This is a genomic window from Bacteroides sp. 11BF (assembly GCF_019633765.1).
Classification (GTDB): Bacteria; Bacteroidota; Bacteroidia; order Bacteroidales; family Bacteroidaceae; genus Bacteroides; species Bacteroides hominis.
Window position 1 is genome coordinate 1 of record NZ_JAFKPJ010000016.1, and the last position, 115,343, is coordinate 115,343.

Genomic DNA, 115,343 nt, shown 5'->3' on the forward strand with positions numbered 1-115,343 from the left:
AAATCCGGTCCATAATTACGATGTAAGAGAACTCTATATCCATCTTATTTCAGGAGGAATAGATGGAGACTCTCTTTCAAATATGCGAACAGTGATAAAAATAGAGGAAGATATGGTTGATTTGGGGAGTTTTGATTGGAGACGAGAGCAGCATATAACTTTTGAGATACACAATATTGGTAATAATAATTTGGTCGTTTATGATAATAAGACATCTTGCGGATGTACTTCTGTTGAATATTCCAAAGAACCCGTTCAGCCCGGAAAGTCTTTAGCAGTTAAAGTAACTTATAAAGCAGACCATCCGGAACACTTTAATAAAACTATTATACTATATTGCAATGCTTCCGCTTCTCCTTTGGAATTAAAGATAACTGGAAATGCTAAATAATTGGAGCATAATGAAATAAATTTCTATAGGGCGAGTGCTGCCAGTTGTCTTATTTGTCTTTGATAGTCGCTGTAGTCGTAACTTTTGCAGGCTACAATATATATCAGTCACAGAGAGTAGAAAGTATCATGTCGGATTTGACGATGGCCAATGTAGAGGCGTTAGCTGGTTCTGAGATTAATGATGAGGATTGTGTCAGTGCATCTAATCGTTATTGCTCTGTTTTGATAGTGACCCCAAATGGGAATTATCTAGAAACTTATTTTGACCAAAAAACAAAGTACTGATTCTTATAAAAAGTGGGGATAGGAATATTAGCTTTGACTAGTATATTTTATCCCCTAATTTATTATTATGAATAAAATTGTATCGTTTTTTATTTTAATTCTTGTTTGTTCTTGTTCAGATAAGAAAGAGCATATAGCAAATATTCTGTCAATGAATTCTATAGATATTAAAACTAATAGGATTAATAAAGACGAAGTAATTGCTAGAGGTGCATTTCCTTTTGAAATGATTGATTCATTATTCTTTCTTTTCAATGGAGATCCTTCGTCTGGAGCATTGGTTTTATGTGAATCGAATGCTTCCGAACTGGGACACTTCTTGCAAAAAGGAAATGGTTTTGGAGAATGTATCACTCCTGGATATATAGGACATTGCAATGATACTATTTATGTTTCTGAACGTTCTAGGACAAGGCGAATGACTTATTTACTATCAAATCATAATGATAGTTTGCAATATAAGTGTCTTGAAGATGTTAGTCCTAAAATGAATTCAGAATTTTATTATCAGATTTGTCGTCTACAAAGTGGTTTATTTGTAGGTGCCCGTTTATTTGGAAAAGAACATTTGTTTACATTGTTAGACGAAAGTTTGGATACACTTACCACTTTTGCACGGGTGCCGATAGACATTGAGGAAAATGCAAATAATAAGCTCGCTCCTTTTATTGGTCATTTATGTATAGATGATAATACGGTTTATTATGCTTCTAATGACTTTTCTTATATGGCTGCTTATGATATTTTATCTGAAAAAGAGATAAAACCAGTATTTGAGAGGATGTATATATCTCCAATAATCCAAAAATCAGCAAATGGGATTTCATTAGATAAATACAAACATCTTTTGGGCTTTGGTGATATCAGGGTTTATCAGAATTATATTTTTGCGACGTATATAGGGAAACCTGATATAACAATGGATCAAGAGAATGATACTTCAGCCTTAGTCCCCACCCATTTGCTGGTTTTTAATAAAGATGGAGTTCCTATTGTAAAATTTAAGTTCCCGTTTAAAATAAGATCATTTGTGTTTACCAAATCCAAGATGTATCTATTAGATGTGGATTGTAATATAGAATCTGTCGATTTGGTAGAGCTGTGGAAGCATTTGCCTGATTGAAGTGGGATAGTGACTTTATAGAATAAATGTGAATCATATGAGATTTAATTTAGTCGTTTTATTTGTAATTTTACTTTCTTTCTCTTCTTGTGGCAGGGAAGAAAAAACTGTGTATGATTTTCCTTTAGAACAATCGCTTAAGAGTGATAAGGAAGTTAGTTTAAACAAGGAACTATTAGCTCCCTATCTGATGTGTTCTTATGATTCCACTCTGTGCCTAATAGATTGGACTGCCAATCCGATGGTGCATGTTTATAACATGAATACAGGGAAAGAGATGGTTGCTTTTGGAAATAAAGGCATGGGGCCGGATGATTTTCTATCTATATCCCAAATGTATGTAGATATGGGTAAGCGTTCTTTGGTACTGTATGATCAGTCTTTGCAAACTATAAGTTCTTTTCGAATTGATAGTTTAGCTCAAGGCAGTCTTTCAAAGATAGATTGTGTTTCAGCTCCTAAGTTAGGAATGAATAGGGTATATGCATATTCGGATTCCATATTTTACGGGAGTGGGACTTTTGAAAGTGGCCTGATAGCGAAATGTAATCAGAAAGAGATTTTAAATCAATATCTTCCTTTTCCACACACAGAGCAAGCGGTAAATCGGGATGTAAACTATTTGTTGTTCCAGGGGGATCTTATTATGAAGCCGGATAAAAAACGTTTTGCTTACTTGGCGTATGAGTGCGATTTATTATCTATTCAGAAAGTGGTAAATGATACGTGCCTGGAAAGTGTAGTACATTTGAATACGTATACGCCGGTATTTGAGAATCAATCTACTAACGAAGTGTCTTCTGTTAATGTCTCTACCGATTCTCCTAAAGGATTTCTTCGTGGGGTAGCCACTGAAAACTATGTTTATGCACTTTACAGTGGGCAAATTGGGAAAAATAAGGCAATAGCAAATGAAGTTTATGTATTTGATTGGGAAGGACGTGCTGTAAAGAAAGTGATACTGGATAGATGGGGTATATGCATCTCGGTGGATAGTAATGATGAACGACTCTGCCTGATGACAAAGGAAACGGATGGTGGAGAAGAGCGCTATCATTATTATTGTTATCAGTTAAACTGACTTTTTGGTTAGGGTGTTACGGCTTTGCTTGATATATATATTTTTTATCTTTCAAATTTTTCTTCATGCAGGGGCCTTTTCTCGAATTGTGTAAATACAAATAATGAAGAAGCATGGCCGTAATGAATAAGAGCTAATTAGAATTTGACAGGACGAAAATGCTGAATGCAATCTATATTGGAATAATCTGAATTGTACAAGAGTTATTGTTTGTGCTGAAAATGAACAGAATGCTTATGAACAGTCTTGTTTGTTTTTTTTTATTATTTTCTTCGATGTCTTTGTTTTTGTAGTAAATAATCTTATTTTTGTCAGTAAAATAAATCGAAATGGTAAGAACAGTTTTTCACTTAAATATATTGATATGAAGTATATTCGGTTATTGCTATGCATTGTGGGGATAGTGTTATTAGCATTTCTGGTTAGTTTGTATTTCTTTCAAAGAAACAGAAAGTTGATGCACATAAAGGCGGAAAATCTGTTTACACAAGTATTGAAAGATGAAATGAAAAAGAAAGGGGAGGAATTGGATTTATTTTATTCTTTTTCCGGGATATCAAGTGACACGATACCTTTAACTATTTCGGTAATGACCGAAACCGGATCCAGACAGTATAAAGTGGATGCTGGGAAGAGCCGGAAAAATCTTTCTCAGATATCGAGAGAACGTTCATTACACTCTGTTATTTGTTCCGAGAAGCAGTTATCTCCCATGACTTTGAGTCAGACTTGGGCGGATAGCCTGCAAACACGACATATTTTGGCAAGAGCTGCGATACAAATAGTAACTACAGACTTGGAAAATAATACCTTATATAAAAAGAGTCGGACTGTCAATCTGTCTCCAGAGTTGAAGTTTGTTGTTTATTTGGGGGAGAGATGTGAAATAGAGGTTTCCGGTTTTTTATATTATACTTGGTGGTCGGTTTGTAGATACCATTTCTNATTATACTTGGTGGTCGGTTTGTAGATACCATTTCTTTCCATTCGGAATGATTGTTGGTATAGCTTTGTGTTTGATTGTTTATTTGATCTATTTGTTTAGGGTGAAAAACCGTTTGTTTAAAATACAATCTGAGCGTTGGCTGTTAGCGGAGAAGCTAAAAAGAAGGGAAGAAAAATTAGTAGAGTTAGCGAGTATACGGGATCAATATGCCCACCAGATTGAAGTGCAGCGATCTGACGCTCGGGAGAAGGACATATTGTTGAAGGATCTGGAGCAAAAGTTGAAAGAGTGCGAAGATCAGATAGCCGATTTAAATAAGTCAAAAGAAAAATTAGTAGAGTTAGCGGGTATACGGGATCAATATGCGCACCAGATTGAAATGCAGCGATCTGATGCTCGGGAAAAGGACATGCTGTTGAAGGATCTGGAGCAAAAGTCAAAGGCGTACGAAGGGCAAATAGCGGAACTAAAAAAGGCAAAAGAACTGTTGGGAACAAAATCCTTGATCTATAAATTGAGTCCTATACTGACCTTTGATGCATATAAAAAGATATTGGTGTGTAATGGGGAAATAATTCCACTTAATCTTCAGTCCTCTACTCTCTTGCTGGCTTTCTTAAACGCTACTGATTGTCAATTGACACGTGAGGAAATCGAGAAGTGTTTATCTGGAAGGAGCCGGGAGTGCCTCCGGACAGCTAAGCATCGTTTATCTAAGGTACTTCAAATCGATCCTTCTATTTCTATTGTTCAGCACAACAGAGATCTTTTTCAGCTGCAACTGCCGGAAATTGAGGCCTTGTAACGCTTTGTAACGCGGCAAATGATGATGATAAGAAAAATATAGCTTATGTTTGTATGCATTTTAAACGCATATAGACATGAAAAAAACTTTAAAAGTAGCTATTCTTCTTATTGCTATTATTTCTATGGGGCACTGGATGCCTGTGAAACAAGTTCGTGATTTAAATTCTTTATCACTTCAAAATGTAGAAGCTTTGGCTAGCGGAGAAACTCCTATTTATACTTCTTGCATTGGTACAGGTTCTGTGGACTGCCCAATTCAACATGATAAAGTGAAGTATGTGAGCCAAGGATTTAGTTTGGATTATTAGAAATATTAACTTGGTTAGAAAGGGAGTGGAACGATCTACGTCCTGGGAAAAGTCTTAGAATCGTCCACTCCCGGATAACCTTCAAAAAAGAAGTTTGCCCGGCACGAAGATAGCGAAAAATTAATTGGAATGAGTAAATGTAGCATTTACTTTTTCTACGGAGGAGGTGGCTTCCCGAAAGAGAGACACGACAAATAACAGAATTACTAACCTCATAAAAAATATATAAGTTATGAGTAAGAAGATTTTTGCGGCCTTGATAGTCGCTGTAGTCGCAACTTTTGCAGGCTACAATATATATCAGTCACAGAGAGCAGAAAGTTTCATGTCTGATTTGGCGATGGCTAATGTGGAAGCATTGGCTAGAGATGAGGCTAATAGTAATGGTAATACGGGGCCAAGTGAGAGATTCGATTGCCCATGGTTATTCACTGGTGATGGATTTCATTGTAAATGTGAAAATATGGCTCCATGTACAGCGGTCCTTTGTGATTAACATAAATATAGGCTGTAGCTAAGATGCTACAGCCTTATTATTAATTTTAGTAAGTTGAAATGATTCGTATGTTTTATAGAATATTAGTGGTCTGTGTCTTTACTATGACTTTATTGGGTTGTAGACATAAAGAAAAAGTAAGTGTGTTTGTGGCAAATGATATGAAAGACTCCTGTTTAGTCAGTTCTCTTTCTAATACTCTTGATATGAATTCCTATGTAGATTCTCTTTCTTTTATTTCATTAGATGACTCAGATGCGAACTCATTTATAAAAGATATAAATAAGTGTATAATAAAAAATGATCGTATCTATATTTTGGATTTTTTTGGAACAGAGTCTGTTAAAGTATTTGATTTGTCTGGAAAGTTTCTTTTTATGGTAGGAGCCAAGGGCGGAGGTCCTGGAGAGTTTTTTCGTACTTTCGATTTTGATGTCAATGATAATGGGATTTACCTTTTAGATGTCCGAAATAGAAAAATCATAGAATATGCTTTGGACAATTCATTTAGAGAAGAATATCGTTATGATGGTAAACTGTCTGGAATCAATAGCTTTTTCGTAACTAATCAATCTAATTTCGTACTTGGAATGGATAAGGAAATATATGATGATGCCAAAGTTCTATTAGTAAATCAGGAATTTGAAATTATCCAACATATACTTCCTTTTAATGAGAAAGATACTCAAGGGCAATTGAAGATTGGGAGTTTTAGAAGATGTGGCGATAATATTGTTTTTTACTACCCTGTTTCTGATGATATTTATTTATTTGAAAAATCGGGTGAGTTGGGTAAAAAATATTCTATTTCTTTAAATGCTCAACCTATACCAGATGAGATTAGAAGTGACTATAATAAAGTAGTATCAGAAAGGAAATTAGGTGGGTTTAATTATTTTCATGAATCTGTTTATTATAATGGTAACTTATTTCTGGCTACTATGTTTTATGGTTCTTCCAAAGCGTTGTTTTGTTTGGATATTGTGAATCAAAAGTATATTATAAAGAGTTATGAAGGAATAATGGAATTATTTAAGAAGTTATCGATTCGTGATTTTAATTTTCCTGTGTATGCAGATAATAACCAGATAGTGTGTGCCATGAATCAAATGATTTATGAGAAGATAGAAGAGAAAGAGATGATAGACCCTGCATATATAGAAATGTTAAAAGAAGGTGGGACTTTATTACTTGTTTATCATTTAAGAAATGATAAAACTCATGAATGACAAAATTTACATTCTAATATTAAGTTGTGTTCTATTTATTTCTTGTGGCAATAGTTCTTTACCTTCAAAGAATCAACAAGAATTATCAGAAATAGTCAATGAATTGATGGGGAAACATATTGTATTTCCTAAGGTGATGTATAATGATAGGGCTATTGATTCATTGTTGAAGATGGATTATAAATTGGTCGTTTATACCGATTCTGTCGGATGTACAGAGTGTCATTTATCATTAGGAGAGTGGTCAGTGAAGATCCGAGAAATGAAAGTAATAAATAAAAATCTATCTTTTGTATTTATTGTAAATAACTCAAGTGAACTTGTTATTAGAAGTTTATTGAATAAGAATCGATTTGATTATCCGGTGTTTATTGATCACAATAATTCTTTTTATAAGTTGAATTCTTTAAAAAAAGATCATCGATTTCAAGTCTTTTTATTGGATAGAGAAAATAATATATTGCTTATAGGAGATCCGATACGAAATGATGCAATATGGGAGTTATATAAGAAAACGTTGAATGATGAGGAGAGTGTTCCATTTAAGCGATATAGTAATAGAGAGATTGCTGTTAGTGCTACCACTATTAATTTGGGGGAGTTCTCTTCCGAGCAATCTCAATCTTGTATTTTTACTTTATATAATACGGGTGAAAATATGCTTGTCATTAATGATGTGGTTACCTCTTGTGGGTGTACTTCAGTGGAGTATTCAAAAGAACCGGTTTCGCCAGGGAAGTCTTTGGATATCATTGTAACTTATAAAGCGGATCATCCGGAGCACTTTAATAAAACTATTACGGTATACTGTAACTCTTCCGCGTCTCCATTGCGGTTAAAGATAATGGGGAATGCTAAATAGTTTGAAATGAAGAGTTAATTGAATATATTTGTTGAACTTTAAATTTGATTATTATGAGGAAAAAACTTGTTTTAAGTGTAATGGGTATTCTATTGATTTTAGGTACTGTTACAAATGTAATGTTTACAAGAGCGGAGAAGTCTTCTGATAGAACCTGGTTGGCTTCTATTGAAGCTTTAGAAGCTTTGGCTGAAGATGAAATAGGGGGCAGTCCGGGTGGATGTGGAACTGCGGTTTATTTTTATGATTGTTATGGAGCACAAATTGCAGAAAATGATTTTACGAGATCAATACCTTGTCAATAAAAAGATTGCTTGGTACCGTATAGTATCGGTTTTATTGTTTCTTAGTGCTTTTTCTTCTTGTTCTTTGGGGGAGAAACAGAATGCTTCTTCAAAGAACGAAATATATATAGCTGATCTGGATAGTGCCATTCAGAAAGATTGGTATTTGTATTCTGATGTGTTTAAATCTGTAAGAGTGATTCCTTTGGCCATGGATAAATCTGTGTTGCTGGGAGACGTTAATAAAATGCAGGTTTATAAAGGTCATTATATTGTACTTGATGAAGAGATAGCACGCGGAGTATATCTTTTCGATTCTAAAGGGCGGTTTATCCGTAAGATAGGTGATGTGGGCAGTGGACCGGGAGAATATTCTAAGCCGACAGATTTTACGATTGATACAAAAAAAGGGGAAATATATATATTCGATTATAATCAAAAAAAGATATTTAAGTATGATATTGCTTCGGGAAAGTATTTAGGAGTTTGCAATGTTGAACATCGATTGAATCGGATGTTTTTTTCAAAGGGGTACTTGTACGCAAATATTGATTATCAATTGGAAGATGAACCTGGACAAGAGCATTACCTATTACAAAGAATCGACTTTGATAATGAAGGTAATGTAGAAATGTTTTTTAAAGTAGCTGATTACAAAAAGGGTTGGGACGGGATAGCTCTTCAAGGGAATATGTTTTTTAATTTAGGAACTGAGTCTGCTCTTTTTGTTCAGGACTTTATGGATACGATTATCTATGTGAATGGGGATCAGGTTATTCCTTATATGGTAGTGAAGAGTCAGGATTGGGTGTGTAAAACAGATTTAGAAATACTTGGGACTACTGATAATCCTTCGGCCAAAGGATTGGCTATGATGAAGCTGATTCAGCATTTAGGGGCACAAAGAAGGGCCTATAATCTATCTGATGTGTTTGTGAACGACTCTGTTATTGGGTTTTCGTATATGCAAGGAATGATGGGGACGGATGCGTTGTATGATAAGAGTACGGGTGAAACTATGGTGTTTGATCGCTCTAAAGATGATGTGTTGTTCGGAGAGCAACCATCACACAGGCAGATACCTACTTTTTTGTATGCGAGTGATAGAGGTGTTTTCTATTCTCTTAAACCCAGTCATTTGCCTGAGATGAAGTATTTTATCTCTCAAGGCCTTGTGAAGGATGAAGTGATTGGGAAAAATGATTTGGATTCTTTGGATGGTGATGCAAATCCGGTGTTATTGTATTATGAATATAAAGATTAAGATAGTATTAATAGGACTGGTTATCAGTAACTTCTTTCTTGTATGGATTGTTGTAATACAAAGGATAAAAGTATATGACGGTTTAGATAGGATAAATGATCTAAAAGAAAAAGTTGATAGTTGTGGAGATTCATTATTTAATTATATAGATGTGAATAGTGACCTTACTTTTGATATTAAACCTATTGATACTTTAAAAAATGTGCAATTAGTATATTGTTTTTCCGAGTATATGTGTGAGGAATGTGTGCGACAGGATTTACGTGCGTTATCGGATATTCAGAAACGAATTGGTGCAGATAGGATATTAATACTTACGGCATATGCTGATAATCGGAATAATCATATTAGATTGAGTAATTTATTGCGAAAATTTCGATATAGGAATATAGATTATTCTTGTCTTGTTTTTCCTAAGCATAATAGGACTGGAATGGAACAACGTTACTTTTATTTTATAGATAAGGAAGGAAATTGTAAGTATCCTTTTTATCCTCTTAAGGACCACCTTGAGTTGACACAATGCTATTTAGAGTTTATTGCTAAAAAGATAGAATGAAAAGGAGTGGAATATTTATAGCGATCGGTTTGTTTTGCCTTGTTTCCTCATGTGGGGATCGGGACAGGCAAGTGGAGGAAGCCTTATCCCTTTCGGGCAATAATCGTAATGAACTTGAAGCGGTGCTGAAGCATTATGAAGGAGATGGCCGGAAGCTGGAGGCGGCACACTTCTTGATTGGCAATATGCCCGGAAGTTATGGAGCTAATCCGATAGTAGAGCAGGATTGTTCTGCTTTTTACGAGGCTTATGATTCATTGGGACAAAAGTATGGCTATCGGGTAGGAACGGAATGGGGGAAACAGGTAGATAGTCTTTGGAAAGATTTTAGTAATCGACATCGGGTGAGGCAGGAACTTAACTATGATATTACCCGCATGAAGGCGGAAGATTTAATCCGGGAAATTGATCTGGCATTTCGGGCATGGGTGGAGAATGTGCATTCAAGAAACTGTTCGTTTGAAGACTTTTGTGAGTATATACTGCCTTATAGGCGACAGAATGGCTTATCGATTGACAATGCACGCCGGGAGTTCAACAAACGGCATCAGGGAAAGTATTTTGTGGAAGAGGGAAAGGATTGGCAACAAGAGATCGATTCGTTGTTATACGAATATAAGTATCTGACTCATTCCGGTTTTTGGGGGACGAAGATTCCGATATGGAATGCGGCGACTTTTGAGAAGATGCGTCATGGGTTATGTGCACAGCGCTGTTGGTATAACTCTTTGTTATTATCATCGTTGGGGATTCCGGTTGCCATTGACTTTGTCCCGGCATGGGGAAACCGAAATAATTCGCATACCTGGAATGTGGTGCTAATAGACGGGGAATCGCATGCTTTTGAGGCGTTTTGGGATAATGATCGCTGGAAATATAAGCGGATTTATAATAACCGGGATGATGATGAGCTTTGGGGAAGATTTCGCCTTCCGAAGGTATACAGATATACCTACTCAAATCATATTGAAGGACCGTTGGCAGATGTAGAGGTGGATAAAGCTGATATTCCGGAGCTATTTCGTAGTGTGAAAAAGGTGGATGTTTCTTCGGAGTATTTTGAAACGGCCGACGTAACGGTGGAGTTGACAGGTGAGGCGCCTCAAGGGGTGAAATATGCGTATTTGGCTGTGTTCGGATATCAGGACTGGCACCCTGTGCAGTGGGCAAAGATAGAAAACGGGAGGGCTGTCTTTCGGGAAATGGGTAAGGACATGGTTTATTTACCCGTTTATTACAAGCGGGGGGGATTATTGCCCGCAGCAGAACCTTTCAGATTGCGGAATGACGGAACGATGGAGAAGCTGAGCGGAAATGAAGAAACAGAGGAGGTTGCCGTGAGGATGGTGACGGGAGCGCCGGCTTATGATCAGAATAGGGAATATCTGGGGTGTATGAAAGGAAGCCGGATAGTAGGATTACTTGATGGAAAATCAGAAGAGGAACTGTGCAGATGGACGGACTCGCTGGCTCTGGAGCCGGTTGTACGGAAGGTGTCCGCACGATTACCTTACCGCTTTGTAAGGTTATTATTACCGTCGGATAGCATTGCTTTGGGGGAGCTTTCTTTTTATACGGAAGAAGGACGGATCGGGAATGTGAGGATAATTACTCCGATGAGGGCTACCGGAAGGAATGAAGTGCCCGGGATGATAACCGATGGTTTGGGGGCGACGGGCTATCGAGGCAGGGTGGCAGAAAGGCTGGTAGATATAGATCTGGGAAAAGAGTATATGGTCAGTCATATTGGAATGACTTCTTACCTGAAAACACAATTGTTCTGTCCGGATGAATTTGAGTTAAGATATTGGAACAATGGTTGGAAGACTGTGGAGCGTAAGCAAGCCGATCATAAAGGGTATCTTGTATTTGAGAAAGTACCCCGGGGAGCATTGTTGATGTTGAAGAACTGCCGCTGGAAAGGAAAGACGGCGGAGCGTATATTTACTTATGAAAAAGGAGATGTGAAGTGGGAATGATTGCTATGAACGAACAGTTGCCTTGCCATTATTGTTAAACCTCCTTAAGGAAATGCCTATCCGTCACTTTTTATTTGTTATTTTGCACCAAATTCGGGTGGAGTGTGTCCTGACGTTTCGGGGTACGCTTAAATATGCAGATAAAACCAATGAATAAACTCACTATAAATGCCTGTCCGCTATGTGGGAGCACACATTTGAAATGTGCTATGACCTGTACTGATTTTTATGCCTCCGGTGAACAGTTTGACTTGTACACCTGCGAAGATTGCGGATTTACTTTTACACAAGGAGTCCCGGTAGAGGCGGAGATAGGCAGATATTACGAAACACCTGATTATATTTCCCATTCGGACACGAAGAAAGGTGCCATGAATGCCATTTACCATCATGTACGTCAGTATATGCTTGGTCGTAAGGCACGTTTGGTCATGAAAGAGTCGCATCGTAAAACCGGTAGAATATTGGATATTGGTACGGGAACAGGTTATTTTGCCCATACGATGCAGAATAGGGGATGGGAAGTGGAGTCCGTGGAAAAGAGTGTGCAGGCCCGTGGGTTTGCCCGCGAACATTTCGGATTGGATGTAAAGCCGGAGTCTGCATTGAAAGAGTTAGTTCCCGGTTCTTTTGATGTGATTACGCTGTGGCATGTTATGGAACATTTGGAGCATCTGGATGAAACGTGGGAGTTGTTGCGCGAATTATTGACCGAGAAAGGTGTCTTGATAGTGGCTGTGCCCAATTGTTCGTCATACGATGCAATAAAATATGGGAAATATTGGGCTGCTTATGATGTACCCCGTCATTTATGGCATTTTACGCCTGCCACGATTCAGCAGTTTGGGTCGAAACATGGATTTATCCTGGCAGCCCGTCATCCGATGCCATTCGATGCTTTTTATGTGTCGATGCTGACTGAGAAACATAAAGGGAGTGCTTACTCTTTTGCAAAAGGTATGTGGACCGGATCGGCGGCTTGGTTGAGTGCCCAGGCCAAAAAGGAACGAAGCAGTTCAATGATTTATGTATTCAGAAAGAAACGCTGATGAAGAGTAAAAGCAGAAATAACGCTGTGTCATATTTTGATATGCAGTTCATAACTTCCAGCATCAGTACCACGTTGGTATTGCTGTTACTGGGGCTTGTGGTGTTCTTCGTGTTGGCAGCCAATAACTTGTCTGTTTATGTACGCGAAAATATAAATTTCTCTGTATTGATCAGCGATGATATGAAAGAAACGGATATTCTGAAGCTTCAGAAACGGCTGAATAATGAACCTTTCGTGAAAGAGACGGAATATATTTCAAAGAAACAAGCATTGAAAGAGCAGACCGAGGCTATGGGCACCGATCCGCAAGAGTTTTTAGGGTATAATCCGTTTACGGCCTCAATAGAGATTAAATTGCATTCTGATTATGCGAACTCTGACAGTATCGCGAAAATTGAGAAATTGATTAAAAGGAATACCAACATACAAGATGTGTTATATCAGAAAGATCTGATTGACGCGGTCAATGAAAACATACGTAACATCAGCTTGGTGCTGCTGGGATTGGCCATTATGCTGACATTTATCTCTTTCGCGCTGATTAATAATACGATCCGGCTGGCTATTTATTCAAAACGCTTCCTGATTCATACTATGAAACTGGTGGGAGCAAGCTGGGGATTTATCCGTCGGCCATTTTTGAAAAGAAATATATGGAGTGGGGTTTTAGCTGCTTTTATTGCAGATACAATCCTGATGGGAGCCGCTTATTGGCTTGTGTCGTACGAGCCGGAATTAATTCGGGTGATTACACCTGAAGTCATGTTGTTGGTATCGGGTGCAGTACTGGTATTCGGAGTGGTCATCACTTTCTTGTGTGCTTATCTTTCTATTAATAAATATCTGAGAATGAAAGCAAGCACGCTGTACTACGTGTAGTTCTGGATTTATAGATGTAAATAAATTAATTGTAAATAACAATGGGTGATAAACAGAAATTTGCCTTCGATAAAACGAACTTCATTTTGCTTGCCATCGGCATGGCAGTGGTTATCTTGGGTTTTATCCTGATGACAGGACCTTCATCGTCGGAAGCGGTGTTTCAGGCGGATATTTTCAGTGTGAGAAGAATTAAAGTGGCTCCGGTGGTTTGCTTCCTGGGTTTTATCTTTATGATATATGGCGTAATGCGCAAACCTAAAACAAAAGAATAAAACAGGATGGAATGGTTTGAAGCACTGATCCTTGGATTGATTCAGGGACTGACTGAATATTTACCGGTGAGCAGTAGCGGGCATTTGGCTATTGGCTCGGCTTTGTTTGGTATAGAGGGAGAAGAGAATCTGGCATTTACCATTGTAGTACATGTTGCAACCGTGTTCAGTACATTGGTCATTCTCTGGAAAGAAATAGATTGGATATTCCGTGGCCTGTTTAAGTTTAAGATGAACAGCGAAACACGTTATGTGATCAATATTTTAATTTCGATGATTCCTATTGGTATCGTCGGTGTGTTTTTCAAGGATGAAGTTGAGGCTGTTTTCGGTTCGGGATTGCTGATTGTTGGCTGCATGCTGTTGCTTACGGCTGCTTTGCTGTCGTTCTCTTATTATGCAAAACCACGTCAGAAAGAGAACATCTCGATGAAAGATGCGTTTATCATTGGGCTGGCGCAGGCTTGTGCCGTATTGCCGGGACTGTCTCGTTCGGGCAGTACAATTGCTACAGGTTTATTATTAGGTGATAATAAAGCAAAACTGGCGCAATTCTCCTTCCTGATGGTGATACCGCCTATATTGGGAGAAGCTTTGCTGGATGCTATGAAGATGATAAAGGGTGAGGCTATTGCGGGAGATATTCCGGCTTTGTCACTGATAGTGGGTTTTATTGCCGCTTTTGTCTCAGGGTGCCTGGCTTGCAAGTGGATGATTAATATCGTCAAAAAAGGAAAACTGATTTATTTCGCTATTTATTGTGCAATAGCAGGAGTGGTCACCATCGTTGTTTCACAATTGCAATAAGTAACGGATGAATTTTAAAGAAGGAGAAGTACTTTATTTTGATAAACCGTTGGGGTGGACGTCTTTTAAGGTCGTAGGGCATGCCCGGTACCATATTTGCCGACGGATGAAAGTGAAGAAATTGAAGGTGGGACATGCAGGTACACTCGATCCGCTGGCAACAGGGGTAATGATTGTTTGTACAGGTAAAGCTACCAAGAGAATAGAGGAATTTCAGTATCATACAAAGGAATATATTGCTACCATTCAGTTGGGTGCCACTACTCCATCGTACGATCTGGAACATGAGATTGATGCTACCTATCCTACGGAGCATATTACCCGGGAGTTGGTGGAAGAGACGTTGAAAACATTTGTTGGTGAAATACAGCAAGTGCCTCCGGCATTCTCGGCTTGCAAAGTAGATGGTGCGCGTGCTTATGATTTGGCCCGTAAAGGTCAGGAAGTGGAGTTGAAGCCCAAATTGCTGGTGATTGACGAGATAGAACTGCTGGAATGTAACTTACCGGAAATTAAGATCAGGGTGGTATGCAGCAAGGGAACTTATATCCGTGCATTGGCACGCGACATCGGGGAAGCCTTGCAAAGCGGTGCACATCTGACCGGATTGATACGTACCCGTGTGGGGGAGATAAAGTTGGAGCAATGCCTGGATCCTGCAAAATTTGCAGAATGGATAGATCAGCAGGAAGTTGAGATATCTGATTGAAATAGAAAAGTAAGAAATAAAATAATTAATAAACGCACATTATTATCATGAAACTGTCGCAATTTAAATTTAAGTTACCCGAAGAAAAGATTGCTTTGCACCCTACAAAGTATAGGGATGAATCGCGCTTGATGGTACTCCACAAGCGTACGGGAGAGATTGAGCACAAGATGTTTAAGGACATCCTGAACTATTTTGATGATAAAGACGTGTTTGTATTCAACGATACCAAGGTATTCCCTGCCCGTTTGTACGGAAATAAGGAAAAAACCGGTGCACGTATCGAAGTGTTCTTACTGCGTGAGCTGAATGAAGAGCTGCGTTTGTGGGACGTATTGGTGGATCCGGCACGTAAAATCCGTATAGGCAATAAGCTTTATTTCGGTGATGACGATTCAATGGTGGCTGAGGTAATTGATAATACTACTTCACGCGGACGTACGCTCCGTTTTCTATATGACGGTCCTCATGACGAATTTAAAAAAGCATTGTATGCGTTAGGTGAAACTCCGCTGCCGCATACGATTCTTAACCGTCCGGTGGAAGAAGAAGATGCAGAACGTTTCCAGTCTATTTTCGCTAAAAACGAAGGAGCCGTGACAGCACCTACTGCGAGTCTGCACTTCAGCCGCGAATTGATGAAGCGTATGGAAATAAAAGGCATAGACTTTGCGTATATCACATTGCATGCAGGGCTCGGTAACTTCCGTGACATCGACGTAGAGGATCTGACAAAGCATAAGATGGACTCTGAGCAGATGTTCGTAACCGGAGAAGCTGTTAAGATTGTGAACCGTGCCAAGGATCTTGGTAGGAATGTATGTGCTGTGGGAACAACTGTGATGCGCGCCATTGAAAGCACGGTGAGCACAGACGGGCATTTGAAAGAATATGAAGGATGGACGAATAAGTTTATTTTCCCGCCGTATGATTTTACAGTGGCTAATGCTATGGTGTCCAACTTCCACATGCCACTTTCTACTCTGTTGATGATTGTGGCTGCCTTTGGTGGTTACGAGCAGGTAATGGATGCATATCACATAGCATTGAAAGAAGGCTACCGTTTTGGTACTTATGGAGATGCGATGCTGATTTTGGATAAGTGATGAGAATATATCTGGGATTAGGTACTAATTTGGGTGATAAGGAGTTGAATCTTCGTGTCGCTGTACAGAAAATAGAAGAGCGGATAGGGAAAGTGATTTCCCTGTCCGCTTTTTATGCTACTGCCCCCTGGGGATTTCAATCTGATAATAACTTTCTGAATGCTGCGGCGGGAGTGGAGACATCTCTGTCTCCTTTCGATATACTTGAAAGGACCCAACGGATAGAGCAGGAAATAGGGCGTTTACATAAATCACATGATGGGGTATATAGCGACCGTCTGATTGATATTGACCTCTTGCTTTATGGTGATAAGATATTACAGGACGAAAGGCTTTCATTGCCTCATCCATTGATGGCCGAACGAAAATTTGTTTTAGAGCCGCTTGCCGAAATCGCACCGGACGTTGTCCATCCGGTACTTCATAAAACAATCAGAGAGCTATTTCTGGTTCTTTCGTAATTTACGGATCATCAAATGCCGTGGAAGGTAAGCCACACAGCCGATCAATACGGCATACAATATGCGCAAGTCGTCAAACGGTTGATGGTTCAGATAACAAATAAAGGCATAAATACCCACTGTGACAGCAATATACACCAATAGTATAATAGCGGTTTTTAGTTTATTTTTCATAAGATAGTCTGTTAATACGAAGCAAAAGTAGCAATAAATCCAAAATATTATCTACCTTTGCCAATGAAATGAAGTGTGGAAAGATTTGAGTAGCTTGCAACCACAGAAAAAAATGCTAAAACAACATTCCCTTCTGTATGCGTTTTCTACTCTTTTTAATTTCTGTCCGCATTCATAATTTATAATTCATAATTCATAATTTTATTATGGGATATTTATTCACATCCGAATCGGTGTCTGAAGGACACCCCGATAAAGTGGCCGATCAAATATCGGACGCTGTGCTTGACAAACTGTTGGCTTACGATCCCAGTTCGAAAGTAGCTTGCGAAACCTTAGTGACTACCGGACAGGTGGTACTTGCGGGAGAAGTGAAAACAGGTGCTTATGTTGATTTACAACTGATAGCACGTGAAGTGATCCAAAAGATTGGTTACACGAAAGGCGAATACATGTTCGAAAGTAATTCGTGCGGTGTATTTTCTGCCATTCATGAACAGAGTGCCGACATCAACCGTGGTGTAGAACGTGAGGACCCTATGAATCAGGGGGCAGGCGACCAGGGAATGATGTTTGGTTATGCAACCAACGAAACTGAGAACTATATGCCGTTGTCGCTTGACTTGGCACATAGAATACTTCTTGTATTGGCCGATATCCGCCGGGAAGGTAAAGAAATGACTTATCTCCGTCCGGATGCAAAGAGCCAGGTAACTATTGAATATGACGATAACGGTACTCCCGTGCGTATTGATACAATTGTTGTTTCAACACAGCATGATGAATTTATATTGCCGGCTGATGGTTCTGCTGCTGCCCAACTGAAGGCGGATGAAGAGATGCTGGCGGTAATCCGGAAAGATGTGATTGAGGTATTGATGCCTCGTGTCATTGCGTCTATCAATCACCCGAAGGTGCTTGCCTTGTTCAATGATAATATTGTTTATCACGTAAATCCGACCGGTAAATTCGTTATTGGCGGTCCGCACGGAGATACAGGGTTAACCGGACGTAAGATTATTGTTGATACCTATGGTGGTAAAGGGGCTCACGGTGGTGGTGCTTTTTCTGGTAAAGATCCCAGTAAAGTAGACCGCAGTGCTGCTTATGCAGCTCGTCATATTGCTAAAAACCTTGTAGCTGCCGGTGTTGCCGACGAAATGCTGGTACAGGTTTCTTACGCTATCGGGGTGGCGCGTCCGATTAATATTTATGTAAATACATACGGCCGCAGTAATGTGAAAATGAGTGATGGTGAAATCGCCGAAAAGATTGATGAGTTGTTTGACCTCCGGCCAAAGGCTATTGAAGATCGCTTGAAACTCCGTTATCCGATTTATAGTGAAACGGCCGCTTACGGACACATGGGGCGTGAACCTCAGGTAGTGACTAAGCATTTCCACTCTCGTTATGAAGGTGACCGGACTATGGAGGTAGAGTTGTTTACATGGGAAAAACTTGACTATGTGGACAAAGTAAAAGAAGCTTTCGGTTTGTAATCAGCGTAGCTTTACAGCTATTTATTATAGGGGGCCGTACTTGTTTTTATCCCATATGGGGAGAAAACAAGGCGGCCTTCTTCTTTTCTCCTTGAAATTTGGTACTTTTGCATCGTGTTTAACCAAACCCATGCAAGAAATGAACCAAATAACTTCCGTATGTGTATATTGTGCTTCAAGTACGAAAATAGATCAGATTTATTTTGATGCAGCTGTGCGATTAGGACAGTTGTTGGCAACCCGGCACATCCGTTTGATAAATGGAGCGGGAAATATAGGGTTGATGCGGTCGGTGGCTGATGCCGTATTACAGAACGGGGGCGAAGTGACCGGAGTGATCCCTCACTTTATGGTAGAGCAAGGATGGCATCATACCGGCTTGACGGAGCTTATCGAGGTGGACAGTATGCACGAACGTAAACGACTGATGGCTGAAAAGAGTGATGCTGTGATTGCATTGCCCGGAGGATGCGGGACTCTGGAAGAGTTACTTGAAATTATCACCTGGAAACAGTTGGGGCTTTATCTTCAACCGATCGTGATATTGAATACCAATGGCTTTTTCGATCCTTTGTTGACAATGCTCGACAAAGCCATAGACGGTAATTTCATGAGGAAACAGCATGGAGATATCTGGCATGTAGCCCATACTCCGGAAGAGGCTGTGGATCTGGTTTATTCAATACCCGTATGGGACAGTTCCATCCGTAAGTTTGCTGCTATATGATTTCTCCTCAGGACTCTGTCGGTGTGCAGGTGGCAGATACTTTGCCGCAGACCTTCCATGAAGCTTGTGTTCCAAAAGATACATTGGCGGCGGTTGATTTACAGACGGTGAGCGAGACAGTTACGGGAGTGGATGGCATATCGATCCCTTACTCTCCAAGGACGGATGACGGGTTGGCAATGATACTGCTGGGATGTTTCTTTATTTCTTCGTATGTATTGGCGCGCAGTAAGAAATTCCTGTTGCAACAAGTTAAAGATTTTATGTTGCATCGTGAAAGAACAAGTATTTTCGCTTCCTCTACAGCAGCTGATATGCGTTATCTGTTATTGTTGACTGTGCAGACTTGTGTCCTTGGAGGTGTATGTATCTTTAACTATTTTAATGATGTTCAACCCTCACTGATGGAGCGCGTTTCGCCTCATTTGCTCTTGGGAGTTTATGTTGCTGTGTGCATATTCTATTTTTTATTCAAGTGGATTATATATTCGTTTTTGGGATGGGTGTTTTTTGACAAAAGTAAAACAGATATATGGCTGGAGTCTTATTCTACGCTGATTTACTACCTTGGATTTGCTTTATTTCCGTTTGTTTTGTTTCTGGTTTATTTTGATCTGAATGTTACCTTTTTAGTTTCAATTGGTTGTATTTTGGTAATTTTTACTAAAATATTGATGTTTTACAAGTGGCTAAAGCTTTTTTCCTGTAATATTTATGGGGTTTTCCTTTTAATTTTATACTTTTGTGCCCTTGAAATCATACCTTGTTTAATAGTCTATCAGGGTCTGATTCAGCTAAATAATGTTTTGATAATAAATTTTTAGGACGTTGAAAATTAAGAAAGTATTAGTGTCGCAGCCTAAGCCTGCTTCAGAGAAATCTCCTTATTACGACATTGCTGAAAAGTATGGTGTAAAAATAGATTTCCGCCCCTTCATCAAGGTTGAGAGCGTCTCTGCGAAAGAATTCAGACAACAGAAAGTATCGATTCTTGATCATACGGCTGTTATATTTACCTCACGCCATGCGATTGATCATTTCTTCCATTTATGTACGGAGTTACGTGTGACGATCCCTGAGACGATGAAGTATTTTTGTGTAACAGAAGCTGTTGCTCTTTACATTCAGAAATATGTGCAGTATCGTAAGCGTAAGATTTTCTTCGGAGCTACGGGTAAGATTGAAGATTTGATTCCTTCGATTGTGAAGCATAAAACAGAGAAATATCTCGTTCCGATGTCGGATGTACATAACGATGACGTGAAGAATCTGTTGGATAAGAATAATATTCAGCATACCGAATGCGTAATGTATCGTACTGTTAGTAACGACTTTATGGAAGGAGAGGAGTTTGATTATGACATGCTGGTATTCTTTAGCCCTGCGGGAGTTTCTTCATTAAAAAAGAACTTCCCTGATTTCGATCAGAAGGATATCAAGATCGGAACATTTGGATCGACAACAGCACAGGCTGTTCGTGATGCAGGACTCCGTCTGGATTTGGAAGCACCTAATGTGAAGTCTCCTTCAATGACGGCTGCTCTCGATTTGTTTATTAAGGAAAACAATAAAGGAAAATAAATGAAACGGTGAACAGCAAACGGTAAACAATGAACAGGCATATTTATCTGTAGCATTGTTTACTGTTTGTTGTTTGCCGTTTATAATTATTATGGCAAATACCCTGTGCAAGGCCGAAAGGCTGAATAGTAAGATTCTGATTGAGAAGATGTTTGCAGGCGGCTCTAAGTCGTTTTCCATCTTTCCGTTGCGTGTGGTGTATATGCCTGTGGAAAATCAGGATGCTCAGGCATCTGTTTTATTGAGCGTTTCGAAGAAGCGATTTAAACGCGCGGTAAAGCGGAATAGGGTGAAACGCCAATTGCGTGAGGCGTACCGGTTGCATAAGCATCTACTATTGCAGACTTTAACTGATAAACAGCAACAGTTGGCTATTGCTTTCATCTATCTTTCGGACGAATTAACGTCCTCGGCCGAAATAGAGGAGAAAATGAAGACTCTGCTGGCCCGTATCAGCGAGAGATTGGTATGAAACGTCTGCTTTCATATATATTATTGCTTCCCATATACTTTTACAGGGCTTGTATTTCGCCCATGACCCCTCCTTCATGTCGTTTTACGCCTACTTGTTCGCAGTACGCTATTGAAGCGATTAAGAAACATGGTCCTTTTAAGGGGCTTTATCTTGCCGTCAGGCGGATACTTCGTTGTCATCCGTGGGGTGGATCTGGGTATGATCCCGTTCCTTAGTGATTTATGAATATTCTGGATATACATACACATCGGCTGCCTGCAGAACCGGGGCAGGCAATACAAAATTGTCAGCCGGCAGAATTTATTCCGCTGGGCGGTGCTTACTATTCTGTGGGGATTCATCCCTGGTACCTGACCCGTGAGAATTTCGTCCGCCAGTGGGAACTGTTGTTGTCAGCTATCCATTCTCCTCAGGTTCTTGCAATTGGCGAAGCAGGTCTCGACAAGTTGGCACAGACGGACTATGTGTTGCAGCAAGAAGCATTTGAAAAGCAGGCTATACTTGCACACGAAATGGGATATCCGTTAGTAATTCATGCAGTGCGGTCAGCAGATGAAATTATCCGCTTTAAAAGGAAAATGCAGCCTTCTAACCCCTGGATTATACATGGTTTCCGCGGGAAAAAAGAATTGGCTCTGCAATATATCCGGGAGGGAATTTATCTTTCACTGGGAGAGAAGTATCAGGAGGAAGCGCTTCGACAGATACCTTCGGAATACTTGTTTCTGGAGACAGATGAAAGTCTGATAGATATCCATAGCCTTTATGAGCGAGCTGCTTTACTTCTGGAGGTGCCTGTTTGCAAACTCATGCAACAAGTACAGCAAAACATTAATAACGTCTTTTTTAGGCAATAAGAGTTGCTTGTTCCGATAAAGAGTCGTACTTTTGCCCTAATTAAACTTTAAAACTTATTATCATTCGATGAATTTTGTAGAAGAACTAAGATGGCGTGGAATGGTGCATGACATGATGCCCGGCACAGAAGAGTTATTGGCGAAAGAACAGGTTACTGCTTATTTGGGTATTGATCCGACAGCCGATTCGTTGCATATCGGACACTTATGCGGTGTGATGATCTTGCGACACTTCCAGCGTTGCGGCCATAAACCATTGGCTTTGATTGGTGGTGCAACAGGTATGATTGGCGATCCTTCGGGTAAGTCGGCAGAACGTAATCTGCTCGATGAAGAGACTTTACGCCACAATCAGGCTTGTATCAAGAAGCAGCTGGCTAAGTTTTTGGACTTCGAATCTGATGTTCCTAATAGAGCCGAATTAGTGAACAACTATGATTGGATGAAGGAGTTCAGTTTCTTGGATTTTGTTCGTGAAGTGGGCAAACACATCACTGTAAACTACATGATGGCTAAGGAATCAGTAAAGAAGCGCCTGAACGGTGAAGCCCGTGACGGATTGTCGTTTACAGAGTTTACTTATCAGTTGTTGCAGGGTTATGACTTCCTTCACCTCTATGAAACCAAAGGATGTAAATTGCAGATGGGTGGTTCCGATCAGTGGGGAAATATCACTACCGGTACTGAGTTGATTCGCCGTACCAATGGTGGTGAGGCTTATGCACTGACATGTCCGTTGATTACCAAAGCTGACGGTGGAAAGTTTGGTAAGACAGAATCCGGTAATATCTGGTTGGATCCTCGTTATACGTCTCCTTATAAATTCTATCAGTTCTGGCTCAATGTGAGTGACTCTGACGCAGAACGTTATATCAAGATATTTACTTCGCTTGATAAGGCAGAAATCGACGGGTTGGTTGCTGAACATAATGAAGCTCCGCATTTGAGAGCACTTCAGAAACGTTTGGCAAAGGAAGTAACTGTGATGGTTCATTCTGAAGAGGATTACAATGCTGCGGTAGATGCATCTAATATCTTGTTTGGCAATGCTACATCCGATGCGTTGAGAAAGCTGGACGAAGACACACTTCTGGCTGTGTTCGAAGGTGTTCCTCAATTTGAGATTTCACGTGATGCATTGACAGAGGGAGTGAAAGCAGTTGACCTGTTCGTTGATAATGCTGCTGTATTTGCTTCAAAAGGTGAAATGCGTAAACTGGTTCAGGGTGGCGGTGTTTCTTTGAATAAAGAGAAGTTGGCTGCTTTTGATCAGGTGATTACTACTGCTGATCTGCTTGATGAAAAGTATCTGTTGGTTCAGCGTGGTAAGAAAAACTATTATTTGATTATCGCTAAATAAGGAGTTTTCTTTTCCGCCTTTCATTCAGGGGGCGGGTTGAGTGAAACTTTAATATAAAAAAGAGGATGTCTCAAAAGGGGGTGCCATGTAATAGGCAAATTGACCCTGTGAGACATCCTTTTTCTTTGTGGAGTGGCAGATTAATGCTTTCCTGCTTTATCTGCCGGGAGTTCTTTCAGTAATTCTTCTACTGCCGTCTTCAATTGCGTATCTTCACCTTTGACGATTGTTTCCGGTGAGTTGGCAACTTTAATGTCCGGTTCCAGCTGTGTGTTTTCCAAATAACTTCCATCCGGGAGTCGATAGCCTATGACAGGAATACCGAATACCAGAGATGGGTCTTGCAGGCGTTCCCATGAAACACTGGTCATAGTTCCCGGTACGGGCATACCTACCAATTTACCCAATTTCTGGTGGCTGTATACCCATGGTGTACCGTGCGCATTCGAGTAATTGGCTTCACATGTCAGCATGATAGATGGTTTGTTCCATCGGCGGCTGGGCATATCGCATGCTTCGCGTCCGCGAACAACCTGAGTGAAATACTTCTTGCCGCTGAACAATACTTCGATATCTTCATGAAGGCGGCCACCACCATTGAAACGGGTGTCTATAACGATACCTTCGCGGTTATTGTATTTTCCTAAAATATCCGAGTAGACGGAACGGAAACTGCCATCACCCATCGACTGTATGTGTACATATCCCAGACGTCCGTTGGACCATTTGTCTACATCGGCCGCCCGTTGTTTCACCCAGCGTTTGTAAAGCAGATTGTTGAGGGTTCCGTTGCCGACCGGGATTACTACTTCTTCCCACCGTTCACCGTTTTGCGGATTGTATAGCGAAACAAGCGTCTTCTTATTGGCTTTGTCATTCAGTAACGTCAGATAATCTGTTTCGGGAGTTATTGCCTGCCCGTTGATCTTTTCAATGACAGTTCCGGCTTTCACCTTCGAGCGGGCGTGATCGAACGGCCCTTTTTCAATCACTTCCATGATCAATGCACCTTTTCCTTTGTGATTCCAGTCTGTAAGCACTCCCAAACTGGCTGTGGCATCTCCCGGAATGGATGGAGAGAAGCGACCGCCGGTATGCGATACATTCAGTTCACCCAGCCATTCGCTCAGCAATTCGGCAAAGTCGTAGTTGTTATTGATGTGCGGCAGGAATTTGCGGTAAGCAGCAGACATGGCATCCCAGTCTACTCCGTGCATGTCGGTGTTGTAGAAACGTTTCTGCTGCTGCTTATATACATGGTCGAACATATATTCTCGTTCTGCAGCTAAATCCATTTTCATCTCTGCTTTATAGCTGATCGGCTTCAGAGTCTCTCCGCTGAGGTCCATTTTCTGCATGGTGTTGCCTCCCAGGACAAACAGGGTTTTTCCTTCTTTGTCCATATTCATAGAAGCCCATCCGGCATTCATTTTATGAAGCAGCTTGGTCTCTTTTTTGCGGAGATCCATTTTCCATAGGTCAAATCCACCTTCGAATGCTGACAGATAGTAGAGGGTTTCACCGTCTTTTGAGATGATGGTACTGCCCAGATTCGAAGAATTGGGAGTGAGGCGGATGATACGGTCTTCGAGCCCATTCAGCTCCACTACGATGTTTTTTACCTCGTCTTTCTTTTCAGTCTCTGCTTTGGGATCTTTTTTTTTGTCTTTTTTCAGGTTAGCAGAAGCTTTTTCTTTATCCTTCTGTTGCTCCTTTTCCAGTTCTTTCTGCAATTCATAATCCTCTTTACTCAGACGGAACTTATCGAAAGCATCCTGATTGAGGAATACCAGCATGGCATCGTTTTGTGAACCCCAGGAAGCATGTGCACGCATCCCATATCGTTCGGTCGTGAACAAGATGGCATTGCCGTCCAGTGCCCAACGGGGAGATCCGCTCATGTAACCACTGTTAGTCAGGTTGATGATCGGGCTGCCACCCTGTGCACTCACTAATCCTATGTCTGAATATGGATCATGCCGGTTACCGATAAACTCGAGTGTGAACCATTTTCCGTCAGGTGACCATTGGTAGTCGAAATTTCCGTCGGTGCTGAACCAAGTGGATCCATCGGTGATCTGGCGAACCTTTTTCGTGTCTAAATTAACTACCATCAAGCGGTTGCGGTCCTCTATAAACGCCAGTTCTTTACCATCCGGTGAGAATTGCGGATAAGCCCGTTCCACGGTTGTGGAGGGCAGTAACACTTCTTCTTCGATGATAGTGGCATTCGGGAAGTTGGCCTCCTCTTTACGGGCTATTTTAGCCAGGAAAAGTTGCCAGTTGCCGTTACGTTCGCTTGCGTAGGCCAAGGTACGGTTGTCCGGGGCGAAAGTGAGTCCGGCTTCGCGTGCAGGTGTTTGGGTGATTTGTTTTGTGGTGGCATAATCTGTCGAGGTTACAAATACTTCTCCCCGTACGATAAACGCAATCTGTTTTCCATCCGGCGATACGGTTCCCGATGTCGCTCCGTTTGTAAAAGTCAGGTCTGCTATTTTATCCTGATCATCGCGGACAATGTCTATGTCCGTTTTTTGTGGAGTGGCATTACCTTTTTGAGTATATATTTCCCCGTCATACGCATAGCATAACGTTCCGTCATGACTCATTGACAAGAAACGCACAGGATGTGTTTTGAAAGATGTCACCGTTTTAAGAGACTGTGTGTTGTCCAATGGGAAGTTGTAGACATTGAACGAGCCTTCGCGTTCACTTAATATATATACACTCTTTCCGTCCGGTGAAAGGATGGGGTTGCGGTCTTCTCCGGCGTGATTGGTCAGGTTGGTATGTTTTCCTGTTTTGGTGTTGTACATCCAGATGTCACGGGTGATGGACGAAGTGTGATGTTTCCGCCATTCATCTTCAAAACCTTTACGGTCCTGATAAAGGAAGAATTCCCCCGATGTTGCATAACAAACTGCTTCGGCCGGGGTGCCCAGCACTTGTTCCGTACGTCCTCCGTTTGCAGGGACCTTGTAGAGCTCTGTCATGGCTGTTGTCGGGAACATGGCGCTTTGTGCGGGATCCTGGATGGATGCTGAAAATAGAATATATTTTCCGTCCGGTGTAAAAGTTGAAGGGAGTTCGGATGCAGAATTGGTAGTCAGTCTTTGTGCCGTACCTCCTGTCGCCGGCATTATAAAAATGTCAAAATTGCCATTACGGTCACTGGCAAAAGCGATTTGCTTACTGTCCGGCGACCAAATCGGTGTGCATTCATACGATGGTTGTGTTGTAAGCTGGGTGGCTACCCCTCCTCCGGCAGGTACTTTGTAAATATCTCCTTTGTAACAGAATGCTATTTCTGTTCCGTCCGGCGAAATCTGTACGTCGCGCATCCATAGCGGTGATGCGGCATTGCCGGTAAGCGTGGTGAGACCCAATGCAATGCATACAAAAAGTTTTCTCATACTTACTGAATTTATTCGTTTACTTTATTGATTTCTGTAAGTACAAAGGTAGCAATTAGCCGCGGCTAACGAGACTTATTATACAAAAAAGTCTAAAAAGATTTGGAAAATAACTTGCATGGCATTATCTTTGCATCGCTTTTTAACAGAAAGCGCATGAGCTTGTCCTATGGTGTAATGGTAGCACAACAGTTTTTGGTTCTGTTTGTCTAAGTTCGAATCTTGGTAGGACAACCCCCAAATGCCTTGAAAGTAAATTACTTCCAAGGCATTTTTCTTTTTGTATGACCGAATTTCTTTTAGGTCAGCTTGTATTACCCATCATCTCCTATTCATGTTATGCTATTTACCTTAATAATTAATTGAGATGGTACGTTCTTTATCTCGTCCTGTGTACGCAGGCTTATTAGCCCGTGTACCTGTGCCCATTAGCCTTGGTATGCGGGACGAGATAGAGCCTTGACCATTTATATAAAAGATAGCAAGGAAAATGAAATACTTTTCAAGGTATAAATAGATAAGGGATTAACTTTATATGTCTATATAACAGTAGTTTACTATATACTTTCTGCCAAAAATGGAGGGTGGAAGATGGAAGATAAGGGTGGAAGATTGATAGCCTAAAAAGACGATCTTCCACCATGATAAATTGCGGAATATCAGATGGTAAACTACAAAAAGGTGGAAGATGGAAGATGGAAATACTTTTTCCGTATGAGTGGGTAAATTGGGGAAAAATTTTTCTTCTTTCTCTTTCTTTTTGCCTATTTTTGCCTATTCGTTAATACTAAAATCTAATAATCAATGAAACGTCGCGATTTTCTGAAGTGTTCACTTGCTGTAGGAGCAGGCTTGGCAACCTCTCCGTTGACTTATGCATTTAATGGTGAAAACCAAGAGTCAAACAATGATTCGTCCGGCTCCTCTAAGGCTCCTGCCACAAAAGGAGGGAAACCACATATCATTTTTATTATGAGTGACCAGCATCGTGGAGATGCTTTACATTGCATGGGGAATAAAGCCGTCATTTCTCCTAACATAGATAAGTTGGCTCAGGAAGGCAGCTTGTTTGTATGTGGTTATAGTTCTGCCCCCAGTAGTACGCCCGCGCGTGCCGGCTTGCTTACGGGGATGTCTCCATGGCACCATGGGATGTTGGGGTATGGAAAGGTCGCTTCCAAATATAAATATGAAATGCCCCGGATGTTGCGCGATTTGGGCTACTATACTTTTGGAATAGGGAAGATGCACTGGTTTCCACAGAAAGCCTTGCATGGCTTTCATGCTACATTGGTAGACGAGAGCGGGCGTAGTGAAACCCGTGATTTTATTAGTGACTATCGGGAATGGTTTCAGTTGCAGGCGCCCGGGAAGAATCCGGATTTAACGGGAATCGGGTGGAACAATCATAATGCCGGAACTTATAAACTTGAGGAAAGATTACATCCTACGGCCTGGACGGGGCAAACAGCCTGTGAATTAATACGGAATTATGAAAGTGATCAGCCTCTGTTCCTGAAAGTCTCTTTTGCCCGCCCTCATAGTCCGTATGATCCTCCGAAGCGATATTTGGATATGTATGAAAAGGCAGATATCCCTGTACCGTTTGTTGGGGATTGGTGTGGAAAGTATGCTGAACGCAAAGATCCGGAAAAGGTTGCGAAAGACGCCCCTTTCGCGAATTTAGGAGAAGAATACGCTGTCAATTCCCGACGCCATTATTATGCGAATGTGACGTTTATTGATGATCAGATTGGGCAGATTATTCAGGCTCTGAAAGAGAAAGGAATGTACGAAAACTCAATCATTTGTTATACGGCCGACCACGGTGATATGTTGGGTGACCATTATCATTGGCGGAAAACCTATGCCTATGAAGGTTCGGCGAAGATTCCTTATATTATAAAATGGCCTTCTGCCATGACTACACAGGCTATTAAAGGAAAACGAATAGAACAGCCGGTAGAGTTACGTGATTTTTTGCCTACCTTCATCGAACTTGCAGGGGGAACGGTACCGGATGATATGGACGGCAAGTCTTTGGTTGCACTGGTTTCAGGAAATAATGATGGCTGGCGGAAATATATTGATCTGGAACATGCCACCTGCTATAGTGCCGATAATTATTGGTGTGCGCTTACTGACGGTAAAATGAAGTATATCTGGTTTATTCATACGGGCGAAGAGCAATTGTTCGATTTAAGTGCAGATCTCGGAGAACGGAGAAATCTTTTTGGAGACAGTCGTTATGCAGACCGGTTGGCTGAGATGCGTAAAGCAATGGTTTGTCACTTGCAAGAGAGGGGAACAGATTTTGTAAAAGATGGAAAGCTGGTAGTAAGAGATCAGACCTTACTTTATAGCCCTAATTATCCAAAAGATTGATGTTATTTATCTGTGCAGGATAATTGGGCGCAATTTATTCTCAAATCCCGTTTTCTTTTCTTATTTTTGTGTCGTGTACGCAAACGATGTTTGTCTGAGCGGCACCTAATGTAAACTTATAAATAAGAAATATGAAAACAAACTATGAGATTCGCTATGCTGCCCATCCGGAAGACGCAAGAAGCTATGACACCAAGAGAATCCGGAGAGATTTCCTGATAGAGAAGGTTTTTTCGGCCGACGAAGTGAATATGGTATACTCCATGTATGATCGTATGGTAGTGGGTGGAGCCATGCCGGTAAATGAAGTGTTGAAGTTGGAAGCTATCGATCCTTTGAAAGCTCCTTATTTCCTGACCCGTCGTGAAATGGGTATTTTCAATGTCGGAGGTCCCGGCGTTGTGAGAGCGGGGAATGCGATATTTCAGTTAGCTTATAAAGAGGCGCTTTATTTGGGTTCGGGCGATCGGGAAGTAACTTTTGAGAGTGTAGATGCCACACATCCTGCTAAATTTTATTTTAATTCGCTGACCGCTCACCGCAATTATCCTGATAAGAAAGTAACGAAAGCCGATGCGGTGGTTGCTGAAATGGGCACGTTGGAAGGCTCGAATCATCGCAATATTAATAAGATGCTTGTAAACCAGGTGCTACCTACCTGCCAGTTGCAGATGGGAATGACCGAACTGGCTCCGGGAAGTGTGTGGAATACGATGCCCGCACATGTTCACAGCCGCCGTATGGAGGCTTATTTCTATTTTGAGGTACCGGAGGAGCATGCCGTATGCCATTTCATGGGTGAGGTTGACGAAACCCGTCATGTATGGATGAAGGGCGATCAGGCAGTATTGTCACCGGAATGGTCCATTCATTCGGCAGCGGCAACTCACAGTTACACTTTTATCTGGGGCATGGGGGGTGAGAACCTTGATTATGGTGACCAGGATTTTTCGTTAATCACGGACTTGAAATAAGGTGTTTGATTTTTTAGAGAATGGAAGTGAGATGAGTTTTTTTAAAACATTATAAGTATGGTAAACTTTTCATTAAAGGGCAAAGTGGCATGGGTCACGGGTGCATCTTACGGTATCGGTTTTGCGTTGGCTACTGCTTTGTCAGAGGCAGGCGCGAAGATCGTTTTTAATGACATCAGTCAGGAGCTGGTCGACAAGGGGTTGGCTGCATATAAGGAACTGGGGATTGAGGCCAGTGGATATGTGTGCGACGTCACGAGTGAGGAGCAGGTAAATGCTTTGGTTGCACGGATCGAGAAAGAGGTCGGAGTGGTTGATATTCTGGTAAATAATGCCGGTATCATTAAGCGCATCCCGATGTGTGAGATGACAGCGGAGCAGTTCCGGCAGGTGATTGACGTGGACCTGAATGCCCCGTTTATTGTGTCGAAAGCCGTGATTCCTTCAATGATTAAGAAGGGGCATGGAAAAATCATCAATATCTGTTCGATGATGAGTGAGCTGGGGCGTGAGACAGTATCTGCTTATGCCGCTGCCAAGGGCGGGCTGAAGATGCTCACCCGCAACATTGCGTCCGAGTATGGTGAGTTCAATATCCAGTGTAATGGCATTGGCCCGGGGTATATCGCCACACCTCAGACGGCGCCTTTGCGTGAAGCGCAGCCGGACGGTTCGCGCCATCCGTTCGACTCATTCATTATAGCCAAGACTCCTGCTGCCCGTTGGGGAACACCGGAAGACCTGATGGGACCGGCCGTATTCCTGGCTTCGGATGCTTCGAATTTCGTGAACGGTCATGTGCTTTATGTAGATGGCGGTATTTTGGCTTATATCGGTAAACAACCTAAATGAATCTGATCAATACAATTGAATCAATGAAGAAAGTTTTTCTTTTTGCCGCACTCGCTTTGTTGTGTCTGGCTTGCAATGAAGCGGGTAAGTCGGTTTCTGTTACGGTATCCAATGCCACTTCGCTGGAACGTGACGGTGAGATGGTAGAAGTATCCATGAGCGAGGTTTCCTCTAAATTGCAGTTACCCGATACCGCGCAGATAGTCGTGGTGGATGCCGAAGGGCAGCAAGTATCCTATCAGATAACTTCCGACGAGAAAGTGATATTTCCGGTCAGTGTACAGGCGAATGGTTCGACTGTTTACACGATAAAGGCGGGCATTCCCCAGGAGTGTCCGGTGAAGGCTTGCGGAAGATATTATCCCGAACGGGTGGATGACGTGGCCTGGGAGAACGATTTGGTGGCTTTCCGTACCTACGGACCTGCTTTACAGGAAACCGGAGAGCGTGCTTTCGGATATGATATCTGGACGAAGTACAACACCACTGATCCGGTGGTGGAAGCTCGCTATGAAGGCGAACTGAACCCGGATACAAAAGCTAAAATAGCAGAACTCGGGAAGACGGATTCTAAAGCTGCGCAGGAGCTTTACCGGTCGGTTTCTTATCATGTGGACCATGGCAACGGACTGGACTGTTATAAGGTCGGTCCTACTTTGGGAGGGGGCACGGCTGCGTTAATGGCAGGTGATACAATTATTTATCCGTATTGTTACGCTACCCAGGAGATACTGGATAATGGTCCGCTGCGTTTCACTGTGAGACTGGTGTATCATCCGTTGGTGGTAAGGGGAGACTCCGGCGTGATCGAAACACGTGTGATTACGTTGGATGCGGGTTCGCATCTGAACAAAACGATTGTTTCTTATACCAATCTGAAAGAGACAATGCCTCTGGCCGTCGGCATCGTATTGCATGAACCCGATGGAGCTGTGGTGGCGAATGCAGCAGAGGGATACATCACTTATGTGGACCCGACGGATAATGCCGGTAATGACAACGGTAAAATCTTTGTGGGTGCTGCGTTCCCTACTTTGGTGAAGGAGGCGAAACCTGTTCTGTTCCCGGAGAAAGAGAAGAAAGAGCTGCGCGGAGGTGCCGACGGGCATGTGCTGGCTATCAGCGAGTATGAACCGGGAGCTGACTTTACTTATTACTGGGGAGCTGCCTGGGATAAAGCCGATATAAAAGACGCTGCTGCCTGGAATGCCTATATGGCCGATTTTGCCCGGAAGATACGTAATCCGCTGACGGTAACGGTGAAATAAAAGAGTTACCTGACAAATAATCGATCATTTTGCTGGCGTCAGCAAAATGATCGCTATGTCGGGAAGGGGTTGCAGGTAGATGATATAGCGAGAACATGCGGATAATAATTGGGCTACGTGAAGAAGGTGGGAAGAAGACTGACCAGTGAAGAGCGAAAGGCTTTGAAGAACCGGTCATAGCCCGACTCTTAGTCTTTCATCTGCTTTATATTCCTTATTAGTCCGCTATACTTAGCCCTCTTCACGGCACTGCCTTTGAAGAGGGTTCTGTATTTCTCCTCGCTTAGTTGTTGCCAGTCTTCTTTCTTCATATTCATAAACTCCGGCGAGGGTTGCAGCTCCGGTGTCCGACAAGGAGTGGCAAACCGGTTCCAGGGACAAGCTTTCTGGCATTCGTCACATCCATAAACACGGTTTCCCATCAGAGGGGAAATAGAGGCCGGAATTTCGCCTTTATTCTCTATAGTGAGGTATGAAAGGCAACGGCGTGCATCCAGGCCGTACGGGGCTTCTAAAGCCTGCGTGGGGCAGGCTTGCAGGCAGCGGTTACACGTCCCGCAGCGATTCGGCCGGGGGCGGTCGTATGTGTCGGCTTCCGTGTTCAGGAAGAGTTCTCCCAAGAAGAAGGCAGATCCGGCATGGGGGATGATCAGCTGGGTATTCTTCCCGATCCATCCGAGGCCGGCACGCCAGGCCCAATAGCGTTCGGGTACGGGGGCGGTGTCACAGAACACACGTCCGTCCAGTTCCGGTACGTCTGATTCCTGTATGAAGCGGAACAGGGCGGTCAGCTTCTCACGCATGAGGTCGTGATAATCCATCCCATAGGCATACCATGCGAATTGGTACTCGTCCTCGGGTAACCGGGTAGCGGGGTAGTAGTTCAGGGCTACGGAGACTACGCAACGGGTGCCTTCGACCAGCAGAGCCGGATCACAGCGCTTGTCGAAATGGTTGGCCATATAAGCCATTCCGGCGTGCCTGCCCGAGCCCAGCCATTCCTTCAGAAAGTCCCGGTGTACGGGATCGACCGGCCCGGCCGGTGCTATGCCGCAAGCAGAAAAGCCGAGGCGCAAGGCTTCGGCTTTCAGGGCTTTACTGTTTATCTTCGTTTCCATTATAGGATCTTAAATTCGTATCCTTCCTCTTTCAGGAAGTCGATGGCACGGGGAAGTGCGTATTGCAGGTTTCCGTTGTTCCAGGACTTCAGCGAATCGTGGAAGGTAATGATAGACCCGTTGCGGGCATATCTCATCACATTGGCCAGCACTTGCGGCGGGCGGAGCTTCTTACTGTAGTCTCGGGTGACGAGGTCCCACATGACGATCTTATAGTGGCGCTTCAGCGTCATGTACTGCATCCAGCGCATGTGTCCGTGAGGCGGACGGAACAGGTCCGTTTTCATCAGCTCGTTGGCCTTGTCTGTATTGGCCAGATAATTTACCGACAGATATTCGAAGCCGCGGATGTGGTTGAACGTATGGTTGCCGATGCGGTGTCCGCGTTCCACTACCATACGGAACACATCCGGATGCTTGCGGATGTTGTCGCCTACCATGAAAAAAGTAGCCTTGATGTTGTGTTTGTCCAGCAACTCCAGTACCCAGGGCGTCACTTCCGGAATGGGGCCGTCGTCGAAGGTCAGGTAAACTGCCTTCTCGTCAGGGTCCATCCGGAAGATAGCGTCGGGATAGATTGCACGGAAAAACCAAGGCGGTTGCTCTATAAACATCTTCTTCGGTTACAGATTACTGATGGACTTTCATGCGTCCTACGTAAATGTTATATAGTTCGTTCACTTTCGGAGTATAGTTGCCGGCCAGTTTCGACTTGTATTTCTCCATCATCTTGGCTTCCATATCCAGTGCGCTGAGGTGCATGATGAATTCACGCTGCGACATCAACAGATGATTGTCGTCCAGGCTGAGATACCAGGTGAGGTATTCCACAGACTTGTTCGCCAGTTCGTCGATGATCTGATCGGCTTTCGCGGTATCTCCCAACTGGTAGTAGGCTTCTGCCATCTCGAGTGCCCCGTTCTGGAAGTCGTAGGGTACGTTGAAGGCGGGAATCATCTTTTCGGCATATTCCAATGCGGCCAGCGCCTTGTCTTTCTTGCCTTCTTTCATCAGCTGTGTGATGAGTTGGGCGAAGATGCGGCGATGGGTGTAGCACATGCGCATTGTGTTCTCGTCGATGTAGATGCCCGGCTTGTCGATGCCTCCGAACTTGAATTTGTTCATCAGGTTGTCGTACATCTTCTCGCTGTCGATGGTTGCTTCGAGTGCTTCCGTATCGAACGGGGTGAAGCGGTACGTGAGACCTTCCTGGATGAAATGCCCGCGCATATTCAGTTGGTTGTCCGTGCCTACGGTGATGGCCATGTAGATGGGGCGTTCCCAGTTGGCGTTGGCCAGCATCTCGAGCATCATCAGCTCGCTCTTGTAGAGGGCGCGTTTGGGGTTGCCCTTTTCGTCTTTGAGCGAGATGTGCATATAGTCGGGGATGGAGTCGCCCAACGCTGCCGGGATCATCATACCCGAGCGGCGTACGGCTTCTTTGTCGATCTTGACGACGATGCTGTCGGTCGGTATCACCGCTTGTCCGTCTTTGGTGCGTACCCAGTATTTCAGGATATTCTTCAGTTCGTAAGGATTGTCTCCGAATTGTGCCCGGATGTTGTTCAGGGCTTCCGGGTTCTTGCCGTTCAGGACTTCTTCTTCGGCGGCTTTGTAGGCTTTGTCTATCTGCTTCTTGAAGTCCGGACGGATGGGTACGTATTCGTTCTGTCCCTCCACGTATTCGGTTCTGTCCCAGGTGATGGGCAGTGCGGGGGAGTCATAAGCCGGGCGTTTCATCTGGTCGATGTACCAGTCGGTCTGCAGGTAGCTCAGGTTACAGGTGCGTGCGTCGGTGCGGAAACCTTCTGTCTCTTGGTTGTACCACAGCGGGAAGGTGTCGTTGTCGCCGTTGGTATAGATGATGGGGTTGCCGCTTTCCTGAAGTGACATCAGGTAGTTCTGTCCGAAGTCGCGTGCCACGTAGCGTCCGCTGCGGTCGTGGTCGTCCCATGTCTGGCTGGCCATCTGTATGGGTACGAGCAGGCAGACTGCCGACGTAAGGGCTGCTGCGGGAACTTCTTTCATGTATCTGCGCAGGAGGTGGACGATGCCCGCTACACCCATGCCGATCCAGATGGCGAAGGCGTAGAAGGAGCCTGCGTAAGCGTAGTCACGTTCGCGGGGTTGTCCCGGTGTCTGGTTGAGGTAGAGCACGATGGCTATACCGGTCATGAAGAACAGGAAGAATACCACCCAGAATTGCTGGATGCCTTTCTGTCCGCGCCATGCCTGCCAGAAGAGTCCGATGATTCCCAGCAGAAGCGGGAGGCAGTAGAAGACGTTGTGTCCCTTGTTGTCCTTCAGTTCCTGTGGCAGAAGGCTTTGGTCGCCGTACATGAGGTTGTCGATGAACGGGATGCCGGTGATCCAGTTGCCGTGCTCTATTTCGCCGCTGCTCTGGATGTCGTTTTGTCTTCCGGCAAAGTTCCACATGAAGTAGCGCCAGTACATGAAGTTGAGCTGGTAGGAGAAGAAGAACCTGATGTTGTCCCACTGTGTGGGCATGTTCACCATCAGCATCTCTCCGCATTGGTCGTAGGGGACGTCATATCCGGTGATGTTTTGCCAGGACTTGTAATAAGCGGCGTGTGCCGAACTGTACATGCGGGGGAAGAGCATGTTCTGCGCGTATTCATATTCCACGCGTCCCGGAAGTTCGACGTACGAGTCCTTTTCGTCCGGTGAGGTTTTCTCTTTGCGGACGTATTTGGTGTCCGCACTTTTCTGGCGGGGAACACAATAGCCGTCTTCCACGTCGAGTGCTACTTTCGAGGAGTAGGCCGGGCCGTAGAACAACGGGCGTGTGCCGTATTGCTCGCGTCCTAAGTATTCGCCCAGCGTGAAGATGTCTTCCGGTGAGTTTTGGTCCATCGGCGTGTTGGCTACCGAGCGGATCACGATGAGGGCATACGAGGAGTATCCCACCATGATCATCATGGTGCAGAGCAGCGCCGTGTTCATGGTGCGGGCGGACATGCGTATCTTGGCGTTGAGCTTCGATGCGTAGAAGAGGTAGAGGGCCAGTGCGCCCAGTACGAGGATGCCGATGATGACGGCGCCTGCTCCGTGTCCGTAGAACGGGATGCCGAGCATGGCGATGGTCAGCAGGAAGGAGAGGTTCATGCGGGTGCGGCTCTTCTCGTTGTAGCTTTCGTAGATGCCCCAGATGATGGCGGCTGCCAGCAGGGCGATGTAGACGATCACGCCGGTGTTGAACGGCATTCCGAGGGAGTTGACGAACAGCAGTTCGAACCAGCCGCCCACTTTTACGACGCCGGGTACGATGCCGTAGAGCACCGCTGCCACCAGTACCATCGATCCGGCGAGTGCCAGCAGGGAGCCTTTAGCGTTGGCGCCCGGCACTTTCTTGTAGTAGTATACCAGTACGATGGCCGGCAGGCAGAGCAGGTTGAGCAGGTGCACACCGATGCTGAGGCCTGTGAGATAAGCGATGAGGATGATCCAGCGGTCGCTGTGCGGTTGGTCGGCAACGTCTTCCCACTTCAGTATCAGCCAGAATACGATGGCGGTGAACATCGAGGAGTAGGCGTATACTTCTCCTTCTACGGCCGAGAACCAGAATGTGTCGCTGAATGTATAGGCCAGTGCGCCTACCAGTCCGGAACCCATGACGGTGATCAGTTGTCCGCGTGTGAGGACGTTCTCGTCCGTGATGACGAGTTTGCGGACCAGGTGCGTGATGCTCCAGAAGAGGAACAGGATGCAGGCGCCGCTCATCAGCGCACTCATGTAGTTGACCATTTTGGCTACCAGTGCCGGGTCGTTGACGAATTGCGTGAAAAGGTTGGCTGTGAGCATGAAGAAGGGTGCTCCGGGGGGGTGTCCTACTTCCAGTTTATAGGCGGTAGTGATAAATTCCGGGCAGTCCCAGAAACTGGCTGTGGGCTCTATCGTCATGCAATAGACGGTAGCGGCGATCAGGAAGGTGATCCAACCCACGAGGTTGTTTACGGTTTTGTACTGTTTCATTCAGACTATAGTTAGTTATTTGTTAACATGATAGACGGGCGCAAAGATAATGATTTACGTGAAGATAGCCGTAGAAAGTGTAGAGTTTTAGGAGTTTGGAGGGGAGAATTAAGAAACGGTAACGGTTGTTCCGCCGGCAGGCGTGAGGCGGGAGGGGAACGATGGACAGGGAGATGGGAGAGAATGAGGAACGATGGACAGGGGGAGGGAAGGAGAGGAGGGGCGGGCCGGGGGGCTGTGTCGAAACGTCTTTTTACCACGGATTGCGCAGGTGATCACAGATTTTCTATTAATAACCTTTCATTTAAAATCACTCTGTGTTGTTCTGCGCCACTTTGTGGTGAGTTTCGGCATACCCCTTACCGGCCGTGCTCCGCCTCTTTTTTCACGTTCTTCGTCCCCGGTTCCGCGGTTGGCGGGCAGGTTGAGTTTGAGGTTTGCGGACAGCGTGTCAGCCCGTTTCCCGCAGCGGGATCTATGAAGTTCGTGATGTCTTTTTTAAAAAGACTCTGTGCTACTCTGTGTTACTCCGTGTTGAAAAGAGTTTCGACACAGCCTCGGATGTCAGGCCGTCGGGTCGTCCACAATGTCGCCGCCGCCCGCCGGACGGTCGGCTACTTTGTACTTCTTGTAGTCCTGCACGCTCGGATAGGTGAATCCTTCCTCGATCACTCCGGCGTTCTCGAACGAGAGCCCTTCCTGTACGGCGGCTTTCAATTCTTTGGAGGGGGTGAAGACGATCTTGGCGTTCTTGATCATCGTGGCGGCGTTGAAGTCGTCGATGTTCTCCACTCCGGTGCTGCCGAAGGAGAGGCGCAGTGTGCCGAGCGATCCGATGCGGACGCTGTTGCCCTGTTGCAGTAGTGCGGGTATACCGTCGCATACGAGGTTCATCGAAGTCTCCAGTTCAGTGGGAGCCACGGTGGTGTTGCGGGTGACGGCGCGGGTGACGGCACGCGTGTCAAGGCTGTTCACGGTCAAGGGGATGGCGTACCATTTTCCAGGTTCGTTTCTCTTGTTAGGATTTTTTTTAAGCGCTAATTTGTATTTTGCCATGATTGTTGGTTTTTGTGGAAATGGCGGACTCGCGCTCAAAGGCGAAAGTGTTTGCGATGGGGTACGGGGGCGTCCTTTCCTGGTTTATAAATAGATTATAGGTTGATCGCTTTGGTTATCGCCCCTACGGTATGTTGTGGAGGGGGTGAAGAAACGGTGCACCGTTCTTAAAATAGCGGTGCACCGTTTTTCACAGAACGGTGCATCGTTTTTCCGGGAGCGGTGCACCGCTTTTTTGCCCCGGAAGGTGTGTTCATTAATAATTTTCTAATAATCGTTTCAAAGATAGGCAAGAAAATGTTTCGCGCCAAGCGTTTTGTGATTTTTATTTATCAATCCGCCATCTGTGCGGCGGCGTTCACCGCTCCTCGCCGCTCTCGTGGCAATGGCAATGCGGGCCCAGCACCCGGTGGGGGAGCGCGCCGTGTCCCAGCAGCTCGATGGGGCAGTTGAAATTCCGTTCCAGCCATTCGGTGTTGACGCTTGCGGCCGGATGATAGTCCAGTGTTTCGTTCACACAGGCGATGTTCTTCACCTGTTGCAGCACCGTCCCGATGTCGTGGCTGACAAGGATGATGGCGCAGTCGCGGTTGATCTCGGCCAGCAACTGGTAGAGGCGGGCTTCGAAGCGCTTGTCGATATAGGTGCTCGGTTCGTCGAGAATGAGCAGTTGCGGGTCGCTGATGATGGCGCGTCCCAGCAGGGCGCGTTGCAGTTGTCCGCCGCTCAGCTGCCCGATAGCACGGTGTTCCAGTCCCTCGAGTCCCATGCGGAGGATGACTTGGCGGGCTTTCTCACGTTGAGGGTCGTCGAAGCGGCTGATCAGCGATTTCTTTGAGCTCAGTCCCGACAGGATCACTTCCAGAACCGAGATGGGGAAGGAGCGGTCGATCGAGTTATACTGCGGCAGATAGCCCGTCGTGAGCGGTTCGTGATGCTTGACGATCTCTCCTCCCGTGGGGCGGAGCAGTCCCAGGATGCACTTGATGAGGGTGGTCTTACCCCCGCCGTTGGGACCGATGATGCCGAGAAAGTCACGCTCGTAGACTTCCAGGTTGACATCGTGGAGCACAGTGCGTCCGTCGTAGGCGGCCGAAAGGCCCCGGATGGAGAGGAGGGAGGCAGAGGCTGTTCCTTCCGTATGCTTGTGGCTGTTTCTTTCTTTATCCATAGGTTGGTTGGGGATTGGGAGTTCACCACGGATTACACAGATTAACACAGATTGATATTCTGTCTTGTTGGTTCTGGGATAAAAAGGTCTGTGTTAATCCGTGTAATCCGTGGTGAACTCTTATTCATGACTATTCTGTGGTGAATCCGCTGAGGCTCTTCGCTACGTTCAGCATCTCCTCCTCCCAGTCGTACGAAAGCGGATTGATGGGTACCACCCGTGTTCCGGTCTGCCGGGCAATGATTTCAGCGTTGCGGCGGTCGAATTCCGGCTGCACGAAGATGATCCGTACCCCTTCTTTGCGGCAGAGATCCATCAGCCCTTTCAAGTGGGCGGGTGAGGGTTCCTTACCCCCTTCCTCGATGCTGATCTGGTGTAACCCGTAGTCGCGTGCAAAGTAAGAGAGGGCCGGGTGGTAGATGATGAAGGCACGGTCGGCTCCGGGTGCCGACAACGTCCGGCGGATCAGGCTGTCCGTCTGCTCGATGCGTTGGCAGAGCGAGTCGTAGCGGGCTTTGTAGTATGCCTCGTTCTCCTTGTCGAGCACGGTGAGCGCCTTGAACGTGTTTCCGGCTATGATCAGTGCGTTGGCTGCCGAGTTCCAGATGTGCGGCTCCACGCCTCCCTCGTGGCGGTGGTCGCCGTGATCGAAGGCGGATTCAAAGATCAGGTCTACTCCTTTCGAAGTGTCGAACACCTGGATGTGGGGCGTATTGTTCATCAGCCGGTCCATCCACGAACGTTCGAAGCCGATGTATCCGATGCGCAGGTACGCCTCGCTCTCGCCCAGCGACACCAGTTGCTGCGGGGTGGGGTCGTATGTTTCGGGGCTGCTGCCTTTGGGCACCATGCTGCGTACGGTAAACTTGTCTCCGGCGATGGCTTCGGTGAAATACCGTTGCGGCTCCATGGTGACGGTGATGATCCGTTCGCCGGTACTGTCCTTTCCACGCCCGGAACAGGCGGAAAGGAGGAGCAGAAAAAGAAAAGCGAAGACGGCCGCACCTCCGGTTCCTCTCCCCGGGAAGGGGAAGGCGGGGGCGACTGTCGGCTGTTGTATTCGGTTGGTTTTCATAATGGTTATCCTTGTTATCGTTTTAGTTCACCACAGAGGACGCAGAGGGCACAGAGTTTTAATCTCTTGCTTTTAAGATATGAAAGAGAAAATGCTCTCTGTGTCCTCCGTGTCCTCCGTGGTGAGAGGTATCTTCTTCGCCCTCAATATTTCCCTTTTGCCACCCGGAGGGCCCGGAAGCCGTTCCACGGTGAATCCTGCTGCCTGCAGCATCCTCCGTACCACTCCTTTGGCGCAATACGTAGTCAGTATTCCGTCCTTTTCCATCATAACGTACAGGCGGTCGAATAGTTCTTGCGTCCACATCTCCGGCTGCTTCTCCGGCGCGAAAGCGTCGAAGTAGATAAGGGAGAATAGCGGTGAATGATCAGCGATGGACGGTGAATGATCAGCGATCGGCGACGGACACTCCATGCTTGTGAAGTCTCCCTGTATCTTCCTCAGGGTGAAATGTGGAGTGATCCGCACGTCTTCTCCCCAGGGCGATGTATGGAGAGCCTTCATCCATTGCGCAGCCTGTTCGTCGCCGGTCGCCCGCCTTTCCTCGTTAGTATACCCGAGCTTCTCCACCGTTTCCCACGGCAGGGGATAGAGCTCGATACCTGTATAGTGTACCTGCCTGCCCGACTTTTCCGCTTCGATCAGTGTGAGCAGTGCGTTCAGCCCCGTTCCGAACCCTATCTCGAGGATGCGGGGCGAGGGGGCGGCGGAAGTCTTCAGCCCCATGTCGATGAAGATATGCGAGGACTCCGTCAGGGCCCCTTTGACGGAATGATAGTGCTCGTCCAGTTCGGGAACGAAGAGAGTGGCACTTCCGTCGGCAGTATATTCAATGATTCTTTCCATCTTTCAGTTCTTTACATAACCAGGTTCAGGGCTTCCTGCATCGCTTTCAGCAGGATGATGTAACGTATCAGTTTCCCAGCAAACATCGAAGCGGTGGTCAGCCACACGTTGCTCCGCATGAATCCTAAGGCCATCGATATCACCTCACCGATGGCCGGCAGGAAGGCAAAGAAAGCCATCAGGGCGCCTTTCCCCCGGAGGAAACGCTGCATCTTGTCTATCTTCTCCTTCTTGACCTTGAAGTATTTCTCAATCCAGTCTACTCTGCCCAGGCGCCCCATGTAATAGCACGTCATCCCTCCGGCTGTGTTCCCTAACGAAGCGGAAATGAGGCAGAGAGCAGGGTCGAGCCCTAATTTCACCAGCCCTAACAGTACGATCTCCGAACTGAATGGGACGATGCTTCCGGCCAGCAGCGCCGAAATGAACAGGCCGGGATAACCCCAGTCAATGAGTATCTGTGAAACGGTTTCTATAAAAGCGTCCATATGTTAAAGCAGAATAAGGCGATGAGGGCAACCATCGAACCGATGAAAAAGAGGTTGGACGTCCGGCTGTTGGTCAGTACGAACAGGTGTCCCACCAGGATACTGACGCCAATCAGCAGCAGCGAAAGCAGATTCATGCTCAGGGTGGGTTGCAGCACGATGAACAGGAAGATGCAGAAGTTGAGGAAAATAAGGAAATGCAGATAAGCGCGCGTCCGTATCTTATCCTCGTATCCTGCCACGATGCAATGCACCGAGCTGACCACATACAGGATGAACAGATAGCCTAACGTGACGACTTCCCACAAACGGAAATCGTGCCCGAAGTCGATGGGCCGGAAACTGATCAGGTTGACGAACGGCTGATAGAAAAGCGCCATTTCGTTGTGGAAGAACGCATGTCCCAGTAAGAACCAGTAAGGGACGCTCCAGCCTGTCATTGCCCCACAGAAGCTGCGGAACGTGAGCGCCTGGAAGTTGGATGCCCCCAACAGCCAGATGGGGATGAAGTACGTCAGTTGCGGAAACACGATGCTGCCCGCGCTCAGAAAGGCGAACGAGTGGAACAGGTATCCGGCGGGCCGGGGGTCCTGATAGCTCTTGAACAGGAAATAAAGCGAGATGAGAAAGGCTACGGCGGCAATGTCGCCCGCATAGAGCAGGTGCATGCCGGGACAGGCCGTGATGAGCAGAAAGTAAAGCGATGTCTGCACGGATGCCCTCATGCGGATGATGGCAAACGTATTATTCAGCTCTATCAGGAAATAACCGATGGCGGCAAAGAGCAGGAAGCTGACAATGCGGTTGGCCCATGCGGGTATGTTTACGATATCCCACAGAGAGTAGGCCGACTCTTTCGTCTCCAGTCCGGGCAGTAGAAAGGAGGTCAGCACCCAACAGGCGATACACGTAAAGATAACGACAGGCAGTGTGAATCTGCCCGCCGTTATCCGGCCTTGTAGTCTTTGGTTTCTCATTATAAATCGAAGCCGATGTCGCGGCGATAGTTCTTGTCCTTAAAGTCAATCATGTCGGCCACCTTGTAGCATTGTGCCAGTGCCCCGGCCTTGTCGTTGCCGTAAGAGCAGATGGCGAGCACGCGTCCGCCACTGGTCACCACCTGGCCGTCCTTCATGGCTGTTCCGGCGTGGAACAGGATGCTGTCCGTTGCCCGGGCTGCTTCCAGTCCGCTGATGGCGTACCCTTTCCGGTAGGCTTCAGGGTATCCTCCGCTGACCATCATCACGCAAGTGGCCGTGCGCGGGTCGATGACGAGTGACCGGGTGTCGAGGTTACCTTCGGCCACGCCTTCCAGCAATTCTACCAGGTCGCTTTGTATACGCAGCATCACGCTTTCCGTTTCGGGATCACCCATGCGGACGTTGTATTCGATCACCATCGGTTCGCCTTTTACGTTGATCAGTCCCAGGAAGATGAAGCCTTTGTAGACGATGCCTTCGGCTTTCAGTCCGTTGACGGTCGGTTCGATGATGCGGGTGCGCACCTTCTCCATAAACACCTCGTCGGCAAACGGGACGGGAGTCACGCTGCCCATGCCGCCGGTATTAAGCCCTTTGTCTCCTTCACCGATGCGTTTGTAGTCTTTGGCCACAGGCAACACCTTATAATGGTCGCCGTCCGTCAGCACAAATACGGAGCACTCGATGCCGCTCAGGAACTCTTCGATGACCACCGTTGCCGAGGCATTGCCGAACATACCGCCGAGCATCTCTTTCAGCTCTTTTTGAGCCTCTTCCAAGGTAGGCAGGATCAGTACACCTTTACCGGCGCAAAGTCCGTCTGCTTTCAGCACGTAGGGGGCTTCGAGCGTTTCGAGGAATGCCAGTCCCTCGTCCAGTGTATCGGCCGTTACGCTCCGGTAGCGGGCTGTCGGTATGTGGTGGCGCTGCATGAATTCCTTGGCGAACTCTTTGCTGCCTTCCAGCTTGGCTCCTTCCTTCGACGGGCCGATGACGGCAATCTCTTTCAGGCAGGGATTGTTCTGGAAACGGTCGTAAATACCTTCTACCAATGGGTCTTCCGGCCCTACTACAATCATGTCGATGTTCTCTTCAAGCGCGAATGCTCCTAAAGAGTCGAAATCGGTTGCTTTGATGTTTACGTTCTCGCCTACTTCAGCGGTTCCGGCATTGCCGGGCGCGATGAACAGCTTTTCTACTTTCGGGCTTTGGGCGATCTTCCATGCCAGGGCGTGTTCACGGCCGCCCGAACCTAACAGTAATATCTTCATGTCTTTTTGAGGATTTATATCTTTATAAATAGTCTTCGAAATAACGGGTTATCTTTTCATGCAGATGCACACGGTCGCGTCCCGACACATTGTGCTTGTGGCACGGATAGATGAATAGGTCCGGATACGTGCGGGCGTCGATGCAGGCTTTCATGAACGAAAGGGTGTGTTGCGGCACGCAAGTATCGTCGTGGTCGTCATGGATAATCATCAGATGTCCCTTCAGGTTACCCGCCAGATTTTTCAGGTTGCACTCCTTGTACCCTTTCGGGTTGCTTTGCGGAGTGTCCATGTAGCGTTCGCCGTACATCACTTCGTAATATCCCCAGTCGATGACCGGACCGCCGGCTACACCTACTTTAAAGATCTCGGGATAGCGGAGGAGGAGGGCAGTGGTCATGTGTCCGCCAAAACTCCAGCCGTGTACTCCGATGCGGTTTCCGTCGACGTAAGGGAGACTTTTCAGGAATTCGGCTCCTTTCACCTGGTCTCTTCCCTCTTCAATGCCCAGCTGGCGGAAAGTGACGTTCTCAAAATCGAGTCCGCGGTTGTCGCTTCCGCGTCCGTCCACGGTAAACAGGATGTAGCCTTTGTTGGCCATGTAAATGTCCCAGCCGCGTGCTCCATTCTGCCAACCATTGGTGACCATTTGTGCATGGGGGCCGCCGTATACATAGACGATGGCGGGATATTTCTTGTTCGGATCGAAGTCTGCCGGCTTGACCAGGCGGTAATACAGGTCTGTTTTGCCGTCTGCTGCTTTGATGGTACCGGTTTCGATGCTTGGCATCTTATAGCCTGCAAAGGGATCGGCTGCCGTGAGCAGATTGACACTTTTACCGCTCTGTACGTCAAGGATATTGATGCTGCGCGGAACGCTTGGAGAACTGTACTGGTCAATCAGGTAGCGTCCCGAAGGGCTTAGTTTGCCGCTGTGCACGCCTTCGCCACTGCCCAGAGGAGTACGTGCCCCGGTTTTTATATCCACGCGGAACAAGTTGCTCTGCAAGGGCGAGAACTCCGTGCTTGCTATGATAATCTCCTTCTTCTTGGCATCGAAACCCAGCACCTCTTTAACCAGCCATTCGCCTTCGGTCAACTGGCGGAGTTGCTTGCCGCTTGTGTCGTACAGGTAGAGGTGGCTGAAGCCGTCTTTCTGGCTCTGGTAGATAAACTTGCTGCTGTCCCAGGGCAGGAAAATAATCGGTTCCTGAGGTTCTACATACTTGTCGTTTTCCTCTTCAAAAAGAGTAGCCATCAGGTCGCCTGTCTCGGCGTTATACTGGCAGAGCTTGGCATGATTCTGGTCGCGGTTCAGTTCTATCAGGTAGAGACTCTTTTCATCCGGCGCCCAGCTGATATTGGTAAAATAGCGGTCGGTCGGGTCTCCGGCATTGAGATAGATGCTTTTTCCGGTAGCAGGGTTATAGATGCCCACTTTCACCTGGTGGCTGGTCATTCCCGCCATCGGGTAACGGATGTTGTTGACTTCGGCAATGGGAGCGGTGATGTCAACCAAAGGATATTGGGCCACCATGCTTTCGTCCATGCGGTAGAAAGCGAGCAGGTTGCCCGAAGGACTCCAGAAGGTCCCTTTTTGGATTCCGAATTCTCTGCGGTGGACAGCCTGGCCGCATACGATGCCTTGCGGTTCGTTGGTTACGGCTTTGTCGTCTACATAAAGATTATTGCCGATGGTATAGGCCACATGCCCCGTTTCGGGCTGATAATCTCTGTTGACGCCTTCTTTGGGAACTGGGCGCGTACTGATAATCTCGCGGTAGTCGAAATCGTAAACGATGTATTTGTCCGGCAGACTGATCAGCATCAGGCTTTTCTTCGGCCATGGGAAGCTGACATTGTGGAAGTGTTGCAATTTACCGTGGTTGCCGGCTTCTAACGCCTTGTTTACTATATTACGGGTGGTCAGTGGTGTTTCCTTCCCGTTTTTGGGATTTATCATGAACACTACCTCTATTTCCGGTTTGATACACTCATCGCCCCACCATTGCAGGCCGAACAGATTCTCAGCAGAACGGTAGGTGGCTCCGCCCGGGATCAGGTCTTCCAAGGTCGGCGTTTTGGGTTCTTGTGCCATAACGTTTGGTATTAGTAAAGATAAGAGCATTACTAATAAAGCATTCTTTTGTTTACTGTTGGTTTTCATGATTTGCTTTATCATTATTTAGATCCTTTGATTTGTACTCTGCCCAAGTTCGTCGTTCTTGACTGGATGACAGCGCTTATCCGGGCAAGGACGATGTGCTCAGGCACGAAGAGCCGGATGGCAGCCGATTCATCCATTTACAAGCTTCTGTCGGGAAATAGCTTAGTCTTCCTGAGGTTTCTCGATTCTTGGCTCACGATTCCCTTTGAATTCTCTCGGTTTTCTGTCTCCGTATCCCGAACTACGTTCTTCACGCGGTCTTCTTTCCCCTCTGAATCCGCCTTCTTCCCGGCGTGGCTTGAATTCTCTTCTTTCTCTTGGAGCACGTTCGCTGTTTTCATCACTGCCTTCCTGACCCTTGAATTCCTTATATTTACCGTCGAAGATCTGGTATTTGCGGAACTCACACTCCAGGGGACCATTGAATAACGGGGTTTTTATACTCGGTTTCAGTCCGATCTGGTCGAAGCATTCTTCACGGTAAGACAGTATCCATGCATCGTTTCCGACAAAAGCATGTTTGAGGCGTTCGCCGATCATATTATACAGTCCCAGAAGGTCGTTGGTCGAGATACGTTCTCCGTAAGGGGGATTGGTTATGATAATCGACTTTTCAGCCGGTTGTTCAAATTGCTGGAATGGTTGCAATTTCAGGATAATGTCTTTCGATACTCCCGCTGCCTTTACATTATGGGTTGCTATCTCATTGGCTTTCGGGTTATTGTCGTAACCATATATCTTATGGGTGAACTCACGTTCCTGGCTGTCATCGTTGTATATCCGGTCGAACAGATCCTGATTGAAGTCTCCCCATTTTTCAAAAGCAAATTCTTTTCGGAATACTCCCGGGGCAATATTACGCGCAATTAAAGCCGCCTCGATGGGAATAGTACCCGAGCCACACATTGGGTCAATCAAGTCGCACTCGCCTTTCCATCCCGTCATTAAAACCATCCCGGCTGCCAGAACCTCGTTCAATGGAGCTTCTACAGCTTCCTGGCGATAACCTCTCCGGTGAAGTGATTCACCCGAAGAGTCGAGTGAGAGGGTACAGGTGGTCTGTGCAATGTGGATGTTCAGTAGTACATCCGGCTTGCTGATGCGTACAGAAGGACGCTTTCCGTTCAATTCGCGGAAATAGTCGACAATGGCATCTTTTACTTTGTAAGAGACGAACTTGGAATGACGGAATTCATCGCTGAATACTACTGCGTCAACGGCAAAAGTCTTGTCTACATCCAAGATCTCTTCCCAGCGAATGGCTTTGATCTGTTCGTAAACAGCGTCAGCATCTTTTGCGGTGAAGTGCTTGATGGGTTTTAGAATACGGATTGCAGTACGCAGGCAGAAATTTGCTTTGTACATCATCTCTTTGTCACCGGTAAAAGAAACCATACGGCGTCCTATTTGTACGTCGTTTGCTCCAAGTGTTGTCAATTCCCCTGCCAGTATCTCTTCCAGTCCCTGAAAGGTTTTGGCAATCATTTCAAATTGTTCGCTCATAAAATGGATAACATGCCAGTGTGTTAATGCTCCGGTTATGGACCGTGCGACCGGCGTTTTAATGTTGTTAATTATATTATTTTTTTGCTTTTGTCTGTACGATTCTGGCTCCTGCCGGTATGTTTTCGGTTACCCAAATATTACCGCCTACGGTGGCGTCACGTCCGATGGTAATCCGCCCCAGAATGGTAGCGTTGGAGTAGACAATCACATTGTCTTCCAGAATGGGGTGGCGTGGAATACCTTTAATCGGTTTGCCGTCAGCATCCAGGGGGAAGCTTCTTGCACCCAGTGTCACTCCCTGATAGAGTTTCACGTTATTGCCAATGATACTTGTGGCTCCGATCACCACACCGGTACCGTGGTCAATGGTGAAATGTGTGCCGATTCTTGCACCCGGATGTATATCGATTCCGGTTTCACTATGTGCCATTTCGGTAATGATACGCGGAATTAGCGGTACTCCTAATTCCAGGAGTTCGTGTGCGATGCGATAGTTGCTGATCGCTTTAATGGCGGGATAGCAGAAGATCACTTCACCGAAACTTTGTGCGGCAGGGTCACCATTGTAGGCTGCTTCCACATCTGTGGCCAAAACACGACGCAGATGGGGGAGTTTACTGATGAACTTAGCCGCCAGACGAGCCGCTTCTTCACGTTTCGACTCGGTGCATTCATTGCATTGGTCACCATTGCCAAAACACAATCCGGCAAGAATTTGCTCTGTGAGCAGATTGAACAGTTTTTCTACATTGACACCGATATGGTAGTTGATAGTGCGGCTGTTGACTGTTGAGTTTCCGTAATATCCCGGGAAGAGAATGGAGCGCGCTAATTCGATAACATCGCACAATACCCGTGGCGAGGGCAATGGCTCACCGTCTTTATGTTGGTGAAACAGTCCTTTGTATGATTCGCTTTCCGATAGCTCATCGACTGTTTGTGTCAGGATGTGAGTGAAGTTCAGTGGACTCATTATGAGGCTATTCTAATTATATTGGCTACAAAGATATGAATAATTGCGCATAAAAAGTAGTTCGTTTGTTATCGAATTTAAAAAAAGGATGTATTTTTGTTGGGTATTACACGTGAAATCAAAACAATGAGGCATAAAACAAACCGGGCAATTGTATTTTTTTGTTTGTTATTACTGTTAACGGGCTGTAAACAAAACACAAGCCATTCTGATTTAGCTATTCCGGGCATGAGTCCGGACTCTGTGGAACGGTGCGCCCAGGATTCATTGTTTACCAATACTCAATATTCACGTCATCTGTTGCGACAAGCCTTATCGGGCACCTCTGACAGCCTATCCTATTACCGTCTTTTATCATTCTATTCCAAATCTTATTTTGTTACAGCGGATTTTGATTCAATCCTGTATTATAATCAGTTTATTAAGCGTTTTTGCGACAAGGTTACACCTTCACCGGAGGTACATGATTTGCTTTCTACCGTTTATAATATAGAGGGTAACGTTCTGATGCAGCGTACTCTGCCCGACTCTGCAATCATCTCCTATGAAAAAGCATACAAAGAAAGGTTACATGGAAAGGAGCCGGGCTATCTGCCTGACTTATGCATAAATCTGGCTGATGCCAATGTTCATAAAGGAGATTATACGTATGCTGCGTATTACTATCGCCGGGCCTTGTTTCTTTGCGATTCCCTCGGATTACCGGATCGTAATAAGTTTCCGGTTTACTATGGTCTCGGACAGACATACATGGAATTGCGCGACTTTGAACTTTCCAATCATTATTATGAGTTGGCCGGGGCTTTTTTTGACCGGATGAGCGTTTCTGAGAAATGGACTTATCTGAATAACCGGGGAAATCATTTTTATTATAAGAAAGATTACCCCCAGGCTGTCTGTTACATCAGTCGTGCATTGGATGTGGTAGAGTCTTATCCGCAAATGGTTTTTGAGCAGAATCTTTGTAAGGCAAATCTCGGTGAGCTTTATGTGATAACCAATAAACTGGACTCTGCGCAACTATATCTGGACGAAAGTTATAGGTTCTTCTCCGAAATCGGGAATCAATCGGCACTCTATTACATAGAGACACAAATGATTGAGCTTGCACTTAAAAAGGGGAATGTGGCTCTTGCCGGACAAATTATCAAACGCTCGGCCAATTATGGACATATAGATGCCAATATGATAAACATACGTAATCACTATCTTCAGCATTATTACGAACGGGTAGGGGATTATAAAAAGGCTTATGAATATCAGAAATACGATCTTCAACTTAATGATTCTATTCGCAATGAACGGGTTCGTACTCGCGTTGCAGAATTGGATATGCGTTATCGGCAGGATACGATTGTGATGCGTAGAGAGTTGGTGATTGAGAAACAAAGAGGGGAGATGAAGGAACTGAAACTGACAGCATATATATGGGCTTTGGTTTGTATTGTATCTGTTGTCGTGGCAGGATGTATTTATTGGTATATGAAGAAGAAGCGTATGTTTCTTCAGGAACGGCATATCAATCAGATCGGGCGTCTTCGCATGGAGAATATTCGGAACCGGATTTCACCCCATTTTACATTTAATGTGCTGAATCGTGAGATTAGTCAGTTTAAGGGTGACGGGGCTTTGTGTGATGATCTTACGGAGCTGGTCAGGCTGCTTCGTAAGAGTTTGGAGTTTACGGAGAAACTTAGCGTTTCTCTTTATGATGAACTGGAATTTGTGAAAACCTATATTCGTCTGGAGCAGGGACGGCTCGGAGATGATTTTTCAATGGATATAAAGATCGAAGAGGGCTTGGATATTCAACAAGTGATCATCCCCTCAATGATTGTACAGATACCGGTAGAGAATGCGTTAAAACATGGGCTGGCCGGAATCGAAGGTTTAAAGTCGCTCCGCATATCAGTCTGCCGGAGAGGCAATGGTATATTGGTTGATATTTGTGATAATGGGCGTGGATATTCACCACAAACTATGTCATCTGCGCGTGGGACAGGAACAGGGTTGAAGGTACTTTATCAGACCATTCAGCTATTGAATGATAAAAATCGAGAGAAGATATGTTTCGAGATAAAAAATCTGGCGAATAATGGGCAGACCGGAACACAGGTTTTAGTCTATATACCATTTGGCTATTCTTACAATTTATAAAGATAGGAAATATGTATAAGGTGATTATTATAGATGATGAGAAGGCTGCTATTGAGGCTTTGCGTCGGGATCTGGAAATGCAGGCTGATCTGGAGATAAAAGGGACAGCCGGCAATGGGGCAAAAGGGAAGAAGCTTATCATGGATATACATCCTGACCTCTTGTTCCTGGATATAGAATTGCCTGATATTCAAGGAATCCGTTTGCTTAGTGAGATTCGTGAGCAGGTCTTGTGGGACATGAAAGTCGTTTTCTATACTGCTTATGATAAATATTTGCTGCAGGCTCTGCGTGAGTCAGCCTTCGATTATTTGCTGAAACCTTATGATACTGAAGAACTGAACTTGATTATTGAGCGTTACCGTAAAACAATGGCTGCTGCCCAACCCATTCCCTCTTTCTCTTCTGTTGTCGGCACTTTAATTCCCGGTAGGGATCTATTTATGATCAGTACAGTGACAGGTTTCAGATTTCTCCGTCTTGAAGAAATAGGATATTTTGAATATTTGAAAGATAAGCGCTTGTGGCAAGTGGAGCTTTTTAATCAAACAAAGCTTTGTTTGAAGAAAAATACAACGGCTGGGGATATAACCGGTTACTCCGATGCATTCGTACAGATCAGCCAGTCGGCCATAATCAACATCAATTATTTGGCAATGATTAAAAGTAAGCAGTGCCTGCTTTATCCTCCTTTTAGTGATAAAGAGGACTTAGTTATTTCACGGGGATTTTTGAAGGAGTTGCAAGAACGCTTCTGTATAATTTAAGGTTTTTCTGTCAGATAAGCTTTTATTTTGCCATTTATCCTTTGTCTGCAACCATATATCCTATTTTTAGATAAAGAGGAGTTGTTGTACTCTCTCTTTGCTTGTATCTTTGTGAGGTACGATTACTCTTAAAAAATACTGAGATGAACAGTATTAAACAATTAAACAATTCTCTTGATAGTTAACTGGTTGGGTAAAGCCGGAGCTTTTTGTGAAAAAACTCCGGCTATTTTGTAGGGGTACTTTTAAAGGTCATTTCTTTGATTTACTCTTTTATGTTTCACGTGACACAAAAAAAAGACCGAAGCTACTGCAACGGTCTTTTCAGAGTATGTATTGTGTTAGATCTTTAAGAGAGTAAAGTATTGGAGAACTATAGATTAGGGTTATCCATTGTAACAGTCATTTCCGGAGCCAGTATAAATTCTTGTTTCCGGTTATTCCATTTATAATAGTTTGTAGTAACAGTTTTGCCTTCGTATGTATAGCGAACGAGCAGATCATTTTCCCAGTTATTTTTATAGCTGTTCCATTTCATGGTCTGACTTTCAATCATACGTTTATTGGTATCGTATTTATAGTTGTATTTCATGTAATTGGCCAAAGAAGAACCTTCCATTTTATAAACGGTTTGTCCTACAAGCATGCCGTTTTCTTCTTCAGAGTTATAAATAAGATTGTTATCATAGTTCCGTGCACAAACTGTAATGCTGCTTACTAAAAGAACTGCTGATAATACTGCTGTTTTTAAAAATCCTGTTGTTTTCATGATATCTGTTTTTAAGTCTTTGAATTGTCAAATTTCCAATGTTAGTTGGTTTTAATGGCGACAAAGTTACATATAAAACGGATATAAATGCATAAAGCCCGAAGTTTTTTATCATATTGTCAATTGTTGGCTTCCGGTTGAGATTACTTTTTGATCCATTTAATAGAAAAAAGATATCCGGCAGGTAGTTTGCCGGATATTTATATAAACAGTAAGTATTTTTAGATGCTTTTTAAGCAGCTTTTTGAATGAATGGTTAATGATTGTTATCAATGTGCTTGCAGCCAGTTTGTACCCCATCCGCAATCTGCTTTTAAAGGGACATGCATACGATAGGCTTTCTCCATTTCTTCAATAACCACTTGCTCTACTATCTCTTTTTCTTTTACCGGTACACTGAAGTTTAGTTCATCGTGTACTTGCAAAATCATTTTAGCTTTCAAGCCTTCCGCTTTAAAACGTTCATAAATACGAGCCATAGCAACTTTGATTATGTCCGCTGCACTTCCCTGTATCGGAGCATTGATTGCATTGCGTTCTGCATATCCCCGCACTACCGCATTGCGTGAGTTGATATCCGGCAGGAAGCGTTTGCGATGGAAAATGGTTTCAACATAGCCGTGTTCACGCGCCACTTGAATACTTTTGTCCATGTAGGCTTTTACTTGCGGATAAGTTTCAAAATAACCGTCTATCAGTTCTTTGGCTTCTTTGCGGTCTACATTCATACGTTCGGCCAAACCGAAAACGGAAATACCATAAATGATGCCGAAGTTGGCAGTCTTGGCTTTACGCCGCATGTCTGCAGTTACCTCCTTTATATCTACTTTATAGATCTTAGCCGCTGTAGCAGCATGAATATCATAGCCGCTGAGAAAAGCATCAATCATGTTTTTATCTTCGCTCAAGTGCGCCATTATACGTAATTCAATCTGTGAATAGTCGGCGGAAAAGAAGCTGCAACCGTCATCGGGAATAAAGGCTTTACGGATTTCTTTGCCATCTTCGTCCCGGATCGGAATGTTTTGCAGATTAGGGTTACTGGAACTGAGTCTTCCTGTTGCAGTAACAGTTTGATTGAATGAGGTATGTATGCGGCCTGTTCTTGGATTGATCAGTTGCGGAAGAGCATCGATGTAAGTGCTTAATAGTTTCTTTAGCCCTCTGTATTCCAATATTTTACCGATAACATCATGCTTGTTGCGTAAGCTTTCTAAGACCTCTTCTGAGGTGACGTACTGTCCGGTCTTTGTTTTTTTAGCTTTTTCTACTATTTTCAATTTATCGAACAGTATTTCTCCTACCTGTTTGGGGGATGCAATGTTGAATTCTTCTCCGGCGAGGTTATAGATCTCTTTTTCGATACTCTGTAATCTTGTGGTGAAGTGCTCTGACGATTGTTTCAATGCTTCCGTATCTAAACGGACTCCGTTGCTTTCGATATTGACAAGAACGGGAACAAGAGGCATTTCTATTTCATAAAATAATTTCTCAGCATCATTCTTTTTTAATTCCTGTTCCAGGATATTTTTTAGCTTAAGCGTGACATCTGCATCTTCACAGGCATACAGATAAACATCTTTGGGAGAGAGGTCGCGCATGTTTTTTTGTCCTTTTCCTCTCGGCCCAATTAACTCTTCAATGTGGATCGTCTGATAATGCAGGTAGATTTCTGCCAGATAGTCCATGTTATGCCGAAGCTCCGGTTGGAGTACATAATGTGCCACCATGGTATCAAAGAGTCTGCCTCGGATTTCAATGCCATAGTTCTGAAGAACGAGCATGTCATACTTTATGTTTTGTCCAACCTTGAGTGACTTATCGTTTTTGAAAACAGATTCAAATTCCCGAACGATTTTAGTCGCTTCTTCTCGTCCCGCCGGTACCGGAATATAAAATGCCTGATTTTCGGCGATACTAAAGCTCATTCCGACCAACTCTGCATCCATCGGATCTGTTCCGGTTGTTTCCGTATCTAACGCAAGAATTTCTGATGTCAGCAATTTTTTAATTATTTCCTGTCTTTTTGATTCAGTATCAATGAGTTGATAGTCGTAGGTCAATGAATTTAAGCTTTCCTGATTTGATTTTTTCTCTTCAGTTGGAGTGTCGGGCGTAAATTCTTCGAAGAGATTACCTTGAATGGGACTATTTTCTTGACTAAACAGTGGTCCGGCAGGAGAGGGGGACGGTGATGATTCTTTTTTGAATATCCGTTCCATCAATGTACGAAATTCCAGCTCCTCAAAGATTTTGCGGAGTGCTTCTTCGTCTGCTTGTTCGCGGACAAGTGAATTCATGTCGAGTTGGATCGGTACATCTATTTTAATTGTTGCCAGGAACTTTGAGAAAATGATCATTTCCCGGTTCGTTTCAACTTTTGTCTTCAATGCTCCCTTCAACTGATCGGTATGTTCAAGGAGATTTTCAATGCTGCCAAACTCAGCAATTAATTTCTGAGCTGTTTTTTCTCCTACTCCCGGGCATCCCGGAATATTATCGGAGGAGTCACCCATCAGTCCGAGCATATCGATAACCTGTGCCGGAGATTGGATATCGAATTTAGCTTTTACTTGTTCTATCCCCATTACCTCAAATTCCTTATCTCCATATTTGGGGCGATACATGAATACATGATCCGTTACCAGTTGACCATAATCTTTGTCGGGAGTCATCATGTAAGTGGTGATACCCTGTTTCCCGGCTTCTGTTGCCAAAGTCCCGATTACGTCATCTGCTTCGTATCCCGACACTTCGAGGATGGGAATTCGGTAAGCTCTGATGATATCTTTTATAATAGGTACGGAAAGGCGGATTGCTTCCGGAGTTTCTTCGCGTTGGGCTTTGTATTGCTCAAAAGCTTCGTGGCGGAACGTGGGGCCTGACGGGTCGAATGCAACTCCGATGTGAGTGGGGTTCTCTTTTTTCAATACTTCTTCCAGAGTGTTAACGAATCCCAGTATAGCCGATGTATTAAATCCCTTGGAATTAATGCGGGGATTTTTTATGAACGCATAGTACGCCCGATATATAAGAGCATAAGCATCTAAGAGGAACAGTTTGCTGTTTTGATTCATATTTTTCAGTTTTTTCATGGTAAAAGTACAAAAAAATACCGTATTAACCGTTTTATTATTACTTTTGTGCTCAAATAGTGTGTGCATGGATAGCTTATCTTTAATAAAGTCCCCGATTACTACGGAGCTGGAAGATTTCAAAAATCTGTTTGATAGTTCTCTGTCCAGTTCAAATCTTTTGCTTAATAATGTGATTGCTCACATCCGGCAGAGGAATGGTAAGATGATGCGCCCTATTCTTGTGTTGCTTGTAGCAAAGCTTTATGGAGAAATAAAGCCTGCTACTTTACATGCAGCTGTATCCCTTGAACTTCTTCATACGGCAAGTCTGGTGCATGATGATGTAGTGGACGAAAGCACGGAACGTCGTGGTCAACTGTCAGTAAATGCTATTTTTAATAATAAAGTAGCGGTATTGGTGGGGGATTTTCTTTTGGCAACGAGTCTGGTACATGCCGAGCGCACTCGCAACCATGATATTATCGGTGTGGTAGCATGTTTAGGACAAGATCTGGCAGAAGGAGAAATACTGCAACTTTCCAATGTCAGTAACCGAGAATATTCCGAAACGATTTATTTTGATGTTATCCGCAAGAAGACAGCTGCTCTTTTTGCCGCATGTACCAAGGCTGCAGCGCTTTCGGTAGAAATAACCGATGAAAAGGCTGAATTTGCGCGTCTTTTTGGCGAAAATATTGGAATCTGCTTCCAGATAAAAGATGATATTTTCGATTATTTTGAGAGTAAAGAGATTGGTAAACCTACCGGAAACGATATGCTGGAGGGTAAGTTGACTTTACCCGCATTGTATGTACTTAATACTACTAATGATGCATGGGCGCAGGAAATGGCTCTCAAAGTGAAGGATGGTACGGCTACAGTAGACGAAATAGCCCGTTTGATTGAGTTTATCAAACAAAACGGAGGGATAGAGTATGCCATAAAAGTAATGTACGAATATAAAGAACGCGCTCTTGATTTACTGCGTATACTCCCGGATTCGGCAGTAAAGACTGCCCTGATTACATATGTGGATTATGTCGTTGATCGAGATAAATAACTTTTTTATTTCAGTGTTCTTTTTTTCCATGGGCTTTCTTCATCTTCTGTCGCTTTTCGGTAGAGGCTAATATTTCTTTCCTGTTTTTCTTTTTCAGAAGCCTCCATTGCTTGTCCCAAAAGGAAACTTTTTCCTACTTCAGTCCAATTGCTAAAAGCTTGCATACATTGTTGGCCCGCCGAACAAATATAATTCCACGCAAGGTCTTCATTAATATATCCGGTATCGTAGGCTATCCGTACCAGGCATACCATTCTTCCCATATCCCATGCTAATACTCCTTTTTTTAAGTCTTCTTCTTTGATTTCAACAGCCTGACCAGCTTTTGTACAAGTGATAAAATTGTGTAGGTTGTTGCATTTTCGTATGAAAAGTTCAATGCCGAAAAAACGCTCCCGTAGCTTTTCCTCCAGTTCTTTGGGAGCATATTCTGACAGTAGAAAGGGTAGGAGAATACTGAATGAAGTACGGTCGCCTTCATCATGCAGGAAGTGAATCATTTCAATAACAGCCGTTTCGTTTTTGATTCTTGGACTTCTCTGAAGAAGTTTAGAGAGGGTTTCTTGGTTTGCTCCTGTTGTCAGACTATCTACATAGAAATGCTCTTGCAGACTTGGAATCAGACTGATAAATAATCCGGTTTCCTTTGCCTTGTCTAAACTCTCCCTTTGTTGGTTCCGGTTGAATTGTTGAAATAATGCCTGTTCTGTCATACTCTTGTTTATTTTAATTCTTTGTTAACCGAAAAGCGTGAGAACTGTTGCTCTGTATCTTTCCTGGGGCTTCGGCAAGCCGTTATGATGATACAAGCAACAGTCTCACGCTCCGTTCGATATATAACAAGAGTATATACGTGAAGGTGCGTGAGACCCGTTTGCTTATTACCTTTCATAACATGAATTTTGCCGAATTCCAGGAAAAAGATAATAATTGAAACGTTCTCTAATACAATGATTTAGCCTATTCTCTGTGGGCTAATATCAACGCAAAGATAGAAAAATCTTCTGACTTCTCTATAGGTAACTTTAGTTTTTCTTAAATAAAAATACCGTGTCACCCCACATTAATAAAGGGGACGACACGGCATGACATATTTGATTGCTAATGTAGCCTTTAGAAGAATTTTAGTTCTTCGCCTTTGATTTCAGACAGGAGCAGATTTGCCAAACGACTGGTTCCCAAACGGAACAGTTTGTTACTAAGCCATTCTTCACCTAATATCTCTTTTACAATGGTATAATAAATCAAGGCATCATTTACGCTGTTAATGCCGCCGGCCGGCTTAAAACCTATTTTATTTCCGGTTTGTTCGTGGTATTCTTTGATGGCCTGGCACATTACATAAGCTGCTTCCGGAGTTGCTGCCGGTTGCTGTTTTCCGGTGGATGTTTTGATGAAATCGGCTCCGGAATACATCGATAGGATAGAAGCTTTTTTAATGTTAGAGGCAGTCTTTAGAGCACCTGTTTCAAGGATTACTTTCAGATGATGTTCTTTACAAGTTTCCTTTAGCTCCATAATTTCTTCACACATCGTTTCGTAGTCACCGTTTAGAAATGCCCCTACAGGAATCACGATATCTATTTCGTCGGCTCCGTCAGCCACTGCCATTGCGGTTTCTGCTATCTTTATTTCAGTAAATGTTTGCGAAGAGGGGAATCCTCCTGATACGCAAGCGATATTTACACCTTCCACCTCGAGTGTGTCTTTTACCACCTGTGCAAAATTAGGATATACACAGATTGCCGCAACGTTCTTCAGATCAGGAAATTCATTATCGAACTGATTCACTTTTTCAGTGAATCTCATGACACTTTCATCGCTGTCTGTCGTATTGAGTGTGGTCAGATCAATACAGTTGAAAAGGAATTTTTTTACCTCCTCCGTATTGTTCTCCGGTACTTTTTTATCGATTAATGCTGCAACTTGAGCCTGTACGTCAGCATCGTTCAGTTGCGTGTTGTACTTAGCCAGAGCGGTCAGGTACTTGTCTTGAGGAGTATCATTCATTTCCATGTTCTCTCAGTTTTGGATTGTTGATATGTCTTTTATTATCTCTTTGAGTTTTCTTTTCCAGATTTCGTGCAAATGCCTCTGTGAGGTTTACGCCGGTTTGGTTCGCGATACACAGGAGCACCCAGAGTACGTCTGTTATTTCGTCACTGATGTTGTCTTTTTCGCCTTCCTTAAAAGATTGATCGCCATATTTGCGAGCCATAATGCGGGCCAATTCGCCTACTTCTTCGGTGAGAACAGCCATATTGGTCAGTTCGCTGAAATAACGTACACCGTATTCGTGTATCCACGAATCGACGGCTTTCTGTGCTTCTTCTAATGTCATTATTCCTTGTTTTTGGTATCAATACAAATAGTTACAGGCCCATCGTTCAATAATTCTACTTTCATATCGGCTCCGAATTCTCCTGTTCCCACTTTCTTCCCTAATGCACAACTCAAATCTTTGCAGAATTGTTCATAAAGCGGGATTGATATTTCCGGTTTGGCGGCCTTAATATAGGATGGACGGTTTCCTTTTTTTGTAGATGCGTGTAGCGTAAACTGACTGATTACCAATATATCACCTCCCGCATCTAAGATTGATTTATTCATAACTCCGTTTTCGTCATCAAAGATGCGGAGATTTACGATTTTCTTGCACAGCCAGTCAATATCCTCCTGTCCGTCCGTATCTTCAATACCTGTCAGAATCATCATTCCTTCCCGAATTGCGGATTTACAGTGTCCGTCAATTGTGACTGAAGCGTGGCTGACGCGTTGTATAACTACTCTCATTCGAATTATATTGCTTAATCTTTACTATTGCAAAGATAGCTATTTTTAGCGATTATTGAGACCCTCTTTTACGATTTTTGCCTTCGATTCACCTATTACTGTGGCCACTTCTTCCATAGAAGCTTCTTTGATACGTTTTACGCTTTTGAACTCTTTCAGCAGGAGGGTTTTCGTTTTCTCCCCGATTCCCTTGATGCTGTCCAGAGCGGATGATACCTGTCGTTTGCTACGTTTGTCTCTATGGAAAGTAATGGCGAAGCGGTGTACTTCATCCTGGATCTGTTCCAATAGCCGGAATAAAGGGCTATGCTGTTTGATGCCGATTGTTTGAGGTGGGAAGCCGAAAAGCACTTCAGAAGTTCGGTGTTTGCGGTCTTTGGCAAGCCCGGCAATAGGGATGTCCAGTTGCAACTCTTCCATTACTTGTCTGACTACCTCCATTTGCCCCTTTCCACCGTCAGTGATAATCAGGTCGGGCAGGGGGGATTCTTCCTCTAAGACGCGTTGGTATCGTCTTCTGACAACCTCTTTCATTGAGGCATAATCATCGGCACCTACAACTGTTTTGATATTGTATTTTCTATAATCGTTCTTTGATGGCTTTGCTTTCTTAAAGACTACGCAGGCTGCCACTGCATCTGTTCCCTGGATATTTGAGTTATCAAAACATTCTATTTGCATCGGTAATCTGTCCAGATGTAGCTCCTGCTGAATCTCCTTCATCAGACGCATACTGCGTTGTTCGGGATTCAGTTTTTCAGCTTGCTTCATCCTGTCAGCCTTATATTGTTTTACGTTGAGTAGAGATAGTTCCAGCAGCTTCTTTTTATCGCCTCGCTGAGGTATGGTGAATGTGACGTTGTTCAACTCCATTTCTATATCGAAAGGAACGATAATCTCACGCGAGGCGCTTTTGTAACGTTCTCTCATTTCGATAATGCCCAATGTGAGCAGTTCTTCTTTTGTTTCATTCAGTTTCTTCTTGTACTCAAAAGTGAAAGCCTGATTGATAGCTCCGTTTGTGATATGGAGATAATTGATGAAAGCTGATTTCTCACCGTCTTCTTCAATCGAGAATACATCTATGTTATGCAGTACCGAACTGACAACCTCGGATTTTGAACGGTAATTTTCGATTAATGCGTATTTTTCTTTCACCTTTTGTGCTTCCTCGAATTTCATTTCAGCGGCTAATTCCTGCATCTGTTGGTACAGCATTTTGCTTATTTCCTGAGTATTCCCTTTAAGGATCTCTTTTATTTCAGAGATGTTTTTCAGGTATTCTTCTTGTGATTGCAGTCCGATGCATGGTCCGGCGCAGTTTTTGATGTGATATTCAAGGCATACATTGAACTTCCCTGCACGGATGTTCTCAGGTGAAAGGTTTAGGCTACATGTGCGTAAAGGGTATAAGTGCTTTATCAAATCGAGTACGGCATGCATGGACGGAGCGTGACTATATGGGCCGTAATAGGATGAACCGTTTCGGATGATACGCCTGGTTTTGAATACTCTTGGAAAGTATTCGTTCTGTACACAGATGGACGGATATGTTTTATCGTCTTTCAGCAGGACATTGTAACGCGGCTTATACTTCTTGATCAGGTTATTTTCAAGCAATAACGCGTCTTCCTCCGAATTTACCACGATGTAGCGTATGTCTGCGATCTTGCTTACTAATACACGGGTTTTTCCGGGTTGATGTTCTTTGCTGAAATAGGAATAAACTCTTCGTTTCAGGTTTTTTGCTTTTCCTACATAGATAATGGTGCCTTCGGCATTCAGATATTGATAAATGCCGGGCTTTTCAGGAAGGTTTGAAACAATTCCTTTTAAGTATTCGCTGGTTTTAAGTTCTTGATCTGTATTCATAAAAAAGGGCATAGTGATTATCACTATGCCCTGCAAATATATTCATTTTATTTATAACGACAATACGGATTGTACCTCTACGTCTTTGTCGTTTTCGAATACTTTTTCCCCATTCAACTCTTTTAATTCAATAATGAAGTTGATATATACTTTCTTCGGATGGAGTTTCTTTACGAGATTACAGGCAGCTTTCATTGTGCCTCCGGTTGCCAGCAGGTCATCGTGCAATAATACTACATCATTTTCGTTCAAGGCGTCTTTATGTATCTGCACTGTATCTTTGCCGTATTCTTTGTCATAGCTTTCTTCCATTGTCTCGGCAGGGAGTTTCCCGGGTTTGCGGATAGGTATGAATCCTGCTCCGAGGCGGGTTGCGAGAATCGGTCCCATAATAAAGCCCCGTGATTCGATACCTACTACCTTGGTGATCCCTTTGTCTTTGTACATTTCGTACATAATATCCGAGAGCTCCTGGAGGCGCTCCGGGTCTTTGAACAGTGTAGTGACATCATAGAATAAAATTCCGGGTATTGGGAAATCCGGTATTTCCCGGATACTTTTTTTAAGCTTCTCTTTGCTCATAATCATTGTTTTATATCGTTTCTTTAAATGTTTTGTTTCACGTGAAACGCAAGTGCCCTATCGTCCGGAAAGGACCAGTAATACGTTGATGTCGCTTGGCGAAACACCGGGGATCCGGCTTGCTTGCGCTATTGTTTCGGGATCGATTTTCTTAAGCTTCTGCCGGGCTTCAGTCGAAAGTGATTGAAGATTGTCATAATCGAACTTGCCTTTTATCTTAATACTTTCAAGTCTCGCCAACTTGTCAGCGATGATGCGTTCCCGTCCAATGTAGCCTTCATATTTGATTAGAATTTCTGCAGCTTCCAGAATTTCGTCTTTCCTTTCATCTGTGATTTTTTCTAATTCGCGTTTAAATGCCGGTATGTGTTCGGAGATGTTCTCTATTGTAATTTGCGGACGATTAATCAAATCAATCAACTTGCATCCGTGGCGTAGGGGAGTAGTCCCTAATTTTTCAAGTGCATCGTTTATTAGTGCAGCTTTAATTGAATAGTTACGGGCAAAGTTTACGATGCTTTCTATTGCTTCACGCTTGCTCTTTAATAAAGCATAGCGGTCCTCTTTTACTAACCCCAATTTGTATGCTCTTTCTGTGAGTCGCATATCTGCATCGTCCATGCGAAGAAGAATGCGATATTCGGCTCGTGAAGTAAACATGCGATAAGGTTCGTCAACTCCTTTAGTCACGAGGTCATCGATTAATACGCCAATATATGCTTCATCTCTTGCTAAGGTGAAAGGCTCCCCGCCATGGCAATTGATGTGTGCATTAATACCTGCAATGATACCTTGTCCGCCGGCTTCTTCATATCCGGTAGTACCATTTACTTGTCCGGCGAAGAAGAGATTTCTGATTTTCTTCGATTCCAACGTGTGTTTTAGTTGTGTCGGATCAAAGTAGTCGTATTCGATAGCGTATCCCGGTCGATAAATAACGAGGTCTTTGAAAGCGGGAATCTTCTTCAGTGCTTTTATCTGTATATCCATCGGCAAAGATGAAGAGAATCCATTCAGATATAATTCCTGCGTAGTTTCCCCTTCCGGTTCAAGGAATAACTGGTGCTGTTCTTTATCGGGAAAGGTTACGATCTTTGTTTCGATACTCGGGCAATAGCGTGGTCCGATACTTTGTATTTGCCCGTTGAAAAGGGGAGAATCGGATAGGCCGTTGCGCAGAATGTCATGTACTTCTTCATTTGTAAAGCACGTCCAGCATTGCAATTGCTTAAGATGTCGCACACTGGTATTCATGAATGAGAATTTGTGGAAATCGCATTCACCATCCTGAGTGTCCATCAGTTCGTAATGTACGCTTCTTCCGTCAATACGTACAGGAGTGCCGGTCTTCATTCGTCCGTATTCAACGCCATGTTTCGCGATGGATTCGGTTAATTCGTAAGAGGCCGGTTCTGCCATACGTCCACCCGGAAGTTTTGTTTTTCCTACATGCATCAGTCCGTTCAGGAAAGTTCCTGCGGTCAATACGATGCATTTGGCGTGAAACGTCACATCCCAGAAAGTCTTCAGTCCCACAACCTCTCCGTTTTCAACGATAATTTCCTTTACGGTATCCTGCCAGATATGTAAATTAGGTATATTTTCTAATATTTCACGCCAGGCCCAGATAAATTTATTCCGGTCGCACTGTGCACGCGGGCTCCACATAGCCGGTCCTTTCGAACGATTTAGTATACGGAACTGGATAGCTGTCTGATCTGTTACCAATCCCATGTAGCCACCCAAAGCATCTATCTCACGTACAATTTGTCCTTTAGCAATCCCCCCTACAGCAGGGTTACAGCTCATTTGCGCCACCTTGTTCATATCCATAGTGATAAGACAGGTTTTTGAGCCTAAATTTGCTGCCGCTGCAGCAGCCTCACAGCCTGCATGTCCAGCACCAATTACAATAACGTCGTACTTAAAATCCATTGAATCAATGTTTATTTCTTAACCGCGCAAAGTTACGAAAAAGTTGCCAGTTGCGGGTTTTATGCAATAAGTTTTAAGTGTTTATAGGTATCACAAACCAATGATTTGATTTATCGATAAGATCTTAATTTTGCCTTTTTACTGTCAAAACGTTTGTGATTTGAACGTTTTAAAAAACGCTATTTGGGACGAAATGTTCTCAATAGCCAAAAATATGAGCAATTGGGGCTCTTTTGGAGCGTAGGCGGTCAAATGAAGTTAACTTCATACCTTCGGGAAGTTAACTTTTTGTTGATAAGATACTAATTCTTTCCAAGTACGAAGTTAACATCGTATTAGCATGAAGTTGGGTTTTTGTTAAAAGAGGATGAACTTTACACTCAATAAGCTATTTAATAGTGTAAAAAACACCTTTTCTTTTTCTGAAATTCATCAGAAGTGTTTATGCTATTAAATGTCTTTTTGTTGAATGCATCTATTTTTTGCTTTCTAATATCCATGTTCTGGTTTTCTGTTTGGTCTTTTTGCTTGGGAAGGGTATAAATTCTTATCTTATTGAATTTATCTAATTCAAAATGCCAGCGTTTTTTTGAGTATTGTTTCCGGTTGGACGGAAATAGAGCGTTTTAGAAAGGTTTAAAAATACAGAATGACAGATTGGCAATTGAAGCAAGCAGAGTTACGCTGCACCACTGAAGAGAAAGTATATTTGAGTAATTGCCTGTTTAAGGAGACTTCTATTTTAATCGTATCCGGGTACTAAGCAAACTTGGATTTTTAGAACATTGGCGGGAGAATGTTATCACATTTGGCTGTTTTCTTCTATAAATCAGCCCTTTACAATGCTACAGATGTTATCCATTTTTCTCTTTTACGAAAGGGGAATGGGGTAACTTTGCCATCGAATTAATTTTATATCAATTATGAAGAAGAGTTTATTGAAAGTTAGTAGCTTTGCGCTGCTATTGGGTGGTTGGCTATGTGCATGCCAAGATGACCAAATTGTGGATCAAAAGGTTAATTTAGACCATTCTAATACTATCCAATTAGTGGAAATAACAGATAATAATGAAGTTATTCCGGTTACATCCACTCGTGGTAATGTTGGTTCTGCTTCAAACTTAGCTCTTAGATTTGCTTCAGAGACGGATTATCTGGCAGCATTACGAGATATTGAGGGGAGAGATATTTCAGGAAAATTGCGTTTTGCTGATTCGTTGGGATTGACTTCAATGCAAAAGTTACTTCAACTTGCAGATGATGAATTGGAAAGTATCGGTGCTAATGCTTTGAATGAAAGTGATTTTAGGAATAAATATAATGCGTATAAAGAAAAATATTCAAAGTATTTTGTCTTTAATCAAGTTGATAAATCAGATTTATCTGCTTATATGCCGGCTGGTGATGAAAAAGCGTCTTTCGTTGTAGGTATAGGTCATAAAGTGGTAGTAGGCAATAGAGTGGAGCGCATTGACTTTCATCAAAGAATGAGTGTCGAAGATTCTTTGTTATTTGCAAATAGTCCTTCAAAAGCAGCTCAACCGTTTACGAGAGCTTTAAAACCGGAAGCAGAATGGCCTGTTAATAGTTTCAATGAACGTCCATTTAATGGGAAAAAAACCGTTTTTAATTTTAGACCTACGTCTGGCAGAGAATTTGAAATACATTTAGGTGCGCAAAAGAAAATGTGGTATGGATGGAAAAAAGATCCTGCAAGAGACTTTTATTTAAAATTTAGTGTAAGTAATTTTCAGTACGTTGTGGCGGGAGCTGGTGGTCATCCTGTTTGGACAAGTTCGCCGGAATATATTTATTCGTTTTTGGGAGCGAAAGGTAAAGTAAACATGACTATTGGGCGTGGATTAGGCGGAAATATTGAGGGGAAAGCATATGTCTGGACTGATCAAACTATTGAAAAGGATGCAAAGGGTAATGTGATAATGGAGCTGGTGAATAAAAGACCTTACCCGAAAGGTAATATCAATAATTCTTTGCCATGTAAGTTATCTTGGGCAAATGGTACTTATTAATTTTTTATGTTATATGAAAAAGATTTATTTTGTTTCTTTGATTATGTTAGTAGCTTCTATGAGCAGTATGGCTCAAGTGAAGTTTGGTATCGAAACCGGTATGACTGCTTCGCGCATAGTTTCAGGTCAGAGGATAACAGAGAGTGCTGCAAGTTCGGCCGGGGTACAGATTGGCCTGGTTGCCGATTTCACTTTTAGTAAAAAATGGTTGCTGATGTCCGGTTTGTCTTTTTTACAAAAAGGAGGCGGACTCAACAGGGAGTTGACTGTTAATGCCGGTCATGTGGATTTATACCAGGCTGGTCCTGCTTTTAATCATATCTCGTTTAAGATGAACTATCTGGAGCTTCCTCTAAAGCTGGGATATAAGTTTCAGTTAGGAGATAAACTCGATTTGATACCTTCTATTGGTATTTATGGAAGTTATGGTTTTAATGCAGGAAACTGTTCGTTGGATGTCTATCACTCCTATGAAAATTATGGAGCTTATGTGCCAACTCAATGGAAACCTTTTGATGGCTATTATAAGGTGGATGATGCAAACAGTAGCAGTGTGTCTGTCATTCCACTTAAAGAGTTGAGACATTGGGACTTTGGTGGAACTATAGGATTGAAAGCGGTTATTTCTAACCATTTCACTGCGTCTTTCAACTATTCACATAGTATAAGGGCAATTCAACGGCAGATGGATTTGCGTAATTCAAACTTTCAACTTTCAGTAGGGTATCAGTTTTAAATATCATACGATTTCATTGAATTAATAAGAAGGCTTAGAGTGATCTTTGTACCAATGTACAAAGATAGTCTAAACTTAATTGAAATAACAGCTTAGACCGGCATTTATTGCTGTGTCTAAGTTGTTATTTTCTGATTTCGTCAATGTGCCACTCCAATCAATTCATCCTATTCGGTTTGTCGAACAGAGGCTGGATGCTGTGATGTTTGTTGGTAAGAAAGAGCGTTTTTTGTGTAAAAATCCGCTCTCAGGCATTCTTGCTCTGATTGCCGTAATGGTCTTGGCTGTATCCAACGCTTTGCCAACACTTGGATTGATATGCTTTAGCTTAATGATCCTCGTGTAGAAGTAACAGAGGAAAAGGCATTCTCTGTTGTTACGCTTATATTCGTGGCAACAAGTGTTGAGGAAGGGGAGGAGTTGAATTTGCAGTCCGAATTTTATTTTGATTTGTGTTGACGTTTTTTATACACGCTGGTGGTCTTAATTAAAAAATGCGTATTTTTATAAAAATATTCAGAATCTGTTTTGAATTTATATAATAAGTTTTTAAGCATGATTTGGCAGAATGTAATTTGTAGCATTGCTTCTGCCGATTCTGTTTTATATTCATAATCCGCCGTCATTTTTCTGTAGTTTTCAATCCATGCAAACGTTCGTTCTACAATCCATCTGAGCGGAAGTACTTGAAACTTCTTTGACGATTCTTCAGGGCGAAGTACTACAGATAATTCTCAACTCCAATTCTTTACTGTATCCGCTAATTTTCCTCTATACCTATCGTCGGCTATAATCTTCTTCAATCTTGGGAATGAATACCGAAGCTGTTTTATAGGTTCGACAGCCCCTATACGGTCGTGGATATTGGCAGTATGAACCGTGGCTGCCATTGGTAAGCCAAGCGTGTTGACAAAAATATGTTCTTTTCTGCCTTTGACTTTCTTTCCACCATCCATACCATATTTACGGCTGTCTATATGATGAGACGTTCTTACACTTCCGGAACCTATGAGTCCGATACCGGGGCTGATAGCTTTGCCAAAAGCTTTTCGAACTGATTCTCGAAGATGATGCATCAACTCCTCAAAGATTCCTTCCGGTTCCATTTACGAAAATAGAAGTAAGCGGTCTGCCAAGGACTAAATTCCTTGGGAAGCATTCGCCACTGACAGCCGATCTTAGTAAGGTATAACATAGCATTTATCATTTCACGTAAGGGATGTTTTCGTTTCCTTTCTTTGGTTTCTACTATATTTTTTATAACTTACCACTGTTTATCAGTGAGGTTGGTTGGATAATTATTCATAACTTATGTCTTGGTAACCATAAGGTTAAGAGATGGTGTTTGATAAATCGGTTGATAAACAATATATTATATTGATCTTTTATAATTCAAAACAGCTTCTGAATATATTGTTCGTATAAATGGCAAATTGTTGTTTTATTGATATCGCGAGAATCGAAATACAGGCGTTTTTTTTAATGAGTCTTCCGGTTGGACGGAAATAGAGCGTTTTAGAAAGGTTTAAAAATACAGAATGACAGATAGACAGTTGTCTTCCCTTGAAAAATTTGGAAGTGGCTGAAAAGAATCGTAAGTTTGTCATCATAAAGCATTATAATTATGAATAAGACATTTGTCGGTTTTATCTTTTTATTGTCTTTAGTGAGCGGAGTAGTTTCTTGTCAACGTTCTTCGTCACCGTATCCGTATTCTTTGAGATATGCCGAGTCTTTGATGGAGATATCTCCTGAACGTACGTTGGCTTATCTTCGTAAACTTGATGTTTCTACTTATTCAGCGGGTGACCGAGCATATTTCAGTTTACTTTTGACACAGGCTACTGATAAAAACTTTTTGCCACTTCTTCCCTGTGATTCACTGATTGATGCCGCACTAGATTATTATGCTAAAAAAGATGGTATTAATTGGGCTAAAGCTTGGCTTTATAAAGGGCGGATCCAAAAACAAATGAATATGACTGAACAGGCTTTGAAGAGTTACTTTACTGCTTTGCAGGGAGTTGAAGGAAATACCGGGGAGGAATTAAAGCTGAAAGGAATGCTATATGAAGATATGGGATCAATTTATTTACATCAATCTCTTTATCAGAAAGCGTTTGATGCGTTTTATCGCTCTTATCAATGTGATTCTTTACTGAATGACCATAAAGTATTAATATATTCTCTTTCGAATATGGGATGGGTGCGTGTTGTTGAAGGAAAAGAAAAGGAAGCTTTGTTTTATCTCGATCAAGCCTTAGAGTTAGCATTGGCTTTGAAAGATTCTGTTTTTATGAGTAATATATACCAACGTATGAGCCTAAATTGTGAGAATGTTGACTCTGCATTTATGTATGCTCGTTTGGCCGAAAATTATCTGACGGAGAAGAATGATTCTATTAGTTACTATAGTTTGTGGTTAACATTTGGGGAACTATATTTGGATAAACAAGAGTTAGACTCTGCAGAATATTATTTAAAGCGTACACTTGATATTGCTGATTTTAAAAGGAAGATATTAGCGTCGTATTCTTTGGCTGAGGTTGAGAAGATTAGGGGTAACTATCAACGAGCTTTTGAATATCAGTCCTATTATGGCGATAATATAGACTCTATTTTTTCGTTAAACAAAGCCTCCGATATTGAGCGCTTGGCGTATAAATATGATTCAGAAGCAAAGGTAGCAAAAGAAAAGGAAAGGCATAGGCTTTTAGTCCAGCAGCTCTGTTATGGAGGAGTTTTGTTTGTGCTGGTTATTGCTATCATTTTTCAACGTATTTATAGGCGACGTCGAATAGCCCAGTTGCTGTACGAACAGCGTATAGCTCATTTAAATGAGCAAACAGCTTTATCTCAATTACAAATAGAACGTTTAGAGGCTCAAATCTCTGCTTTAAAACAGTCTGACATGGAGCGTGAACAGGAAATAGCTTTGAAACAGGCAGAATTGTGCCGTGTCATTGATGAAAAAGCACGCTTGCGTAACTGTCTGTTTGCAGAGACTTCTATTTTTAAGCGTATTCAAGAATTGAGCAGTCAGGCTAAGCCGGGGCAAGATGGAGTGAAAAGGGATCCGAAAGTTCTTCTTATCAAAGAACAGGAGCAATTGAAAGGTGTGTTATTTGATATTTATGATGATTATATCCGATACCTTAAGGATATCTATCCTAAAATAACCGATGATGACTGTATTTATTGTTGTTTGAAACTTTGTGAATTTGACGATCAAACCATAGCTTATTGTTTTGGTAATGTGAGTAGACAAATTGTGGCCCAGCGGCGTTTACGATTGAAGAAGAAAATGGTTGAAACCAATTGAATAAAGTCCTTTTGGAGCTTTGTGGGAGCCTGACAAGGTTTAAATGTTATTGTGCCTGACTGCTTTCTAATTGTTAATCTGTTGTTTATAATGTTGTCTATGTTATCTCGTTTCTTCTTTTTAGAAGGAGAAATGGGGTAATTTTGCAGTCAAAATAAAAACGATATGAAACAATGAAAGTGAGAAAGGACGTTCTATTTACAGGGCTTATACTCCTACAACTGTTGGCATTGCCTGGAGAGGTATATGGCATGGAGCATGCAGTTATGGCTGTCATGAAGAAAAAGCATAATGTGCATACGAATACGCATTTTTCAGAAGAAAGCCGGAGAGATATTTTACCTGTTGCTTGCGGTTATATTGAAGATAATCAACTGTTCTTAAGTTTTAGTTCTCCATTGAATAATATGAAGATACAAATTGTGGATTCTGAAACAGGGCAGACGGTTTTTGATGATACTATAACGGGTACTTCTTTCTCTATCCTTTTAGAACGAGATTTTGATAGCTTTGACATTTATATTTCAAATATTGACAACCAAAAATTATTTTACAATGAAGAGAATTTTGTTTGCAGCAATTTCTTTTGTCGTATTATTTCCCGCATGTGGTAATGATGTAGAAAACATTCAGGGGATGCTAATGTAAATTTTAAATCTCTTTATGATGAATATGAAGCAGCATGGGAATTGAAGGAGAGTATCGGCTGACGGTAGATACAGATAAAATAGCTAAATAATAACCAGTTACAGATTATGAAAAAATTAATTTTATTATTGTTTTTGTCTTTACCGATAGCTGTTTTCGGACAACAGGTAGAGAAAGGTAGTGGTATCATTCTGGGTATAGGCGGAGGGCATATTTCTTCTCATACTCCAAGTGTTTATGGTGGTTTACCTGTAGATAAAGGAAGTTCTTTTTTAGACCGGAAAGTTGTTTTGGAAGCCGGGTACCGTTTTCGTTTGGTGCCTCAGAAAGGACGTTTTTTTTATGATGTAGACGCACTGTTTGGATATAGTAAGTGTGATTATAGAATTAGCTATTTGCCTACTGAGGAGAATACAGTATATAGTGGACCATCCGGTGATAAACAGAATTTGTCTTTGTCATTGGCAGGAACATGTAACTTTCAAATAGTGAAAGGACTTCATGTAGGTGTGGGAGTACAACCAACCTATTATATATGGGAAACAAGAACATTTGATATTCCTGTATTGGCTAAAATTGGCTATGATTTTGGGCCTGCTGAACTTGCCTTCTCTTATAAACAAGGACTTGTGAAAAATAATAAGATTTCGGCTTTTAAAGATAGCCGTTTCTCAAACTGGCAATTCTCTGTTTATATTCCTTTGTCAAAGTGTCTGCTAAAAAAATAACCTGAACTTGAGTTTACCTGTAAAGGTGGAGTGGAGTAAATATGTAGGAATTACTCCATTCCATCTTATTATTTTTCAAGTATCACTGTTTCCTTATCGCCAATGCCCTGTTTTCTGCCGCTTCCATGATTTCCCGCTCTCTGGGTCCCTTGTCATTAATGCCGCAAAGGTGGAGGATTCCATGAATGATGGTACGGTGTAATTCCTCGTCATAAGTCGTGTTGAATTGCTCTGAGTTAGTCTTTACCGTTTCCAGGCTAATAAATAAATCTCCAGAAAGACGGTCACCCTGACAATAGTCGAAGGTGATGATGTCTGTATAGTAATCATGTTGTAAGTACTGGCGGTTTACTTCCAGTATTTTTTCATCCGAACAGAATATATAGGCGATTTCACCGATTCTTTTCCCATAAGTGGCAGCTACGGCTTTGATCCATTCGGTAGTCTCGCGTTTCTTGATATCGGGCATTTTGACACCCTCTGTTTGATAAGTTACGGCCATAATTGTTTTTATTTTAAAAGAAGAATAAATAACTGATTAGAATTGCTGCAATGATTCCGGCAAAATCGGCAATCAGTCCGCACGTCACCGCATTACGTGTTTTCGTGATGCCTACGCTGCCGAAGTAAACAGCCAGAATATAGAAAGTAGTATCGGAAGCTCCGCGAACCACACAGCTCACACGTCCGACAAATGAATCGGGTCCGAATTGCTTCATGGTATCGATCATCAAGCCATTGGCACCGCTTCCACTGAGTGATTTCATTAAGGCAGTCGGCAGTGCACCTACAAAACCGGTGTCAAGCCCACAGAATGCCACAATGGAGCCGATACCTCCAACGAGTATATCCATAGCCCCCGAAGTACGGAAAACCGCGATTCCAACGAGGAATGCCACCAGGTAAGGAATGATGCGGACTGCTGTGGTGAAGCCTTCTTTGGCACCTTCTACAAAAGAATCGTATACGTTGATTTTTTTTCGAATGCCTGTGCCGATAAATAATATGATGACAGAAAACAGGATCACATTGGCTGTCAAGGTGGAATAAATTCCCATATCTTCGCGTGAAAGCGTAGCTGTCAGGTAAATGATTCCGCCAAAGAAAAGGCTCAGGCAACCCATAAGTGTCAATATCGCTTTGTTTATCAGATTGATGCGCTGGGAAATACTGACAGCGATGACTCCTACCAGTGTGGAGATAAAGGTACTTAGCAAGATGGGGATGAAAATATCCGTTGGCTGTGCAGCTCCCATCTGTGCCCGGTAGACCATAATGCTGATAGGGATGATGATCAATCCGGAAGTATTTATCACCAGGAACATAATCATGGGGTTACTGGCGGTGTCTTTCTTAGGGTTCAGTTCCTGTAACTCTTTCATGGCTTTCAGTCCCATGGGGGTAGCGGCATTGTCGAGTCCCAGCATATTGGCAGACATATTCATAAAAATAGAACCCATGACCGGATGTCCTTTCGGAATATCCGGAAACAAGCGGCAGAAGACCGGACTCAGCCAGCGTGAGAGGGCATTGATCAGTCCGCTGTTTTCACCGATTTTCATTATTCCGAGCCAAAGGGACAAGACACCGGTGAGTCCGAGGGAAATCTCGAATGCTGTTTTAGATGAATCGAAAGTAGAATTGATAATCTCCGTGAATATTTGGGTATCGCCGAAGAACAGGAGTTTGCAGACGGCAACTACGAAAGCAATCACAAAGAACGCAATCCAGATATAATTTAGAACCATAAATATACCCGTTAATTTTCCTACAAAATTAAGAATATGTTTCTATTCATTGTGGCTTTTTTGCCTATTTTTGTCAGGATGTAACTTTATAAACTCAATTGTCTCGATGAAATCGATAGAAATTCAAAAAGAGCTGGAGACTTATGTTGATCCGGTGAAGCGGGAATATCTTCCCGGATTCTTTAAAACCGGAAAAGGACAGTATGGCGAAGGTGACAAGTTTCTTGGGGTAGTAGTGCCCAATACTCGTATTGTGGCTAAAAGGCATAAGGACATCCCTTTTGAGGTAATGGCCGAATTGCTTCAGTCGGAGTGGCACGAATGCCGGTTGTGTGCATTGCTGATGATGGTGGAACGGTTTAAAAAGTCCGACGAGAAAGAGCGGGAGGCTATCTATCGTTTCTATCTGTCTCAAACGGAACGTATTAACAACTGGGATTTGGTAGACCTGTCGGCTCCTTATATTGTAGGCGAATATCTGAGAGATAAATCACGTGACGATCTTTATCGGCTGGCTGAGAGTAATCTGCTGTGGGAGCAGCGCATCGCGGTAGTGGCTACGGTTACTTTGATCAGAAATAACGATTTCACCGATATTCTTCGTCTGGCAGAGTTGTTGTTGCAGCATAAGCACGACCTGATGCAGAAGGCTATAGGCTGGATGCTCCGTGAGATGGGAAAGAAGGACCGGGACTTGCTGTTGCGATTCTTGGATAAATACAGGATGGTGATGCCACGAACTATGTTGCGTTATTCGATAGAAAAACTGACGGAAGCCGAACGAAAATATTACATGAAGCGTTAATTGGGGTATTGCAGGATTGGCTACAGGGATCCGGGGAACCGAGAGATTTAATCTTTTGCTTATAGGGATGTCATCCTCTGTGAACTCTGTGTCCTCTGTGGTGAACTTCTCGTTTCAAAGGAAAAACTCTGTGAAACGCTGTGCTACTCTGTGATGAAATCTATATCTTTGCTACCTATTTATAAAAAAGAAATGGAAGAAGATTTTAATATACGGGATCATCAACTGACCAGCAGAGAACGGGATTTCGAGAACGCCCTCCGTCCATTGAGCTTTGAAGACTTCAACGGGCAGGACAAGGTGGTCGATAATCTCCGCATTTTTGTCAAGGCGGCTCGCCTGAGGGGTGAAGCGCTGGATCATGTATTGCTGCATGGACCTCCCGGATTGGGAAAGACTACTTTATCGAATATTATCGCTAACGAGTTGGGTGTGGGATTTAAGATAACTTCCGGACCGGTACTCGACAAACCGGGTGATCTGGCCGGGGTGCTGACCAGTCTTGAACCGAATGACGTGTTGTTTATCGACGAGATTCACCGTCTTTCACCGGTAGTGGAAGAATATCTCTATTCGGCCATGGAAGACTATCGTATCGATATCATGATCGATAAGGGGCCCTCGGCCCGTAGTATCCAGATTGATCTGAGCCCGTTTACACTGGTGGGGGCAACAACCCGCAGCGGTTTGCTGACGGCTCCTTTGCGTGCCCGTTTCGGTATCAACCTGCATTTGGAGTATTATGACGACGATATATTAAGTGGCATTATCCGCCGTTCGGCAGGTATACTCGACGTGCCTTGTTCGTCTCAGGCAGCCGGTGAAATAGCTTCAAGGAGTCGTGGAACCCCTCGTATAGCCAATGCGCTGCTGCGCAGGGTGCGCGACTTTGCACAGGTGAAAGGTTCGGGATCTATCGACACGGAGATTGCCAACTATGCTCTTGAAGCACTGAACATCGATAAATACGGACTGGATGAAATTGATAATAAGATTCTCTGCACCATTATTGACAAGTTTAAGGGTGGTCCGGTGGGATTGACAACGATTGCCACTGCCCTGGGTGAGGATGCCGGAACGATTGAGGAAGTATACGAGCCATTCCTTATTAAGGAGGGGTTCCTGAAGCGTACTCCCCGGGGACGTGAGGTGACGGAGCTGGCTTACAAACATCTTGGGCGCAGCCTTTACGATAGTCAGAAGACACTGTTTAATGATTAGATACACAAAAACAACATGGCCGGATTAAAGTCATTGGTAAAAGATACAGCCCTGTATGGGCTGAGTAGTATGGTTGGTCGGTTTCTGAACTATCTGTTGGTGCCGTTATATACAGCGGTCTTACCTGCCGCATCCGGCGGATATGGGGTTGTCACCAACGTATATGCCTGGGCGGGGTTGATTATGGTACTGTTGACGTTCGGGATGGAGACCGGTTTCTTCCGTTTTGCCAATAAGTCGGAAGAAGATCCGGCAAAAGTATATGCCAATTCACTGATCTCGGTAGGAGGTATTTCACTTATCTTTGCCGTCCTTTGTCTGACATTCCTTCAGCCTGTTTCTAATTTTCTGGACTATGGCGATCATCCTGACTTCATCGGGATGATGATAGTGGTCATGGCCCTCGATTCTTTCCTGTGCATCCCGTTCGCTTATCTGCGTTATAAAAAGCGTCCCATTAAATTTGTTGCCATTAAGTTCGTTTCCATCATTGCCAATATCGTTCTGAACCTGTTCTTCCTGTTGCTTTGCCCGTGGTTGCATGTGCATTTTCCCGCATCGGTGGATTGGTTCTATAATCCGACCTATCTGGTAGGGTACATCTTTGTCACCAATCTGATAACGACCTGTTTGCAACTTTTTTGCCTGATTCCCGAGCTTCGTGGCTTTGCCTATCGGGTGGACAAGGCACTGTTGAAGCGGATGCTTGTCTATTCTTTTCCGATATTGATTTTTGGCCTGGTAGGCATTTTGAACCAGACGGTGGATAAGATTATCTATCCTTTCCTCTTTACCGATCGTCAGGAAGGGCTGGTGCAACTTGGTATTTACGGTGCTGCCACCAAGATTGCCATGGTGATGGCTATGTTCACTCAAGCTTTTCGTTATGCCTATGAGCCGTTTGTATTTGGCAGGGAACGTGAAGGAGACAATCGCCGGATGTATGCCCAGGCGATGAAGTATTTCCTTATTTTTGCCTTGCTTGCCTTTCTGACAGTTATGTTCTATCTCGATATTTTGCGTTATATGGTGGCACCCGACTATTGGGCTGGACTTAGTGTGGTAGCCATCGTGATTGGCGCGGAAATATTCAAAGGCATCTATTTTAACCTCTCGTTCTGGTATAAGCTGATCGATGAAACTCGTTGGGGAGCTTATTTCTCCATGGTCGGATGTGCTATTATCGTCGGAATGAATGTACTGCTGGTTCCCACTTACGGATTCGTGGCCTCGGCATGGGCTTCGGTAGCCGGATATGGGGTAATTACGGTTCTGTCTTATTGGATCGGACAGAAAAAATACCCTATCCATTATGACTTGAAGCACCTCGGTATGTATGTGTTGCTTACAGCAGTGCTCTATGCGGCAGGAGAGCTGGTACCTATTCAAAATGTGGTACTTCGTCTGGCTTTCCGTACCGTTTTGTTACTGATATTTGTGGCTTATGTTATCCGGACGGATTTGCCATTGAGCCAGATTCCTGTGATTAACCGATTTATTAAGAAGAAATAGTTATGAAGGCAGACAATCGAAACATTTTTGCCGTTAAGGCATTTCTCAGAGAATATCTGGACCTGAGAAAGGATAAAGACAACGAACTGGCAACGGTTGATTCCATCCGGAAAGGTGTGGAGTTCAAAGGGGCTAACCTCTGGATTCTGATTTTTGCTATCTTCATGGCCTCACTCGGACTGAATGTCAATTCGACGGCCGTCATTATTGGTGCCATGTTGATTTCACCGTTGATGGGACCAATCATGGGAGTGGGGCTATCGGTAGGGCTGAACGACTTTGAGTTGATGAAACGCTCTCTGAAAAGCTTCCTGATTACTACGGCGTTCAGCGTGACGACGGCTACTATTTTTTTCCTGTTTACTCCCATTGCCGAAGCGCAGTCGGAGTTGCTGGCACGCACGTCACCGACAATTTATGACGTTTTCATCGCACTTTTCGGTGGACTTGCCGGAGTGGTTGCCCTTTCTACCAAAGAGAAAGGAAATGTAATTCCGGGTGTTGCCATTGCTACTGCATTGATGCCACCTCTCTGTACGGCAGGTTATGGGTTGGCTTCCGGCAATCTGATTTATTTTCTGGGAGCATTCTACCTCTATTTCATCAATTCCGTATTTATCAGTCTTGCCACGTTTATCGGTGTACGGCTGATGCACTTCCAGCGGAAAGAGTTTGTAGACAAGAACCGTGAAAAGAAGGTACGTCAATATATCGTATTCATCGTGATTCTGACTATGTGTCCGGCTATTTATCTTACGATGGGAATTATCCGGAGTACCTTTTTCGAGACGGCGGCCAATCGTTTTGTCTCCGAACAACTCAACTTTGATAATACCCAGGTTCTGAATAAGAAGATCCATTACGAAGGAGATTCATGCGAGATCCGTGTCGTGCTGATCGGTCCGGAAGTGCCGGAAGCTTCCATCGCCATTGCCCGCAGCAAGATGAAAGACTATAAACTGGAAAATACGAAGCTGATTGTTTTGCAGGGAATGAACAATAACGATGCGATGGACCTCTCGTCAATTCGTGCCATGGTAATGGAAGATTTCTATAAGAATAGCGAGCAACGTTTGCAGGAACAACAAGTCAAGATAACCACACTCCAGAAGAGCCTTGAACGATATAAGTCTTACGATGAGATGAGCCGGAAAATCATTCCGGAACTGAAAGTACTTTATCCTTCGGTGACGGCTTTATCTATTTCGCATACGATTGAGACGACGGTCGATTCGATGAAAACAGATACAATTGCACTTGCCGTGCTGAAGTTTACCCGCCATCCGAAGAACGATGAAAAGGAGAAAATCAGTGCGTGGCTTCAGGCGCGGGTAGGAGCCAAGAAACTCCGGTTGATTGTTGAAGAATGACGGGAAGCATATGGCCGGAGAAAAGAAGATGAATAAACATGATTAATATAAATGAATAGAAACAAAGTAATTAACTCTTTCTGTAGCAGAAAGAGATGGGGGGAAGTTCTGTGTCTGGTTTTGCTTTTTCTCTACCCGGCTTCATTGCATGCCGATGAAGGTATGTGGATGCTGGGCAATCTGAATAAAGAAACCCGTAAAGCGATGAAAGAACTGGGATTGCAGATGCCTGCCGACCGGCTTTACAGTACGAAGCGTCCGTCGCTGAAAGACGCTGTGGTCAGTTTCGGAGGATTCTGCTCGGGAGTAGTCGTTTCCGAGGATGGCCTGGTATTTACCAATCATCACTGCGGGTTCAGCAGCATACAACAACATAGTTCGGTTGACCACGATTATCTGAAAGACGGGTTCGTGGCGCATAGCCGGGAAGAAGAGTTGCCCAATCCCGAGTTGTATGTCCGCTTCCTGCTACGTACAGAAGACGTTACCCGCCGCGTCCTGAAAGCTACAACACCCGGTATGACCGAAGCTGAACGAGGTTTAGCCATCGATTCGATGATGATATTAATAGGGGATGAAGTCTCGAAAAAAGACTCCACATTGGTTGGCATTGTAGATGCTTATTACGGAGGCAATGAGTTTTGGCTTTCCGTTTACCGCGATTTCAACGATGTGCGTCTGGTGTTTGCGCCACCGTCCTCTATCGGTAAGTTCGGATGGGACACGGACAACTGGATGTGGCCCCGTCATACAGGCGATTTCTGTGTCTTTCGCATTTATGCCGATAAGGAGAACCGCCCTGCGGACTATTCGCCCGATAACGTGCCCTATCACCCCGAATATGTAGCTCCGATTACGTTGGATGGATATAAAGAAGGTTCGTTTTGCATGACGTTGGGCTATCCCGGCAGTACAGAACGTTATCTTTCTTCGTTTGGTATCGAGGAAATGATGAACGGGATGAATCAGGCTATGATCGACGTCCGCGGAGTGAAACAGGCCATTTGGAAACGTGAGATGGACCGGAGAGATTCTATCCGTATCAAATATGCGTCGAAATATGACGAAAGTTCCAATTACTGGAAAAACAGTATCGGAACCAATAAAGCCATACGTAAACTAAAGGTGCTGGATAAGAAGCGTCAGGCGGAAGACGCGCTCCGAAAGTGGATTCAGAAGACTCCGTCAGAACGGGAGAAGTTGCTGCACCTGATGTCGTCGCTCGAACTGAACTACAAGGATCGTAAAGAGGTGAACCGGGCGATGGCCTATTTCGGAGAGTCGTTTATTAACGGTCCTGAATTGGTGCAATTTGCGCTGACCATCCTGAACTTCGACTTCGAAGCGGAACAGAAGCAGGTGGTGGCTCAGCTTCAGAAGTTGCTCGATAAATATGCAAACTATGATGTGACCATTGATAAAGAAGTGTTTGTAGCCATGTTGAAGGAGTATCGGAGCAAAGTGGACCAGGCATATCTGCCCGATCTTTACCAAACCATAGATACGCTTTACGGAGGCAATGAGCAGATGTATGTTGATTCATTGTATGCTCATTCTGAGATCACTTCTCCACGCGGCTTGAAGCGTTTCCTGGAACGCGATACTACTTTCCATATGGTCGATGACCCTGCAGTTTCGCTCGGCATTGATCTGATTGTGAAATTTTTCGATATGCGTAGTCAGATGGCTGAGGCTTCTGATAATATAGAAAAGGACGAACGCGAGTTTAATGCCGCCATGAGAAGGATGTATGCCGACCGCAATTTCTATCCGGATGCCAACTCGACAATGCGGCTGAGTTTCGGTACCATAGGCAGCTATTCACCTTACGACGGTGCCGACTATGACTATTATACCACGGTAAAGGGAATTTTCGAGAAGGTAAAGGAGCACAGTGGTGACCCCGACTTTGCTGTACAGCCAGAGGTCCTGTCCCTGCTGGCATCAGGTGATTTCGGACGTTATGCCGACGAAAAGGGAGATATGAATGTATGTTTCATCTCAAACAATGACATTACGGGTGGCAATTCCGGCAGTGCCATGTTCAACGGCAACGGTGAATTGCTGGGGTTGGCATTCGACGGGAATTGGGAAGCGATGAGTAGCGATATCGTTTTCGAACCCGAAGTACAACGCTGTATCGGGGTCGATGTACGATATATGCTCTTCATTATCGAAAAGTTCGGAAAAGCAAGCCAGCTGATACAAGAACTGAAAATAGAAGACCGAAAGAAGTAAGCCCTTGCCCTAACGTCTCAGTATGATTACGATTACTGCTGAGATTATGAGCAGAATGCCGATTCCGATGCTCCGGGTAAAGGGTTCGCCGAACATAAAGATACCTACACAAACAGCTGTTACCGGCTCCATGGCTCCAAGTACGGAAGTGAGCGTGGAGCCGATGCTTTTTACGGCCTGTACTAATGCCAGGTTAGAGATTACGGTTGGAATCAATGCCAGCAGCAGCAGGTTTCCTCCCGTATGCCAGTCGGGAATAGCTTGAATACCCGTGGTCGCGCCTATCCCCACCAGCAGGAAAAGCGCACCGAACAGAAAAACATAGAAAGTAAGCCTTAGCCCTTTCATCTGTCCGATCTTGAGTTGACTCACCGTAACCAGGTAAAGCGCATATCCCAAAGCCGACAGGAGAACGATGAACAATCCGATGGCAGTAATTCCACCGGAACTGTCGCCGTAAGAAAGGCAGGAGACACCGACTACGGCAAGAGCGATGGCGAAGAAGCGCCAGGCTGACTTCTTTTCGCGGAAAAAGATCATCATAATCAGCGTGGTCAGTACCGGATACATGAAATGGATGGTAGTGGCTACCCCGCTTGCCATGAATTTATATCCCCAGAACAAGAAGACTGCGGACATCAGATAGAGGAAGGCAAGTAGCGACAGCGAAGGGATTTCTTTGCGGCTGATACGGAAAGACTGTTTGTCGAGCAACAGGATACATCCCAAAGCTAAGCAGGCGAACAGGAACCGATAAAACAGGATGGATTCGAAGTGCATTCCCTCACGCATGGCAGGGATGGTGAAAAGAGGAATCAGCCCGAAGGAGGCCGATGAAAGCAGACCGTAAAGGAAACCATTAAATTTGTTCATATCCGAAAACTATTACCTGTTTTTTTAATTCACGCAAAGGTAGTGTTTTTGGGGACAATATAAATAAGAGAACCCTGACTTAATCTTTTCTTATCATTTTGACTTTTTGCTTTTCTGACCCTTCCAGAATCGTTTATTTCGGGCCTCTCTCCGGTCGGTGTGAAAAAAACGTCCGGAATTTGCATTAGGCTCGGGGTTCGTTGTCTTTGATTCGATTGATCTGCTTTCTCTTTTCAGAGTATATCGGGTGATTACAAACAAATAGTTGTATAATTTCTTTTTTTTGAGCTCTTTTTGGTAGTTTCCGGTTGCTGCTCTATTGAAATGAACCAGCTTGTGAACAGAAGCTTTTTCGGAAAAAGTGGGAATAAAGAAGGTCTCTTCCTCCGATGGAGTAAGCATTTGCTCCGGATGGAGTAACCTTTCGGGGGAAATGCAGGTTGCATTTCGTCCGGAAGCCTGCTCTTCGGAGTGAGAAAGCCCGGCTCTTCACCCCGCTCAGACCGTTGCTAAGTGAAGTGAAGAGCCGGGCTTTCATCCGGCTTCTCTCCGAAAGAGAAGTTTTATAAGAAAGGGAAGTAAGCAGGGAACGGCTAATCTGGTCTTTTTGAAAGTTGACAGGCCGTTCTTCCTATCTTTTTGTCCTTAGCTCTTCTTGGGTTTTCTTCTTGCCCATCCCTCTTCGCTGAAGTCGGGTTCGGCATCTTTAAAGAACTGCTTCCATTCATCTTTACCTTTGGGACCACGTGCTGCGGAATATCCGCGTTCCTCGCGGCTGGGCTTTTGGGCTTTCCGGGTGTCCGCCTGTTTTCTGTCTTTACCGGCTCTGCCTTTATCCTTGCGGTCGGCCGATGCGGCTGTATTTCTTCCTTTGCCGCCCTGGTCACTGCCTTCATTCCGTTTTCCGCGTCCTCTGCGTTCCGTGGGCGCTTCTTCTCCGGCAACCTCTACCGTAACCTTGCGTCCGTTCCAGTTTGTCCGGTTCAATGCTTTTACTACGTTCTGCGCTTGTTTCTCTTCTACTTCGAAGAACGAGAAGTTCTTCATCAGGTCGATACGTCCCAGTTCCACTCTTCCACGGGTGTTATTGTTGAGCAGGGTAATCAGTTCATGGGGGAAGAAGTTATCCATCTTACCCAGGTTGATGAAAAGTCGGGTGAAGCCCGGTTCAGCCTGGCGGCCACTCTTGCCGTCACGGCTTTTTACGGCACGTTCGCTGCGGCTGTCTGTCGGCACCTCTATTTCTTCACGATTGCGATAATAATCCACGAACCGGTTGAACTCGTGCGATACCATGCGCTTGATAAGGTCCTCCTTGCTCAGCCATTCCAGTTTACGATAAATTTCGGGCATGAAATCGTTAATGTCTTCCTCGTTTACCTTTACTTTTTCAAGGTCATCGATCACTTTAAGAAGCTGTTTCTCGCAAATCTGTTTGCCGGTAGGCATCTCGCCGGCAATGAACTTCTTGCCGATGATACGCTCTATTTCGCGCATTTTTCCCTTTTCACGCAGGTTGATAATCGCAATCGATGTACCTGTCTTACCGGCACGTCCGGTACGTCCGCTGCGGTGTGTGTAGCTTTCCGTATCATCCGGCAACCCGTAGTTGATGACGTGTGTCAGGTCGTCTACGTCCAGTCCGCGTGCGGCAACGTCTGTGGCTACCAGTATCTGGAGGTTGCGAATACGGAACTTCTGCATCACCGTGTCACGCTGTGCCTGCGAAAGTTCTCCGTGCAGTGAATCGGCGTTATAGCCTTCCTGCATCAGTTTATCGGCAATCTCCTGGGTCTCTTTACGGGTACGGCAGAAGACGATACCGTAAATCTGCGGATAATAGTCTACGATGCGTTTCAGTGCAGCATATTTATCTTTTGCGTGTACGGTATATACCACATGCTTCACATTGCTCGTACTTTCGTTTTTGCGTCCGATGGTAATCTCTTTTGCATCGTGAAGGTAGTTCTTCGAAATACGGGCTATTTCGGGGCTCATCGTAGCCGAGAAAAGCAGTGTGTTGCGTTCCTGCGGAACATCGGCCAGAATAGCGTTTATACTCTCCGTAAAGCCCATGTTAAGCATTTCGTCCGCTTCGTCCATCACCACGTTGGTGACAGTGGCAAGCGATACTGTTTTGCGTTCCATCAGGTCGAGCAGACGTCCCGGTGTGGCAACAATGATGTGCACACCCCGTTTCAGGCTGCGTATTTGGCTGTCGATGGACGAACCACCGTATACGGGCAATACTTTCAGCCCGTCAATGTATTTGGAGTAATCGTTCAGATCGCCCGCTATCTGGAGGCAAAGCTCACGTGTAGGGCATAGAACGAGTGATTGGGGGATTCTGTTTTTTACGTTAATTTTTTGGATGAGGGGCAAGCCAAACGCTGCGGTCTTACCCGTTCCTGTCTGTGCAAGAGCTACTACATCATTGTTCTCTCCTAAAAGGTATGGAATCACTTCCTCCTGTACCGGCATGGGATTCTCGTATCCCATCTCTTCAATAGCTTTACGTATCTCCGGAGAAACGCCAAGCTCTTCAAATGTCTTCATTAAATCTCTGTATATCTTTATATTCGGGTGCAAAGATACGGATTAATTGTGAATTACGAATGATAACAATAAATAATGATGGACAAAAAATGCGTTATTCCAGCAAGATGTTGCGTAGTCTGTGTGTGTCCTCGGGCTGCAGACCGATTGCTTTCTGCAGATAAGTGGATACATCACCGTATTTGCGCTCTATCTCGTCTTTGGCTGCATTAAGGAAATCTTCTTTTGCCGAGAAAAGAGTGGTAATGGCCTCCTGCGAGTTGGCGGGCAGGTTATAAGCGTACTTGGACGCTTTGGGGATATTAAAGTAATCGTTGCTCAGACGGTAATCTTCCATAATGATATCCGCATTAACATCTAAAGCAGCCAGTATCAGGGCAGATACGATGCCGGTCCGTCCTTTTCCCGACGAGCAGTGAATCACTACCGGATAGCTGTTTTTGTCGAGCAGGATATCGAATATTTCCTTGTATTCCTTCTGGTATTTTACCACCAGTTCGCGGTTCATCCCTTCCACCATGTGGTAAATGGTATCTGTCTTGATCTTCTCTTGTTGTATGCCGTGCAGGATATGTTCCATATCACCCGTACTGATAGGGATATGCACCACATTGAATCCTTTTTGCAAAGGAGGCGTATTATGGAGTTCGCTTTCGGAGCGCAGGTCCAGAATGGTTTTGATGCCCAGATTCTGTAGTTTTCTGAAGGCAAAGCAATTCAGGCTGTCTATCTGTGCCGAACGGTAGAGCTTGCCCCAGCGTACGTGCTTTCCTGTAGCGGATTTATATCCTCCCAAGTCGCGGAAGTTCTGTATGCCGGGCATATTTACATTGCGGGGAGCCACTTTTACACGGTATTTGTCATTGAATACCATTGTATAATAGGAGCGTTTGGAAGGATCGTTGGTCACAATCGTTATCCGTGCGTCGGAGATGTTAGCCATGGCGACGGGATTGTCTTCGGGTATGAACTCCGGATTGTCGGATGCATATACTTTCACCTGCCCCTTGATGAGAGGGGTTGTTTCCCATTTAAGAATACAGTTTCCTATATTATTCTCTTCGCAAACCACCGAAATGTTAGGAGACATATCTGTGCACGAAGGCAGAATAAGTAAAATAGTTAGTAAATTGAACAGGTTTTTGTACATAGTTCGTATTTGTCTGAGAGCACTATTTGCAAAGATATGGATTCTTGTTACATGGTATAATTACTTTGCTATAATTAGACAACGTTAATAGTAATTAGCTACGGGCTACACGCTACGGGTAATTATGCCGGATGATGCACATTTACTTGTTACTTGTAGCTCGTAACTGACAAGCATTAACGGTAGTTTGCCGCAAACTCCTCCGATACGGAGTTGCTGAAACTCTTGCAGACTTCTGCGGAGAAATCCTGACCGCATTGTATCACCTTATCCCAGGTCTCCTCACTCAGGTTTTGCAAGTCGCGGTAACGGACGTCATATTTTAACATGCCGTAGATCAGGCCGGCATTGAAGTTGTCTCCTGCACCGATGGTACTGACTGCTTGCAACGGGGTGACAGGATACTCTTTCGATATTGTGTTGGTACGCAGCGAGATTTTCTCTGCTCCGGCTGTACAAAGGAATAGCGGACAATAAAACTTGATTTTATCCTTGTAGATCTTCTCTGCGTCTTTGATTCCGTACATGTAATAGAAGTCTTCCAGAGATCCCCTTACGATGTCGGCATATTCCAGATTCTCGATAATGGTTGGAGCTAACTTCATAGCCTCGTTCTTATGTGAAGAACGGAAATTGGGATCATAATATACAATCGCTTTTTTCTCTCTCGCTATGTCCAGCAGTTCCAGAATCTTGTCGCGTAAAACCGGATTCAGGGCATAGTATGAACCGATGACAATGATATCATCTTCGTTGATGGGAGGGAACAAAACGTCCAGCCGCTGTTTGGGATAGTCTTTATAGAAGATGTATTCCGCGTCGCTGTGTTCGTTCAGGAAAGCCAGGGATACGGGCGATTTGCCATCCGGGAACACATTGACGTGATCCGTCGGGATATGATTGTCACGCATGAATTGCAAGATGATGTTTCCAACATGGTCGTTGCCCGTTTCGCTGATGAAACATACATTGACTCCCATGCGTCCTAAAGAAACGATGCCGTTGAAAACAGAGCCTCCGGGAACGGCTGCCGAAGGCTGGTCGTTCCGGAAGATGATATCGAGTATAGTCTCTCCGATGCCGATTACTTTACGCATAGTTTTCTTGATTTTTCACCCAGATAACCACCGTGATGGCGTTTGGAGTATTCTTCGATAGTGAATTCAGTCCTTTTCATTGTTTGTACCACGAGGATATCGCCGATGACGGTCATTACCGTAGTCGAGGTAGTAGGGGTCATGCCCAGTGTACAAACCTCGGCAGGGTGCCCTGTACTCAGGCATACATCTGATTCGCTGGCAAGCGGACTGTCGGGGTTTCCGGTGATAACGATGAATTTAAGGCCCGGATTCAGGTTGTGGGCCAACTGCGTTAACTCTACGATTTCACGGGTTTTGCCCGAGTTTGAAATCAACAGCAACAGGTCGTTCTCTTGCAGGATGCCCAGATCGCCATGTTGCGCTTCGCTGGGATGCAGGAAGACAGAGGGAATACCGGTCGAACAAAACGTAGTGGCGATGTTCATCGCTATTTGTCCGGCTTTACCCATGCCGGAAGTTACAAGTTTGCCTTTTTTTCTGTGTATTTGTTCCACAATCAACTCAACCGCCTTTTCGTAGGCATTGGTCACGGGAATATTCAGCACGGCTTGTGCTTCCTTTTGCAGGAGTTCTTGAATCGATTCAATCATTATATCTTAGTTGTTAATTCATTAAATGTGTTTGCTACTTCATAATAGGAGGACAGCGGATGGCGGGCAAATCCTCTTGCCTGTAATTCGCTGAGTACGGCAAGCAACGGGCTATAAAAACCATTTGCGTTGTAGAAGATCACTTTCTTCTGGTGATAACCGATGGAAGCGGCTGCCATGACATGAAATACTTCATCCAGCGTGCCGATACCGCCGGGGAGAGCCACCAATACATCCGACTGTTGCAGGATGATATCCTTGCGGTCACTCAGATTGTGTGTGCGGATCATTTCATCGAGATATGTACTCACTTTGCCGTTCTCTTCAAGTTTGGAGGGTACTACACCGATGACACGTCCCCCGCTTTCTTTGACTGCCTTTGCCACACATTCCATGAGTCCGAGGTTGGCACCACCGTAGATAAGTGTCTTGCCGTTTCTTCCCATCCATTCGCCAATCTGATGGGCTGCATCGAAGAATGTCGGGTCGATGCTGTCGGACGCGGAACAGAAAATTCCTATCTTTTCCATAAGGGTTATTGATGTTATAGCTTACAAATATCTGCAATTTTCTATAAACGACAATAAGTTTTATTGTATTTTTGTATCCTCAACCTAACTTAATAGTAAGAATGAAGCAGTTAAGTACCCGTGCAGAAATGCAATATAATATACATACCCTGTCCAACGGTCTTCGCATCATCCATGAGCCTTCGCTTTCAAAGGTGGCTTATTGTGGATTTGCCGTAGATGCCGGCACCCGTGATGAGGCTGAAAACGAACAAGGGATGGCTCACTTTGTGGAGCACCTGATTTTTAAAGGTACCCGGAAACGGAAGGCATGGCATATCCTGAATCGTATGGAGAATGTAGGAGGCGACCTGAATGCATATACCAATAAGGAAGAGACGGTGATCTATTCGGCATTCCTGACCGAACATTTTGGGCGGGCACTGGAATTGCTGGCAGATATTGTTTTTCACTCCACTTTTCCGCAGAACGAGATAGAAAAGGAGACGGAAGTGATTATCGACGAAATACAGTCATACGAAGATACTCCTTCGGAGCTTATTTTCGATGACTTTGAAGATATGATTTTCCGGAATCATCCGTTGGGACGCAACATTCTGGGCAGGCCGGAATTGCTGAAGCAATTCCGAAGCGGGGATGCGGTTGCTTTTACTTCCCGGTTCTATCAACCTTCCAATATGGTATTCTTTGTTTTGGGCAACTTCAACTTTCAGAAAATAGTCCGCCAGGTGGAGAAACTGTTGGCAGACCTTCCGTTGATTGGAGTCGATAATCACCGTACTCCGCCTCCCCTTTACGTACCGGAGCATCTGGTTGTCCATAAGGAGACCCATCAGGCGCATGTGATGATTGGCAGTAGGGGATACAATGCTTATGATGATAAACGTACCGGCTTGTATCTGCTGAATAATATTCTGGGTGGTCCGGGGATGAACAGTCGCCTGAATGTTTCTCTCCGTGAGCGAAGAGGATTGGTCTACACTGTGGAGTCCAATCTGACATCGTATACGGATACGGGAGCTTTCTGCATCTATTTTGGAACCGATCCTGCGGATGTGGATACTTGTCTGCGGTTGACTTACAAAGAACTGAAAAGGATGCGGGATGTGAAAATGACCTCTTCGCAGCTGATGGCTGCTAAAAAACAACTGATCGGGCAGATTGGAGTTGCTTCGGATAATAATGAAAATAATGCGTTGGGGATGGCAAAGACCTTCTTGCATTACCACAAGTATGAATCATCCGAATCTGTTTTCCGGCGAATCGAAGCATTAACTGCAGAAGGGTTGCTGGAGGTAGCCAATGAGATGTTCGCAGAGGAATATCTTTCTACACTGATCTACAGATAAGAAGAAAAGGAAGAGGGTGCATCTGAGGATTGACATTACTATTAGACACACAATTAATACTTATATAAATCTTTACGATGCACTCTCTGACCTTGGAATATATAAACTAAAAAAACATCATAATCAGGGCTATGCCGAATCGCATAGACACCCGTAGTACAGAAAGTGCTAAATAAGAATATGCCTGAGCGCAAATACATAGTATTTTGGTGCAGGCTTAACTCTGTTATGAAGAGTATAAAAAGAAGTGTATTCTTTGAATGTTATTAATTTCTGAGAGTCCGTCTTGGCAGCCGGATGGAGGTTATTACTTTGTTTATACGGGTTGGCCGAATCCGAAACAGCCTTTTTGACCAGTATCCCTTGATTAAAGTCGAATAGGTCGTGTCCTGAGTTATCAAAAGAAGGTATGTTGTGAGTATGGCTTTTTACGGCAGTAGTGACTGTCACCCCGTTATTGGCGGGTTGTAGAGCACTGCTTTTCTGGGTACCGAATACCAAAAATAACAGGCATAGCATTAATAGTTTGATGTATGCTGTCATAATTGGCGGCAAATGTATGGATTAATACGGATCTTTCTTCGGGTGGCTTTGCTTTTTCTCGGGTTATTAATTATTTTTAATAATAGGAGATTGAACCGTCCAAAGGAGCTGACCGGCAGTGGGGCCATTAGTCACTTTGGATGGTTCAGTCTGCGGAGTTTGATTTATACTTTTAGTTTAATCTTAGCTTTGACCAGTAATCCTGTGATACCGACAATAATCAGTGAGAATATGGCCGATTTCATTAATCCCGGTATGCCGCTGCCCAATGCGGTGGGGTAGTGTAATCCAAGTAGTTGTTGCATTGCATACCAGATATATGGAATGATATAGCAGGTAAGGGTTGCGGTTCCTGCCGGTTTGATAATATCGAACCAGCCGGTTTTGCCTTTTATGTCAGTCAGCCAATAGAAGAAGCCGAATGACGGGAAGAAAGCTGCCGTGCAGAAGAAGAACCAGCTTGGAGTGGCTTGTATCTTTGAGATAATCCAGAAAGGATGTGAGGCAAAGCCGGCTGCCAGCATAAGGAGGCCCAGACTGCATAATATCCCTATAAACTTTCCGGGGTGCTCGGGGCTGGCATATTTTTGCATCAATAGTGAAGTTAGCATGCCCGATATCCCGAATGCGTGTAATGTCATATCACTTGGTATGAATGGAAGCGGCAGGACGTCTGCATGATTCAGCAATGCCAGAATGATAAACAGTACCCAGACGAAAAGGTTGCGTACCAGGCTTTCCCGGGTAAATAAATATACAGAGGCACAGATTACATAGGTCCAGCCAATAAGGCCCAGAATTCCCCACCATTTCTGCTGGAAAGGTGCTCCATGAAATCCTTTGTAGAGGATCAGGAAAGTCAGCAGTAAAATACCTGCTGTCTTCATTCCCGTATAGAGATATTTCTTTCGGGTGGTTATCGGTTTAGGGTATACTCCCCAGATCAGGAAGAAGCCAATCACCATAATGATAGAGAACCAGGGATGGGAGAGTCCTGCCACTCCTCCGCTGTTTACTGAGAAGAGTCCCATAACAACCAGTGCCACGGTTCGCCAGAAAATATGCATAATCACTTGGAGCAATGAATCGCCCTTTTGGTATCGGTTTTGTACCGCAAACGAAATAGACATGCCCATGCAGAACAGGAAAGCCGGGAAAATAGTATCGGAGAAGCCTAACATGTCTTCTGTCATTGCTGCGTGTCCAAGCCAATGGGGGATGTTTCTGAGTCCGGGAATATCATTCACAAAAAGCATAAGGAACATGGTGAGTGCACGGAATACATCGACCGCAGCGACTCGTTGAGGGGATGAGGTTTTCATAATGTGTTAAATTAATCAGGGGTTATGCTCACAAAGATAGCGTAAAAATGTTTAAAGTCTGCTGTCTTCCGGCTTATTCCGCTTATCTTTGCCTGAAAACCTAAAAAATTATGATGACATTAAGCCGTATTACGAGTGCTGACGATTCACGTCTGAACCGTTTGATTCCTTTGTACGAGGAGTCTTTTCCCGAAAGTGAGAGAAGAAAAATCGGGCAGTTGAAACGAATGATTGAGAACCATACCCCCATGTATTTCAATGCTATTGAATGTGATGGAGAGTTGAGTGGAATGTTTGTATACTGGGATATGGGTGACTTCTACTATTTAGAACACCTGGCTGTATTCCCGGAAATGCGGAATAAAAAGATAGGGCAGCAGGTGCTTGATTATGTGGCCGGACACCTGAAAGGACTGCGCCTGCTGGAAGTAGAGCCTACGGAAGATGAAATGACTACCCGGCGCGTGAACTATTATCGGCGTAACGGATACAAGGTGCTCGATAAAACCTATGTACAGCCTTCTTATCATGCTATGGAGAACGCCTGTCCACTTTGGATTATGGGAAATGAAGATTCTCCCCGGCTGTCTGAACAGGTGGAAAGAATTAAAGAGGAAGTGTATAGGCAGCAGATAGGATGAGGCCTTATAAATGTGTCAAAACTATCGCTGGCTCCACAGAAAAACAGAGATCGAGTAGGTCTCGGTCTTAATTTCTGTGTTAATCAGTGGAGCCAGCGGTGGGTGAAAAGGTCTTTTACTGCCTTTTCGTGTTTTTAAAAGATTGATTTTGCAATTCCCATTTCCAGTCCTCTTAGCTCGGCAAGTCCGCGCAGGCGTCCAATGCAGGAGTATCCCGGATTGGTTTTCTTCTTTAAATCGTCCACCATTTGGTGTCCATGATCCGGACGCATGGGGATAGATACTTTTCTTCTCTGTTGTAATTCAAGGAAAGCTTTCATGACCCGGTACATATCTACGTCTCCTTCCAGGTGGTTGGCTTCGTAGAAATTTCCTTCGGAATCTCGCTGAGTGCTTCGGAAGTGGACAAAATTGATACGATCGCCGAATTGTTTCATCATACCTTCCAGGTCGTTGGCACTGCTTACTCCAAGTGATCCGGTACAGAGACAGAGCCCGTTCGATTCATTAGGCACAGCATCGATCAGTGCCTGAAAATCGGCCGCACAACTCATGATGCGCGGTAAACCCAGAATGGGGCAGGGTGGGTCGTCCGGATGAATCACCAGCTTTACACCGGCCTCGTCTGCTACCGCAGTCACTTCTTTCAGGAAGTAGATTAAGTGGGCACGTAGCTTATCCGCGTCGATACCTTTGTAACGATTCAGTTCCTGTTGAAACTGCTCCAGCGTGAAACTCTCTTCCGAACCGGGAAGTCCGGCAATCATATTACGGACAAGGAGTTGTTTCTCCGTTGCGTCCATCTGTTCGAAACGAATTTTTGCTTTGGCTTTTTCTTCATCGGTATAGTCGTTCTCTGCACCCGGTCGTTTCAGTAAGAAAAGATCGAAAGCGATAAAAGCGGCACGTTCAAAACGAAGTGCTTTGGAGCCATCGGGTAGGGTATAGGCAAGATCGGTGCGAGTCCAGTCGAGTACGGGCATAAAATTGTAGGTAACGATATGAATGCCACATTTACCGAGGTTACGTAAGCTCTCTTTGTAGTTTTCGATGTATTTTCTGTAATCGCCTGTCTGGGTTTTGATGTATTCGTGTACCGGGACACTTTCTACTACCGACCATCGCAGACCGACGGATTCGATCAGTTCCTTTCGTTTCATAATTTCTTCTACAGTCCATACTTCGCCATTAGGGATGTGGTGGAGAGCGTTGACAATTCCCGTAGCTCCGGCTTGTTTAATGTCCCAAAGGCTGACAGGATCATCCGGTCCATACCAGCGCCAGGTTTGTTCGGAAAGAAAGAGTTTACTCTTTGATGAAGTGATATAAGGTTGATTCATAAGTCATTTTTTACTTTTGAAAGTAGGTTTAATCATTCTGTTCGTTTTATCTCTGGGGAGGGAAGATGCATGGGAGAGGTCTCTTTACATTGCAAAAGCATTGAATCCGCCGTCCACTATGGCCACAGTGCCCGTTACGAAGCTCGCTGCGTCGCTGATCAGGTATTGTATTGTGCCGCATAACTCTTCAGCGCGTCCCATACGTCCGAATGGGGTTTGGCGGATGACATCCTGTCCCCGTTGAGTATATGTTCCGTCCGGATTGGTTAGTAAAGTGCGGTTCTGCTCTGTCAGGAAGAAACCGGGGGCAATGGCATTTATACGGATTCCTTCACCAAACTTTTTGGCAATTTCTGTGGCCATAAATGCGGTAAAGTTGGAAATGCCTGCTTTGGAAGCCGAATAACCGGCCACACGTGTCAAAGGACGGAAAGCTGCCATTGAGGAGAAATTGACAATAGCTCCGCTTTTCTGCTCTGTCATCGGTTTTAGAAATACTTGTGTCGGCAATACGGTACCGGTCAGATTAAGATCCACTACCTTCTGAAATTCATCTATTTTCAGATCGAAGATGTCACTTGCCGGTGCAATCGTAGCTCCTGGCATATTGCCGCCTGCCGCATTGAGCAATGCGTCTACCCGCCCATAAGCTTTCAATATATCTGCCAGGTTCTGTTCAAGGATGTTCCGGTCGAGTACATTGGTTGCCAGGAACAGAGCTTCGCCCCCTTTGGCGCATATTGTTTTTACTATCTCGTTGCCCACTTCGGCTTTACGTCCGAGGATAACGACTTTGGCACCTTCTTCTGCCAGATGGACTGCAATTGTTTTTCCCAATACTCCTGTTCCACCGGTAATGACCACTACCTTATCCTTTACACTAAATAAGTTTGCCATACTATTATATTTTAAGTTTAAACTTCTTCTTCTATAGCTCCGTTATCGCACACGCAGCATGCAAATATAGTTATAAAGTTGATGGAACGGTTCAAAAAAGGAAGGAAATTAATTTCTGCTCGACTCCTTTTATCGGGGATTGGCTATTGTTTGTTGCAGTATTAACAAACTTTCCGGCCCCATATTGAATAAGAGGTCGATGATACTCAGGTTGGGCAGGAACCCGTGACGGGTTTCGAAAACCTGATAATAAGGTTGGGGAATAAACTCCGGATCGGCTTGGCGGAAATTCTTTTTGGGATGGATGGCTTCCCGGAAGTCTATTTCGTTCGGGGCGAAGTCCGCTTTATATTCGGTGGTTCGTTCCGTATCAGGTTGTATATCTATCAGCTTGCATACAAGCCGGCACAATTCTTCATTGAAATCTGTGAGGAATTCATATTTCTTTTCATAGAAAGGGCGAAAATCGTCTTTATAATATTCAAAAAAAGGGGTGCTGTTATAGGCCGACTCCATTGCATTCCAATGCAGGTGCCTCCAGTTGCCATGGTCGGAAATCCGGATATCCTTCATCGGACATTTCGGGTTTTCCGGTTTTACGGTAGGAACAGAAAGTGCCAGTTCACCCTCCGGACCTGCAATAGTACAGCGGTTCCGGTAGGTCTGTTTCATGTAATGATCGTGCTGCTCGATGAATATTTTATCGTAATTCAACAGTTTACTATAATATTCTACGGGTGCCAGATAGGCAGAAGAGAGATAAGCGACTTTCATGGGTGGTTGATACTTTGTGATTACTTGGTTGCTGATATATAATTTGTGGTTTGTGGGACTGACTACTTCACCGGTTGGAAGAATCGGTTCCAGCGGTATCCGTTGAAGATTCCCGTATGGTCTTTCTTTGAGAACCAGATTCGCGAAGCTTTCCCAATGACATGATCTTGCGGCACAAAGCCGAATAAGCGGGAATCGGAGAGATTTATCGAGTTATTGGAAGCCATCCAGTAATAATCTTTGGTAAAATAGCAATGCTGTGAAGGGCGACCTTCAATGTAGAGCGTATCGTTCCGGATTTCCGCTTGTTTGCCTTCATGCAACACCAGCGTATTCCGCAACAGGGTCCTGTTCCACGGATAAACTCTGACGGCCTTTCCTTTGCCCGGGATGATGAGCGGTTTAGTTTCTTCCTGCCGGCTTTGGCTCAGAGGTTGTATCCAGCTTTTTCCGTTCATCGCCTGTTCAAGCAGATAATATTCGTAACGGCTGAAGCTTCGTACATTCTTGCCTTCATGCTGCCCCATCAGTTCGTTGGAGCCGATGGAAAGAATGGAAAGTAGTGAGTCTAACTGCTGTTCCTTGGTCTGTGGATAAGTGTAGAGTTGTTTCCGGTCCGGTCCGAGTTGTGTGTTGCGGTCTACTACATTGAATAGTGAATCGATAAGCAAAGTATCTCCCGGTACACCGATACACCGGCTGATATAGATTTCTCTCCGGTCGATGACCGGTTCTTTGATAGCCGCGGGATTATTGAATACGACGATGTCGTCTTTATCAATGCGCCTTGGATTCCAGCGGTGGTAGGAGAACAGTGACATATAAGGTGCCCGAAGTCCGTAGCTCCACTTATTGACCAGAATACGTTCGCCTTGGAAAAGGGAGTTCTCCATGCCCGATGAAGGTATCAGGCATGAGGTAAAAGCAAAGCCGCGGAGCAATAATACGATAACTATTGCTCCGGCAAATGCGATAATCCATTTAAATCCCTTTCTCATTACTACTTAGTCTACCCACTTAAAGATGCGGTTCCAGCGGATTTTACCGTCAAACCAGCCACGGTCTTTATCCAATGACAGCCATACGACGATCGGTTTACCTACTACGTGGTCTTCGGGTACGAATCCCCAATAACGGGAATCAGCCGAATTATGCCGGTTATCACCCATCATCCAGTAATAATCCAACTGGAAAGTATACTGGTCTGTCTTCACACCGTTAATGTAGATTCCGTCTTCTTTCTGTTCCAGTTTATTGCCTTCGTAGGCAGTGATGCAACGTTCGTAGATAGGCAGATTATCCGGAGTCAGCGTGATAGTGGCTCCCTTTGCCGGAATCCAGATAGGGCCGTAATTGCTGCGGTTCCAGTGAGTATATAAATTCAGAGGATACATGTCTCCGGCATAATCTTCCGGCTCTATCACGATTTTGCTGATCAACTTTTTGTTGGCGGACAGAGTATCATACATTTTTTTTGTGAGCGGGAGGTGATATACAGGATTCAGCCTGCCTTGGGCGTTTCGTCCATCCATTCCTAACTCAACCAACCCTTCTTCATAACCTGCTCCTTCGGGAGTTAATCCCTGGTCGGCTTTACTGATCCCCAGTTCGCGGAACATCTCTTCTGTGATATACGGACCCGTAGTTTGCACAAAGTAGTTGAATTGCAGGTTCTCAGGGTTTTCTATTGCCTTCCCGTCAATCATCACCTGACCGTTGATAATTTGGAGTGTATCGCCCGGCAGCCCTACACAACGTTTTACGTAATTCTCCCGGCGGTCCACCGGACGGGTGACAACCTTGCCATACCGTTGGGGATTGGACATTATTTCTTTTCGTCCGGCATTGTAATATAAATCGTATACTGTTTTCTGTTGTTCCCGGGTCAGACTGTCCATATTGATCGGATTCGGATAAATCTGCTTCCCGATGTTGTATGCCAGTGTATAAAAGTCGGCATCCGGAAAGTTCAGCGCAACAGTGTCTCCTGCAGGGAAGTTAAACACTACAATATCGTTCAGTTTTACTTTACCGAACCCGGGCACACGTTTGTATTTCCACTGAGGCCACTCAATGTACGACTTGGTGTTCAGTATCGGCAGTGTATGCTGTGCCAATGGCATCGATAGCGGAGTATTCGGTACACGGGGACCATAGCTCATCTTGCTTACATATAGGAAGTCTCCCACCAGCAATGATTTTTCCAGTGAGGAGGATGGGATCTGATAATTCTGAAAGATATAGATGTTCACGAAATATACCGCTACCAAAGCGAAAACGATGGCATCTACCCAACTCATTACGCTTCGGACAGTCGGGTTCTTTGACTTCTTCCAGAATGACCAGGGGATTTTCTTGGTAATGTAAACATCGAAAATGAAAGGAACCACAATCAGTCCCCACCAGCTTTTCACCCAGATCAGGAAGATCAGATAAAGAAGAATGGCAATGGAACACTTTATCCATTGAGTACGTGTTGCTTTTCTCATGATGTTAGTCTTTTAAGAATGGGAATAAATCGCTCATACCCAGATAGCCTTCATGGGTTGCTGTGTATTCTGCGGCAAGTACCGCACCCAAAGCAAAACCTCCCCGGTTTTTGGCATCGTGGGTGATGGAGATACTGTCCGCCTCCGAATCGTAACGGATGGTGTGGATACCGAATACTTCGCCTTCACGGATGGAGTGAATCGGCAACTCGTTCGCTGAGTGTGCTTCCTCTTTTACCCAAACGTTTTTACGTTCCATGTTTTCAAGAATACCTTCTGCCAGCGTGATGGCCGTTCCGCTTGGTGCATCGAGCTTGTGCACGTGGTGGGTTTCACTCATGGTCACGTCATATGCCGGGAACTGGTTCATTATTTTAGCCAGATACTTATTGACTGCCGAGAAGATGGCTACGCCCAGGCTGAAATTGGATGACCAGAACAGGGTTTTTCCACCTTTGCTGCATAGTTCCTTTACTTCATCGCCGTGCTCTGCCATCCATCCGGTACTGCCCGAAACTAACTTTACACCTGCTTTGAAAGCTCTCATATAATTGCTGTAGGCTACCATGGGATTAGTGAACTCAATAGCCACATCTGCCGATTTAAACGCTTCGGATTCGAAATCATCCTGATTATTGATGTCGATAATGCTGACAATTTCGTGTCCGCGACTGAGGGCAACTTTTTCGATTTCCCTGCCCATTTTTCCGTAACCTATTAATGCTATTTTCATTGTTTTACTGACTTTATAGACTTTATATCCAAAATATTAGTCGCAAAGATAGGATTTTTATTACATTTGTCGAGCACATTAACGTCTTGTTAACAATGGAACACCTCCTACACTATGTGTGGAAACACAAAATCTTTCCTCTTCATGAACTGCAAACAACCACCGGGCTGCCTGTTGAAGTGATTGATACGGGACTGCCGAATCCTAATGCAGGCCCCGATTTTTTTAATGCCAAACTAAAGATTGACGGTACGCTTTGGGTAGGTAATGTCGAAATACATGCAATCTCTTCCGATTGGTTCCGTCACGGGCATGATCATGATATAGCTTATGACTCAGTGATTTTACACATTGCCACGGAAATAGATTGTGAGATATACCGCACCAATGGTGAACCTGTCCCGCAACTCCGGTTGGCCTGTCCCCGCCGGGTGAAGGAACATTATGACGAGCTTTGCCGGGCAGACGTACATCCACCTTGCTATTCGATCTTGGAAACTCTTTCCAAACTAACGGTTCATTCCTGGCTGACAGCTTTACAGACCGAGCGTTTCGATCAGAAGAACCAGACCATATCCCGGCGGCTTCAGCGCTGCAACCAACATTGGGAGGACGCCTTTTTCATCACGCTGGCACGTAATTTTGGTTTCGGACTGAATGGAGATGCTTTTGAAGCCTGGGCGAATCTGCTTCCGTTCCGTTCCATTGATAAGCATCGTGACGACCTGACACAAGTGGAAGCTTTCTTCTTTGGACAGGCCGGTTTGCTGGAGGGAGAACCTGTTGACGATTATTTCAGTTGGATGCAGAAGGAATTCCGTTATCTGCAACATAAGTTTGAACTTCCGCCAGTGATGAATGCTTCTTTGTGGCGTTTTCTCCGTCTTCGTCCCGGCAATTTTCCACATGTGAGGCTGGCACAACTGGCTTCCCTATATTACAAAGAGCGTTCCCTGTTTTCACGTGTCATGGAAGCGCAAACCCTGAAAGAGTTAAAGTCGATCTTCTCCGGTCATACTTCTGCTTATTGGGAGGAGCACTTCATGTTTGGCAGGACCTCTCCCCGGAAGGAGAAAAGCATCGGTTCCGGTGCAAGGGAGCTGATCATTATCAATACGGTCATACCTTTTCTGTATGCTTACGGTTTGCATAAAGCAGACGAAAGGTTGTGTGAACGCGCAGCTTCATTGCTTGAAGAGTTGAAAGCTGAAAACAACTACGTCACCCGCATGTGGAGCGAAGCCGGAATTCCTGTCCGGACAGCAGCGGACAGTCAGGCGTTGTTGCAGTTACAGAAGGAATATTGCGACAAGAAGAAATGTCTTTATTGCCGCTTCGGATATGAATACCTGAAACATAAATAATTCTGTCCTTCCCGATTGGATATTAGGAAGATATATTATCTTTGCCCGCTGAAAATGCGGGGTGGGATTCCCCGTCTTAATAACCCATTCATTATGAAAGTGAAAAGATTTGTGCTTTGTCTGTTTATGCTTACCCTGATGGGAGGCATTTGCTTTATTTCCTGTGGAAATACTTCGAAAGCGAAGGCAGAGAGTGCCGCTACTGCGGAAACGGCTGATGAACCTTTCCAGACGTTTCTGAAGAAGTTCACCTCAAGTGCTTCTTTCCAGTATACCCGTGTGAAGTTTCCGTTAAAAACTCCCATCACTCTGATGACGGACGATGGAAATAGCGAGAAAACCTTCCCCTTTACACAAGAGAAATGGCCGTTGCTGGATGGCGAGACTCTAAAAGAGGAACGCATTACCCAGGAGGAAGGAGGAATCTATGTTTCTAAATTTACGGTGAACGAACCTACCCATAAAGAGTTTGAAGCCGGGTATGAGGAGTCGGAAGTTGACTTACGTGTGATATTCGACTTGATTGACGGTAAATGGTATGTAACCGATTGCTATACCGGGTGGTATGGATACGATCTGCCGATTGACGACCTGAATGAAACTGTGAAGCAGGTGAAAGAAGAGAATCAGACTTTTAAAGAATTGCATCCGTAGAGAATCTGGTATCAGGGGGAGGATCACTCAAGGACTCCCTCTCTTTTAAAGAAAAGATAGGTTACTGCTCCAAGATATGCAAGTCGACTAACATCGCCGTGTACTGGTCAAGATTTTACGTACCGGAGTAAATGGTTTTACGTACCGAGGTAAATGGCTTTACATGCCGACGTAAAAGCCTTTACATGTCGGGGTAAATGCTTTTACATCGAAAGGAAAATACAGGTAAATATAATTTGCTGACTATCAGCGATAATGAAACGGATGCCAAACTACGCATTGTCCGGATGAACTTTCTGTCAGAATGCCGAACGGACGGCAATGTTGTATTTGGTGAGCGTAGTGCTTTTATGGATAGCTTTCCAACTTTTCCGGTCGATCTGTGGAGCCAGATATTCCCAGAATGTTTTCATCTTGGTTACCAGTTGCGCTTCGCCACCTTGTATCTGCTCTTCATAATGAAGGAAAACGGCTGTGTGCAGTGCCTTAAGCTTTTCATGCCACTCTTCGGGAGAAAGCTTTCTGCCTTCTTTGTACTCCCAGCCTAATGCAGGGTTTGTCAGTAATCCGCGTCCGATCATCACTCCGGCAAGGTTTGGGAACCTGTCGGTAATGCGGTGGATGTCTGTTACGGTCAGGATATCTCCATTATAGACTACGGGATGTCTGCATGCTTCGTAGAAAGAGGTAAATCCCTCCATGTCTACCTCACCTTTGTATTGCTGGATGCCCAACCGGGGATGGAGGGTGATTTCGGTCAGGGGAGCAGCGTTAAGCAACGGTATCAGTGACAGGCATTCATCCGGTTTTTCCCATCCCAGACGCATCTTTACCGAAAAGCGTATGTCGGGAAATTGTTCCGTTTGTTTTAGCAATGCCTCCACCTTGTCGGGATAAGGCAGCATGCCGGACCCGCATTGTCGTTTTGCCAACATCGGGAAAGGACAGCCGAGATTGATGTCTATCTCCCGATAGCCCTGTTCGATGAAGAGGGCGATCATACGCTCTGTTTTATCCGCTTCGGAGGCTATAAGTTGCGGGATAAGGCGGGCCACCCGGTTGTTTTCGGGTAGAATGTCCCGAACGTCTTTGTGGCGGAACTCTCCCCGGTCTACTCGTACAAAAGGAGTATGATAGACATCTATGCCGCCGAAAACGGCGGCATGGGCATTACGATAGGCTGCCTCGGTATATCCCTGAAGCGGAGCGAAGTGGATAGGTAATGTATTATTCATCTGTTTTTAAAACATAAACATGGCTACACCTACGATACGGTTGTTACCGATGGAATGCGTATCGATGATTTTGCCGTTTTTAAGATTCAGTGAACCGTAAGCAGCGGAAGTATACGTATATTCCACTCCAAACTTCCAGTGATTGACGTTGTATGTCAGTTCGGCTCCGGCAGTTACTACCTGGTCTACATTGGTTCCTGTTCCGTACAGTTGACCGGATGCTAAAGCATCACTTGTCCCCAGATTCTTGACATATCCCAGGAAGATGCCCGGTTTCCATTTCTGTCCGTATACAACGTTCAGCCATGAACTGGATACCCGGATCGGTGTATATTTCTGTTCTCCGGTCTGCTTATCGATCGATTTGATTCCGAATCCACCGAGCATCGAAGTTTGTGTCAGATTAGAGCCCAATACGGTTTTGGCCCCTACAAACCAGTCTTTATTGCTGTATTTTACATGTCCTTCATAAGATAAAGTGGTGATGCGTTCGTTCACTTTATAAACTTTATCATCTATTTTAGACTCTGTACGGGGTTTCAGGGAGAGAAGTTCTATGCCTGCTCCGGCTATCCATCCGTTGGCTTTATAATCGAGTCCCAGATAGAATTCGGGGACACAGCTGTTCTTTATATAAGCCTGGCTCTTGCCGGCAATGCCTTGCGATAAATACTGCGATTGCCAGATTGCGGCTCCTGTCAGTTGGAATCCCTTATGTGTGTAGCGATAGCGAATTTGAGGGGCACGGCTGAATGGCTGGAAAGGTGCACCCACCGAAAGATTCAGTATTTGTGGTGATACGTCACCGAACAGCGGATGCCAGGTTTGGCCGAGTAAAAGAGCTGAACGTCCCCAATCCAGGTTCAGGTAGGCATGGCGTAAGCGGATGGTGGAGTAGGAAGTTCCTGAGCCGCGGAAGTCCACTTCTACTTTGGCAGAAGTCATGGCACGTCCCAATTTAGGGCCGGCTACGTCTATTCCCAGGCGGGTATATAAGGTATAAAAGCTACCGTTGGCAGTTGCGTTCAGGTCCTTGCCGTTTTCATCGAGTACTTCGTCTTTGGGATACATGTAAAACAATCCGTCTACTGTCTCTTCGTTAGCACGGCTGTTGTAATAAAGGTCTGTGCGAATCTGTCCGTAAAACTTATAACTAAAGTCTTTCTTTTGAGCAAAACTGCTTACTGCCATCATCAGGCAGGCAGATAAAATTAGATGCTTCTTCATTTTTTGTGTTATTTGTTAGATACAATGGGGATTTACCCGTTGAAGTTATTATCTTAAATCAATGTAAGATGGTTGTTTCACGCTGCAAAGGTAAGGAAATCATCTGACTGACCATGAAAAAGGATACCCGAAAGTAAACGTTTTCGGAAAAGGTTGTAAAATAGCACCGGATGGAGAATGAAATACTGGAATAAAGTATATATTTTTGCAAGATAAAAATAGAATAGACCATGAAAGTAAAAAAGATCAGTATTGCTAATGTGGAGGTCGATGCACTTCCCGAATTACTGGATAAAGAAAAGATCGGTTTCCAGACTATTGATAATGTGAATTGGGAAGCTTATCCTTATCGTCCGAAAGTGGAGTTCCGTATAGCCCATAGCGATGATGCTGTTTTGTTGCACTTTAATGTGAAAGAGGCCAGTGTGAGGGCTAAGTACGGAGAGGACAACGGGTCTGTGTGGACGGACTCTTGCGTGGAGTTCTTTTCTGTGCCTGCCGGTGACGGTATTTATTATAACATCGAATGCAACTGTATCGGGACGATTCTTATAGGTGCCGGAGCAGAACGTAACGACCGGGAGCGTGCCTCTCAGGAAGTGATGGATCAGGTAAAGCGTTGGGCCAGCCTGGGACGCCAGCCGTTCAATGAACGCATTGAAGAGTGTAACTGGGAAGTGGCGCTGATCATTCCATATACAGCATTCTTTAAACACAATATTACTTCTCTGGACGGAAAAACGATTACTGCGAACTTCTACAAATGTGGAGACGAATTGCAGACCCCGCATTTCCTTTCATGGAATCCGATTAAAATAGAGAAACCGGATTTCCATCGTCCCGATTTCTTCGGTACCTTGGAGTTTGAATAGAATGAACCTGCCTGTGTAAAAGCATGGAAAATAATAAAAGAAAGGTGTAGCCATCCCAGGATGACTACACCTTTTCTTTATCGGCAGATGATTGTGCCTATTTTACGATTCCACGTTTTGACTCCTTGACGAATGCAACGATATTTTCTATCTCTTCGCTCATGGGAACCTGGTCTACAATTTTTTGTACTGCATCCTGCAGGCTGAAATTGCCCTGATAGATCAAACGGTAAGCATTGGCAATATGTCGCAAGACCCTTTCGCTCGTATTTTTATGTTGTTGCAATACTACAGCGTTTACTCCGTGATATTCTACCGGATTTCCGGTCATAATAACATAAGGAGGTACGTCTTTTGATATGCGGCAACCGCTCTGAATCAACGTCCATTGTCCTACATGGCAATATTGATGGAGTGTGACGTTTCCACTCAGGATCACGCAATCGTCCAAGGTACATTCTCCGGCAATTGTAGTACCGATACCGGCTACGCAATTGTCACCGATTTGTACGTCATGACAGACATGAACCTTGTCCATCAGGAAGTTGCCGTTGCCGATCTTTGTGGCGTTTCCGCCGAAAGTGGCCCGGCTGATGACTACATTCTCGCGGATATGATTGTTATCACCGATGATCAGTGAACTTTCTTCTCCTTTGTAATGGAAATCCTGTGGCTCCGCTCCGAGTACGGCGTGTTGATGCACTTTGTTACCTTTTCCCAGCTGCGTACCATTCAGTATGCTGGCATAAGACATAATGATGCAGTCGTCCCCTATTTCGACATTATCTTCAATGTAAGCGAACGGTTGAATGGTGACATTCTTACCGATTTTTGCCCCGGGGGCTATCGATGCTAATGGACTAATCATAATTGTATTGTATTTAAAGTTAATCTTCTCTTCCGCCGCCTAATGCCTGATAAAGGCTTACTACAGCCTGCATCCGGTCGAAAGTATCGTTTACCTGAGATAAACGGGCACTGAGCAAAGATTGTTCGGCCGACAATACCTCCAGATAAGTAGACGTCCCTAATTTAAACAATTCTTTTGTATATTCAGATGCTTTCTCTGATGATTCCACTTGCATTTTGCGGGAAGCTGTTTTTTCGGAAGCACTCTGATACTGGTACAGTGCATTGCTTACTTCACTTCCTGCATTCAGTATACTCTGTTGGAAAGCCAGTTTAGCTTCTTCCTGTTGTGCCTTGGCTATCTTCAGACGGGCGATGTTTGCACCCCGGTAGAACAGCGGCTGAGTAAGTGAACCAAGTACGGAGGCCAGCAGTTTACCCGGGTTGACAATGGCGCTACCGGCACTGTTGGTCCATCCGGCTGACCCACTGATTGTGATCTGCGGATAGAAGGCGGCACGGGCTGAGTTTGCATTGTAATAAGTGCTGGCCAGAGCCATTTCGGCTGCTTTTACATCCGGACGGTTAGAAAGTAGCTGCAAAGGAACACCTACTGAAAACTCTTCCGGCAATTGCTGTTCTTCAAGGACTCCCCGTTGAATAGTCTGCGGCGCCTGTGCCAGCAGCATAGACATGGCATTTTCGGTTTCGCGGATACTCTGCTGAATGGCCGGGATAGAGGCCAATACTTGTGCATAGGCAGCTTTGCTTTGTTCCACTCCGGCAGAGGTCGTGTTGAACATGGCGGCATCCTTCATAGCTTGCATGGTTTCAACATTACGTTTCATGATGTCGGCGGTCTGTTCGGTGATGTCGAGCTGACGGTCGAGCATTAATAACGTGTAGTATGTATTGGCAATTCCCGAGATGATCTGGGTCTGTACAGCTTGGCGATATGCTTTTGTTTGTAACAATGCTACTTGTGCACCCCGTTTGGCATTCAGCAGTTTGCCGAACAAATCGATCTCCCAACTGGCAGTTGCAGGCAGTGAATAAGTTTTCGTTGCCGCATGTTTGTCGAAACTGCTGATGGTTCCTTGTGGTGACAATCCGAGTGAAGGAGCATAAGCCAAGCGGGCTGACATCAGCGATGCCTGTGCCTCTTTCACTTTCAGTGCGGCAGTCAGCAGGTCAGTATTGTGAGTCAGTCCCTGTTCGATTAACGCTTGTAACTGAGGATCTGTGAAGACCTCTCTCCAAGGCAGATTTCCGAAGTTGGCAGTATCGGATACCAAAGTATCGGCAACAGATACTGTATCCCGGTAAAGCCCGGAAGCTTCTATATCCTTAGGTCTGTCATATGATTTATAGATGTGGCAGCTGCTCAGGAGAGCAGTTGCACACAACATACCTATAATTTGTTTCTTCATATTCTTTTCTTTATTCCTATTTAGCGTATTGTTCAATTTCTGTTTCTGCATCTGTATTATCGATGTCTTCCCATTCGATAGGTTTCACCTTCTCCTGTAAATACTGGAAGAGAACGAACAAAGCAGGAACCACAAATATCTGGCATATCATACCGATAAACATACCGCCTACCGCAGCTGTACCCAAAGCACGGTTACCATTGGCACCTACTCCCATGGCAAGCATCAACGGAATCAAACCTACTACCATTGCTAAAGAGGTCATCAGAATAGGACGGAGACGTGCACCTGCTCCCAATACGGCAGCCCAGGTGATGCTCATACCCATCTTACGACGGTCGAGGGCAAATTCGACAATCAGGATCGCATTCTTTGCTAACAAACCTATCAACATAATCAATGCAATCTGCATATAAATGTTGTTGGTAGCTGCTCCCAAAATAGGGATGATATTATTGGCCAATCCCATCAGGTGGGCAAAGATGAAGCTGCCTGCCAGACCGAAAGGAATAGAAAGCAATACAGCCAATGGTAAAATATAACTTTCGTACTGGGCACTCAGCAACAAATAAACGAATACGAAGCAAAGGACGAAGATCATAGCTGTGGAGCTGCCACTAGAGCTTTGTTCTTCGCGGGTCATACCCGAGAATTCATAGCCATATCCTGTAGGTAAAGTCTGTTCGGCTACTTCCTGCATTGCCTGGATGGCTTGACCGGAACTATAGCCGTCAGCGGGAGAACCGTTGATGGTCATAGCGGTAAACATGTTGAATCGCTTGATATTATCCGGTCCGTAGATGCGCTTAATATTCATAAACTGAGTGATAGGCGCCATTTCGTTACCATTACGTATCTTGATTGATTTCAGCGACTCGAGGTTGGTGCGACTGTTCGGTTCCGCTTGAATCATTACGCGATACATTTTACCGAAGCGGTTGAAGTTTGAAGAATACAAACCACCGTAGTAGCCTTGCAAAGTGGTCAGAATATCGTTAGGTGATAGTCCGGCTTTCTTACAAGCAGCTGCGTCGATGTCTATCATGTATTGCGGGAAGTTCGGATTGAACGATGTTTGCGCTGATTGAATTTCGGGACGGGCCTGCAATTTAGAGATGAAATCCTGAGCCACCTCATAGAATTTGTCAAGGCTACCTCCCGTTTTATCCTGTAAGTTCATCTCAAAACCGTTGGACACACTATAACCCGGAATCATCGGTGGAGCGAACAACAGTACACGGGCATCTTTAATCACTTCACGAGCTTTGAGGTATAACATGCCCGAAACAAAGTCTGAACGTTCTTTGATGGATCGCTCATCCCAGTTTTTCAGTTTACAAATAAATGAACCGTAGCTGGGTCCCTGTCCTGCTATGAAGCTATAGCCTACAATCATCGTACGGCTGTCGATTGCCGACTCTGAAGCTATCAGGCTGTCTACCTGTTGCATCACCGCTTCGGTACGTTCTTTAGAACTACCCGGGGGCATGTCGACAACAGCCATGATGGTACCTGTATCTTCATTCGGAACCAAACCGGTCGGGGTGATATTCATCAGGAAAATCATCAGGGCAAAGCCGGCTACTACCGCACTGATTGTAAGCCAAGGTTTCTGGATGAAGAAAAGTACCCTTTTCTTATATTTTTTCAAAATCGTATCGTATGCCGCATTGAATGAAGCATGGAAACGTTTGGCAAGCGTCACTTTTTCTTTTTTGTTCGGATCGTGTGGTTTCAGTAGGATGGCACACAGTGCAGGACTCAATGTCAAAGCATTCAAGGCCGAAAGTGCAATAGCGATAGCCATTGTCAGACCGAACTGGCGATAGAATGTACCGGAAGTTCCGGACATGAAACTTACCGGAATAAATACAGACATCATTACCAATGTGATAGAAACGATGGCACCTCCTAATTCATTCATGGCGTCGATGGAAGCCAGACGGGCTGATTTATAGCCTTGGTCAAGTTTTGCATGGACGCCTTCCACGACGACGATCGCATCATCGACCACAATCGCTATGGCAAGTACCATGGCACATAGTGTCAGAAGGTTGATACTGAACCCAATCAGATATAAGACAAAGAACGTACCGATCAATGCAACCGGGATGGCGATAGCAGGAATCAATGTAGAGCGTAGATCCTGCAGGAAAATGTATACCACAATGAATACAAGAATAAATGCCTCGATCAATGTCTTGACTACCTCATGAATAGAGGCGAACAAGAAGTCATTGGCATTCTGTGATACATTTACTTTGACGCCCGGTGGGAAGGTAGAAGCTGACTTATCCAGTAAGGCGAGGATGTCGTTGATAATAGCTGTCGCATTCGAACCGGCTGTCTGGAATACGATGATGGTTACTGCCGGATGCCCGTTCACTTTATTGGTAAATCCGTAAGTCAGACGTCCCAATTCTACACTGGCGATGTCTTTCAGTCGAAGTACCTGTCCGTCTTCAGTAGCACGGATTACAATATTCTCAAATTCTTCTTGACTTTGCAGGCGCCCCTTGTATCTCAGAGTATATTGAAAAGTCTGGTTACCCTCTTCACCGAATGCTCCCGGAGCAGCCTCAATGTTCTGTTCGGCCAATGCTGCGGAAACATCGGTAGGCATCAGGTGATATTGGGCCATGATATCCGGTTTCAGCCAGATACGCATTGAATAGTCTGCACCAAGTACCATGGCGTCACCTACACCCGGTACGCGCTGCACTTCCGGCACCAGATTGATCTTGGCATAATTTTCCAGAAATTCGTTATCGTATTTGTCGTCGGAACTATATAAAGAGAATACCAGCAACATACTGGTCTGTCGTTTTGAAGTGATGACTCCTACTTTGGTTACTTCGGCGGGTAGCAGACCTTGTGCTTTGGCTACGCGGTTTTGAACGTTTACCGCGGCCATATCCGGATCAGTGCCTTGTTTAAAGTATACGTCAATACGGGCTTCACCGGTATTGGTTGCTGTGGAACTCATGTACATCATGTTTTCCACACCGTTGATTTGCTCCTCCAGCGGGGCGACTACACTGTTTAATACCGTTTGTGCATTAGCACCCTGATAAGTGGTCGAAACGCTTACCGTAGGTGGGGCAATATCCGGATATTGGGAAATAGGCAGCGAAATCAAGCCCAGAATACCCAAGATTACTATAACGATGGAGATCACCGTAGATAGTACCGGACGATTAATAAATCTATCTAGTTTCATATTTAACTTGCTATGCTGATTTTATTTTCCTTGTTTTTTCTCTTCAAGTGCTTGTTGGAAGTTGGCTTTAGCCTGTTCCGGAGTAACTGGTTTGATTGCCTGTCCGTCTTTCAGGGTGCTGGCATTATCCAAGACCACTTTTTCACCAGCTTTCAAGCCGGAAGTCACTACGTAATCGTGTCCGTTATCCACATTGAAAACATTTATTTCAGTCATCTTTACAGTATTGTCCGGCTGCAACACGAAAGCAAATTTCTTGTCTTGTATTTCCGTTGTAGCTTTTTGCGGAATAACAATTGCATTTTCCAGATGATAGGGTACGATCAGGTTGGCCATACCACCGCTTCTCAGCAAATGTTCTTTGTTAGGGAAAGTGGCCCGAATACTTACTGCTCCGGTATTTTGGTTGATGACACCACTAATGGTGGACATTTTACCTTTATCGGCGTAGGTGGTTCCGTCCGATAGTTCAAGACCTACCTCCGGATAAGACTCTACAGCTGAAATCTGAGAACCGTCTTTACGTACCAGTGCCAATAGATCTTTTTCAGTCAGTGAAGAGTAGACATACATTTCGTTAATGTCCGAAACGATGGTCAGCGGAGTTTGGATAGAAGGGCTGACAAGGCTTCCCAGACGATAAGGAATTGTGTTGACAATACCATCTGAAGGACTTTTTACATTGGTGAAGGTTAAATTTTGTTCTGCACTTATCAGTTGTGCCTGTGCGGAAGCCAGTTGTGCTTTGGCAGATGCCAGAGAGTTTTCTGCCATCGCCAGGTCGTAATCACTGATAATATTCTTTTTATTCAATTCACGTTTGTTGTTCACTGTGATTTCTTGTGTGTTCACTCCGGCTTTTGCAGTAGCTACGGCTGCTTTGGCCGAACGGACAGCGGCTTCATATTGTACCGGGTCGATGATGAACAATATCTGTCCTTTGCGTACCATAGAACCTTCGTCTACACAAACTTTTGTGATGAATCCCGATACTTGCGGGCGGATTTCGATATCCTGTTTACCCTTGATTGTAGCCGGATAGGAACTTTTCAGATTGACAGTGGTGGGCTGCAATGTCTCTACTGCACATTCCGGAGTTCCCCCCCCCATGTTGAAGCCCTTTTTGCCGCAACCCGACAACAAGGCTAAACAAAATGCAAATAAAACAATTCTACTTTTCATACCTTCTTTATATTCAATTTTTAATGATGTTCATTTTGTGGTAAAAGTGGTTTATCATGATAACCTTTCAGGTATAGGCGAAAACTGATTACCCTTAATTAGTTTTCCGCGACAAAAGTACTCTTTATTTTCTATATCGTTGTTTTTTATCATCTGTTTTTAACTATGTTTTTCTCTAATTAATATAGGTGTAAAGCTCGGATTTGCTTCAGATGGGTGCGAAGCGGGCAGGTTAAGAAGAAAGATGATAAAAAAACAGTGACCCGGAAAATTCCGGACCACTGTTCCTTTTATGATCAAGTCTCGTTTTACATATTCACTTTGTGACGTACAGGTGTCAGGATGAAACTGAATTCATAATCCTGATAAGGTACGCGGTACTTTTCAAGCGGAAGTGTTCCCCAACTGTTGACACATCCTAATCCCATCTGCACCTTGTCAATGCACAGATTGGTGAAAGGAGCTTTCGGCACTTCAGGAGAGTGACGTTGGTCTTTCTGTGCTCCGTCATCCAAAGATTCGATGCTGTAGTTCAGGGCAGAAGCAGAGAAAGGAGTATCGCCTACGAACTGCAAGCCGTTTCCGCTGACGTTCAATACTCTCCACCAACGTAAATCGGTCTTGGTTCCGGTTTCCTGCGGTCGGATATATGGATAGAATTGTTCGGCAACTGTCTGGCGATATTTGCCAAGCATGGTAGAGTGATTACGGTCGGCGTAATTTTCTATCGGACCGCGGCCATAATATTCTACTTCATTAAAGTTCTCGGGCATTTGCATTTGCATGCCAAAGCGGAACATATCAGAAACTTTCTCTTCTTTGTCGGCTTCCATCTTTTGAGTTACTTTGATGGCGCCTTCATTGTTGATGACGTAAGTCAGGAACAATTTACCCTTTACGGCTTTCATGTCATATTCTGCCTGAATAACCGCCTGCTCGTTTTCAATATTCTGTTTCAGAGAAGTTAACTTCAGTCCCGGATTTTTCCATACGGCATACCGGTGCTGCAATCCTGCTCCATAGTCGTTGTCGGTAGGAGCACGCCAGAAGTTGGGAGTCAGTTGGGCTCCCTGATTCAATAACTGTATGCCGTCTGCTTCGTAGCGAGAAAGATAGCCATTGTGTTTATTGAATTCAATAATGAAGTTTTCACCTTCTACAATCAGGTAGTTATGATCGTTATCTTTGATAACCGGTACATGAACGGCAATGTTAGATGCCTTCCGGTTCTTTAATTCCGGAGTTTGGGCTTTGTACGGACGGATGGTCAACTGGTCATATGCCACTGTACTTCCTGCCGGCATCAATGTTTCGGCGGATTTCAGTTTGTAAGCTACGTTGAGTAGCAGTTCTTTGCATGGGCAGATATTTTCCGTATTCAGATTCAGTTTAAGGGTAGCTGTTTGTTGTGGAGCCACGTTCAGGTCCTGAATCACTCCGGCTTGCATTACTTCGCCGTCTGCCAGTAATTGCCACTCCATATAGTATGCAGACAAGTCGCGGAAGAAGTTTTCATTATATACTTTTATTTCTCCTTTGGCAAGGTCTGCGGGAGTGGTCCAGATGGACTGATAGAAATATCCTACTTCATGGGCATGCGGATTCGGACGGCGGTCGGGACTGATCAAACCGTTATTATTAAAGTTATTGTCCGAAGCGTCATATTTATTGAAATCGCCGCCGTATCCGTAAATATCTACACCGTCTTTATTTTTCCAGTGGTTGGCTTGGTCAACAAAGTCCCAGATGAATCCGCCCTGGTATTTCGGATATTTACGTATCAGATCCCAATATTCTTTGAAACCACCCTGTGAGTTACCCATGGCGTGGGCATATTCGCACTGAATCAGGGGCTTGTCTATGTTGCCTTCACAATATTTCTTGCAGGCATCATAATCGTAATACATCGGGCAGAAAATGTCTGTGAACTGATTGGTGCCTGCCTGTTCGTATTGTACGGCACGCGTTTTGTCTTCATTCTTGATCCATGTGTAGCATTGTTCGAAGTTCGGACCGTATCCGGCTTCGTTCCCTAAAGACCAGAAGATGATGGAAGGATGGTTATACCCTCTTTGTACGTTGCGTTGGTTACGTTCCAGATGTGCTTTTTTATAAGATGGATTTTTGGCAAGTGTCTCTTTGCCATATCCCATTCCGTGTGATTCTACATTGGCTTCCGCCACTACGTAAATGCCGTATTGGTCACAAAGGTCGTACCACAGATTGTCGTCCGGATAGTGACAGGTACGCACGGCATTGATGTTCAGCTGTTTCATTCGTAAGATGTCTTGCAGCATGCGCTCACGTGAAACAACATATCCGCCGTCCGGATCTATTTCATGACGGTCGGCGCCTTTGAAAAGCACGGGCTGACCGTTTACCAGGATTTGTCCGCCTTTCAGTTCTATTTTGCGGAAACCTATTTTGACCGGGATCACTTCCAAGGTGGTATTGTTACCACTTTTCAATGTTGCAGTCAATGTGTATAAATTGGGTGTTTCTGCGGTCCATTTTGCGGGATTGTCTACGTTCATGCCAACAGACTTTTTACCGTTTCCGCTAACTTGGGCTGTGGCTACGTTTTTCCCTGTCGGATCTGCCAGATTCAGTTCTACCGTTCCGCTTCCGTTTAGGTTGAGTGCTATATCCAGTGTACCGTTTGTATAATTGGCGTCCAAATCAGGCGTTACACGAATGTCCTGAATATATTTCTTATTGCGGCTGTATAGGTAGCAGTCACGTCCTACTCCGGAGTAGCGGAAAAAGTCCTGATCCTCCAGATATGTTCCATCACACCAGCGGAATACTTGGAAAGCAATCAGGTTTTTACCGGGTTTCAGGTAATTGGTCAGGTTAAATTCGGCTTCCAGCTTACTGTCCTCGCTATAGCCTACATATTTACCGTTGACCCATAAATACATATTTGAGGTTACCGAGCCGAAGTGAGCGAATATCTCTTTTCCTGACCATTCGGCAGGGATGATGATCTCTTTCCGGTATGAACCTACATGATTGTTTTCTATGGGTACAAAAGGCGGATTGTTTTTGTATTGGTTTCTCCAGGCATAACCTACATTCACATAAATAGGATCACCGTAACCGTTCATTTCCCATACACCGGGAACTTTCATTTGTCCCCATCCTTTGTCGTTATAGTCAGTCCGGTAGAAATCGGTCGGACGCGCATCGGCATCTTTCACCCAGTTGAAGTTCCAGATTCCGTTCAGGGTTAAAAAGTTACTTGAGTTTTCTTTGTCAGCTTTCGCTGCTTCTTCACTTGAAGAGTAAGCAAAGTAATTGGTGTGCATCGGTGCACGGTTTACCGCATTAATTTCGGGGTTTTTCCATTCGTCATGTTGAGCCATGGTTGCGAGGCTACATATCGCCAGGCAGCAAGTCAGCAGTTGTCTTTTCATGGGGTTAATCTTATTAGGTTTGTAAATTGTTGGTCAAAGATACGTTTTTTGTCTTGTCAAGCAGACTCTTTTTTAATAAATTAGTGTAAAGTATAGCATTAATTAATGGATAAGGTTTATTTTTGCAGCATGTTAAAAGACAGTATACATAGAAAAAAACGATTCATCCGTAGTCTGTTGGGCGTCGCTATTTTGATGGCTACTCTTTATTCTTGTGCCAGTATGGGGCGTCCGGATGGAGGACCTTTTGATGAAACGCCACCCCGCTTCATCGGCAGTGCGCCGGCAGCAGGAGCTGTAAATAATAAAAAGTCAAAGATTGTTCTTGATTTCGATGAGTTCATTAAGCTCGAGAAGGCTAATGAAAAGGTAGTGGTTTCGCCCCCCCAGTTGCAACAACCCGAAATAAAACCCGGAGGAAAGCGGATCACCGTAAATCTTCTCGACTCTTTAAAACCCAATACAACTTATACTATCGATTTCTCCGATGCCATTGTTGATAACAATGAAGGTAACCCGCTTGGTAACTTTGCGTTTACGTTCTCTACGGGAGCTTCCATTGATACGATGGAGGTGTCGGGCACATTACTTGAGGCTTCCGATCTGGAGCCTATAAAAGGTATGTTAGTGGGGCTTCATTCCAACCTGAATGACTCGGCTTTTACCAAATTACCTTTTGATCGTGTGGCTCGCACCGATAGTCGTGGGCATTTTACGATTCGTGGAGTTGCACCGGGTAAATATCGTATTTTCGGTTTGATGGATGCCGATCAGAACTTTTTCTATAATCAGAAAGCCGAAGCTGTAGCTTTCAATGATTCATTGATTATTCCCCGCTTTGAAGAGAGGATACGTCAGGATACCACATGGGTCGACTCACTGACTATCGATACTATTGTTGAACAGAAGTATACTTATTACCTGCCCGATAATATTGTGCTCCGTTCGTTCAAAACACCTTCTGTTTCACAATATCTGGTTAAGAGTGAACGCCTTACTCCCCAAAAGTTTTCTTTGTATTTTTCGGCTCCGGCGGACTCTTTACCTGTACTGAAAGGACTGAACTTCGATGAAAAGGACGCTTTTATTATAGAAAAAACATTCCGTAACGATACTATCCATTATTGGATACGCGACTCGTTGCTCTATAAGCAGGATACACTTACGTTGAGTCTGAACTATTTGTACACAGATACGTTAAATCAGTTGGTCCCACGTACAGATACGCTGAGGTTGGCTGCGAAGAAAGTGAAGAAAGAAGAACCTAAAAAGAAAAAGAAGAAAGACGATGAGCCCGAGCCTACCAAGTTTTTGTCGGTAAATACTCACGCGCCTTCATCTATGGACGTATTCGATTATATTACCCTGACTTTCGAAGAACCGGTCGCGCGCTTTGACAGTGCCGCTATCCATCTTCGACAGAAGGTAGATACGATATGGACGGATGTTTCTTTTGAGTTCGAACATGATTCACTGGATGTGCGCCGCTATAATCTCTATTATGACTGGGAACCCGGGGGAGAGTATGAGTTTGCCGTTGACTCTACAGCTTTTCATGGTATTTATGGTTTGTTTACCAATAAAATAAAACAAGCTTTCAAGGTTCGCCAGATCGAAGAATATGGTAACGTGTTCCTCAATATAACCGGAGCAGATTCTATTGCTTTTGTCGAACTGTTGGATAATCAGGATAAAGTGCTTCGACGGCGTCCGGTGATTGACGGGAGGGCGGAGTTCTATTATCTGAATCCCGGCAAATATGGAGCCCGGTTGATTAATGACACCAACGGTAACGGAGTATGGGATCCCGGTGACTACGAAAAGGGTATACAGCCGGAGATGGTATACTACTATCCGCATATCATTGAATTTAAAGCGAACTGGGATGCCACTCAGGACTGGAATGTGACGGCTGTGCCTCTGGATAAGCAAAAGCCGGACGAACTTAAAAAACAGAAACCAGATGAAGACAAGAAGAAAAAGACCCGAGATAGTCAAAATGCTAACCGTAACCGCCGTAACAATTAGGCGGAAAGAGTTGGTATGTCTTATTATTGCTCTGCTTTTTGCTTTCCCATTGTCGGGTAACGCGCAATGTGAAGCGAAAAACGATGCTTTTAAATCCGGTGAGCACGTCATGTATGAACTCTATTTCAACTGGAAATTCATCTGGAAGAAAGTAGGCTTGGCCAGTCTGACTACCAATTCCACAACGTATCATTCCGAACCTGCCTATCGGGTCAATCTGCTGGCTATCAGCAGTAAGGAAGCCGATTTCTTTTTTAAGATGCGGGACACCTTAACGAGTGTCATGACGGAGAAACTCGAGCCACGTTATTTCAGGAAAGGTGCCGAAGAAGGAAAACGTTATACCGTTGATGAGGCCCGTTTTTCTTTCCGTAACGGGATGTGCTACGTCAACCAGAAACGGGTGCGTAAAGATGGGAGTGTCACAGAGACAGAGCAAAGCGATACCCGGTGTATTTATGATATGTTGAGTATTCTGGCGCAGGCCCGTTCGTTC

100 protein-coding genes, 1 tRNA gene and 1 pseudogene (1 of these 102 running past the window's edge) are annotated in these 115,343 nt (G+C 44.4%); 53 read left to right on the forward strand and 49 right to left on the reverse strand.

Annotated elements, in window-relative coordinates:
- From JZY04_RS15945 to folK, 20 genes are all read left to right on the forward strand, one after another.
- A partial coding sequence (locus tag JZY04_RS15945; RefSeq protein WP_220577436.1) for a DUF1573 domain-containing protein occupies positions 1-391 on the forward strand: 391 nt, incomplete at its 5' end.
- Between the two features lie 44 nt (positions 392-435).
- Positions 436-678 (forward strand): NVEALA domain-containing protein, encoded by a 243-nt coding sequence (locus JZY04_RS15950; protein WP_122143249.1) that lies wholly within the window; start codon positions 436-438, stop codon positions 676-678.
- 67 nt (positions 679-745) lie between these two features.
- Positions 746-1,801, forward strand: coding sequence for a BF3164 family lipoprotein (locus JZY04_RS15955; RefSeq protein WP_032543382.1), 1,056 nt, complete (start codon positions 746-748; stop codon positions 1,799-1,801).
- 37 nt (positions 1,802-1,838) lie between these two features.
- Complete coding sequence (locus JZY04_RS15960) at positions 1,839-2,882, forward strand: BF3164 family lipoprotein (RefSeq protein ID WP_181996483.1); 1,044 nt, start codon at positions 1,839-1,841, stop codon at positions 2,880-2,882.
- Between the two features lie 1,058 nt (positions 2,883-3,940).
- The gene (locus JZY04_RS21335) at positions 3,941-4,633 is read left to right on the forward strand and encodes a hypothetical protein (protein ID WP_255584449.1); all 693 of its coding nucleotides are present in this window, start codon (positions 3,941-3,943) and stop codon (positions 4,631-4,633) included.
- 76 nt (positions 4,634-4,709) lie between these two features.
- Complete coding sequence (locus tag JZY04_RS15970) at positions 4,710-4,943, forward strand: NVEALA domain-containing protein (RefSeq protein ID WP_044301404.1); 234 nt, start codon at positions 4,710-4,712, stop codon at positions 4,941-4,943.
- A gap of 232 nt (positions 4,944-5,175) precedes the next feature.
- Complete coding sequence (locus JZY04_RS15975) at positions 5,176-5,439, forward strand: NVEALA domain-containing protein (protein ID WP_032543380.1); 264 nt, start codon at positions 5,176-5,178, stop codon at positions 5,437-5,439.
- 68 nt (positions 5,440-5,507) lie between these two features.
- On the forward strand, positions 5,508-6,668 hold the full coding sequence (locus JZY04_RS15980) for a 6-bladed beta-propeller (protein WP_032543378.1): 1,161 nt from the start codon (positions 5,508-5,510) through the stop codon (positions 6,666-6,668).
- Complete coding sequence (locus tag JZY04_RS15985) at positions 6,661-7,530, forward strand: DUF1573 domain-containing protein (RefSeq protein WP_050550871.1); 870 nt, start codon at positions 6,661-6,663, stop codon at positions 7,528-7,530. The genes JZY04_RS15980 and JZY04_RS15985 overlap by 8 nt, the downstream gene beginning before the upstream one ends.
- Positions 7,531-7,583: 53 nt before the next feature.
- On the forward strand, positions 7,584-7,835 hold the full coding sequence (locus JZY04_RS15990; RefSeq protein WP_122143283.1) for a hypothetical protein: 252 nt from the start codon (positions 7,584-7,586) through the stop codon (positions 7,833-7,835).
- Positions 7,783-9,078, forward strand: coding sequence for a 6-bladed beta-propeller (locus tag JZY04_RS15995; RefSeq protein ID WP_255584450.1), 1,296 nt, complete (start codon positions 7,783-7,785; stop codon positions 9,076-9,078). The genes JZY04_RS15990 and JZY04_RS15995 overlap by 53 nt, the downstream gene beginning before the upstream one ends.
- Positions 9,062-9,637 (forward strand): hypothetical protein, encoded by a 576-nt coding sequence (locus JZY04_RS16000; protein WP_032578232.1) that lies wholly within the window; start codon positions 9,062-9,064, stop codon positions 9,635-9,637. Before JZY04_RS15995 ends, JZY04_RS16000 begins: the two co-directional genes overlap by 17 nt.
- A complete protein-coding gene (locus tag JZY04_RS16005; protein ID WP_122143253.1) occupies positions 9,634-11,616 on the forward strand; it encodes a hypothetical protein in 1,983 nt (660 codons plus the stop codon). The genes JZY04_RS16000 and JZY04_RS16005 overlap by 4 nt, the downstream gene beginning before the upstream one ends.
- A gap of 149 nt (positions 11,617-11,765) precedes the next feature.
- Positions 11,766-12,665 (forward strand): bifunctional 2-polyprenyl-6-hydroxyphenol methylase/3-demethylubiquinol 3-O-methyltransferase UbiG, encoded by a 900-nt coding sequence (locus tag JZY04_RS16010; RefSeq protein ID WP_032531384.1) that lies wholly within the window; start codon positions 11,766-11,768, stop codon positions 12,663-12,665.
- Positions 12,665-13,546 carry an ABC transporter permease gene (locus tag JZY04_RS16015; protein WP_005812419.1) on the forward strand — a complete coding sequence of 294 codons (882 nt, stop codon included), beginning with the start codon at positions 12,665-12,667 and terminating at the stop codon, positions 13,544-13,546. Before JZY04_RS16010 ends, JZY04_RS16015 begins: the two co-directional genes overlap by 1 nt.
- 41 nt (positions 13,547-13,587) lie before the next feature.
- Positions 13,588-13,821 (forward strand): DUF3098 domain-containing protein, encoded by a 234-nt coding sequence (locus tag JZY04_RS16020; protein ID WP_005812418.1) that lies wholly within the window; start codon positions 13,588-13,590, stop codon positions 13,819-13,821.
- Positions 13,822-13,827: 6 nt separating this feature from the next.
- Complete coding sequence (locus tag JZY04_RS16025; protein WP_005812416.1) at positions 13,828-14,628, forward strand: undecaprenyl-diphosphate phosphatase; 801 nt, start codon at positions 13,828-13,830, stop codon at positions 14,626-14,628.
- 7 nt (positions 14,629-14,635) lie between these two features.
- Positions 14,636-15,337 (forward strand): tRNA pseudouridine(55) synthase TruB, encoded by a 702-nt coding sequence (gene truB, locus JZY04_RS16030; RefSeq protein ID WP_005812404.1) that lies wholly within the window; start codon positions 14,636-14,638, stop codon positions 15,335-15,337.
- Positions 15,338-15,384: 47 nt separating this feature from the next.
- Complete coding sequence (queA, locus tag JZY04_RS16035; protein ID WP_005779710.1) at positions 15,385-16,443, forward strand: tRNA preQ1(34) S-adenosylmethionine ribosyltransferase-isomerase QueA; 1,059 nt, start codon at positions 15,385-15,387, stop codon at positions 16,441-16,443.
- Positions 16,443-16,904: a 2-amino-4-hydroxy-6-hydroxymethyldihydropteridine diphosphokinase gene (folK, locus tag JZY04_RS16040; RefSeq protein ID WP_005812402.1), complete on the forward strand. Its 462-nt coding sequence runs from the start codon at positions 16,443-16,445 to the stop codon at positions 16,902-16,904. The genes queA and folK overlap by 1 nt, the downstream gene beginning before the upstream one ends.
- Here folK and JZY04_RS16045 read toward each other — a convergent pair.
- The gene (locus JZY04_RS16045) at positions 16,884-17,078 is read right to left on the reverse strand and encodes a hypothetical protein (protein WP_005812400.1); all 195 of its coding nucleotides are present in this window, start codon (positions 17,076-17,078) and stop codon (positions 16,884-16,886) included. The genes folK and JZY04_RS16045 overlap by 21 nt on opposite strands.
- Before the next feature lie 206 nt (positions 17,079-17,284).
- Here JZY04_RS16045 and metK point away from each other — a divergent pair, with 206 nt between their 5' ends.
- The 8 genes from metK to tyrS all read left to right on the forward strand — a co-directional run bounded on the left by metK (position 17,285) and on the right by tyrS (position 23,577).
- A complete protein-coding gene (gene metK / locus JZY04_RS16050) occupies positions 17,285-18,577 on the forward strand; it encodes a methionine adenosyltransferase (RefSeq protein WP_022012690.1) in 1,293 nt (430 codons plus the stop codon).
- A gap of 139 nt (positions 18,578-18,716) precedes the next feature.
- Entirely contained in the window at positions 18,717-19,304 is a 588-nt protein-coding gene (locus JZY04_RS16055; protein ID WP_005812396.1) for a TIGR00730 family Rossman fold protein, read from the forward strand.
- Positions 19,301-20,128 carry a DUF4271 domain-containing protein gene (locus JZY04_RS16060; protein WP_122143254.1) on the forward strand — a complete coding sequence of 276 codons (828 nt, stop codon included), beginning with the start codon at positions 19,301-19,303 and terminating at the stop codon, positions 20,126-20,128. The genes JZY04_RS16055 and JZY04_RS16060 overlap by 4 nt, the downstream gene beginning before the upstream one ends.
- 4 nt (positions 20,129-20,132) lie before the next feature.
- Entirely contained in the window at positions 20,133-20,885 is a 753-nt protein-coding gene (locus JZY04_RS16065; RefSeq protein ID WP_005779700.1) for a uroporphyrinogen-III synthase, read from the forward strand.
- A 91-nt stretch (positions 20,886-20,976) separates the two neighbouring features.
- Positions 20,977-21,357: a ribonuclease P protein component gene (rnpA, locus tag JZY04_RS16070; protein ID WP_005779698.1), complete on the forward strand. Its 381-nt coding sequence runs from the start codon at positions 20,977-20,979 to the stop codon at positions 21,355-21,357.
- Positions 21,354-21,575, forward strand: coding sequence for a membrane protein insertion efficiency factor YidD (gene yidD, locus JZY04_RS16075; protein WP_005779696.1), 222 nt, complete (start codon positions 21,354-21,356; stop codon positions 21,573-21,575). Before rnpA ends, yidD begins: the two co-directional genes overlap by 4 nt.
- Before the next feature lie 6 nt (positions 21,576-21,581).
- Positions 21,582-22,217, forward strand: a complete 636-nt coding sequence (locus JZY04_RS16080; RefSeq protein WP_122143255.1) for a TatD family hydrolase — start codon at positions 21,582-21,584, stop codon at positions 22,215-22,217.
- Between the two features lie 67 nt (positions 22,218-22,284).
- On the forward strand, positions 22,285-23,577 hold the full coding sequence (tyrS, locus tag JZY04_RS16085; protein WP_005779687.1) for a tyrosine--tRNA ligase: 1,293 nt from the start codon (positions 22,285-22,287) through the stop codon (positions 23,575-23,577).
- 140 nt (positions 23,578-23,717) lie between these two features.
- Here the strand turns inward: tyrS and JZY04_RS16090 are convergent, their stop codons facing one another.
- Complete coding sequence (locus JZY04_RS16090; protein WP_122143256.1) at positions 23,718-26,990, reverse strand: S41 family peptidase; 3,273 nt, start codon at positions 26,988-26,990, stop codon at positions 23,718-23,720.
- A gap of 163 nt (positions 26,991-27,153) precedes the next feature.
- Here JZY04_RS16090 and JZY04_RS16095 point away from each other — a divergent pair.
- The 5 genes from JZY04_RS16095 (at position 27,154) to JZY04_RS16115 (ending at position 32,469) form a co-directional block, all read left to right on the forward strand.
- Positions 27,154-27,224 (forward strand) — tRNA-Gln (locus JZY04_RS16095).
- 570 nt (positions 27,225-27,794) lie between these two features.
- Positions 27,795-29,375 carry an arylsulfatase gene (locus JZY04_RS16100; protein ID WP_122143257.1) on the forward strand — a complete coding sequence of 527 codons (1,581 nt, stop codon included), beginning with the start codon at positions 27,795-27,797 and terminating at the stop codon, positions 29,373-29,375.
- A 131-nt stretch (positions 29,376-29,506) separates the two neighbouring features.
- Positions 29,507-30,349, forward strand: coding sequence for a 5-dehydro-4-deoxy-D-glucuronate isomerase (kduI, locus tag JZY04_RS16105; protein WP_122143258.1), 843 nt, complete (start codon positions 29,507-29,509; stop codon positions 30,347-30,349).
- Between the two features lie 57 nt (positions 30,350-30,406).
- Positions 30,407-31,201 (forward strand): gluconate 5-dehydrogenase, encoded by a 795-nt coding sequence (locus JZY04_RS16110; protein WP_122143259.1) that lies wholly within the window; start codon positions 30,407-30,409, stop codon positions 31,199-31,201.
- Positions 31,202-31,224: 23 nt separating this feature from the next.
- Positions 31,225-32,469: a DUF4861 domain-containing protein gene (locus tag JZY04_RS16115; protein ID WP_122143284.1), complete on the forward strand. Its 1,245-nt coding sequence runs from the start codon at positions 31,225-31,227 to the stop codon at positions 32,467-32,469.
- Positions 32,470-32,657: 188 nt separating this feature from the next.
- Here JZY04_RS16115 and queG read toward each other — a convergent pair whose 3' ends face one another.
- The 13 genes from queG to JZY04_RS16180 form a co-directional block, all read right to left on the reverse strand.
- Positions 32,658-33,587 carry a tRNA epoxyqueuosine(34) reductase QueG gene (queG, locus tag JZY04_RS16120; protein ID WP_122143260.1) on the reverse strand — a complete coding sequence of 310 codons (930 nt, stop codon included), beginning with the start codon at positions 33,585-33,587 and terminating at the stop codon, positions 32,658-32,660.
- Entirely contained in the window at positions 33,587-34,201 is a 615-nt protein-coding gene (locus JZY04_RS16125; RefSeq protein ID WP_005779672.1) for a polysaccharide deacetylase family protein, read from the reverse strand. Before JZY04_RS16125 ends, queG begins: the two co-directional genes overlap by 1 nt.
- A 16-nt stretch (positions 34,202-34,217) precedes the next feature.
- Positions 34,218-37,580 carry a protein O-mannosyl-transferase family gene (locus JZY04_RS16130; RefSeq protein WP_122143261.1) on the reverse strand — a complete coding sequence of 1,121 codons (3,363 nt, stop codon included), beginning with the start codon at positions 37,578-37,580 and terminating at the stop codon, positions 34,218-34,220.
- Between the two features lie 564 nt (positions 37,581-38,144).
- Positions 38,145-38,636 (reverse strand): DNA-binding protein, encoded by a 492-nt coding sequence (locus JZY04_RS16135; RefSeq protein WP_122143262.1) that lies wholly within the window; start codon positions 38,634-38,636, stop codon positions 38,145-38,147.
- Between the two features lie 358 nt (positions 38,637-38,994).
- Positions 38,995-39,807: a metal ABC transporter ATP-binding protein gene (locus JZY04_RS16140; protein WP_032542689.1), complete on the reverse strand. Its 813-nt coding sequence runs from the start codon at positions 39,805-39,807 to the stop codon at positions 38,995-38,997.
- Positions 39,808-39,937: 130 nt separating this feature from the next.
- A complete protein-coding gene (locus JZY04_RS16145; RefSeq protein ID WP_005779657.1) occupies positions 39,938-40,882 on the reverse strand; it encodes a metal ABC transporter solute-binding protein, Zn/Mn family in 945 nt (314 codons plus the stop codon).
- A 72-nt stretch (positions 40,883-40,954) separates the two neighbouring features.
- Positions 40,955-41,728 carry a tRNA (5-methylaminomethyl-2-thiouridine)(34)-methyltransferase MnmD gene (mnmD, locus tag JZY04_RS16150; RefSeq protein WP_122143263.1) on the reverse strand — a complete coding sequence of 258 codons (774 nt, stop codon included), beginning with the start codon at positions 41,726-41,728 and terminating at the stop codon, positions 40,955-40,957.
- Between the two features lie 11 nt (positions 41,729-41,739).
- On the reverse strand, positions 41,740-42,216 hold the full coding sequence (locus JZY04_RS16155) for a YqaA family protein (protein ID WP_005779653.1): 477 nt from the start codon (positions 42,214-42,216) through the stop codon (positions 41,740-41,742).
- Positions 42,201-43,193, reverse strand: coding sequence for a hypothetical protein (locus JZY04_RS16160; RefSeq protein ID WP_005822576.1), 993 nt, complete (start codon positions 43,191-43,193; stop codon positions 42,201-42,203). Before JZY04_RS16160 ends, JZY04_RS16155 begins: the two co-directional genes overlap by 16 nt.
- Positions 43,193-44,467, reverse strand: a complete 1,275-nt coding sequence (gene purD, locus JZY04_RS16165; RefSeq protein WP_022011637.1) for a phosphoribosylamine--glycine ligase — start codon at positions 44,465-44,467, stop codon at positions 43,193-43,195. Before purD ends, JZY04_RS16160 begins: the two co-directional genes overlap by 1 nt.
- Before the next feature lie 22 nt (positions 44,468-44,489).
- The gene (locus JZY04_RS16170) at positions 44,490-46,634 is read right to left on the reverse strand and encodes a S9 family peptidase (protein ID WP_181996487.1); all 2,145 of its coding nucleotides are present in this window, start codon (positions 46,632-46,634) and stop codon (positions 44,490-44,492) included.
- 162 nt (positions 46,635-46,796) lie between these two features.
- Complete coding sequence (locus tag JZY04_RS16175; protein WP_005779647.1) at positions 46,797-48,137, reverse strand: class I SAM-dependent RNA methyltransferase; 1,341 nt, start codon at positions 48,135-48,137, stop codon at positions 46,797-46,799.
- Positions 48,138-48,213: 76 nt separating this feature from the next.
- Positions 48,214-49,113 (reverse strand): serine O-acetyltransferase, encoded by a 900-nt coding sequence (locus JZY04_RS16180; protein WP_005779645.1) that lies wholly within the window; start codon positions 49,111-49,113, stop codon positions 48,214-48,216.
- Positions 49,114-49,239: 126 nt separating this feature from the next.
- Here JZY04_RS16180 and JZY04_RS16185 point away from each other — a divergent pair, with 126 nt between their 5' ends.
- Both JZY04_RS16185 and JZY04_RS16190 read left to right on the forward strand, forming a co-directional pair.
- A complete protein-coding gene (locus JZY04_RS16185; protein ID WP_122143285.1) occupies positions 49,240-51,270 on the forward strand; it encodes a histidine kinase in 2,031 nt (676 codons plus the stop codon).
- Between the two features lie 11 nt (positions 51,271-51,281).
- Complete coding sequence (locus JZY04_RS16190; protein WP_122143265.1) at positions 51,282-52,037, forward strand: LytTR family DNA-binding domain-containing protein; 756 nt, start codon at positions 51,282-51,284, stop codon at positions 52,035-52,037.
- A gap of 373 nt (positions 52,038-52,410) precedes the next feature.
- Here JZY04_RS16190 and JZY04_RS16195 read toward each other — a convergent pair whose 3' ends face one another.
- On the reverse strand, positions 52,411-52,806 hold the full coding sequence (locus JZY04_RS16195) for a DUF3836 domain-containing protein (protein ID WP_005779642.1): 396 nt from the start codon (positions 52,804-52,806) through the stop codon (positions 52,411-52,413).
- 269 nt (positions 52,807-53,075) lie between these two features.
- A complete protein-coding gene (gene polA, locus JZY04_RS16200; protein WP_122143286.1) occupies positions 53,076-55,883 on the reverse strand; it encodes a DNA polymerase I in 2,808 nt (935 codons plus the stop codon).
- Between the two features lie 85 nt (positions 55,884-55,968).
- On the opposite strand from polA, the gene JZY04_RS16205 reads away from it, so the two are divergent.
- A complete protein-coding gene (locus JZY04_RS16205; protein WP_022011643.1) occupies positions 55,969-56,943 on the forward strand; it encodes a polyprenyl synthetase family protein in 975 nt (324 codons plus the stop codon).
- A 5-nt stretch (positions 56,944-56,948) separates the two neighbouring features.
- Here the strand turns inward: JZY04_RS16205 and JZY04_RS16210 are convergent, their stop codons facing one another.
- The 7 genes from JZY04_RS16210 to mnmG all read right to left on the reverse strand — a co-directional run bounded on the left by JZY04_RS16210 (position 56,949) and on the right by mnmG (position 64,125).
- Entirely contained in the window at positions 56,949-57,656 is a 708-nt protein-coding gene (locus tag JZY04_RS16210) for a DUF1266 domain-containing protein (protein ID WP_005779637.1), read from the reverse strand.
- Positions 57,657-58,056: 400 nt separating this feature from the next.
- Positions 58,057-58,959, reverse strand: a complete 903-nt coding sequence (deoC, locus tag JZY04_RS16215) for a deoxyribose-phosphate aldolase (protein WP_005812349.1) — start codon at positions 58,957-58,959, stop codon at positions 58,057-58,059.
- Positions 58,946-59,284, reverse strand: a complete 339-nt coding sequence (locus JZY04_RS16220) for a nucleotide pyrophosphohydrolase (RefSeq protein WP_005779634.1) — start codon at positions 59,282-59,284, stop codon at positions 58,946-58,948. Before JZY04_RS16220 ends, deoC begins: the two co-directional genes overlap by 14 nt.
- Positions 59,284-59,736, reverse strand: coding sequence for a D-aminoacyl-tRNA deacylase (dtd, locus tag JZY04_RS16225; RefSeq protein WP_122143266.1), 453 nt, complete (start codon positions 59,734-59,736; stop codon positions 59,284-59,286). The genes JZY04_RS16220 and dtd overlap by 1 nt, the downstream gene beginning before the upstream one ends.
- 45 nt (positions 59,737-59,781) lie before the next feature.
- The gene (uvrC, locus tag JZY04_RS16230) at positions 59,782-61,608 is read right to left on the reverse strand and encodes an excinuclease ABC subunit UvrC (RefSeq protein ID WP_005779632.1); all 1,827 of its coding nucleotides are present in this window, start codon (positions 61,606-61,608) and stop codon (positions 59,782-59,784) included.
- Positions 61,609-61,659: 51 nt separating this feature from the next.
- On the reverse strand, positions 61,660-62,196 hold the full coding sequence (locus tag JZY04_RS16235; protein WP_022011645.1) for an adenine phosphoribosyltransferase: 537 nt from the start codon (positions 62,194-62,196) through the stop codon (positions 61,660-61,662).
- Positions 62,197-62,247: 51 nt separating this feature from the next.
- A complete protein-coding gene (gene mnmG / locus JZY04_RS16240; RefSeq protein WP_122143267.1) occupies positions 62,248-64,125 on the reverse strand; it encodes a tRNA uridine-5-carboxymethylaminomethyl(34) synthesis enzyme MnmG in 1,878 nt (625 codons plus the stop codon).
- Positions 64,126-65,048: 923 nt separating this feature from the next.
- On the opposite strand from mnmG, the gene JZY04_RS16245 reads away from it, so the two are divergent.
- Both JZY04_RS16245 and JZY04_RS16250 read left to right on the forward strand, forming a co-directional pair.
- Complete coding sequence (locus JZY04_RS16245; protein ID WP_122143268.1) at positions 65,049-66,155, forward strand: DUF4848 domain-containing protein; 1,107 nt, start codon at positions 65,049-65,051, stop codon at positions 66,153-66,155.
- Positions 66,156-66,168: 13 nt separating this feature from the next.
- Positions 66,169-66,891 (forward strand): porin family protein, encoded by a 723-nt coding sequence (locus tag JZY04_RS16250; protein WP_250706874.1) that lies wholly within the window; start codon positions 66,169-66,171, stop codon positions 66,889-66,891.
- A gap of 440 nt (positions 66,892-67,331) precedes the next feature.
- Here JZY04_RS16250 and JZY04_RS21545 read toward each other — a convergent pair.
- Positions 67,332-67,997 (reverse strand): annotated as a pseudogene (locus JZY04_RS21545) (transposase).
- Positions 67,967-68,098: a transposase gene (locus JZY04_RS21345; RefSeq protein WP_309294930.1), complete on the reverse strand. Its 132-nt coding sequence runs from the start codon at positions 68,096-68,098 to the stop codon at positions 67,967-67,969. Before JZY04_RS21345 ends, JZY04_RS21545 begins: the two are co-directional and overlap by 31 nt.
- A gap of 417 nt (positions 68,099-68,515) precedes the next feature.
- Here JZY04_RS21345 and JZY04_RS16265 point away from each other — a divergent pair, with 417 nt between their 5' ends.
- The 3 genes from JZY04_RS16265 to JZY04_RS16275 all read left to right on the forward strand — a co-directional run bounded on the left by JZY04_RS16265 (position 68,516) and on the right by JZY04_RS16275 (position 71,589).
- Positions 68,516-70,213: a tetratricopeptide repeat protein gene (locus JZY04_RS16265; RefSeq protein WP_122143271.1), complete on the forward strand. Its 1,698-nt coding sequence runs from the start codon at positions 68,516-68,518 to the stop codon at positions 70,211-70,213.
- A 173-nt stretch (positions 70,214-70,386) separates the two neighbouring features.
- The gene (locus JZY04_RS16270; protein WP_122143272.1) at positions 70,387-70,827 is read left to right on the forward strand and encodes a DUF3244 domain-containing protein; all 441 of its coding nucleotides are present in this window, start codon (positions 70,387-70,389) and stop codon (positions 70,825-70,827) included.
- A gap of 141 nt (positions 70,828-70,968) precedes the next feature.
- Positions 70,969-71,589 (forward strand): hypothetical protein, encoded by a 621-nt coding sequence (locus JZY04_RS16275; protein ID WP_122143273.1) that lies wholly within the window; start codon positions 70,969-70,971, stop codon positions 71,587-71,589.
- An 82-nt stretch (positions 71,590-71,671) separates the two neighbouring features.
- On the opposite strand, the gene ybeY is transcribed toward JZY04_RS16275, so the two are convergent.
- Positions 71,672-72,091, reverse strand: a complete 420-nt coding sequence (gene ybeY, locus JZY04_RS16280) for an rRNA maturation RNase YbeY (RefSeq protein WP_122143274.1) — start codon at positions 72,089-72,091, stop codon at positions 71,672-71,674.
- 13 nt (positions 72,092-72,104) lie between these two features.
- On the reverse strand, positions 72,105-73,337 hold the full coding sequence (locus JZY04_RS16285) for a nucleoside recognition domain-containing protein (RefSeq protein ID WP_005812336.1): 1,233 nt from the start codon (positions 73,335-73,337) through the stop codon (positions 72,105-72,107).
- A 106-nt stretch (positions 73,338-73,443) separates the two neighbouring features.
- Here JZY04_RS16285 and JZY04_RS16290 point away from each other — a divergent pair, with 106 nt between their 5' ends.
- The 5 genes from JZY04_RS16290 (at position 73,444) to JZY04_RS16310 (ending at position 80,483) form a co-directional block, all read left to right on the forward strand.
- Positions 73,444-74,142: a DNA alkylation repair protein gene (locus JZY04_RS16290; protein WP_122143275.1), complete on the forward strand. Its 699-nt coding sequence runs from the start codon at positions 73,444-73,446 to the stop codon at positions 74,140-74,142.
- 192 nt (positions 74,143-74,334) lie between these two features.
- Positions 74,335-75,363: a Holliday junction branch migration DNA helicase RuvB gene (gene ruvB, locus JZY04_RS16295; protein WP_005779612.1), complete on the forward strand. Its 1,029-nt coding sequence runs from the start codon at positions 74,335-74,337 to the stop codon at positions 75,361-75,363.
- Between the two features lie 15 nt (positions 75,364-75,378).
- Positions 75,379-76,875 carry an oligosaccharide flippase family protein gene (locus JZY04_RS16300; RefSeq protein ID WP_005812331.1) on the forward strand — a complete coding sequence of 499 codons (1,497 nt, stop codon included), beginning with the start codon at positions 75,379-75,381 and terminating at the stop codon, positions 76,873-76,875.
- 2 nt (positions 76,876-76,877) lie between these two features.
- Positions 76,878-78,245: a TIGR00341 family protein gene (locus JZY04_RS16305; RefSeq protein WP_005779608.1), complete on the forward strand. Its 1,368-nt coding sequence runs from the start codon at positions 76,878-76,880 to the stop codon at positions 78,243-78,245.
- 51 nt (positions 78,246-78,296) lie between these two features.
- On the forward strand, positions 78,297-80,483 hold the full coding sequence (locus JZY04_RS16310) for a S46 family peptidase (protein ID WP_122143276.1): 2,187 nt from the start codon (positions 78,297-78,299) through the stop codon (positions 80,481-80,483).
- Between the two features lie 9 nt (positions 80,484-80,492).
- Here JZY04_RS16310 and JZY04_RS16315 read toward each other — a convergent pair whose 3' ends face one another.
- From JZY04_RS16315 to JZY04_RS16340, 6 genes are all read right to left on the reverse strand, one after another.
- Entirely contained in the window at positions 80,493-81,356 is an 864-nt protein-coding gene (locus JZY04_RS16315) for a DMT family transporter (RefSeq protein WP_022011652.1), read from the reverse strand.
- A 645-nt stretch (positions 81,357-82,001) separates the two neighbouring features.
- Positions 82,002-83,912, reverse strand: a complete 1,911-nt coding sequence (locus JZY04_RS16320; RefSeq protein WP_122143278.1) for a DEAD/DEAH box helicase — start codon at positions 83,910-83,912, stop codon at positions 82,002-82,004.
- 94 nt (positions 83,913-84,006) lie between these two features.
- Complete coding sequence (locus JZY04_RS16325; protein ID WP_005779599.1) at positions 84,007-85,062, reverse strand: tyrosine-protein phosphatase; 1,056 nt, start codon at positions 85,060-85,062, stop codon at positions 84,007-84,009.
- Between the two features lie 176 nt (positions 85,063-85,238).
- Positions 85,239-86,159 carry a carbohydrate kinase gene (locus JZY04_RS16330; protein ID WP_005779597.1) on the reverse strand — a complete coding sequence of 307 codons (921 nt, stop codon included), beginning with the start codon at positions 86,157-86,159 and terminating at the stop codon, positions 85,239-85,241.
- On the reverse strand, positions 86,147-86,752 hold the full coding sequence (locus JZY04_RS16335) for an SIS domain-containing protein (protein WP_005779596.1): 606 nt from the start codon (positions 86,750-86,752) through the stop codon (positions 86,147-86,149). Before JZY04_RS16335 ends, JZY04_RS16330 begins: the two co-directional genes overlap by 13 nt.
- Positions 86,752-87,282 (reverse strand): TIGR00730 family Rossman fold protein, encoded by a 531-nt coding sequence (locus tag JZY04_RS16340; RefSeq protein ID WP_005812321.1) that lies wholly within the window; start codon positions 87,280-87,282, stop codon positions 86,752-86,754. Before JZY04_RS16340 ends, JZY04_RS16335 begins: the two co-directional genes overlap by 1 nt.
- Before the next feature lie 128 nt (positions 87,283-87,410).
- Between JZY04_RS16340 and JZY04_RS16345 the strand changes: the two genes are divergently transcribed.
- Complete coding sequence (locus tag JZY04_RS16345; RefSeq protein WP_005779593.1) at positions 87,411-88,631, forward strand: pitrilysin family protein; 1,221 nt, start codon at positions 87,411-87,413, stop codon at positions 88,629-88,631.
- 168 nt (positions 88,632-88,799) lie between these two features.
- Here JZY04_RS16345 and JZY04_RS16350 read toward each other — a convergent pair whose 3' ends face one another.
- Positions 88,800-89,174, reverse strand: a complete 375-nt coding sequence (locus JZY04_RS16350) for a hypothetical protein (RefSeq protein ID WP_005812317.1) — start codon at positions 89,172-89,174, stop codon at positions 88,800-88,802.
- A 164-nt stretch (positions 89,175-89,338) separates the two neighbouring features.
- On the reverse strand, positions 89,339-90,496 hold the full coding sequence (locus tag JZY04_RS16355; protein WP_122143279.1) for a DUF5009 domain-containing protein: 1,158 nt from the start codon (positions 90,494-90,496) through the stop codon (positions 89,339-89,341).
- A gap of 110 nt (positions 90,497-90,606) precedes the next feature.
- Between JZY04_RS16355 and JZY04_RS16360 the strand changes: the two genes are divergently transcribed.
- On the forward strand, positions 90,607-91,137 hold the full coding sequence (locus tag JZY04_RS16360; protein WP_005779586.1) for a GNAT family N-acetyltransferase: 531 nt from the start codon (positions 90,607-90,609) through the stop codon (positions 91,135-91,137).
- 134 nt (positions 91,138-91,271) lie between these two features.
- Here the strand turns inward: JZY04_RS16360 and uxuA are convergent, their stop codons facing one another.
- From uxuA to dapB, 6 genes are all read right to left on the reverse strand, one after another.
- Entirely contained in the window at positions 91,272-92,477 is a 1,206-nt protein-coding gene (uxuA, locus tag JZY04_RS16365) for a mannonate dehydratase (RefSeq protein ID WP_122143280.1), read from the reverse strand.
- A gap of 84 nt (positions 92,478-92,561) precedes the next feature.
- Positions 92,562-93,374, reverse strand: coding sequence for an SDR family oxidoreductase (locus tag JZY04_RS16370; protein ID WP_005779582.1), 813 nt, complete (start codon positions 93,372-93,374; stop codon positions 92,562-92,564).
- A gap of 129 nt (positions 93,375-93,503) precedes the next feature.
- Positions 93,504-94,148: a WbqC family protein gene (locus JZY04_RS16375; RefSeq protein WP_032541098.1), complete on the reverse strand. Its 645-nt coding sequence runs from the start codon at positions 94,146-94,148 to the stop codon at positions 93,504-93,506.
- Between the two features lie 62 nt (positions 94,149-94,210).
- On the reverse strand, positions 94,211-95,146 hold the full coding sequence (gene lepB, locus JZY04_RS16380) for a signal peptidase I (RefSeq protein WP_122143281.1): 936 nt from the start codon (positions 95,144-95,146) through the stop codon (positions 94,211-94,213).
- A 6-nt stretch (positions 95,147-95,152) separates the two neighbouring features.
- Positions 95,153-96,637 carry a S26 family signal peptidase gene (locus tag JZY04_RS16385; protein WP_005779578.1) on the reverse strand — a complete coding sequence of 495 codons (1,485 nt, stop codon included), beginning with the start codon at positions 96,635-96,637 and terminating at the stop codon, positions 95,153-95,155.
- Positions 96,638-96,641: 4 nt separating this feature from the next.
- Entirely contained in the window at positions 96,642-97,370 is a 729-nt protein-coding gene (gene dapB / locus JZY04_RS16390; RefSeq protein ID WP_005812312.1) for a 4-hydroxy-tetrahydrodipicolinate reductase, read from the reverse strand.
- A 95-nt stretch (positions 97,371-97,465) separates the two neighbouring features.
- On the opposite strand from dapB, the gene JZY04_RS16395 reads away from it, so the two are divergent.
- The gene (locus JZY04_RS16395) at positions 97,466-98,734 is read left to right on the forward strand and encodes a DUF2851 family protein (protein ID WP_032530741.1); all 1,269 of its coding nucleotides are present in this window, start codon (positions 97,466-97,468) and stop codon (positions 98,732-98,734) included.
- A 93-nt stretch (positions 98,735-98,827) separates the two neighbouring features.
- Positions 98,828-99,388: a DUF4348 domain-containing protein gene (locus tag JZY04_RS16400; protein WP_005812309.1), complete on the forward strand. Its 561-nt coding sequence runs from the start codon at positions 98,828-98,830 to the stop codon at positions 99,386-99,388.
- A gap of 299 nt (positions 99,389-99,687) precedes the next feature.
- Here JZY04_RS16400 and JZY04_RS16405 read toward each other — a convergent pair whose 3' ends face one another.
- On the reverse strand, positions 99,688-100,623 hold the full coding sequence (locus JZY04_RS16405) for a tRNA-dihydrouridine synthase family protein (RefSeq protein ID WP_101604114.1): 936 nt from the start codon (positions 100,621-100,623) through the stop codon (positions 99,688-99,690).
- Between the two features lie 6 nt (positions 100,624-100,629).
- The gene (locus tag JZY04_RS16410) at positions 100,630-101,850 is read right to left on the reverse strand and encodes a hypothetical protein (RefSeq protein ID WP_005812304.1); all 1,221 of its coding nucleotides are present in this window, start codon (positions 101,848-101,850) and stop codon (positions 100,630-100,632) included.
- Between the two features lie 230 nt (positions 101,851-102,080).
- On the opposite strand from JZY04_RS16410, the gene JZY04_RS16415 reads away from it, so the two are divergent.
- Positions 102,081-102,722 carry a carbohydrate-binding family 9-like protein gene (locus JZY04_RS16415; protein WP_005779568.1) on the forward strand — a complete coding sequence of 214 codons (642 nt, stop codon included), beginning with the start codon at positions 102,081-102,083 and terminating at the stop codon, positions 102,720-102,722.
- A 97-nt stretch (positions 102,723-102,819) separates the two neighbouring features.
- Here JZY04_RS16415 and lpxA read toward each other — a convergent pair whose 3' ends face one another.
- From lpxA to JZY04_RS16440, 5 genes are all read right to left on the reverse strand, one after another.
- Positions 102,820-103,590: an acyl-ACP--UDP-N-acetylglucosamine O-acyltransferase gene (gene lpxA / locus JZY04_RS16420; protein ID WP_122143282.1), complete on the reverse strand. Its 771-nt coding sequence runs from the start codon at positions 103,588-103,590 to the stop codon at positions 102,820-102,822.
- Positions 103,591-103,609: 19 nt separating this feature from the next.
- The gene (locus JZY04_RS16425) at positions 103,610-105,001 is read right to left on the reverse strand and encodes an efflux transporter outer membrane subunit (RefSeq protein WP_005779564.1); all 1,392 of its coding nucleotides are present in this window, start codon (positions 104,999-105,001) and stop codon (positions 103,610-103,612) included.
- Between the two features lie 16 nt (positions 105,002-105,017).
- On the reverse strand, positions 105,018-108,221 hold the full coding sequence (locus JZY04_RS16430) for an efflux RND transporter permease subunit (RefSeq protein ID WP_005779563.1): 3,204 nt from the start codon (positions 108,219-108,221) through the stop codon (positions 105,018-105,020).
- A 21-nt stretch (positions 108,222-108,242) separates the two neighbouring features.
- Positions 108,243-109,403, reverse strand: a complete 1,161-nt coding sequence (locus tag JZY04_RS16435; protein ID WP_044299570.1) for an efflux RND transporter periplasmic adaptor subunit — start codon at positions 109,401-109,403, stop codon at positions 108,243-108,245.
- Between the two features lie 308 nt (positions 109,404-109,711).
- Complete coding sequence (locus JZY04_RS16440) at positions 109,712-112,819, reverse strand: glycoside hydrolase family 2 TIM barrel-domain containing protein (RefSeq protein ID WP_220575471.1); 3,108 nt, start codon at positions 112,817-112,819, stop codon at positions 109,712-109,714.
- Positions 112,820-112,924: 105 nt separating this feature from the next.
- Between JZY04_RS16440 and JZY04_RS16445 the strand changes: the two genes are divergently transcribed.
- Together JZY04_RS16445 and JZY04_RS16450 are read left to right on the forward strand one after the other, a co-directional pair.
- On the forward strand, positions 112,925-114,847 hold the full coding sequence (locus JZY04_RS16445; protein WP_080714253.1) for an Ig-like domain-containing protein: 1,923 nt from the start codon (positions 112,925-112,927) through the stop codon (positions 114,845-114,847).
- Positions 114,783-115,343: the 5' portion of a DUF3108 domain-containing protein gene (locus JZY04_RS16450; RefSeq protein ID WP_032530739.1), read on the forward strand. 321 nt of this gene lie beyond the right edge of the window; 561 of the gene's 882 nt are visible here — the first part of the coding sequence; it begins with the start codon at positions 114,783-114,785; the stop codon falls past the right edge of the window. Before JZY04_RS16445 ends, JZY04_RS16450 begins: the two co-directional genes overlap by 65 nt.

What these genes read in the sequence shown, in the direction of transcription:
- JZY04_RS16110 (WP_122143259.1), top strand. Translation starts at nt 30,407, where the DNA reads ATGGTAAACTTTTCATTAAAGGGCAAAGTGGCATGGGTCACGGGTGCA.
- JZY04_RS16080 (WP_122143255.1), top strand. Translation starts at nt 21,582, where the DNA reads ATGAATATTCTGGATATACATACACATCGGCTGCCTGCAGAACCGGGG.
- ruvB (WP_005779612.1), top strand. Translation starts at nt 74,335, where the DNA reads ATGGAAGAAGATTTTAATATACGGGATCATCAACTGACCAGCAGAGAA.
- JZY04_RS16190 (WP_122143265.1), top strand. Translation starts at nt 51,282, where the DNA reads ATGTATAAGGTGATTATTATAGATGATGAGAAGGCTGCTATTGAGGCT.
- JZY04_RS16335 (WP_005779596.1), bottom strand. Translation starts at nt 86,752, where the DNA reads ATGATTGAATCGATTCAAGAACTCCTGCAAAAGGAAGCACAAGCCGTG.
- mnmD (WP_122143263.1), bottom strand. Translation starts at nt 41,728, where the DNA reads ATGGAAAGAATCATTGAATATACTGCCGACGGAAGTGCCACTCTCTTC.
- lpxA (WP_122143282.1), bottom strand. Translation starts at nt 103,590, where the DNA reads ATGATTAGTCCATTAGCATCGATAGCCCCCGGGGCAAAAATCGGTAAG.
- JZY04_RS16175 (WP_005779647.1), bottom strand. Translation starts at nt 48,137, where the DNA reads ATGAGCGAACAATTTGAAATGATTGCCAAAACCTTTCAGGGACTGGAA.
- JZY04_RS16350 (WP_005812317.1), bottom strand. Translation starts at nt 89,174, where the DNA reads ATGACAGCATACATCAAACTATTAATGCTATGCCTGTTATTTTTGGTA.
- queA (WP_005779710.1), top strand. Translation starts at nt 15,385, where the DNA reads ATGAAACTGTCGCAATTTAAATTTAAGTTACCCGAAGAAAAGATTGCT.
- JZY04_RS16300 (WP_005812331.1), top strand. Translation starts at nt 75,379, where the DNA reads ATGGCCGGATTAAAGTCATTGGTAAAAGATACAGCCCTGTATGGGCTG.
- JZY04_RS16125 (WP_005779672.1), bottom strand. Translation starts at nt 34,201, where the DNA reads ATGTTTATAGAGCAACCGCCTTGGTTTTTCCGTGCAATCTATCCCGAC.
- JZY04_RS16020 (WP_005812418.1), top strand. Translation starts at nt 13,588, where the DNA reads ATGGGTGATAAACAGAAATTTGCCTTCGATAAAACGAACTTCATTTTG.
- JZY04_RS16060 (WP_122143254.1), top strand. Translation starts at nt 19,301, where the DNA reads ATGATTTCTCCTCAGGACTCTGTCGGTGTGCAGGTGGCAGATACTTTG.
- JZY04_RS16210 (WP_005779637.1), bottom strand. Translation starts at nt 57,656, where the DNA reads ATGACAGAACAGGCATTATTTCAACAATTCAACCGGAACCAACAAAGG.
- kduI (WP_122143258.1), top strand. Translation starts at nt 29,507, where the DNA reads ATGAAAACAAACTATGAGATTCGCTATGCTGCCCATCCGGAAGACGCA.
- JZY04_RS15960 (WP_181996483.1), top strand. Translation starts at nt 1,839, where the DNA reads ATGAGATTTAATTTAGTCGTTTTATTTGTAATTTTACTTTCTTTCTCT.
- JZY04_RS15955 (WP_032543382.1), top strand. Translation starts at nt 746, where the DNA reads ATGAATAAAATTGTATCGTTTTTTATTTTAATTCTTGTTTGTTCTTGT.
- queG (WP_122143260.1), bottom strand. Translation starts at nt 33,587, where the DNA reads ATGGAAACGAAGATAAACAGTAAAGCCCTGAAAGCCGAAGCCTTGCGC.
- JZY04_RS16440 (WP_220575471.1), bottom strand. Translation starts at nt 112,819, where the DNA reads ATGAAAAGACAACTGCTGACTTGCTGCCTGGCGATATGTAGCCTCGCA.
- polA (WP_122143286.1), bottom strand. Translation starts at nt 55,883, where the DNA reads ATGAATCAAAACAGCAAACTGTTCCTCTTAGATGCTTATGCTCTTATA.
- JZY04_RS16250 (WP_250706874.1), top strand. Translation starts at nt 66,169, where the DNA reads ATGAAAAAGATTTATTTTGTTTCTTTGATTATGTTAGTAGCTTCTATG.
- JZY04_RS16135 (WP_122143262.1), bottom strand. Translation starts at nt 38,636, where the DNA reads ATGGCAAAATACAAATTAGCGCTTAAAAAAAATCCTAACAAGAGAAAC.
- JZY04_RS16000 (WP_032578232.1), top strand. Translation starts at nt 9,062, where the DNA reads ATGAATATAAAGATTAAGATAGTATTAATAGGACTGGTTATCAGTAAC.
- folK (WP_005812402.1), top strand. Translation starts at nt 16,443, where the DNA reads ATGAGAATATATCTGGGATTAGGTACTAATTTGGGTGATAAGGAGTTG.
- JZY04_RS16090 (WP_122143256.1), bottom strand. Translation starts at nt 26,990, where the DNA reads ATGAGAAAACTTTTTGTATGCATTGCATTGGGTCTCACCACGCTTACC.
- JZY04_RS15970 (WP_044301404.1), top strand. Translation starts at nt 4,710, where the DNA reads ATGAAAAAAACTTTAAAAGTAGCTATTCTTCTTATTGCTATTATTTCT.
- JZY04_RS16345 (WP_005779593.1), top strand. Translation starts at nt 87,411, where the DNA reads ATGCAATATAATATACATACCCTGTCCAACGGTCTTCGCATCATCCAT.
- JZY04_RS16310 (WP_122143276.1), top strand. Translation starts at nt 78,297, where the DNA reads ATGAATAGAAACAAAGTAATTAACTCTTTCTGTAGCAGAAAGAGATGG.
- JZY04_RS16100 (WP_122143257.1), top strand. Translation starts at nt 27,795, where the DNA reads ATGAAACGTCGCGATTTTCTGAAGTGTTCACTTGCTGTAGGAGCAGGC.
- JZY04_RS16425 (WP_005779564.1), bottom strand. Translation starts at nt 105,001, where the DNA reads ATGAAGAAACAAATTATAGGTATGTTGTGTGCAACTGCTCTCCTGAGC.
- JZY04_RS16155 (WP_005779653.1), bottom strand. Translation starts at nt 42,216, where the DNA reads ATGGACGCTTTTATAGAAACCGTTTCACAGATACTCATTGACTGGGGT.
- JZY04_RS16315 (WP_022011652.1), bottom strand. Translation starts at nt 81,356, where the DNA reads ATGAACAAATTTAATGGTTTCCTTTACGGTCTGCTTTCATCGGCCTCC.
- JZY04_RS16355 (WP_122143279.1), bottom strand. Translation starts at nt 90,496, where the DNA reads ATGAAAACCTCATCCCCTCAACGAGTCGCTGCGGTCGATGTATTCCGT.
- tyrS (WP_005779687.1), top strand. Translation starts at nt 22,285, where the DNA reads ATGAATTTTGTAGAAGAACTAAGATGGCGTGGAATGGTGCATGACATG.
- JZY04_RS16010 (WP_032531384.1), top strand. Translation starts at nt 11,766, where the DNA reads ATGAATAAACTCACTATAAATGCCTGTCCGCTATGTGGGAGCACACAT.
- JZY04_RS16005 (WP_122143253.1), top strand. Translation starts at nt 9,634, where the DNA reads ATGAAAAGGAGTGGAATATTTATAGCGATCGGTTTGTTTTGCCTTGTT.
- JZY04_RS16170 (WP_181996487.1), bottom strand. Translation starts at nt 46,634, where the DNA reads ATGAAAACCAACAGTAAACAAAAGAATGCTTTATTAGTAATGCTCTTA.
- JZY04_RS16195 (WP_005779642.1), bottom strand. Translation starts at nt 52,806, where the DNA reads ATGAAAACAACAGGATTTTTAAAAACAGCAGTATTATCAGCAGTTCTT.
- JZY04_RS16415 (WP_005779568.1), top strand. Translation starts at nt 102,081, where the DNA reads ATGAAAGTAAAAAAGATCAGTATTGCTAATGTGGAGGTCGATGCACTT.
- ybeY (WP_122143274.1), bottom strand. Translation starts at nt 72,091, where the DNA reads ATGGCCGTAACTTATCAAACAGAGGGTGTCAAAATGCCCGATATCAAG.
- JZY04_RS16025 (WP_005812416.1), top strand. Translation starts at nt 13,828, where the DNA reads ATGGAATGGTTTGAAGCACTGATCCTTGGATTGATTCAGGGACTGACT.
- mnmG (WP_122143267.1), bottom strand. Translation starts at nt 64,125, where the DNA reads ATGGATTTTAAGTACGACGTTATTGTAATTGGTGCTGGACATGCAGGC.
- JZY04_RS16235 (WP_022011645.1), bottom strand. Translation starts at nt 62,196, where the DNA reads ATGATTATGAGCAAAGAGAAGCTTAAAAAAAGTATCCGGGAAATACCG.
- JZY04_RS21345 (WP_309294930.1), bottom strand. Translation starts at nt 68,098, where the DNA reads ATGATAAATGCTATGTTATACCTTACTAAGATCGGCTGTCAGTGGCGA.
- dtd (WP_122143266.1), bottom strand. Translation starts at nt 59,736, where the DNA reads ATGAGAGTAGTTATACAACGCGTCAGCCACGCTTCAGTCACAATTGAC.
- JZY04_RS16400 (WP_005812309.1), top strand. Translation starts at nt 98,828, where the DNA reads ATGAAAGTGAAAAGATTTGTGCTTTGTCTGTTTATGCTTACCCTGATG.
- JZY04_RS16205 (WP_022011643.1), top strand. Translation starts at nt 55,969, where the DNA reads ATGGATAGCTTATCTTTAATAAAGTCCCCGATTACTACGGAGCTGGAA.
- metK (WP_022012690.1), top strand. Translation starts at nt 17,285, where the DNA reads ATGGGATATTTATTCACATCCGAATCGGTGTCTGAAGGACACCCCGAT.
- JZY04_RS16325 (WP_005779599.1), bottom strand. Translation starts at nt 85,062, where the DNA reads ATGTACAAAAACCTGTTCAATTTACTAACTATTTTACTTATTCTGCCT.
- JZY04_RS16015 (WP_005812419.1), top strand. Translation starts at nt 12,665, where the DNA reads ATGAAGAGTAAAAGCAGAAATAACGCTGTGTCATATTTTGATATGCAG.
- JZY04_RS16435 (WP_044299570.1), bottom strand. Translation starts at nt 109,403, where the DNA reads ATGAAAAGTAGAATTGTTTTATTTGCATTTTGTTTAGCCTTGTTGTCG.
- JZY04_RS16140 (WP_032542689.1), bottom strand. Translation starts at nt 39,807, where the DNA reads ATGGATAAAGAAAGAAACAGCCACAAGCATACGGAAGGAACAGCCTCT.
- JZY04_RS16245 (WP_122143268.1), top strand. Translation starts at nt 65,049, where the DNA reads ATGAAGAAGAGTTTATTGAAAGTTAGTAGCTTTGCGCTGCTATTGGGT.
- JZY04_RS16430 (WP_005779563.1), bottom strand. Translation starts at nt 108,221, where the DNA reads ATGAAACTAGATAGATTTATTAATCGTCCGGTACTATCTACGGTGATC.
- rnpA (WP_005779698.1), top strand. Translation starts at nt 20,977, where the DNA reads ATGGCAAATACCCTGTGCAAGGCCGAAAGGCTGAATAGTAAGATTCTG.
- dapB (WP_005812312.1), bottom strand. Translation starts at nt 97,370, where the DNA reads ATGAAAATAGCATTAATAGGTTACGGAAAAATGGGCAGGGAAATCGAA.
- lepB (WP_122143281.1), bottom strand. Translation starts at nt 95,146, where the DNA reads ATGAGAAAGGGATTTAAATGGATTATCGCATTTGCCGGAGCAATAGTT.
- JZY04_RS16285 (WP_005812336.1), bottom strand. Translation starts at nt 73,337, where the DNA reads ATGGTTCTAAATTATATCTGGATTGCGTTCTTTGTGATTGCTTTCGTA.
- JZY04_RS16145 (WP_005779657.1), bottom strand. Translation starts at nt 40,882, where the DNA reads ATGAAAACCAACCGAATACAACAGCCGACAGTCGCCCCCGCCTTCCCC.
- JZY04_RS16180 (WP_005779645.1), bottom strand. Translation starts at nt 49,113, where the DNA reads ATGAGTCCACTGAACTTCACTCACATCCTGACACAAACAGTCGATGAG.
- JZY04_RS16130 (WP_122143261.1), bottom strand. Translation starts at nt 37,580, where the DNA reads ATGAAACAGTACAAAACCGTAAACAACCTCGTGGGTTGGATCACCTTC.
- JZY04_RS16340 (WP_005812321.1), bottom strand. Translation starts at nt 87,282, where the DNA reads ATGGAAAAGATAGGAATTTTCTGTTCCGCGTCCGACAGCATCGACCCG.
- JZY04_RS16360 (WP_005779586.1), top strand. Translation starts at nt 90,607, where the DNA reads ATGATGACATTAAGCCGTATTACGAGTGCTGACGATTCACGTCTGAAC.
- JZY04_RS16115 (WP_122143284.1), top strand. Translation starts at nt 31,225, where the DNA reads ATGAAGAAAGTTTTTCTTTTTGCCGCACTCGCTTTGTTGTGTCTGGCT.
- uxuA (WP_122143280.1), bottom strand. Translation starts at nt 92,477, where the DNA reads ATGAATCAACCTTATATCACTTCATCAAAGAGTAAACTCTTTCTTTCC.
- truB (WP_005812404.1), top strand. Translation starts at nt 14,636, where the DNA reads ATGAATTTTAAAGAAGGAGAAGTACTTTATTTTGATAAACCGTTGGGG.
- JZY04_RS16410 (WP_005812304.1), bottom strand. Translation starts at nt 101,850, where the DNA reads ATGAAGAAGCATCTAATTTTATCTGCCTGCCTGATGATGGCAGTAAGC.
- uvrC (WP_005779632.1), bottom strand. Translation starts at nt 61,608, where the DNA reads ATGAATACAGATCAAGAACTTAAAACCAGCGAATACTTAAAAGGAATT.
- JZY04_RS15975 (WP_032543380.1), top strand. Translation starts at nt 5,176, where the DNA reads ATGAGTAAGAAGATTTTTGCGGCCTTGATAGTCGCTGTAGTCGCAACT.
- JZY04_RS15990 (WP_122143283.1), top strand. Translation starts at nt 7,584, where the DNA reads ATGAGGAAAAAACTTGTTTTAAGTGTAATGGGTATTCTATTGATTTTA.
- JZY04_RS16320 (WP_122143278.1), bottom strand. Translation starts at nt 83,912, where the DNA reads ATGAAGACATTTGAAGAGCTTGGCGTTTCTCCGGAGATACGTAAAGCT.
- JZY04_RS16045 (WP_005812400.1), bottom strand. Translation starts at nt 17,078, where the DNA reads ATGAAAAATAAACTAAAAACCGCTATTATACTATTGGTGTATATTGCT.
- JZY04_RS16055 (WP_005812396.1), top strand. Translation starts at nt 18,717, where the DNA reads ATGAACCAAATAACTTCCGTATGTGTATATTGTGCTTCAAGTACGAAA.
- JZY04_RS16265 (WP_122143271.1), top strand. Translation starts at nt 68,516, where the DNA reads ATGAATAAGACATTTGTCGGTTTTATCTTTTTATTGTCTTTAGTGAGC.
- JZY04_RS15995 (WP_255584450.1), top strand. Translation starts at nt 7,783, where the DNA reads ATGGAGCACAAATTGCAGAAAATGATTTTACGAGATCAATACCTTGTC.
- JZY04_RS16185 (WP_122143285.1), top strand. Translation starts at nt 49,240, where the DNA reads ATGAGGCATAAAACAAACCGGGCAATTGTATTTTTTTGTTTGTTATTA.
- yidD (WP_005779696.1), top strand. Translation starts at nt 21,354, where the DNA reads ATGAAACGTCTGCTTTCATATATATTATTGCTTCCCATATACTTTTAC.
- JZY04_RS16270 (WP_122143272.1), top strand. Translation starts at nt 70,387, where the DNA reads ATGAAAGTGAGAAAGGACGTTCTATTTACAGGGCTTATACTCCTACAA.
- purD (WP_022011637.1), bottom strand. Translation starts at nt 44,467, where the DNA reads ATGAAGATATTACTGTTAGGTTCGGGCGGCCGTGAACACGCCCTGGCA.
- JZY04_RS15980 (WP_032543378.1), top strand. Translation starts at nt 5,508, where the DNA reads ATGTTTTATAGAATATTAGTGGTCTGTGTCTTTACTATGACTTTATTG.
- JZY04_RS16375 (WP_032541098.1), bottom strand. Translation starts at nt 94,148, where the DNA reads ATGAAAGTCGCTTATCTCTCTTCTGCCTATCTGGCACCCGTAGAATAT.
- deoC (WP_005812349.1), bottom strand. Translation starts at nt 58,959, where the DNA reads ATGGAAATGAATGATACTCCTCAAGACAAGTACCTGACCGCTCTGGCT.
- JZY04_RS16305 (WP_005779608.1), top strand. Translation starts at nt 76,878, where the DNA reads ATGAAGGCAGACAATCGAAACATTTTTGCCGTTAAGGCATTTCTCAGA.
- JZY04_RS15985 (WP_050550871.1), top strand. Translation starts at nt 6,661, where the DNA reads ATGAATGACAAAATTTACATTCTAATATTAAGTTGTGTTCTATTTATT.
- JZY04_RS16330 (WP_005779597.1), bottom strand. Translation starts at nt 86,159, where the DNA reads ATGCGTAAAGTAATCGGCATCGGAGAGACTATACTCGATATCATCTTC.
- JZY04_RS16160 (WP_005822576.1), bottom strand. Translation starts at nt 43,193, where the DNA reads ATGAGAAACCAAAGACTACAAGGCCGGATAACGGCGGGCAGATTCACA.
- JZY04_RS16275 (WP_122143273.1), top strand. Translation starts at nt 70,969, where the DNA reads ATGAAAAAATTAATTTTATTATTGTTTTTGTCTTTACCGATAGCTGTT.
- JZY04_RS16385 (WP_005779578.1), bottom strand. Translation starts at nt 96,637, where the DNA reads ATGAGAAAAGCAACACGTACTCAATGGATAAAGTGTTCCATTGCCATT.
- JZY04_RS16220 (WP_005779634.1), bottom strand. Translation starts at nt 59,284, where the DNA reads ATGACATTAGAAGAAGCACAGAAAGCCGTCGATTCGTGGATACACGAA.
- JZY04_RS16370 (WP_005779582.1), bottom strand. Translation starts at nt 93,374, where the DNA reads ATGGCAAACTTATTTAGTGTAAAGGATAAGGTAGTGGTCATTACCGGT.
- JZY04_RS16395 (WP_032530741.1), top strand. Translation starts at nt 97,466, where the DNA reads ATGGAACACCTCCTACACTATGTGTGGAAACACAAAATCTTTCCTCTT.
- JZY04_RS16290 (WP_122143275.1), top strand. Translation starts at nt 73,444, where the DNA reads ATGAAATCGATAGAAATTCAAAAAGAGCTGGAGACTTATGTTGATCCG.
- JZY04_RS16405 (WP_101604114.1), bottom strand. Translation starts at nt 100,623, where the DNA reads ATGAATAATACATTACCTATCCACTTCGCTCCGCTTCAGGGATATACC.
- JZY04_RS16445 (WP_080714253.1), top strand. Translation starts at nt 112,925, where the DNA reads ATGGATAAGGTTTATTTTTGCAGCATGTTAAAAGACAGTATACATAGA.